This is a genomic window from Pseudomonas sp. PIC25 (assembly GCF_002286785.1).
Classification (GTDB): Bacteria; Pseudomonadota; Gammaproteobacteria; order Pseudomonadales; family Pseudomonadaceae; genus Pseudomonas_M.
In genome coordinates this window covers 1-99,828 of record NZ_MUJY01000126.1, presented here as the reverse complement: position 1 = coordinate 99,828, position 99,828 = coordinate 1, and the positions used below count along the sequence as shown (strand labels likewise).

The 99,828-nt window shown below is 64.8% G+C and carries 95 protein-coding genes; 59 read left to right on the top strand and 36 right to left on the bottom strand.

Annotated features, from left to right (window positions below):
- The first annotated feature begins 443 nt into the window (after positions 1–443).
- The 3 genes from BZL41_RS15875 (at position 444) to selO (ending at position 7,175) form a co-directional block, all read left to right on the top strand.
- On the top strand, positions 444–2,189 hold the full coding sequence (locus BZL41_RS15875) for a potassium/proton antiporter (protein WP_095600200.1): 1,746 nt from the start codon (positions 444–446) through the stop codon (positions 2,187–2,189).
- Positions 2,190–2,225: 36 nt separating this feature from the next.
- The gene (mscK, locus tag BZL41_RS15870; RefSeq protein WP_095600199.1) at positions 2,226–5,573 is read left to right on the top strand and encodes a mechanosensitive channel MscK; all 3,348 of its coding nucleotides are present in this window, start codon (positions 2,226–2,228) and stop codon (positions 5,571–5,573) included.
- Between the two features lie 141 nt (positions 5,574–5,714).
- Positions 5,715–7,175 carry a protein adenylyltransferase SelO gene (gene selO / locus BZL41_RS15865; protein ID WP_095600206.1) on the top strand — a complete coding sequence of 487 codons (1,461 nt, stop codon included), beginning with the start codon at positions 5,715–5,717 and terminating at the stop codon, positions 7,173–7,175.
- A 25-nt stretch (positions 7,176–7,200) separates the two neighbouring features.
- Here the strand turns inward: selO and BZL41_RS15860 are convergent, their stop codons facing one another.
- Positions 7,201–7,899 carry an aspartate/glutamate racemase family protein gene (locus BZL41_RS15860; RefSeq protein WP_095600198.1) on the bottom strand — a complete coding sequence of 233 codons (699 nt, stop codon included), beginning with the start codon at positions 7,897–7,899 and terminating at the stop codon, positions 7,201–7,203.
- Positions 7,900–8,115: 216 nt separating this feature from the next.
- On the opposite strand from BZL41_RS15860, the gene BZL41_RS15855 reads away from it, so the two are divergent.
- The 4 genes from BZL41_RS15855 to BZL41_RS15840 all read left to right on the top strand — a co-directional run bounded on the left by BZL41_RS15855 (position 8,116) and on the right by BZL41_RS15840 (position 11,843).
- Positions 8,116–9,906 (top strand): SLC13 family permease, encoded by a 1,791-nt coding sequence (locus BZL41_RS15855; RefSeq protein WP_095600197.1) that lies wholly within the window; start codon positions 8,116–8,118, stop codon positions 9,904–9,906.
- An 82-nt stretch (positions 9,907–9,988) separates the two neighbouring features.
- The gene (trxC, locus tag BZL41_RS15850) at positions 9,989–10,423 is read left to right on the top strand and encodes a thioredoxin TrxC (RefSeq protein WP_095600196.1); all 435 of its coding nucleotides are present in this window, start codon (positions 9,989–9,991) and stop codon (positions 10,421–10,423) included.
- A gap of 92 nt (positions 10,424–10,515) precedes the next feature.
- Entirely contained in the window at positions 10,516–10,956 is a 441-nt protein-coding gene (locus tag BZL41_RS15845) for a PaaI family thioesterase (protein ID WP_095600195.1), read from the top strand.
- Between the two features lie 89 nt (positions 10,957–11,045).
- Positions 11,046–11,843, top strand: coding sequence for a universal stress protein (locus BZL41_RS15840; protein WP_095600194.1), 798 nt, complete (start codon positions 11,046–11,048; stop codon positions 11,841–11,843).
- Positions 11,844–12,133: 290 nt separating this feature from the next.
- On the opposite strand, the gene BZL41_RS15835 is transcribed toward BZL41_RS15840, so the two are convergent.
- Entirely contained in the window at positions 12,134–12,904 is a 771-nt protein-coding gene (locus tag BZL41_RS15835) for a ParA family protein (protein WP_095600193.1), read from the bottom strand.
- Between the two features lie 318 nt (positions 12,905–13,222).
- Here BZL41_RS15835 and BZL41_RS15830 point away from each other — a divergent pair, with 318 nt between their 5' ends.
- The 23 genes from BZL41_RS15830 to BZL41_RS15720 all read left to right on the top strand — a co-directional run bounded on the left by BZL41_RS15830 (position 13,223) and on the right by BZL41_RS15720 (position 32,567).
- Entirely contained in the window at positions 13,223–13,948 is a 726-nt protein-coding gene (locus BZL41_RS15830) for a beta-ketoacyl synthase chain length factor (RefSeq protein WP_095600205.1), read from the top strand.
- Entirely contained in the window at positions 13,924–14,733 is an 810-nt protein-coding gene (locus BZL41_RS15825; protein ID WP_095600192.1) for a 1-acyl-sn-glycerol-3-phosphate acyltransferase, read from the top strand. The genes BZL41_RS15830 and BZL41_RS15825 overlap by 25 nt, the downstream gene beginning before the upstream one ends.
- Entirely contained in the window at positions 14,714–14,974 is a 261-nt protein-coding gene (locus BZL41_RS15820; RefSeq protein WP_095600191.1) for a phosphopantetheine-binding protein, read from the top strand. Before BZL41_RS15825 ends, BZL41_RS15820 begins: the two co-directional genes overlap by 20 nt.
- 9 nt (positions 14,975–14,983) lie before the next feature.
- The gene (locus tag BZL41_RS15815) at positions 14,984–15,235 is read left to right on the top strand and encodes an acyl carrier protein (RefSeq protein ID WP_095600190.1); all 252 of its coding nucleotides are present in this window, start codon (positions 14,984–14,986) and stop codon (positions 15,233–15,235) included.
- Positions 15,232–15,777 (top strand): hypothetical protein, encoded by a 546-nt coding sequence (locus BZL41_RS15810; protein WP_095600189.1) that lies wholly within the window; start codon positions 15,232–15,234, stop codon positions 15,775–15,777. Before BZL41_RS15815 ends, BZL41_RS15810 begins: the two co-directional genes overlap by 4 nt.
- Positions 15,774–17,453 carry an acyl-CoA synthetase family protein gene (locus tag BZL41_RS15805; RefSeq protein ID WP_095600188.1) on the top strand — a complete coding sequence of 560 codons (1,680 nt, stop codon included), beginning with the start codon at positions 15,774–15,776 and terminating at the stop codon, positions 17,451–17,453. Before BZL41_RS15810 ends, BZL41_RS15805 begins: the two co-directional genes overlap by 4 nt.
- Positions 17,446–18,231: a glycosyltransferase family 2 protein gene (locus BZL41_RS15800; protein ID WP_095600187.1), complete on the top strand. Its 786-nt coding sequence runs from the start codon at positions 17,446–17,448 to the stop codon at positions 18,229–18,231. Before BZL41_RS15805 ends, BZL41_RS15800 begins: the two co-directional genes overlap by 8 nt.
- The gene (locus BZL41_RS15795) at positions 18,228–19,163 is read left to right on the top strand and encodes a glycosyl transferase (protein ID WP_095600186.1); all 936 of its coding nucleotides are present in this window, start codon (positions 18,228–18,230) and stop codon (positions 19,161–19,163) included. Before BZL41_RS15800 ends, BZL41_RS15795 begins: the two co-directional genes overlap by 4 nt.
- Positions 19,153–20,688 carry a histidine ammonia-lyase gene (hutH, locus tag BZL41_RS15790; protein ID WP_095600185.1) on the top strand — a complete coding sequence of 512 codons (1,536 nt, stop codon included), beginning with the start codon at positions 19,153–19,155 and terminating at the stop codon, positions 20,686–20,688. The genes BZL41_RS15795 and hutH (BZL41_RS15790) overlap by 11 nt, the downstream gene beginning before the upstream one ends.
- 50 nt (positions 20,689–20,738) lie before the next feature.
- Positions 20,739–21,164, top strand: coding sequence for a thioesterase family protein (locus BZL41_RS15785; protein ID WP_084332892.1), 426 nt, complete (start codon positions 20,739–20,741; stop codon positions 21,162–21,164).
- Positions 21,165–21,172: 8 nt separating this feature from the next.
- Positions 21,173–21,766 carry an outer membrane lipoprotein carrier protein LolA gene (locus BZL41_RS15780; RefSeq protein WP_095600204.1) on the top strand — a complete coding sequence of 198 codons (594 nt, stop codon included), beginning with the start codon at positions 21,173–21,175 and terminating at the stop codon, positions 21,764–21,766.
- Positions 21,756–24,083 (top strand): MMPL family transporter, encoded by a 2,328-nt coding sequence (locus BZL41_RS15775; protein WP_095600184.1) that lies wholly within the window; start codon positions 21,756–21,758, stop codon positions 24,081–24,083. Before BZL41_RS15780 ends, BZL41_RS15775 begins: the two co-directional genes overlap by 11 nt.
- The gene (locus BZL41_RS15770; RefSeq protein WP_095600183.1) at positions 24,080–25,234 is read left to right on the top strand and encodes a sodium:proton antiporter; all 1,155 of its coding nucleotides are present in this window, start codon (positions 24,080–24,082) and stop codon (positions 25,232–25,234) included. The genes BZL41_RS15775 and BZL41_RS15770 overlap by 4 nt, the downstream gene beginning before the upstream one ends.
- Positions 25,221–26,459 (top strand): NAD(P)/FAD-dependent oxidoreductase, encoded by a 1,239-nt coding sequence (locus BZL41_RS15765; protein WP_095600182.1) that lies wholly within the window; start codon positions 25,221–25,223, stop codon positions 26,457–26,459. The genes BZL41_RS15770 and BZL41_RS15765 overlap by 14 nt, the downstream gene beginning before the upstream one ends.
- Positions 26,460–26,499: 40 nt before the next feature.
- A complete protein-coding gene (locus BZL41_RS15760) occupies positions 26,500–27,228 on the top strand; it encodes a class I SAM-dependent methyltransferase (protein WP_095600181.1) in 729 nt (242 codons plus the stop codon).
- Positions 27,225–27,737 carry a DUF3261 domain-containing protein gene (locus BZL41_RS15755; protein ID WP_095600180.1) on the top strand — a complete coding sequence of 171 codons (513 nt, stop codon included), beginning with the start codon at positions 27,225–27,227 and terminating at the stop codon, positions 27,735–27,737. The genes BZL41_RS15760 and BZL41_RS15755 overlap by 4 nt, the downstream gene beginning before the upstream one ends.
- Positions 27,734–28,939: a beta-ketoacyl-[acyl-carrier-protein] synthase family protein gene (locus tag BZL41_RS15750; protein ID WP_095600179.1), complete on the top strand. Its 1,206-nt coding sequence runs from the start codon at positions 27,734–27,736 to the stop codon at positions 28,937–28,939. The genes BZL41_RS15755 and BZL41_RS15750 overlap by 4 nt, the downstream gene beginning before the upstream one ends.
- Positions 28,936–29,391, top strand: a complete 456-nt coding sequence (locus tag BZL41_RS15745) for a hotdog family protein (RefSeq protein WP_095600178.1) — start codon at positions 28,936–28,938, stop codon at positions 29,389–29,391. The genes BZL41_RS15750 and BZL41_RS15745 overlap by 4 nt, the downstream gene beginning before the upstream one ends.
- Complete coding sequence (gene fabG, locus BZL41_RS15740; RefSeq protein ID WP_095600177.1) at positions 29,384–30,112, top strand: 3-oxoacyl-ACP reductase FabG; 729 nt, start codon at positions 29,384–29,386, stop codon at positions 30,110–30,112. Before BZL41_RS15745 ends, fabG begins: the two co-directional genes overlap by 8 nt.
- Before the next feature lie 8 nt (positions 30,113–30,120).
- On the top strand, positions 30,121–31,347 hold the full coding sequence (locus BZL41_RS15735) for a beta-ketoacyl-ACP synthase (protein ID WP_095600203.1): 1,227 nt from the start codon (positions 30,121–30,123) through the stop codon (positions 31,345–31,347).
- A 41-nt stretch (positions 31,348–31,388) separates the two neighbouring features.
- Positions 31,389–31,832, top strand: coding sequence for an excinuclease (locus tag BZL41_RS15730; RefSeq protein WP_095600176.1), 444 nt, complete (start codon positions 31,389–31,391; stop codon positions 31,830–31,832).
- Complete coding sequence (locus BZL41_RS15725) at positions 31,822–32,148, top strand: cytochrome c (RefSeq protein ID WP_095600175.1); 327 nt, start codon at positions 31,822–31,824, stop codon at positions 32,146–32,148. The genes BZL41_RS15730 and BZL41_RS15725 overlap by 11 nt, the downstream gene beginning before the upstream one ends.
- A 128-nt stretch (positions 32,149–32,276) precedes the next feature.
- On the top strand, positions 32,277–32,567 hold the full coding sequence (locus tag BZL41_RS15720) for a hypothetical protein (protein ID WP_095600174.1): 291 nt from the start codon (positions 32,277–32,279) through the stop codon (positions 32,565–32,567).
- Between the two features lie 37 nt (positions 32,568–32,604).
- Here BZL41_RS15720 and hemE read toward each other — a convergent pair whose 3' ends face one another.
- The 11 genes from hemE to BZL41_RS15665 form a co-directional block, all read right to left on the bottom strand.
- A complete protein-coding gene (hemE, locus tag BZL41_RS15715; protein ID WP_095600173.1) occupies positions 32,605–33,672 on the bottom strand; it encodes a uroporphyrinogen decarboxylase in 1,068 nt (355 codons plus the stop codon).
- 175 nt (positions 33,673–33,847) lie between these two features.
- Positions 33,848–35,266, bottom strand: coding sequence for an FAD-dependent oxidoreductase (locus tag BZL41_RS15710; protein ID WP_095600172.1), 1,419 nt, complete (start codon positions 35,264–35,266; stop codon positions 33,848–33,850).
- 99 nt (positions 35,267–35,365) lie between these two features.
- Positions 35,366–39,814, bottom strand: coding sequence for a glutamate synthase large subunit (gene gltB / locus BZL41_RS15705; protein WP_095600171.1), 4,449 nt, complete (start codon positions 39,812–39,814; stop codon positions 35,366–35,368).
- Between the two features lie 238 nt (positions 39,815–40,052).
- Complete coding sequence (locus BZL41_RS15700; protein WP_095600170.1) at positions 40,053–41,681, bottom strand: SPOR domain-containing protein; 1,629 nt, start codon at positions 41,679–41,681, stop codon at positions 40,053–40,055.
- Between the two features lie 7 nt (positions 41,682–41,688).
- Positions 41,689–42,795 (bottom strand): 3-dehydroquinate synthase, encoded by a 1,107-nt coding sequence (gene aroB / locus BZL41_RS15695; RefSeq protein WP_095600169.1) that lies wholly within the window; start codon positions 42,793–42,795, stop codon positions 41,689–41,691.
- Between the two features lie 51 nt (positions 42,796–42,846).
- Positions 42,847–43,365: a shikimate kinase AroK gene (gene aroK / locus BZL41_RS15690; protein WP_095600168.1), complete on the bottom strand. Its 519-nt coding sequence runs from the start codon at positions 43,363–43,365 to the stop codon at positions 42,847–42,849.
- Between the two features lie 7 nt (positions 43,366–43,372).
- A complete protein-coding gene (gene pilQ, locus BZL41_RS15685) occupies positions 43,373–45,502 on the bottom strand; it encodes a type IV pilus secretin PilQ (protein ID WP_095600167.1) in 2,130 nt (709 codons plus the stop codon).
- A 52-nt stretch (positions 45,503–45,554) separates the two neighbouring features.
- On the bottom strand, positions 45,555–46,082 hold the full coding sequence (gene pilP / locus BZL41_RS15680) for a type 4a pilus biogenesis lipoprotein PilP (protein ID WP_095600166.1): 528 nt from the start codon (positions 46,080–46,082) through the stop codon (positions 45,555–45,557).
- Positions 46,079–46,702 (bottom strand): type 4a pilus biogenesis protein PilO, encoded by a 624-nt coding sequence (gene pilO / locus BZL41_RS15675; protein WP_095600165.1) that lies wholly within the window; start codon positions 46,700–46,702, stop codon positions 46,079–46,081. The genes pilP and pilO overlap by 4 nt, the downstream gene beginning before the upstream one ends.
- Positions 46,699–47,271, bottom strand: a complete 573-nt coding sequence (pilN, locus tag BZL41_RS15670) for a type 4a pilus biogenesis protein PilN (protein WP_084332913.1) — start codon at positions 47,269–47,271, stop codon at positions 46,699–46,701. The genes pilO and pilN overlap by 4 nt, the downstream gene beginning before the upstream one ends.
- Entirely contained in the window at positions 47,271–48,335 is a 1,065-nt protein-coding gene (locus BZL41_RS15665; protein WP_095600164.1) for a pilus assembly protein PilM, read from the bottom strand. Before BZL41_RS15665 ends, pilN begins: the two co-directional genes overlap by 1 nt.
- A gap of 184 nt (positions 48,336–48,519) precedes the next feature.
- On the opposite strand from BZL41_RS15665, the gene BZL41_RS15660 reads away from it, so the two are divergent.
- Positions 48,520–50,952 (top strand): penicillin-binding protein 1A, encoded by a 2,433-nt coding sequence (locus BZL41_RS15660; protein ID WP_168191014.1) that lies wholly within the window; start codon positions 48,520–48,522, stop codon positions 50,950–50,952.
- 64 nt (positions 50,953–51,016) lie between these two features.
- On the opposite strand, the gene BZL41_RS15655 is transcribed toward BZL41_RS15660, so the two are convergent.
- The 4 genes from BZL41_RS15655 to rpmE form a co-directional block, all read right to left on the bottom strand.
- Positions 51,017–52,285, bottom strand: a complete 1,269-nt coding sequence (locus BZL41_RS15655; protein WP_095600162.1) for a malic enzyme-like NAD(P)-binding protein — start codon at positions 52,283–52,285, stop codon at positions 51,017–51,019.
- A 98-nt stretch (positions 52,286–52,383) separates the two neighbouring features.
- Complete coding sequence (locus tag BZL41_RS15650) at positions 52,384–53,817, bottom strand: M48 family metalloprotease (protein WP_371916537.1); 1,434 nt, start codon at positions 53,815–53,817, stop codon at positions 52,384–52,386.
- The gene (locus BZL41_RS15645) at positions 53,814–54,614 is read right to left on the bottom strand and encodes a thermonuclease family protein (protein ID WP_095600161.1); all 801 of its coding nucleotides are present in this window, start codon (positions 54,612–54,614) and stop codon (positions 53,814–53,816) included. The genes BZL41_RS15650 and BZL41_RS15645 overlap by 4 nt, the downstream gene beginning before the upstream one ends.
- A gap of 25 nt (positions 54,615–54,639) precedes the next feature.
- Positions 54,640–54,852 carry a 50S ribosomal protein L31 gene (gene rpmE, locus BZL41_RS15640; RefSeq protein ID WP_095600160.1) on the bottom strand — a complete coding sequence of 71 codons (213 nt, stop codon included), beginning with the start codon at positions 54,850–54,852 and terminating at the stop codon, positions 54,640–54,642.
- Positions 54,853–55,043: 191 nt separating this feature from the next.
- Between rpmE and BZL41_RS15635 the strand changes: the two genes are divergently transcribed.
- The 10 genes from BZL41_RS15635 to BZL41_RS15590 all read left to right on the top strand — a co-directional run bounded on the left by BZL41_RS15635 (position 55,044) and on the right by BZL41_RS15590 (position 67,875).
- Positions 55,044–57,251 carry a primosomal protein N' gene (locus BZL41_RS15635; RefSeq protein ID WP_095600201.1) on the top strand — a complete coding sequence of 736 codons (2,208 nt, stop codon included), beginning with the start codon at positions 55,044–55,046 and terminating at the stop codon, positions 57,249–57,251.
- A 121-nt stretch (positions 57,252–57,372) separates the two neighbouring features.
- Positions 57,373–59,136, top strand: a complete 1,764-nt coding sequence (gene argS / locus BZL41_RS15630) for an arginine--tRNA ligase (protein WP_095600159.1) — start codon at positions 57,373–57,375, stop codon at positions 59,134–59,136.
- Between the two features lie 18 nt (positions 59,137–59,154).
- A complete protein-coding gene (locus tag BZL41_RS15625; protein ID WP_095600158.1) occupies positions 59,155–59,853 on the top strand; it encodes an SPOR domain-containing protein in 699 nt (232 codons plus the stop codon).
- 128 nt (positions 59,854–59,981) lie between these two features.
- Entirely contained in the window at positions 59,982–60,515 is a 534-nt protein-coding gene (hslV, locus tag BZL41_RS15620) for an ATP-dependent protease subunit HslV (RefSeq protein ID WP_095600157.1), read from the top strand.
- A 26-nt stretch (positions 60,516–60,541) separates the two neighbouring features.
- Complete coding sequence (gene hslU, locus BZL41_RS15615; protein ID WP_095600156.1) at positions 60,542–61,885, top strand: ATP-dependent protease ATPase subunit HslU; 1,344 nt, start codon at positions 60,542–60,544, stop codon at positions 61,883–61,885.
- Between the two features lie 81 nt (positions 61,886–61,966).
- Complete coding sequence (locus tag BZL41_RS15610; RefSeq protein WP_095600155.1) at positions 61,967–62,341, top strand: gamma-butyrobetaine hydroxylase-like domain-containing protein; 375 nt, start codon at positions 61,967–61,969, stop codon at positions 62,339–62,341.
- 301 nt (positions 62,342–62,642) lie between these two features.
- A complete protein-coding gene (phaC, locus tag BZL41_RS15605) occupies positions 62,643–64,322 on the top strand; it encodes a class II poly(R)-hydroxyalkanoic acid synthase (RefSeq protein ID WP_095600154.1) in 1,680 nt (559 codons plus the stop codon).
- A gap of 176 nt (positions 64,323–64,498) precedes the next feature.
- Complete coding sequence (gene phaZ / locus BZL41_RS15600) at positions 64,499–65,356, top strand: poly(3-hydroxyalkanoate) depolymerase (RefSeq protein ID WP_095600153.1); 858 nt, start codon at positions 64,499–64,501, stop codon at positions 65,354–65,356.
- 158 nt (positions 65,357–65,514) lie between these two features.
- Positions 65,515–67,197, top strand: a complete 1,683-nt coding sequence (phaC, locus tag BZL41_RS15595; protein ID WP_095600152.1) for a class II poly(R)-hydroxyalkanoic acid synthase — start codon at positions 65,515–65,517, stop codon at positions 67,195–67,197.
- Between the two features lie 63 nt (positions 67,198–67,260).
- Positions 67,261–67,875: a TetR/AcrR family transcriptional regulator gene (locus tag BZL41_RS15590; protein ID WP_095600151.1), complete on the top strand. Its 615-nt coding sequence runs from the start codon at positions 67,261–67,263 to the stop codon at positions 67,873–67,875.
- Between the two features lie 99 nt (positions 67,876–67,974).
- On the opposite strand, the gene BZL41_RS15585 is transcribed toward BZL41_RS15590, so the two are convergent.
- The 3 genes from BZL41_RS15585 to BZL41_RS15575 form a co-directional block, all read right to left on the bottom strand.
- Positions 67,975–68,844, bottom strand: coding sequence for a phasin family protein (locus BZL41_RS15585; protein WP_095600150.1), 870 nt, complete (start codon positions 68,842–68,844; stop codon positions 67,975–67,977).
- 10 nt (positions 68,845–68,854) lie between these two features.
- Positions 68,855–69,292: a phasin family protein gene (locus tag BZL41_RS15580; protein WP_095600149.1), complete on the bottom strand. Its 438-nt coding sequence runs from the start codon at positions 69,290–69,292 to the stop codon at positions 68,855–68,857.
- Positions 69,293–69,410: 118 nt separating this feature from the next.
- A complete protein-coding gene (locus BZL41_RS15575; RefSeq protein ID WP_095600148.1) occupies positions 69,411–69,686 on the bottom strand; it encodes a polyhydroxyalkanoic acid system family protein in 276 nt (91 codons plus the stop codon).
- A gap of 192 nt (positions 69,687–69,878) precedes the next feature.
- Here BZL41_RS15575 and ubiE point away from each other — a divergent pair, with 192 nt between their 5' ends.
- The 9 genes from ubiE to BZL41_RS15530 all read left to right on the top strand — a co-directional run bounded on the left by ubiE (position 69,879) and on the right by BZL41_RS15530 (position 75,822).
- A complete protein-coding gene (gene ubiE / locus BZL41_RS15570) occupies positions 69,879–70,649 on the top strand; it encodes a bifunctional demethylmenaquinone methyltransferase/2-methoxy-6-polyprenyl-1,4-benzoquinol methylase UbiE (RefSeq protein WP_095600147.1) in 771 nt (256 codons plus the stop codon).
- On the top strand, positions 70,649–71,272 hold the full coding sequence (locus BZL41_RS15565; RefSeq protein WP_095600146.1) for an SCP2 domain-containing protein: 624 nt from the start codon (positions 70,649–70,651) through the stop codon (positions 71,270–71,272). Before ubiE ends, BZL41_RS15565 begins: the two co-directional genes overlap by 1 nt.
- Entirely contained in the window at positions 71,269–72,876 is a 1,608-nt protein-coding gene (ubiB, locus tag BZL41_RS15560) for a ubiquinone biosynthesis regulatory protein kinase UbiB (protein ID WP_095600145.1), read from the top strand. The genes BZL41_RS15565 and ubiB overlap by 4 nt, the downstream gene beginning before the upstream one ends.
- 86 nt (positions 72,877–72,962) lie before the next feature.
- A complete protein-coding gene (gene hisI / locus BZL41_RS15555) occupies positions 72,963–73,364 on the top strand; it encodes a phosphoribosyl-AMP cyclohydrolase (RefSeq protein ID WP_095600144.1) in 402 nt (133 codons plus the stop codon).
- Positions 73,357–73,689, top strand: coding sequence for a phosphoribosyl-ATP diphosphatase (locus tag BZL41_RS15550; RefSeq protein ID WP_095600143.1), 333 nt, complete (start codon positions 73,357–73,359; stop codon positions 73,687–73,689). Before hisI ends, BZL41_RS15550 begins: the two co-directional genes overlap by 8 nt.
- A 26-nt stretch (positions 73,690–73,715) precedes the next feature.
- Positions 73,716–73,946, top strand: a complete 231-nt coding sequence (gene tatA, locus BZL41_RS15545; RefSeq protein WP_095600142.1) for a twin-arginine translocase TatA/TatE family subunit — start codon at positions 73,716–73,718, stop codon at positions 73,944–73,946.
- Between the two features lie 12 nt (positions 73,947–73,958).
- A complete protein-coding gene (gene tatB, locus BZL41_RS15540; protein ID WP_095600141.1) occupies positions 73,959–74,330 on the top strand; it encodes a Sec-independent protein translocase protein TatB in 372 nt (123 codons plus the stop codon).
- Entirely contained in the window at positions 74,327–75,118 is a 792-nt protein-coding gene (tatC, locus tag BZL41_RS15535) for a twin-arginine translocase subunit TatC (RefSeq protein WP_095600140.1), read from the top strand. The genes tatB and tatC overlap by 4 nt, the downstream gene beginning before the upstream one ends.
- Positions 75,115–75,822, top strand: a complete 708-nt coding sequence (locus BZL41_RS15530) for a 16S rRNA (uracil(1498)-N(3))-methyltransferase (protein ID WP_095600139.1) — start codon at positions 75,115–75,117, stop codon at positions 75,820–75,822. The genes tatC and BZL41_RS15530 overlap by 4 nt, the downstream gene beginning before the upstream one ends.
- Positions 75,823–75,825: 3 nt before the next feature.
- Here BZL41_RS15530 and BZL41_RS15525 read toward each other — a convergent pair whose 3' ends face one another.
- Complete coding sequence (locus BZL41_RS15525; RefSeq protein ID WP_095600138.1) at positions 75,826–76,314, bottom strand: helix-turn-helix domain-containing protein; 489 nt, start codon at positions 76,312–76,314, stop codon at positions 75,826–75,828.
- A gap of 100 nt (positions 76,315–76,414) precedes the next feature.
- On the opposite strand from BZL41_RS15525, the gene BZL41_RS15520 reads away from it, so the two are divergent.
- Entirely contained in the window at positions 76,415–77,143 is a 729-nt protein-coding gene (locus BZL41_RS15520) for an SDR family oxidoreductase (RefSeq protein WP_095600137.1), read from the top strand.
- Between the two features lie 23 nt (positions 77,144–77,166).
- Complete coding sequence (locus BZL41_RS15515) at positions 77,167–77,760, top strand: 2-hydroxychromene-2-carboxylate isomerase (RefSeq protein WP_095600136.1); 594 nt, start codon at positions 77,167–77,169, stop codon at positions 77,758–77,760.
- On the opposite strand, the gene BZL41_RS15510 is transcribed toward BZL41_RS15515, so the two are convergent.
- Positions 77,757–78,341, bottom strand: coding sequence for a TetR/AcrR family transcriptional regulator (locus BZL41_RS15510; RefSeq protein WP_168191013.1), 585 nt, complete (start codon positions 78,339–78,341; stop codon positions 77,757–77,759). The genes BZL41_RS15515 and BZL41_RS15510 overlap by 4 nt on opposite strands.
- 88 nt (positions 78,342–78,429) lie before the next feature.
- Here BZL41_RS15510 and BZL41_RS15505 point away from each other — a divergent pair, with 88 nt between their 5' ends.
- Positions 78,430–78,927, top strand: a complete 498-nt coding sequence (locus tag BZL41_RS15505; protein ID WP_168191012.1) for a DoxX family protein — start codon at positions 78,430–78,432, stop codon at positions 78,925–78,927.
- A 64-nt stretch (positions 78,928–78,991) separates the two neighbouring features.
- Positions 78,992–79,411 (top strand): UPF0158 family protein, encoded by a 420-nt coding sequence (locus BZL41_RS15500; protein ID WP_095600133.1) that lies wholly within the window; start codon positions 78,992–78,994, stop codon positions 79,409–79,411.
- Here BZL41_RS15500 and BZL41_RS15495 read toward each other — a convergent pair.
- Together BZL41_RS15495 and BZL41_RS15490 are read right to left on the bottom strand one after the other, a co-directional pair.
- Complete coding sequence (locus BZL41_RS15495; RefSeq protein ID WP_095600132.1) at positions 79,408–80,040, bottom strand: response regulator transcription factor; 633 nt, start codon at positions 80,038–80,040, stop codon at positions 79,408–79,410. The two genes, BZL41_RS15500 and BZL41_RS15495, sit on opposite strands and share 4 nt — an antisense overlap.
- A gap of 3 nt (positions 80,041–80,043) precedes the next feature.
- Positions 80,044–81,396, bottom strand: a complete 1,353-nt coding sequence (locus BZL41_RS15490) for a cache domain-containing protein (RefSeq protein WP_095600131.1) — start codon at positions 81,394–81,396, stop codon at positions 80,044–80,046.
- 173 nt (positions 81,397–81,569) lie between these two features.
- Here BZL41_RS15490 and BZL41_RS15485 point away from each other — a divergent pair, with 173 nt between their 5' ends.
- From BZL41_RS15485 to BZL41_RS15475, 3 genes are read left to right on the top strand one after another with little or no spacing between them, the layout of a single operon-like run.
- Positions 81,570–83,636: a carbon starvation CstA family protein gene (locus BZL41_RS15485; RefSeq protein WP_095600130.1), complete on the top strand. Its 2,067-nt coding sequence runs from the start codon at positions 81,570–81,572 to the stop codon at positions 83,634–83,636.
- Positions 83,637–83,639: 3 nt separating this feature from the next.
- Positions 83,640–83,834, top strand: coding sequence for a YbdD/YjiX family protein (locus BZL41_RS15480; protein WP_095600129.1), 195 nt, complete (start codon positions 83,640–83,642; stop codon positions 83,832–83,834).
- Between the two features lie 23 nt (positions 83,835–83,857).
- Complete coding sequence (locus BZL41_RS15475) at positions 83,858–84,847, top strand: GTP-binding protein (protein WP_095600128.1); 990 nt, start codon at positions 83,858–83,860, stop codon at positions 84,845–84,847.
- A gap of 14 nt (positions 84,848–84,861) precedes the next feature.
- Here BZL41_RS15475 and dtd read toward each other — a convergent pair whose 3' ends face one another.
- Both dtd and pip read right to left on the bottom strand, forming a co-directional pair.
- Positions 84,862–85,299, bottom strand: a complete 438-nt coding sequence (gene dtd / locus BZL41_RS15470; RefSeq protein WP_095600127.1) for a D-aminoacyl-tRNA deacylase — start codon at positions 85,297–85,299, stop codon at positions 84,862–84,864.
- Entirely contained in the window at positions 85,296–86,267 is a 972-nt protein-coding gene (pip, locus tag BZL41_RS15465; RefSeq protein ID WP_095600126.1) for a prolyl aminopeptidase, read from the bottom strand. The genes dtd and pip overlap by 4 nt, the downstream gene beginning before the upstream one ends.
- Before the next feature lie 226 nt (positions 86,268–86,493).
- On the opposite strand from pip, the gene BZL41_RS15460 reads away from it, so the two are divergent.
- Positions 86,494–86,925, top strand: coding sequence for a hypothetical protein (locus BZL41_RS15460; protein ID WP_084332979.1), 432 nt, complete (start codon positions 86,494–86,496; stop codon positions 86,923–86,925).
- 94 nt (positions 86,926–87,019) lie between these two features.
- Here the strand turns inward: BZL41_RS15460 and hutH (BZL41_RS15455) are convergent, their stop codons facing one another.
- The 10 genes from hutH (BZL41_RS15455) to hutC all read right to left on the bottom strand — a co-directional run bounded on the left by hutH (BZL41_RS15455) (position 87,020) and on the right by hutC (position 98,216).
- Positions 87,020–88,552 carry a histidine ammonia-lyase gene (gene hutH, locus BZL41_RS15455; RefSeq protein ID WP_095600125.1) on the bottom strand — a complete coding sequence of 511 codons (1,533 nt, stop codon included), beginning with the start codon at positions 88,550–88,552 and terminating at the stop codon, positions 87,020–87,022.
- Positions 88,549–89,373 carry an N-formylglutamate deformylase gene (gene hutG, locus BZL41_RS15450; protein ID WP_095600124.1) on the bottom strand — a complete coding sequence of 275 codons (825 nt, stop codon included), beginning with the start codon at positions 89,371–89,373 and terminating at the stop codon, positions 88,549–88,551. Before hutG ends, hutH (BZL41_RS15455) begins: the two co-directional genes overlap by 4 nt.
- Before the next feature lie 66 nt (positions 89,374–89,439).
- Positions 89,440–90,639, bottom strand: a complete 1,200-nt coding sequence (gene hutI, locus BZL41_RS15445; RefSeq protein ID WP_095600123.1) for an imidazolonepropionase — start codon at positions 90,637–90,639, stop codon at positions 89,440–89,442.
- Positions 90,640–90,694: 55 nt separating this feature from the next.
- Positions 90,695–91,513, bottom strand: a complete 819-nt coding sequence (locus BZL41_RS15440; protein ID WP_095600122.1) for a glycine betaine/L-proline ABC transporter ATP-binding protein — start codon at positions 91,511–91,513, stop codon at positions 90,695–90,697.
- Complete coding sequence (locus BZL41_RS15435; protein WP_095600121.1) at positions 91,510–92,361, bottom strand: proline/glycine betaine ABC transporter permease; 852 nt, start codon at positions 92,359–92,361, stop codon at positions 91,510–91,512. The genes BZL41_RS15440 and BZL41_RS15435 overlap by 4 nt, the downstream gene beginning before the upstream one ends.
- 95 nt (positions 92,362–92,456) lie before the next feature.
- Positions 92,457–94,130: a urocanate hydratase gene (gene hutU / locus BZL41_RS15430; RefSeq protein ID WP_095600120.1), complete on the bottom strand. Its 1,674-nt coding sequence runs from the start codon at positions 94,128–94,130 to the stop codon at positions 92,457–92,459.
- A 48-nt stretch (positions 94,131–94,178) separates the two neighbouring features.
- Positions 94,179–95,507 carry a YjiH family protein gene (locus tag BZL41_RS15425; protein WP_095600119.1) on the bottom strand — a complete coding sequence of 443 codons (1,329 nt, stop codon included), beginning with the start codon at positions 95,505–95,507 and terminating at the stop codon, positions 94,179–94,181.
- A gap of 264 nt (positions 95,508–95,771) precedes the next feature.
- Positions 95,772–96,791: an ABC transporter substrate-binding protein gene (locus tag BZL41_RS15420; protein WP_095600118.1), complete on the bottom strand. Its 1,020-nt coding sequence runs from the start codon at positions 96,789–96,791 to the stop codon at positions 95,772–95,774.
- A gap of 85 nt (positions 96,792–96,876) precedes the next feature.
- Positions 96,877–97,467 carry a HutD family protein gene (locus tag BZL41_RS15415; RefSeq protein WP_095600117.1) on the bottom strand — a complete coding sequence of 197 codons (591 nt, stop codon included), beginning with the start codon at positions 97,465–97,467 and terminating at the stop codon, positions 96,877–96,879.
- Positions 97,464–98,216 (bottom strand): histidine utilization repressor, encoded by a 753-nt coding sequence (gene hutC, locus BZL41_RS15410; RefSeq protein ID WP_095600116.1) that lies wholly within the window; start codon positions 98,214–98,216, stop codon positions 97,464–97,466. The genes BZL41_RS15415 and hutC overlap by 4 nt, the downstream gene beginning before the upstream one ends.
- A gap of 131 nt (positions 98,217–98,347) precedes the next feature.
- Between hutC and BZL41_RS15405 the strand changes: the two genes are divergently transcribed.
- Positions 98,348–99,709: a formimidoylglutamate deiminase gene (locus tag BZL41_RS15405; RefSeq protein ID WP_095600115.1), complete on the top strand. Its 1,362-nt coding sequence runs from the start codon at positions 98,348–98,350 to the stop codon at positions 99,707–99,709.
- Positions 99,710–99,828 lie beyond the last annotated feature (119 nt).

The following is a 99,828-nucleotide window of genomic DNA, read 5'->3' as shown; positions in this document are numbered from 1 at the left end:
CGCTATGGAAACGAGCTCAACCCATTGATTTGCATGAAGGAATCGCTCGGCTTCTATCCCTTGCAACAGCTAACGCAGACATAGCCAATTCATTCGCCCGACGGTGCTGAATCGGGCGAATGGATAGGTTCTGCATTCTGCTGCGAATTGGATTAAACCCCTCTTCCCACCCCCCTCTCCCGTAAACGGGAGAGGGGAGATTCGTGCCGCTCGGCGCAGTGAAGTGATCCTGGGACCTTGGCATGCCAGAAGGCTTTCAGTGGGGCTCGGAATCCTCCTAACAACACTTCGCTCTTACGAGCCCCTGCCTAGTCTCGCCAGCAGAGCTGGCTCCTACACAAAGCAGGAGCCCGTGGCCCCCGCTTTGACAGCCCAGCCGCGCGCCCGTCAGAATCCGGGCATCCGGCCGCATCCGGCGGCCGCGCAGTAGCCTGGAGCAGCCCTTGGACGCGAATGCCATCAACAGCCTGTTTCTGATCGGCGCGTTGCTGGTGGGCGCAAGCATTCTGGTCAGCTCGGTCAGCACCCGGCTGGGCATTCCGATCCTGGTAATTTTCCTCGCCGTCGGCATGGTCGCCGGCGTCGACGGTGCCGGCGGCATCGTTTTCGACAATTACCCCATGGCCTACCTGGTGGGCAACCTGGCGCTGGCGGTGATCCTGCTCGACGGCGGCCTGCGCACGCGGGTGGCGAGTTTCCGGGTGGCGCTCTGGCCGGCTTTGTCGCTGGCCACCGTAGGCGTGCTGATCACCGCCGGATTGACCGGCCTCGCCGCCGCCTGGCTGTTCAACCTGCACTGGCTGGAAGGGCTGCTGATCGGTGCCATCGTTGGCTCCACCGACGCCGCCGCCGTGTTCAACCTGCTGGGCGGGCGCGGTCTCAACGAGCGGGTCAGTGCCACCCTGGAGATCGAATCGGGTAGCAACGACCCGATGGCGGTGTTCCTCACGGTGACCCTGATCGGCATGCTGGCCAGCGGCGAGACCGCATTCAGCTTCGGTTTCCTCTTCCAACTGGTCCAGCAATTCGGTATCGGCGCCCTGTTCGGCCTGGGCTTCGGCTGGTTACTGCTGAACCTGATCAACCGCCTCAACCTGGCCAACGGCCTGTACCCGCTGCTGGTGGTGAGCGGCGGTCTCGCCCTGTTCGCCCTGACCAACGCCGTCGGCGGCAGCGGCTTCCTGGCCATCTACCTCTGCGGCCTGCTGCTGGGCAACCGGCCGATCCGTTCGCGCCACGGCATCCTGCATATGCTCGACGGCCTGGCCTGGCTCTCGCAGATCGGCATGTTCCTCGTCCTCGGCCTGCTGGTCACGCCGCACCAGATGCTGCCCATCGCCCTGCCGGCGCTGGGGCTGGCGCTGTGGATGATTCTCTTCGCCCGCCCGCTGTCGGTCTTCCTCGGCCTGTTGCCGTTCCGCGCCTTCCATGATCGGGAGAAGGTATTCATCGCCTGGGTCGGCCTGCGCGGCGCGGTGCCGATCATCCTGGCGGTGTTCCCGATGATGGCCGGGTTGCCGAATGCGCAACTGTTCTTCAACGTGGCTTTCTTCATCGTGCTGGTTTCGCTGCTGCTGCAAGGCGCCAGCCTGCCTTGGGCGGCCAGCCGCCTGCGGGTGACGGTGCCGCCGGAGCCGTCGCCGATCTCCCGCGCCGGGCTGGAAGTCCATCCCACCAGCGAGTGGGAACTGTTCATCTATCGCCTGGGCGCGGAGAAATGGTGCATCGGCGCCGCCCTCCGCGAATTGAAGATGCCCGACGGCACCCGCATCGCCGCGCTGTTCCGCGACCAGCAACTGCTGCACCCGTCCGGCAGCACCACACTCAAGGCCGGCGACCTGCTCTGCGTGATCGGCCACGAGCACGACCTCCCGGCCCTCGGCAAGCTGTTCAGCCAGGCACCACAGCGTGGCCTGGACCTGCGCTTCTTCGGCGACTTCGTGCTCGAAGGCGATGCCGAACTGCGCGCGGTGGCCGCCCTCTACGGCCTCAAGCTGGGCGACCTGGACGGCAGCCAGCCGCTGGGCCGTTTCATCGCCCGCGAAATCGGCGGCGAACCGGTGGTCGGCGACCAGGTCGAATGGAACGGCCTGACCTGGACGGTCGCCCTCATGGAAGGTCACAAGATCCGCAAGGTCGGGGTGAAATTTCCCGAAGGCGGGCGTCCCGGCCCCGGTCTGTTCCTTTAGACTCTGCACATTTTCAGTCGCGTACGATCCATCACCATGCCTTCTTTGCGTTCCCTCCTGCTGGCCGCCCTGCTCGGCCTTTGCCTGACCACTTCCGGCCTGCATGCGGCCGAGGCCCCCAGCCGGGAAAACGTGCAGCGCAGCCTGGACGGCCTCGCCGACCGCAAGCTGCCGGAGGCGGATCAGAAGGCCGTCCAGCAGACCCTGGAGCAGACCCTCGCCCTGATCGACCAGGCCGCCGAGGACAGCCGGAAACTCACCGACCTCAAGCGCCAGTTGAACGATGCCCCGCGCCTGATCAACGAAGCGCAGCGCCAGCTCGAACGGCTCAAGGGCACGCCGCGCCTGGACGTCGCCCAGCGCTATGGCAGTACCCAGGTGCCGCAACTCGAGCAACTGCTGTCCGAGCGCAGCGCACAGATGGCCGAGTACCAGAAGGCGCTCACCGAAGCCAACAGTCTGATCATCACCTCCCAGACCCGCCCGGAGCGCGCCCAGGCGGAGATCAGCAACAATCAGACCCGTGCCCAGCAGATCAACACCCTGCTCAAGAGCGGCCGCGACGGCAACAAGCCGCTGAGCCCCGAGCAACGCGACAAGCTCAACGCCGAGCTTGCAGCCCTCGACGCCAAGACCCAGCTGCGCCGCCAGGAGCTGGCGGGGAACAGCCTGCTGCAGGACCTCGGCAGCGCCCAGCGCGACCTGCTGGTTGAGCGCATTGGCCGGCTGGAACAGGAGACCCTTGACTTCCAGTCGCTGATCAACGAGAAGCGCCGCGCGCAATCCGAGCAGACCGTCGCCGAACTGTCCCGCGATGCCAAGAAAGCCGGCTCCGACCGCCTGCTGGCCCGCGAAAGCGCGGCCAACCTGAAGCTGTCCGACTACCTGCTGCGCGCCACCAACCGCCTCAACGAGCTGACCCAGCAGAACCTGCAGACCAAGCAGCAGCTCGACAACCTGTCGCAGAGCGACCAGGCCCTGGAAGAGCAGATCAATGTGCTGGAAGGCAGCCTGCTGCTGGCCAAGATTCTCTACCAACAGAAGCAGTCGCTGCCGCAGATCCAGCCGGACGCCAGTCTCGCCGAACAGATCGCCGACATCCGCCTGTACCAGTTCGAGCTGAACCAGCAGCGCCAGCAGTTGAGCGACCCCGCCAGCTACGTGGAGACCCAGTTGGCCAAGCAGCCGCCGGAGGAAGTCACGCCGGAACTGCGCAAGGCCCTGCTGGAGCTGGCGACCACCCGCAACGATCTCCTCGAGCGGCTCAATCGCGAGCTGAATGCCCTGCTCAACGAATCCATCACCCTGCAGTTGAATCAGAAGCAACTGCTCAGCACCGCCAGCCAATTGCGCGCCACCCTCGACGAGCAGATGTTCTGGATTCCCAGCAACCGTCCGCTGGATCTCGCCTGGCTGAAGAACGTGCCGCGCCTGCTCGACCGCCAGATCGACGCCCTGCCCTGGCGCACTGTCTTCAGTGAACTGAGCGCCGGCCTGGTGGAGCGACCGCTGGTGTTCCTGCCGCTGTTGCTGTTGATCGGCGCCCTGCTGTGGAAGCGCAGCTACCTGTATCAGAAGCTCGCCGAGCTGCATCAGGACATCGGCCACTTCAAGCGCGACAGTCAGTTGCACACACCGCTGGCCCTGCTGCTCAACGTCCTGCTGGCATTGCCGGGCGCGCTGTTCCTCGCGCTCTGCGGCTTCGCCCTGCAGATGGATGCACGCGGCCAGAACGCTACCCTGGGCGACGCCCTGTGGCAGATGGCCCAGGCCTGGCTGGTGTTCTACACCGCCTACCGCATCCTATCGCCCGGCGGCGTGGCCGAGCTGCATTTCCGCTGGGCACGGCCGCAGGTGGCCTTCCTGCACACCCAGATGCGCCGCCTGGGCGTGGTGGTGCTGGCTCTGGTGGCGGTGGCCGCCATCGCCGAGCGCCAGCCGGGCAAGCTGGCCGAGGACGTGATCGGCATCGCCGTGGTGCTCAGTTGCTACGCCCTGATGAGTTGGCTGCTGACCCGCCTGCTCCTGCGCGGCCCGGCCAGCGAGAACGCGCCGGCCTTCCGCCTGCTGATCGGCCTGCTGTTCAGCGCCCTGCCGGTGGCGCTGATCGTCGCGGTCGGCTTCGGCTACTACTACACCTCGCTGAAACTCACCGATCGCCTGATCGACACGCTCTATGTACTGATGCTGTGGATCGTGGTCGAGGCCACCCTGGTGCGCGGCCTGTCGGTGGCGGCACGGCGCCTGGCCTACCAGCGCGCCGTGGCCAAGCGCCAGGCGCAACCCAAGGAGGCGCCGGACGGCGGCGAGCTGATCGAAACCCCGGCGCTGGACATCGAGCAGGTCAACCAGCAATCGCTGCGCCTGATCCGCCTGACCCTGTTCGGCCTGTTCCTCGGCGCGCTCTACTGGGTCTGGTCGGACCTGATCTCGGTATTCTCCTACCTCGATAACATCGTTCTCTACGAATTCACCAGCGGCAGCGGCGACGCCGCCAGCAGCACGCCGATCAGCCTGCGCGACCTGCTCGGCGCCCTGTTGATCATCGGTATCACCATCGCCCTGGCGCGCAACCTGCCGGGTCTGCTGGAAGTGCTGGTGCTGTCGCGCCTGCGCCTGGCCCAGGGCAGCGCCTACGCCACCACCACCCTGCTCTCCTACGCCCTGGCCGGCATCGGCATCGTCGCCACCCTGTCCACCCTGGGGGTGAGCTGGGACAAGCTGCAATGGCTGGTGGCGGCGCTCTCGGTGGGCCTAGGCTTCGGCCTGCAGGAAATCTTCGCCAACTTCATTTCCGGCCTGATCATCCTGTTCGAGCGGCCGGTGCGGATCGGCGACGTGGTGACCATCGGCAACCTGTCCGGCACAGTCAGCCGGATTCGTATCCGTGCCACCACCATCACCGATTTCGACCGCAAGGAGATCATCGTCCCGAACAAGACCTTCATCACCGGCCAACTGGTGAACTGGTCGCTGCACGACACCGTCACCCGCGTGACCATCCGCATCGGTGTCGGCTACGGCTCCGACCTGGAACTGGTGCGCAAACTGCTCTACCAGGCCGCCAACGAGAACCCGCGCGTTCTCAAGGAGCCGGCACCGCTGGTGTACTTCCTCAACTTCGGCGAAAGCACGCTGGACCACGAACTGCGCATCCACGTACGCGAGCTGGGCGACCGCAACCCGGCCACCGACGAGATCAACCGCTTCATCGACGCGGAGTTCAAGAAGCACGGCATCAACATCGCCTTCCGCCAGCTCGATGTGTTCGTGAAGAACCTCGACGGCCAGGAATTGCACCTGGTGCCGGCCGGCAAGAAGACGGAGGCCGCCAAGGACCAGCCCGAGCCGCCGGAAACCGACGTGGACGACGCCCCGCACTGAACCTCGCTCCAGCGGCCAGTTCCAAACCATAGGCCGGACCTTCGCGGTCCGGCTGGCTTGCCGCGACAACGGCCACACCTCCGCCCTATCGCTTCCGGGCAATTCCGACCAGAATGCCCGGAGATTGCCTTGGAGCCCGCCGTGAAAAGCCTGACCGACCTGACATTCGACAACCGTTTCGCCCGCCTGGGCGACGCGTTTTCCACCGAGGTGCTGCCCGAGCCCATCGCCGAGCCGCGCCTGGTGGTGGCCAGCCCGGCAGCCATGGCGCTGCTCGACTTGGACCCGGAAGTGGCGGAGCAACCGGTGTTCGCCGAGCTGTTCGCCGGACACAAGCTGTGGTCGGAAGCGGAGCCTCGGGCGATGGTCTATTCCGGGCATCAGTTCGGCGTCTACAACCCACGCCTGGGCGATGGCCGGGGCCTGCTGCTCGGCGAGGTGGTCAACGCGGCCGGCGAGCACTGGGACCTCCACCTCAAGGGCGCCGGCCCGACACCCTATTCGCGCATGGGCGATGGGCGCGCCGTGCTGCGCAGCTCGATTCGCGAATTCCTCGCGTCGGAAGCACAGCATGCCCTGGGCATCCCCACCACCCGCGCGCTCTGCGTGACCGGCTCGAGCACTCCGGTGTACCGGGAAAAGCGCGAGACCGCAGCCATGCTCCTGCGCTTGGCGCGTAGCCATGTGCGCTTCGGGCACTTCGAGTACTTCTATTACACGCGTCAGCTAGATCAGTTGAAGCAACTCGGCGAACACGTGCTGAACGAGCACTTCCGTCACTGCCTGGAACAGGAAGAACCGTACGCGGCGTTCTACCGCGAGGTGGTGGAGCGCACCGCCGAACTGATCGCGCGCTGGCAGGCCTACGGCTTCTGCCACGGGGTGATGAACACCGACAACATGTCGATCCTCGGCGTGACCTTCGACTACGGCCCTTACGCTTTCCTCGACGATTTCGACGCCAACTTCATCTGTAACCATTCGGACGACACCGGCCGCTACTCCTTCAGCAACCAAGTACCCATCGCCCACTGGAACCTCGCCGCCCTGGCCCAGGCGCTGACGCCGATGGTGGAGATCGATTCGCTGCGTGCCAGCCTCGACCTGTTCCTGCCGCTCTACCAGACCCACTACCAGGACTTGATGCGCCGCCGCCTCGGCTTCGTGAGCGCCGACGACGGCGACGCCAGCCTGATCGAGCGCCTGCTGCAACTTATGCAGAGCAGCCCGGTGGACTACAGCCGGTTCTTCCGCGAACTGGGCGACAGCGCGCCGGAACAGGCGCTGGGTCGGCTACGGGACGATTTCGTCGACCTCGCCGGCTTCGACGCCTGGGCCGCCGACTACCGCGCTCGCCTGGAGCGGGAAGGCGGTTCCCAGGACGAGCGCCGCGCCCGCATGCACGCGGTCAATCCCCGCTACGTGCTGCGCAACTACCTGGCACAGCAAGCCATCGAGGCGGCCGAGCAGGGCGATTACGGGGTGGTGCGCGAACTGCATCGGGTGCTGTCCCGCCCGTTCGACGAGCAGCCGGGCATGGAACGCTATGCCGAGCGCCCGCCGGAATGGGGCAAGCACCTGGAGATCAGTTGCTCGTCCTGAGCCGCGCTCGGCGCCCGGAAAGGGCTCATGCCTCGCCAAGCAACCAGTCCAGCCCCATGGCCACGTGCCGCTCGGTGCTGTCCACCAGGGGCAACGGACTGTCCGCCCCGTCGAGCAAGAGCCCAATTTCGGTACAACCGAGAATCGCCGCCTCTGCACCTTCGTCACGCAGCCGCTCCAGGCATTCCAGATAGAAGTCGCGGGAACCGGCCCTGATCTCGCCACGGCAGAGTTCGGCGTAGATCACCCGGTCGATCTCGACCATGGACGCGGCATCCGGCACCCGCAAATCGATGCCGAACCGCTCGCTCAGGCGCTGCCGATAGAAATCCTCCTGCATGGTGAAGCGGGTGCCCAACAGCGCCGCCTGCTTCACGCCGCTCCGCCGCAGGGCCTCGCCCACCGCATCGCCAATGTGCAGCAGTGGGATGTCGAGGGCGGCCTGGATCGCCGGGGCCACCTTGTGCATGGTGTTGGTCGCCAGCAGCAGCGCCTCCGCGCCGGCGCGCTGCAATCCCTGTGCGGCGACGGCGAGCTGCCGGCCTGCGGCGTCCCACTCGCCCGCCGCCTGCAATGCGGCGATCGCGGCGAAGTCCACCGAGTGCAGCAGCAACGGTGCCGAATGCAGTCCGCCGCAACGCTCTCGGACGCCGACATTCAGCGCCCGGTAGTAGACCGCCGTGGACTCCCAACTCATGCCGCCCAGCACACCCAGTGTTCGCATTGCCTGTCTCCTTCTCTATCCGCCCAGCCTAAAGGCTGGTCTCCCATCGGATAGCTACAGCTGGAAAACAACTGAGCGGTACAGCCCTTCTGATAACCAGAAGGCATATAAACCTTAATAAACAGTCTTAGACTCTCTAAAAAAACCTTACTATCTTGGCGGCCTTGTGCCGCTTGCGCACCGATACCTCATACGAGATTCGTCTTAAGGACGTCCATGCTCCCGGACTCGCTGCCCCTGCTGTTCGTAGCTGCCCTGCTGGTATGGCTGCTGTATTCGTTCGTCCGCGAGAAGTGGAGTCCCGATCTCGTCGCCGCCATCGCCGTGGCCGCCCTGCTGGTGGCTCAGTTGCTCGAGCCCAAGGAAGTGCTCAGCGTGCTGTCCAACTCGGCACCGGTCACCATCGCCTGCATGTTCGTGCTCTCCGCCGCGCTGGAGCGCACCGGCTGCATCGATGCCTTGGGCAACTGGCTGGGCAACCTGGTGGGCGTCAGTCCGACCCGAGTGCTCGCCGGCCTGACCATCACCGCCCTGGTGATTTCCGCCGGGCTGAACAACACCCCTGTGGTCGCCATCCTCACCCCGGTGGCCATCGCCCTGGCCAAGCGCGCCGGCACCCAGCCATCCAAGCTGCTGATCCCGCTGTCCTACGCCACCATCCTCGGCGGCACCCTGACCCTGCTCGGCACCTCGACCAACATCCTGGTCGATGGCGTAGCGCGCAAGGCGGGGCTGGAACCCTTCGGCATCTTCGAGATGACCGGCGCCGGCCTGATCATGGCGGCGGCCGGCATGGCGTACCTGCTGACCATCGGCAAGCGCCTGCTGCCGGAACGCGCCACCCTGTCCAAGCAGTTGCGCCCCGACCTCGACCGCACCTTCATGACCGAACTGCTGGTGCCCCACGATTCGCCGGTGATCGGCCGTACCCTGGCCGAAGCCAACCTCAACGGCGGCAGCGGCCTGCAGGTGCTGAAGATCTTCCGGGAAAAGGCCGAACTGACCGAACCCGGCCACGACACCGTGCTCGCCGCCGGCGATCGTCTGGTACTGCACGGACAGATGCAGGACGTGGTGGAGCTGCGCGAAAGCAACCGCCTGACCTTCAACCGTAACGAAGCCTTCGAAACCATCAGCAGCCACGATGTCATCCTCGCCGAAGCCATCGTCGGCCGGAATTCGCGCTACAGCCACCGGCCGATGCGCGACCTCGACCTCACCGCGCGCTACGGCATCGCCGTGCTGGCCGTGCACCGCCAGGACGAAAACGTGCAGGGCAACCTGGACGACTTCCAGCTTCAATTCGGCGACGTCATGCTGGTGGAAGGCACGCCGCAGCAGATCAAGCGCTTCGCCGACAACGGCGAACTGATCAGCCTCAACGCGGTACAGGAACGTGCTTTCCGCCGCGACAAGGCGCCCATCGCCATCCTCGCCACCCTGGCGGTGATGCTGCTCGCCGCCTTCGGCGTGATGCCCATCGAGGGCTTGGCGATCATCGGCGCCGTGGTGGTGCTGACCACCCGCTGCCTGGACGTGGAAGACGCCTACAAGGCGGTGGATTGGAAGATTCTCAGCCTGATCTTCGGCATGCTGGCGATCAGCATCGCCATGGACAAGGTCGGCCTGGTCGCGCTGATCGTCGAACATGTGATGGCTCTGGTGCCCTGGGCCGGACCGTTGTTCATGCTGTCCTTCATCTACCTGCTGACCTCGATGCTCACCGAGATGCTCTCGAACAACGCGGTCGCGGTGCTGGTCACGCCCATAGCCATCGGTCTGGCCCAGCAACTCGGCGTCGATCCGCGTGCCTTCGTGGTGGCGGTGATGTTCGCCGCCAGCGCCAGCTTCGCCACGCCCATCGGCTACCAGACCAACACCTTCGTCTACAACGCTGGCGGCTATCGTTTCAGCGATTTCCTCAAGGTGGGCATTCCGCTCAACCTGCTGCTGTGGATCGTGGCAACCCTGGTCATACCGCTGTTCTGGCCGTTGCACACGGTCTGACCGCACCTGGGCGCGGGCGACCGGCGCCCTTGCTTTTGCCGGCCCGCGTCCCCACCTCATGGTCAAACCGGAGGTGTCGAAAATGCCCGACTCGCTCGTGATCCCCTGCCCGCACTGCGGAACCCTGAACCGCGTCCCGACGGCACGCCTGCGTGAACAGCCGAACTGTGGCCGCTGCAAGAACGGCGTCCTGCTGGACAAACCATTCGCCCTCGACCAAGGCGACTTCACCGCGCAAATCAAAGGCGACCTGCCGTTGCTACTGGATGTCTGGGCGAGCTGGTGCGGGCCCTGCCGGGCCTTCGCCCCGGTGTTCGAACAGGCCGCCAGCCAACTGCGCGGACGTTGCCGGCTGGCGAAGCTGGACAGCGAGGCCAACGGCCAGTTGTCGACGCAACTGGGTATCCGCTCGATTCCCAGCCTGATCCTGTTCAGGAACGGCCGCGAGATCGCCCGCCAGAGCGGAGCATTGCCCCTGCCGCAACTGCTCGCCTGGCTGAACAGCCAAGGCATCTGAGCGGTTCGGTCAGTCCCAGGTGATCCCTACGGTCATTGCCTGGTTCCAGGCGGTGATTAGGCTGGGACATCCGCCCCTGCCGAGACGCCGCCATGCTGCCCGAACCCATCGCCCGCCAGCTCACCGAAGAAAGCATTGCCTTCGTCAAGCGCAGCGGCCTCGTCGCCGAACGGCTCGAACCCGGCCACGTGTGCCTGCGCATGCCGCTGGAGAACAATCGCAACCACATCGGCAGCATGTACGCCGGCGCACTGTTCACCCTCGCCGAAATACCCGGCGGCGCGCTGTTCCTCACCAGCTTCGACAGCCAGCGCTTCTACCCCCTGGTCAAGGAACTGAACTTGCGCTTCCGCCGCCCGGCCACCACCGACATCCGGGTCGAGGCACGGCTATCCAGCGCGGACATCGAGCGCCTGCAAAACGAAGCTGCCGAACAGGGCAAGAGCGAGTTCCTCCTGGAGCTGGCATTGATAGACGATACCGGCGAAATAGTGGCCGAGAGTCGGGGGTTGTACCAATTGCGAACGCGCTGACGCTGGACCTTGCCCTGAATCAAAATAAGGTCTATTCCAAAGGATCACTCTGAATTGTCGGACAAGACGGATCGCTTGGAGGCCATGCCATGATCAACCACATTCTCGTCGCCCATGACCTGCGCGACACCGCCGACCTCGCCCTGCGACGGGCGGCGCAACTGGCAAAACAACACGGCGCCCGACTCACCCTGCTTCACGTCTCCTCCGAAAACAATCCCTCCCAAGCCACCCAGGACCAGATCCACCAGGCACTCGATACCAGCCTGACCCGCTTCGCCCCGCCCGGCAGCGAACTGCGCCTGCGCAACGGCCGCCCGGCCGACGTGATCCTATATGAGATCCAGGAGCTGGGTGTCGACCTGCTGATCCTCGGCTCACATCACCAGCGTCACGAATTCTTCCCCGGCACCACCCTCGACCGCATCGCTCAGCGCTGCCCGATTCCGTTGCTGGTGGTCGCCCGCGAAGACGATACGCCGTACCGTCGCGCCCTCGCCGCCCTGGATTTCTCCCTGTGTGCCTGCCATGCCTTCAACCACGCCTACCACCTGCTGTCCACCGAGGCGGAACTGCATGCCGTGCACGTCTTCGATAGCGGCAAAGGATCGGCCAAGCAACTCCAGGCCGAGCTGGATACCCAGCGCGCCCTGATCGCCCAGTTGCTGCGTGACGAGACCCAGGACCTCCCGCCCGGCCCGGCCCTAACCCATGAAGTGGAACCCGGCACGCTGCCACGCACCCTGCAGGACGCCATCCGCAACCGTCAGGCGGAGCTGCTGGTGCTCGGCACCCATGGCCGCGGCACCCTGGCCAACGCCTTGCTCGGCGATCTGGTCCAGCACTTTCTGAACAAAGCACCGTGCGATGTGTTGGTGGTGCATTGATTAGTTGTTGTGGGCCGAAGTGGTCCTGCGGTAGCTGTTGCAACTTAGGTATAGACGGCCCCCTCTCCCCTGAAGTGGCGAGGAGAGATCCGTGCTGCCTGGCGCAGCGAAGTGATCTTGGCGCTTTGCCATCGCCAGAAGTTGCAGAAAAAGGTTCGGCTAACTCGGATGCCCGTCAGGAGGCCGAGTGGAATCGTCGTGTAAGGGGCCGGCAGGGGAGGACGAGCGGTAGGGATGCACTTTGACTTGCTCGCAAGCCCATCGCGAATGAGTTCGCTCCCACAGATAACTCAGCCGTTCTCCAACAACCCATGCAGCTCGACGAACTGCTGGGTCAGCTTGTGGCGGGGGTCGAGGAACACCAGCGGCGTGCAGGCCTGGTGCGATTCGCGCATCTTCACCGAACTCATCAGGTACACCGGCAGCACCGGCATTTCCTCGGCGACCAGTTCGTCCAGCAGTTGCTGCGGCAGGCTGGCGCGTGGCTGGAACTGGTTGACCACGATACCTTCCACTTCCAGTTCTTCGTTGTGGTCTTCCTTCAGCTCCTCGATCTCCGCCAGCAGGCCGTACAGCGCCTGACGGGAGAAGCTGTCGCAGTCGAAGGGAATCAGGCAGCGGTCGGCAGCGATCAGCGCCGACACGGTGTAGAAGTTCAGCGCAGGCGGCGTGTCCAGGTAGATGCGGTCGTAGTCTTCGGCGAGTTCGTCGAGCAGTTTGCGCAGCTTGTTGATCTTGTGCTTCGCCTCCAGCTTGGGCTGGAGGTCGGCCAGTTCGGCGGTGGCGGTCACCACGTGCAGGTTGTCGAACGGCGTTTCATAGATGTCGACCTTGCCCTTCTTGGCGAACGGCCCCGAGGACAGGGTCTGCTTGAAGAAGTCGGCGATTCCCATGGGAATCTCGTCGCCCGTCAGGCCGGTGAGGTAATGCGTCGAATTGGCCTGGGCATCGAGATCGATCAACAGCGTGCGGTAGCCTTCCGCTGCACTCACCGCCGCCAGATTGCAGGCGATGCTGGACTTGCCCACTCCACCTTTCTGATTGAACACCACGCGACGCATGGCACACCTCCCTGAGCGAGTCGAAGCCTGGATTCTATGCAAAGCGGGCGACCAGAGCGAGGCAAACGGTCACCGCGTGACCTGCCGCCGCACTTCATCGGATGAGCGGGTGTATAAAATGCACGCCCACGGAACCCCGCCGCCGGTCGGCAGTCCATGGACGCCTCCGGTCAGGACAATGTAACCAATGTTTGCGTGCGGTCGAAGTGGCCTGGATAATGCCAGCATTTTGCCAGGGCACCACCGACAAGGCTGTTGTCGATCAGGGAAGCCGACGTCGATCAGGATGCCCGAAAGGGGCCAACTAGAGCTCTGTTAATAACCGTGATTCACTTCAATATCGATCAATGGCGGGCCTGGGCGCCTGGCCTGGACAGCGCCGACGACTGGGCGCGCTGGAGCCGTTCGCCCTGGCAGCCGCCCGCCGGGGACGAGCAGCCAGACGTCGGCTTTCTCCCGGCGATGCAGCGCCGCCGCCTGAGCCGGCTGGCGCGCATGGCGTTCCACGTCGCCTGGCCACTGGCCGAGGGGCAGCCGCCGCTGCCCCTGGTGTTCGCCTCGCGCCACGGCGAAACCCCGCGCACTTTCGCCATCCTCGGCGACCTGGCCCGCGGCGAGCCGCTCTCGCCGACCCAGTTCAGCCTCTCCGTACACAACGCCATCATCGGTCTGTGGTCGATCCTGCGCGGCGACACTAGCGAGATGACCGCTATCGCCGCCGAGGGCGATGGCCTCGAGCATGCCGTCCTGGAGGCCGTCGCGCTACTCGCCGAGGGCGCGCCGGCCGTGCTGCTGGTGATCGCCGAGGAGCAGCCGCCAGCCGCCTACGCCAACTGGGTCGACGACGTACCCTTTCCCTACGCCGTCGGCCTGCGCCTGACGGCGGGCCGCGACTGGCAGCTCAGTTGCAGCTCCGGCGTCGCCACCGAGAGCCCGGCACCCTGGCCGCATGCCCTCGACTTCATCCTTACCCTGCTGCGCGACGGCGCGCAGTGCCAGCATCAGTGGAAGACGCGCGTATGGAACTGGCAACGCAGTCCCTGAAGCCACGGGCCAATGCCCCGTACCTCTGGCGCCTGATCGCCACCGGCCTGAGCTTCGCCCTGTTCGGTATCGGCGGCCTGTGCCTCCGCGTTCTGGTGTTCCCGCTGCTCGCCCTCTTGCCCGGCGACGCCCTGACCCACCGCCGCCGCGCCCGGGCTACGGTGAGCCGGCTGTTCTGGCTGTTCGTCCAGTTCATGTACCGCAGCGGCGTGCTCACCTACGAGGTCGAGGGCGTGGAACGCCTCGGCCGGCCGGGACAGATGATCATCGCCAACCACCCCTCGTTGATCGACGTGGTGGTGCTGATCGCCTTCATCCGCGACGCCAACTGCGTGGTCAAGCAGAGCCTGTGGGACAACCCCTTCATGCGTGGGCCGATCCGCGCCGCGCAATACATCAGCAACAGCGGCAGCATGGATATGCTCGACGAGGCCGCCGACGCCCTGCGCGAGGGCCAGACCCTGATCGTCTTCCCCGAAGGCACCCGCACCACGCCGGGCAAGCCCCCCGAGTTCCACCGCGGCGCTGCCGCCATCGCCCTGCGCGGCGCACGCCTGGTGACGCCGGTGGTGATCAGCGTCGAGCCGACCACCCTGACCAAGGCCGAGCCCTGGTACCGCATTCCGTCGCGGCGGTTCCATTTCCGTCTGCGCGTCGGCGAGGATATCGACCCTCAGGCGTTCGCCGCCCAAGGCAGCGCCCCTATCGCCTCGCGCAAACTCAACGATTACCTGCACCAGCACTTCATGAAGGAGCTCGCCCTAGATGAGCGAACTGGAACTTGAGATCACCCACCTCATCATCGAGGCCCTGGGTCTGGAAGACATAGGCCCGGAAGACATCGGCCGCGAGCTGACGCTGTTCGGCGAAGGCCTCGGCCTCGACTCGGTGGACGCCCTCGAACTCGGCCTGGCGATCCAGAAGCGCTTCGGCATCAAGATCGACGCCGACGCCAAGGACACCCGCAAGCACTTCGCCAACGTCGCCAGCCTGGCGGCGTTCGTCAGCGCCCAGAAGGCTGCGTGAGGAGAGATCATGCAAAACCGTGAAGACATCTTCGCCACCCTGCGCGACGCCCTGGTCGAACTGTTCGAGCTGGAACCGGAGCGCGTCACCCTGGACGCCAACCTGTACCAGGACCTGGAAATCGACAGCATCGACGCTGTGGACCTGATCGATCACCTCAAGCGCCAGACCGGCAAGAAGATCGCCGCCGAGGACTTCAAGACCGTGCGCACCGTGGGCGACGTGGTCGAGGCCGTGTACCGGATGGTCAATAACGCATGAGCCGGCTGATCGGCCTGGTGCTGGTCCTGGCTGGCCTAGCCTACCCGTTCGCCGTCTACTTTGGCATCGAGCACCTGTCGCCGCGCGTCTTCGCGCTGCTGCTCGGCGGGCTCTGGCTGGCGCGCGCGCTGAGCAGTTGGAAACGCCCCGGAGGCCGCTGGATGACCGGCGCCGCCCTGGCCTTCTGCCTGGTACTGGCCCTGGCCAACACCCCGGCGCTGCTGCGCTGGTACCCGGTGCTGATCAGCCTGTTGATGCTCAGTCTGTTCGGTCTCAGCTTGAAATATGGCCCGCCGCTGGTGGAGCGCCTGGCGCGCCTGCGCGAGCCGGAGCTGCCGGAGGTCGCGGTGCGCTACACGCGCCAGGTGACCAAGGTCTGGGCGCTGTTCTTTCTCTGCAACGGCCTGCTCGCCGCCGCCCTCACCCTGTGGGCGCCGCTGAGCTGGTGGACCCTTTATAACGGCCTGATCGCCTATGCCCTGATGGGCCTGTTGTTCGCCGGCGAATGGCTGCTGCGCCAGCGGGTCAGGAGGCACGCATGAGCTGGATCGGCATGGATCGCCTGCTGCTGGACGCCCCCGTCGGACGCCTCGTGACCGTCGCTCCGACCCTCGACCTCGCCACTCTGGCCAGCCAGGCCGGGCGCCTCGCCGGTGGCTTGCAGGCGCGTGGCGTGAAGCGGCTGGCGCTGCACCTGGAAGATGCCGCCGAACTGGCCATCGCCCTGCTCGGTGCCTGGCGGGCGGACGTCGAGGTGGTGCTGCCGGCCGACCTGCAAGCACAGAACCGCCAACGCCTGGCCGGGCGCGTCGACCTCTGGCTGACCGATCAGCCCGGCGACAGCCGCCTGGACGACCTTTACGGCGACGCACTGCCCGCCGCCATGCTCGATCTCGACCGCTGCCGCCTGACCCTGAGCACCTCGGGCTCCAGCGGCGAGCCCAAGCTGATCGGCAAATCCCTGCGTCAACTGGCCAACGAAGTGGCAGTGCTGGAGCAATGCTGGGGCGCCGAGCTGGGCGGTGCGACCGTGCTCGGCAGCGTTGCCGCGCAACATATCTACGGCCTGCTGTTCCGGGTGCTCTGGCCGCTTTGCGCCGGTCGTCCGTTCCTCCGCCGTGCCCTGCCGTTCGGCGAGGACTTGCAACGTGCCAGCCTGGAACACGCCGACTTCGCCTGGGCCTGCAGCCCGGCGCTGCTCAAGCGCATGGGCGACAACCTCGACTGGCCGGCGCTCGGCCGGGTGCGCCGGGTGTTTTCCTCCGGCGGCGCCCTACCCGCCGACGCGGCGCAGCAGCTTTTCGAGCGCCTCGGCCAATGGCCTACGGAAATCTACGGCAGCTCGGAAACCGGCGGTATCGCCTGGCGCCAGGGCGGCACGCACTGGCGGCCCTTCCCTGGTGTCGAACTGGGCCAGGACGCGGACGGTGCCCTGCGCGTCGCCTCGCCCTACCTGCCGGCCGGGCATGTCGAACAGACCGCCGATGCCGTGCGCTTCGCCGACGATGGCCGCTTCGAGCTGCTCGGCCGGCTCGACCGCATCGTCAAGCTGGAAGAAAAACGCATCTCCCTGCCCATGCTGGAACAGGCTCTGGCCAACCACCCTTGGGTGAGCGAAGCCCGCCTCGGCGTGATCCAGGAAAACCGTGCCTTCCTCGGTGCCCTGGTAGCGCTCAGCGACGCCGGCCTGCATGCCCTGCGCAACCAGGGCCGGCGTGCCGTCACCGAAGGACTGCGCCGCCACCTCGCCGGCCATTGCGAGGCCCTCGCGTTGCCGCGCCGTTGGCGTCTGCTGCGCCGGTTGCCGAGCAACGCCCAAGGCAAGCTGCCGCAGGCGGAGCTGGATGCCCTGCTGCGCGCCCCCCGGACCAAGCGGCCGGAATTGATCAGCGCGCACCAGGAAGACGACCAGTGGCTTCTGGAACTGGAAGTGCCGCTGGACCTCGCCCATTTCACCGGACATTTCCCGCGTACCCCGGTGCTGCCCGGCGTGGTGCAGATCGATTGGGCGCTGCACCTGGCCGCCGAGCGCCTTGCGTTGCCGCCGCGCTTCGCCGGCATGGAAGTGCTGAAGTTCCAGCAACTGGCCCGGCCGGGCGACCGCCTGCAACTGACCCTGCGTTTCGACGCCGAGCGCGGCAAGCTGCACTTCGCCTACCGCAACGGCGAGGCGCCCTGCTCGTCGGGACGGATACTGCTGGCGGCCGGCGATGACTGAACACCGGCCCTTCGTCCCCTCGCCCCACTGGGGAGAGCAGACCGGCTTCCACCCCTGCGCGGTGATCCCGGTCTACAACCACGAGCACGCCCTGCCGGTGGTGGTCGAGGCACTGCGCCAAGCCCACCTGCCCTGCATCCTGGTGGACGACGCCTCCTCCCCGGCTTGCGCCGCGGTCATCGACCAACTGGCCGAAGACGAGTGGGTAAGGCGGGTGCGTCTGGACGTCAACCAAGGCAAGGGCGGCGCGGTGATGGCCGGGCTGCGCGAGGCGCAGCGGCTGGGCTTCAGCCACGCGTTGCAGGTGGATGCCGACGGCCAGCACGACCTCGAGGACGTCGAGGACTTCCTCGAAGCCGCGCGGGAAACGCCTGCCGCGCTGATCTGCGGCTACCCGCGCTACGACGACAGCGTGCCGAAGAGCCGCCTCTACGCCCGCTACCTGACCCATGTCTGGGTCTGGATCAACAGCCTGTCGCTGGGCATCCGCGATGGTATGTGCGGTTTCCGCGTCTACCCGCTGGCGCCGGTGGTCGAGCTGATCGACGCCGTCCGCCTCGGCACGCGCATGGATTTCGACCCCGAGATTCTCGTCCGCCTGGCCTGGCGCAACCAGCCGATGCGCTGGCTGCCGACCCGCGTGCACTATCCGCTGGACGGCCTGTCGCACTTCCGTCTCTGGCAGGACAACGCGCTGATCTCGAAGATGCACGCCAAGCTGTTCTTCGGCATGTTGCTGCGCGCCCCGCTGATCCTCTACCGCCGGTGGCGCACATGAGCGAATCCATGTCCGGACGGCATTGGGCCGAGCACGAGGAGCGCGGCAGCTTCTTGCTGATGAAGTTCACCGCCTGGGCGGTGCGCCGCCTCGGCCGTCGCGCGCTGGCACCGTTGCTGTACCTGATCGTCTTCTACTTCTTCCTGTTCGGCGGCCAGGCGCGTCGCAGTATCCGCCAGTACCAGACCAACCTCGCCGACTGGAGCGGCCGCCACGAGTTGCGGCCGACACTGAAATCGACCTTCGGCCAGTTCATGGCCTTCGCCGACGCCCTGCTGGACAAGCTCGACGTGTGGAACGGCAAGCTGCGCCCGGAGCAGATCGAACTGGTCGACCTGAGCGGCCTGCGCAGTCAGTTGCGCGGCGCCCGCGGCCAACTGCTGGTCGGCGCCCACCTGGGCAATCTGGAAGTCTGCCGGGCGCTGGCCGAACTCGGCGAAAAAGTGCAGATGAACGTGCTGGTGCACACCCGCCACGCCGAGCGCTTCAACCGCCTGCTGGGCGAGGCCGGCGCCAGCCACCTGCGGCTGATCCAGGTGAGCGATCTGGACGCAGGCGTCATGCTGCAACTCTCCGAGCGCCTGGATCGCGGCGAATGGCTGGCGATCGCCGGCGACCGCGTACCGTTGCATGGCGGCCGGCGCGTCACGGTGGACTTCCTCGGCCATCCCGCCGATCTGCCGCAAGGCCCCTGGCTGCTGGCCGGGCTCCTGCAATGCCCGCTCAACCTGATGTTCTGCCTCAAGCAACAGGGCCGCTACCGGGTCCACTTGGAATCCTTCGCCGAGCGCATCCAGTGGACGCGCCGCGAACGCGAACAGGTCATCCGCGACTGGGCCCAGCGCTACGCCGACCGCCTCGGCCAGCGCTGCCTGGAAGCCCCGTTGCAATGGTTCAACTTCTACCCGTTCTGGAAACAGCATGACGACTGATCCCGTGGTTTTCGGCGAAGGCCATCTGTCCATCGAGGACATCCTCGCCGTGGCACAACGCCGCGCACCGGCCGCGTTGCAGGCGGACGCCGCGTTCCGCCAGCGCATCGCCAAGGGCGCGCAATTCCTCGACACCCTGCTGGACAAGGAAGGCGTGATCTACGGCGTGACCACCGGCTACGGCGATTCCTGCGTGGTCGCCGTGCCGCTGAAGCATGTGGAAGACTTGCCGCGCCACCTCTACACCTTCCACGGTTGCGGCCTGGGCAAATTGCTCGACGCCGAAGCCACCCGTGCCGTGCTCGCCGCCCGCCTGCGCTCGCTGTCCCACGGCGTGTCCGGCGTGCGCCTGGAGCTGCTGGAGCGGCTGCAGGGCTTTCTCGCCGAAGACGTCCTGCCGCTGATCCCCGAGGAAGGCTCGGTCGGCGCCAGCGGCGACCTCACGCCGCTGTCCTACGTCGCCGCCACCCTGGCCGGCGAGCGCGACGTGCGCTGGCGCGGCGAAGTGCGTAGCGCCGCCGAGGTGCACCGCACCCTCGGTTGGACGCCCCTGACCCTGCGGCCGAAGGAAGCCCTGGCGCTGATGAACGGCACTGCGGTGATGACCGGCCTGGCCTGCCTGGCCTACGCCCGCGCCGACTACCTGCTGCAACTGGCCACGCGCATCACCGCGCTCAACGTCATCGCCCTGCAAGGCAACCCGGAGCACTTCGACGAGCGCCTGTTCGCCGCCAAGCCGCATCCGGGCCAGACCCAAGTGGCCGCCTGGCTGCGCCAGGACCTGGCCATCGACGCGCCCACCGCGCCGCTGCACCGTTTGCAGGACCGCTACTCGCTGCGCTGCGCCCCGCACGTGCTGGGCGTGCTGGCCGACAGCCTGGGCCTGCTGCGCCAGTTCATCGAGACCGAACTGAACAGCGCCAACGACAACCCGATCATCGACGCCGAGGCCGAGCGCGTGTTGCATGGCGGGCACTTCTATGGCGGGCATATCGCCTTCGCCATGGACAGCCTGAAGAATCTGGTGGGCAACGTCGCCGACCTGCTCGACCGCCAGCTCGCCCTGCTGGTGGACGTGCGCTACAACCACGGCCTGCCGAGCAACCTGTCCGGCGCGTCGGCAGACACGGCGATGATCAATCATGGCTTCAAGGCCGTGCAGATCGGTGCCAGTGCCTGGACCGCCGAGGCGTTGAAGAACACGATGCCGGCCAGCGTGTTCTCGCGCTCCACCGAATGCCACAACCAGGACAAGGTGAGCATGGGCACCATCGCCGCCCGCGATGCCTTGCGCAGCCTGGAGCTGACCGAGCAGGTCGCCGCCGCCACCCTGCTCGCCGCCCAGCAGGGCGTCTGGCTGCGCGAACGCAGCGCCGAGGCCCGCCCGCTGCCGCCGGCCCTGGCGGCGATGCACGCCCGGTTGGCCGAGGATTTCCCGCCGCTGATCGAAGACCGCGCCCTGGAAGGCGAACTGCGCCTCTGCCTGGAACGCATCCGCAGCCGTCACTGGAGCCTCTATGCGTAACGCCTTCGTCCACCTCTGCTTCGCTTCGTCCTTACCGGAGGAAACCGCCCATGCGTAAGGACGGCGTACTGCAGGCCGAGGTGGAAATCCTCGTGCCCTTCTTCGACGTGGACTCGATGGACGTGGTCTGGCACGGCCACTACGTCAAATACCTGGAAGTCGCCCGCTGCGCCCTGCTCGACCGCATCGGCCATAACTACGTGCAGATGCGCGACGCCGGCTACGCCTGGCCGATCATCGACCTGCAGCTGCGCTACGTGCGCGGCGCGCGCTTCGGCCAGCGCCTCAGCGTCCGCGCCGACCTAGTGGAGTGGGAAAACCGGCTGAAGATCAACTACCTCATCACCGACGCCGAGACCGGCGAACGGATGACCCGCGGCAGCACGGTGCAGGTGGCGGTGGAAATCGCCACGCGGGAAATGCTGCTGGCCTCGCCGACCGTGTTCGTCGAGGCGGTGGAGAGGGCACTGGCGTGAACGGCCTGATGCTCCGCGCCGTCAGCCTGCTCGCGACCCTGTGCCTGAGCACCGGCGCCTGGGCCTTCGACCTCGACCGGCTCAGCGCCCGGCTCGCCGCGCCGGAGGTGGTTCGCGGACCTTTCATCCAGGAAAAGTACCTGCGCGCCCTGCCCCAGCCCCTTGTCAGCCAGGGCCGCTTCGTCCTGGCCAAGGGGCATGGCCTGCTCTGGCTGCTGAACAGCCCGATCCGCCAGGACTACCGCATCGACGACGACGGCATCGCCCAGCGCGGCGCCCAGGGCTGGCAACGCCTGCCGCAGCAGAGCGCCGCCGCCCGGCAGAACCGCCTGTTCCTCGCCGTGCTGCAAGGCGACAGCAGCGGCCTGCAACGCGATTTCGAATTGGCGCTGAGCGGCACGGAAGACGACTGGCAACTGCGCCTGACGCCGCGCTCGGCCCTGCTCAAGCAGATCTTCGAGCGCATCGAGATCAGCGGCAGTGCCCTGGTCCGGCGCATCGAGCTTTGGGAAACGCAAGGAGATCGCACCGTCCTGCAATTGCCCGACAGCCAGCCCGGCACAGCGCTGAACGACGCGGAGCGCGCCGACTTTGCCGACTGAGCGCCTGCTGCCCCGCCTGTTCCTGCTCGGCCTGCTGGCGCTGCTCGCGCTGGCCGTCTGGCAGTGGCGCCATGGCCCGCCGTTGTCCACCGACCTGATGGAACTGGTGCCCGGCGCGCCGCGCGATGCCGTGCAGCAACAGGCCGAACAGCGCATGCAGGAGCCGCTCAACCGCGAACTGCTGGTGCTGCTCGGCTATCCGCAACGCGAACAGGCGACCGAAGCGGCCCAGCGGCTGGAGCGGCACTGGCAAGGCAGCGGGGCGTTCGAAAGCGTACAAGGCAGTCTGCAAGCGGACCTGCCCGCACTGCGCCGACAACTGCTGAACGGCCGGCTCGCCCTGCTCGGCGAGGACGACCGACGCCAACTGATCGAACAGCCCCAGGCGTTCATCCAGCAGCGCGTACAGTCGCTGTTCGACACCTTCGCCGGCAGCCGCCTGCTGGCCAGCGACCAAGACTGGTTCGGGCTGGCCGAACGCATCCAGAACCATCTGCCCCCCCAGGGCGCCTTGCAGGTGGACCTGGCCAGCGGCGCGCTGCTGATCGAAGCCGAGGATTTGCAGTGGGCCCTGGTACGCGCCCGCACCCGGGCCGATGCCTTCAACCTCGATTTGCCGTTGCAGGTGGAGGCGCTGGTTGACGCGACCCGTCGCGAGACCAAAGCGAACGGTGGCCGGCTGCTCGCCGCCAGTGGCCTGCTGCATGCGGCCGCCAGCCAGCGGCAGGCCACCCGCGAAATGAGCTGGATCGGCGGCGGCGCCAGCCTGGGCGCGGTGCTGCTGTTGCTGCTGGCGTTCCGCCGCGCCCGCGTGTTGCTGGCGATCCTCCCGGTGCTCTGCGGCCTGCTCGGCGGAGCGGTGGCCTGCGTCGCGCTGTTCGGCCAGATTCATGTGATCACCCTGGTGCTCGGCGGCAGCCTGATCGGCGTGGCCATCGACCCACCGCTGCATTACCTGTCGAAGAGCTGGGCGCTGCGTCCCTGGAGCGCCTGGGGTGCGCTACGCGCCACCTTGCCGGGCCTCGCCTTGAGCCTGGCGACCAACCTGATCGGCTACCTCGCCCTGGCGTTCGCCCCCTTCCCGGCGCTCAAGCAGATCGCGATCTTCTCCGCCGCCGGCCTGCTCACCGCCTTCCTCTGTACCTTGTGCCTGCTGCCCGCACTGTTCGCCGGCCTCGACCTCAGTCCCAGGTCGGCGCCGCTTATTCTGGCGGAGCGCGCCTGGAACCTGCGCCAACGCCTGCTGCGGCGCGTGCCATCGGTCGCTCTGCTGGCCCTGCTGCTGGCCTTCTGCGCGAGCGGCCTGTGGCGTCTGAACCTGACCCATGACCTTCGCCAGTGGGTCGCTACCTCGCCGCAGCTACTGGACGAAGCCAACGCCATCGCCCGCCTGACCGGCCAGCGCCCCACCAGCCAGTTCTTCCTGGTGCACGCCGCCGACCCGCAGCAGTTACTCGAGCGTCAGGCCCAACTGAGCCAGCGCCTCGACGCACTGATCACAGACGGGCGGCTCGGTGGCTACCTGGCGCTCAGTCAGTTGATCGCCCCGGCGGCGGAACAGGAGCGTCTGCGCCAGGCACTGGATAGGCTGCCCGAGCACTGGCAGCCGCTGCTCGACCTCGGCGTCCCGCGCGAAGCCCTCGAACGCGAGCTGGACAGTCTGCGCAACCTCCCGGTTCTGGACATCCCCGCCATCCTGGCAGGGCCGCTTGGCGAGGCTTGGCGGCCTCTGTGGCTGGGCGAAAGCGATGGCGGCGTGGCCGGGCTGGTCAGCCTGCAAGGCTTGCACGACACGAACGGGCTGAGCGCACTGAGCGAAGGGCTGGACGGCGTCCGACTGATCGATCGCCTCGGCCAGCTCAACCGTAGTTTCACCGCCGCGCAGTGGACCGCCAGCGAACTCAAGCTGCTGTCCTGCATCCTGATCGTCACGCTGCTGAGCCTGCCGTTCGGCCTGCGCGGCGCCGCGCGGGTCGTCGCCATGCCGTTGCTGTCGGCAACCGCCGCGCTGGCCACGCTGGGCTGGATCGGCCAGCCGCTGACGCTGTTCGGCCTGTTCGGTCTGCTGTTGGTCACGGCGATCGGCGTGGATTACGCGATCCTGATGCGCGAGCGCGTCGGCGGCGCGGCCGTCAGCCTGTTGGGCAACGCCCTGGCGGCCTTCACCACCTGGTTGTCGTTCGGTCTCCTGGCGCTCTCCAGCACCCCGGCGGTGAGCAACTTCGGCCTGGCGGTGAGCCTCGGCCTGGTGTTCAGCTTCCTGCTTGCGCCCTGGGCTGGCGAAGGCCACCGCCGTGCAGCCGGAGGTGCGCAATGAGCGTCGCCCTGTTCTGGCTGCTGGCACTCGTGCTCTATGCCGCCGCCCTGCTGCTGGGCCGGCGTTTGGGCCTGTTCCCCATCGTCAGCCAGTTACTGCTGGCCAGCCTGGGGATACCGGCGCTGCTGCTCGGCTGGATCGAACCGCATGCCGGGTTGAGTGCCGCCGAGCTACTCGCACCGGCCTGGTTGAATGGCCTGTACGGACTCTGCTTCGCCCTGCTGCTGGGCTACATCCTCGGCGACGTGGTCGACCTGGAATTCAACCCGCAGAGCCTGAAGATCGCCCTGCCGAGTTTCCTGGTCCCCTTCTTCTGCGGCCTGGCCTGCGCCGGCTGGCTGCTGCCCTCGGCCGGCTGGCTGAGTGCGCTGGGCATCGGCCTGCTGTTTTCCATCACCGCCATCCCGGTGCTCTACCTGTACCTGCAAAACATCGGCTATCCGCTGGCGGCGACACGGCGCCTGCTGCACGCGGCAATCCTCATGGACCTGGCCTGCTGGGGCCTGTTCGCCCTCGCCCAGGGCAGCGCCCAGCCGGAACGCCTGCTCTGGCCCCTGCTGGCCGCCGTACTGCCACTGGTGCTGCGCGGTTTGCGCCTGCGCCACGACCTCGCCTTCAGCCTGCCATTCTTCGCCCTGATGCTGCTGTTCCAGCAGTTGCACCTGAACGCGCTACTGTTCGGCATCGGCTACCTGCTCTGCCTCGCCGCGCTACGCCAGCCGTTCCGCCTGCCGCTGGCGCCGCGCCACTGGTTCTGGCTGCTGAACGGGGTGGCGATCCCGCTGATCCTCACATTCGGCGTGCTGCAAGTGAATTTCCGCGAGGCCTGGCAGGGCTCGTCCTGGCTGCACCTCGGCGTGCTGCTGGTGCTGCCGGTGGCGAGCAAGGTGGCCGGCAACTGGCTCGGCCTGCACTGGGCCGACCGCCAAGCCCCGGCCGGCATGAAATGGCGCGAAAGCCTGCTGCTGAATATCCGCGGGCTGACCGAAATCGTTTTCCTCAATCTGCTGCTGCAACAGCGGCTGATCGACGAGCGGGCCTACTTCGGCCTGCTGCTCATGAGCCTGTTTTCCACCCTGCTGCCGACCCTGCTCGGCATCCGCCAACCCCAAGAAGAACAGCAAGCCAGGAGGCCCTATGGCGCAGCTTGAGACGCAACAACGAGAAGTCGTGATCATCGGCGCCGGCCCTTCCGGCGCGATCGCGGGAGCCTTGCTCAAGCGCCAGGGAAACGACGTGCTGGTACTGGAACGCCAGCGCTTCCCGCGCTTCTCCATCGGCGAGAGCCTGCTATCCCACTGCCTGGACTTCGTCGAGGAAGCCGGCATGCTCGAGGCGGTCGAAGCGGCGGGTTTCCAGCGCAAGAACGGCGCGGCCTTCGCCTGGAACGAGCGCTACACCGACTTCGATTTCCGCGACAAATTCACCGAAGGCCACGGCTGGACCTTCCAGGTGCAGCGCGCCCAGTTCGATCAGGTGCTGGCCGACGACGCAGCCCGTCAGGGTGTGGAAATCCGCTACGAGGAAGAGATCGTCGCCGCCGACTTCGACGGCGATTGCCCGTGCCTGCGCGTGCGCCGGGCGGATGGCAGCGAGTACCGGGTGGAGTCCGCCTTCGTCCTCGATGCCAGCGGCTACGGCCGGGTCCTGCCGCGGCTGCTGGACCTGGAGGCGCCGTCGGCCTTCCCGGTGCGCCAGGCGGTGTTCACCCACATCGAGGACCGCATTGCCGGCTCCGCCTTCGACCGCGACAAGATTCTCATCACCATCCACCCGCAGCACCGCGACATCTGGTTCTGGACCATTCCCTTCAGCAACGGCCGATGCTCCCTCGGCGTGGTCGCCGACGCCACTCATTATCAGGGCCGGCCCCAGGACCTCGACGCCTGCCTGCGCCAGTTCGTCGATGAAACGCCGAGCCTGGCGCGGGTACTGGAGAATGCCGTCTGGGATACCCCGGCGCGCAGCCTGGGCGGCTATTCGGCAAACGTGAAGACCCTGCATGGCCGCGGTTTCGCCCTGCTGGGCAACGCAGCGGAATTCCTCGACCCGGTGTTCTCTTCCGGCGTGACCATCGCCATGCGCTCGGCCAGCATGGCCGCGGGCCTACTGCACCGCCAGTTGCAGGGCGAGCCGGTGGATTGGCAGACACAGTTCGCCGTACCGCTCAAACGTGGCGTGGATGCCTTCCGGGCCTACGTGGAGGGTTGGTACGATGGCCGCTTCCAGGACGTCATCTTCCACCGCAACGGTTCGCCGGAAATCCGCCGGATGATCTGCTCGATCCTCGCCGGCTACGCCTGGGACGAAAGCAATCCCTATGTCGCCGAGCCCCAGCGACGCTTGCGGGTGTTGGCCGAACTGTGTGCGCAGTAAGGGCCAACCGATGAACGCCACACCGCCGATAAGGACATCCATGGACCGCGCCGCCCCTACCTACGTCGAAGAAACCCGCTTCGGGTTCTGGTTCCTGCAGAGCCACACCTGGCAGCACCACGTGCTGCGCGTGGCGATCGACGACCTGCTGCGGCTGATCGACAGGCCGCTGCCGGAGCGCCCCGTGCTGCTGGATGCCGGCTGCGGCCAGGGCAAGTCCTTCCGCCTGCTGGCGGATGCCTTCCAGCCAGCCCGGCTCATCGGTCTCGATGCCGATCCGCACAGCCTCGATTGCGCCCGCGCCGAGGCCGGGCGGCAGGCGCTGGACGTCGAGCTGATCGCCAGCGACTGCGCGGCCATCCAACTGCCCGATGCCAGTGTCGACCTGTTGTTCTGCCACCAGACCTTTCATCACCTGGTGGAGCAGGAACAGGCCCTCGCCGAGTTCTGGCGCGTGCTCAAGCCCGGCGGCTGGCTGCTGTTCGCCGAGTCGACCAAGGCCTACATCGACACCTGGGTGATCCGCTGGCTGTTCCGCCATCCGATGCACGTGCAGAAAAGCGCCGACGAGTACCTCGATATGCTGCGCCGGCAGGGGTTCGCGTTCGGCGAAAAGAATGTTTCCTACCCCTACCTCTGGTGGAGCCGGTCGACCGACTTCGGCCTGCTGGAACGCTGGGGCATCCGCAAGCCCAAGCCGTTCGGCCAGCGCGAGGAAACCCTGGTGAACGCGGCGGTGCGCAAACCCTTGGAGACGCCGGTCCGATGATCCGTTGCTGGCCACTGCTCCTCGCCCTGCTGCTCGGTGCCTGTAGTCATCAGGCGCCCTTGCCCGAGGCTGCCCCGGCGCTCGACTGGCCGTTGCAGTTGCATGTGCTGCGCCAGCAGGACGACCAGCGCCAGGACTGGCTGCTGGTGGTGCAACGGGAAGACGGCGCACTACGCTGGTCGCTGCTGGACCCGCTGGGCATCCCCCGAGCCCGGCAGCGGCTGGTGCAACAAGACTGGCAAAACGACGGCCTGCTCCCGCCGAACCCGGAGGCGCGCGAGCTGTTCGCCGCCCTGCTGTTCGCCCTGACGCCGACCGAGGAACTTGCGCAACGCTATCCGTCGGTCCGCTGGACGGCCGACGACAAGGCGCGGCAGCTGTTCGACAATGGCCAGCCACGCTGGCGAGTGGCCTACCGCGCACCGCTGGATTTCGACCTGGTGGCCGCCGACGGCCTGCATTACCGCGTCACTGCGCTCCCCGCGCATGAGCGAGGAGCCACACCATGACCGCCTACCTGAACGCCCTCGGAGTGATCTGCGCCCTCGGCAGCGGCAAACGCGCCGTGGCCGAGCGGCTGTTCGCCGGCGATGTTTCCGGCCTGCGCGAACAGCACGGCTGGCGCAGCGAAGGTCCGTTGCTGGTCGGCGCCGTGGACGCCCCGTTGCCGGGAATCCCCGACGGCCTGGCCGATCATGCGACGCGCAACAACCGGCTGCTGTTGGCCGCCGCCCTGGAAATCGAAGCGGATATCCGCCAGGCCATCGCCCGCTACGGCCGGGGGCGCATCGGCGTGGTGCTCGGCACCAGCACCTCCGGCATTCACGAAGCCACCGGCGGCATCGCCCGCTATTTGCAGGACGGCCATTTCCCCGACGACTACCGCTACCGCCAGCAGGAACTGGCCGCGCCCGCCGCCTTCCTCGCCGAGTGGCTGCAGCTCGACGGCCCGACCTACGCCATTTCCACCGCCTGCACTTCCAGCGGCCGGGCCCTGCTCAGCGCGCGCCGGCTGCTCGACCTGAACATCTGCGACGCCGTGCTGTGTGGCGGCGTGGATTCGCTCTGCGGCCTGACCCTGCAAGGCTTCGGCTCCCTGGAAGCGGTCTCCGCCCAGCGTTGCAACCCGTTTTCCGCGAATCGCAACGGCATCAATATCGGCGAAGCGGCGGCGCTCTTTCTCATGACCAAAGAGCCGCTGATCCGCGAGCCGGGCCAGACACCCCTGATCGCACTACTCGGCGCCGGCGCCAGCTCCGATGCCCACCACATCTCCGCCCCGGAGCCGGAAGGCCGCGGCGCCAGCCAGGCGATGCTCAAGGCGCTGGCCGACGCCAGGCTGGAGGCCGGGCAGATCGGCTACCTGAACCTGCACGGCACCGCCACGCTGCACAACGACGCCATGGAGAGCCTGGCCGTGCATGCGGTGTTCCCCGGCGGCGTGCCCTGCTCGTCCACCAAGCCACTCACCGGCCACACCCTCGGCGCCGCCGGCGCGCTGGAAGCGGCGCTCTGCTGGCTGAGCCTGAGCACGGATAACCGCGACGGCCGGCTACCGCCGCACCGCTGGGACGGCGCCGCCGACCCGCAGTTGGCGCCGCTGGCCTTCGTCGATGACGACACCCGCCTCGGCGAACGGCAGCGCTACCTGATGAGCAATTCCTTCGCCTTCGGCGGCAATAACATCAGCCTGATTCTGGGGGACGCATGAGCGACTGGCCGATCGCCGAACTCCTGCCGCATGCCGGCGACATGATTCTGCTCGATGCGGTGGAGCGCTTCGGCGACGAAGACGTGGAGACCCGCGCCACCGTGCGCCCCGGCGGCCTGTTCAACCGCGAGGACGGCAGCCTGCCGGCCTGGGTCGGCGTCGAGCTGATGGCCCAGAGCGTGGCCGCCTATGCCGGCTGCCAGGCCCGCCTGCGCGGCGAGCCGGTGGAACTGGGCTTCCTGCTTGGTACCCGCAGCTACCAATGCAATGTCGAAGCCTTCGTCGCCGGTGCCGACCTGCGCATTCATGCGACCCGTTCGCTGCAGGACGACAACGGCATGGGCGTTTTCGAGTGCCGGCTGAGCGGCCCCGGCATCGAGGCATTCGCCCGACTCAATGTGTTCCGGCCACCGGAAGTGGCCCGCTATCTTCAGGAGCCCGCTCATGACTGATCCGATTCTGGTAACCGGCTCCAGCCGCGGCATCGGCCGCGCCATCGCCCTGCGCCTGGCGCGCGCCGGGTACGACCTGGTGCTGCACTGCCGCTCGCGCCGCGACGAAGCCGAAGCGGTCCGTGCCGAAATCGAAACCCTCGGCCGCCAGGCCCGCATCCTGCAGTTCGACGTCGCCGACCGCGATGCCTGCCGGGCCGCCCTGGAAGCCGACGTGGCGAACCACAGCGCCTATTACGGCGTGGTCTGCAACGCCGGCCTGACCCGCGACGGCGCCTTTCCGGCGCTGACCGACGAGGACTGGGATGCGGTGCTGCGCACCAACCTCGACGGCTTCTACAACGTGCTGCACCCGCTGATCATGCCGATGATCCGCCGCCGCCAGCCAGGCCGGATCGTCTGCATCACCTCGGTATCCGGGCTGATCGGTAATCGCGGGCAGGTCAATTACAGCGCTTCGAAGGCCGGCGTCATTGGCGCGGCCAAGGCCCTGGCCATCGAACTGGGCAAGCGCCGGATCACCGTCAACTGCGTGGCGCCGGGGCTGATCGACACCGACATGCTGGACGAACAGGTGCCGGTGGAAGAATTGCTGAAGATGATCCCGGCCCAGCGCATGGGCACGCCGGAAGAAGTGGCCGGGGCGGTGAATTTCCTGATGTCCGAGGAGGCGGCCTACATTACCCGCCAAGTCCTCGCAGTGAACGGAGGGCTGTGCTGATGGCTTCCTTGAAGCGTGTGGTGGTGACCGGCATGGCCGGCATCACCGCCCTGGGCAACGACTGGGCGACGATCGAGGCGAACTTCGTCGCCAATCGCAGCGGCATCCGCCGCATGGACGAGTGGGATCGCTACACCGAGCTGAACACCCGCCTGGCCGGGCCGATCGACGACTTCGCCGTGCCCCGTCACTGGACCCGCAAACAACTGCGCAGCATGGGCCGGGTGTCGCGGCTGTCGGTAGCGGCGGCGGAGCGCGCCCTGGAAGACGCCGGTCTGCTCGGCGACACATGCATCCAGGACGGCCGCATGGGCGTGGCCAGCGGCTCGTCCACTGGCAGTACCGACGAGGTCAAGGCGTTCGGCAACATGCTGCTCAACTCAGTGGCGGACGGGCTCAATGCCAACTCCTACGTGCGCATGATGCCGCACACCACGGCGGCCAATATCAGTATTTTCTTCGGCCTCAAGGGCCGGGTGATCCCCACCTCCAGCGCCTGTACCAGCGGCAGCCAGGGTATCGGCTATGCCTACGAGGCGATCAAGTTCGGCCGCCTGCCGATGATGGTTGCCGGCGGCGCCGAAGAACTCTGTCCCACCGAGGCCATGGTGTTCGACGCACTCTACGCCACCAGCCTGAAGAACGACGCGCCGCATACCTCGCCGCGCCCCTATGACAGTGGCCGCGATGGCCTGGTCATCGGCGAAGGCGCCGGCATGCTGGTGCTGGAAGAGCTGGAACACGCCCTGGCCCGCGGTGCGCGCATCCACGCGGAGATCGTCGGTTTCGGCAGCAACGCCGACGGCCAGCACATCACCAAGCCGGAGCAGGCGACCATGCGCCGCGCCATGGAACTGGCGCTGGAGGATGCCGGGCTGGCGCCGGAGGCCATCGGCTATGTGAACGGCCACGGCACCGCTACCGAGCAGGGCGATATCGCCGAGACCCTGGCCACCCAGGAGTTGTTCGGCAGTCGCATGCCGATCAGCTCGCAGAAGAGCTTCCTCGGCCACACCCTGGGCGCCTGCGGCGCGCTGGAGTCTTGGTTCAGCATCGAAATGATGAACCGCGACCGCTACATCCACACGCTGAACCTGGAACAAGTCGACCCACGCTGCGGCGAACTCGATTACCTGATGGGCGAGCCGCGGCACATGAGCCATGGCTACGTGATGAACAACAATTTCGCGTTCGGCGGGGTGAACACCTCGCTGATCTTCCGCCGCTGGAGTTGAGCGGCGGCAAACGGATTCACCCACACCGCAAGGAGACAACAATGAAGAAAGCAACATGGATAGGCGCCGCCCTCATGCTCTGCGCTTTACCGGGGATCAGCCAGGCACGCGATACCACCCACTACCTGGACTTCGCCAGTGTGGTGGAGGAAGCCACCCAGGCCGGCCGCCTGGACGGCAGCGTGAAGTTCTACCTGGCCGGCAACCAGCCGGCCGGCAAGGTCACGGTGGTCAACCCGAACATCACCACCAGCCAGAAGACCAACGCCTTCAACAAGAGCGACGAGGTCGCCTGTCGCTGGGTGCTGCAATCCGCCCTGATCCGCCTGCAGCAGGCGGCCAAGGCCGCCGGCGCCAACGCTGTGGTGAACATTGCCAGCAACTACAAGAACAAGGAGTACAAGGACTCAGCGAAGTACGAGTGCCATGCCGGTGCCCTGATGGCCGGGGTGGCACTCAAGGGGCAGTTGGCCAATGTCCAGTAAAGCCTGGGATCTGATGCTGGCCGCCAGCCTGATTGCCCTCGCTCCGCTGGCCCAGGCCGAAGTGGACGGCGAAGCGCTGTATCGCCAGCACTGCGCCCGCTGCCACGGCGACGACGGCCGGGCCAAGACCTGGCGCGGCTACCTGTTCTTCGCCCAGAACCTGAGCAAGACGAGATGGCAGGAGCGGGAAAGCGACGAGGACATCCTCGAAGCGATCCGCAAGGGCCCCCGCGCCATGCCGGCCTTCGCCGAAAAGCTCGACGATGCCGAGCAGCAGGCACTGGTGCACTACGTGCGCTCGCTGCGCCAGCCTTGACGACACCGCAAGCCGAACGCCCCGCTCGCCGGGGCGTTCGTCTTTCTGCGCGAACCCCGCAGCCCCCCATCGAGTCAACAGAAGAGTGCGCCCCGGCGCCATCATCCGTCCCTCGACGAGGAGCTCCAATGTTCAGCCACCAGCACAAATTCGAGATCAACTACATCTACAAGAACGACCCGCGTGCGCAAATCGTCGAAGCGGATAGCGAACGCTTTCCGCGGGAGCGGGCCGCGCGATATCTGATGGAACTGCACCAGGCCGATGCGGAAAACAGCCTGGTGATGCCCGCGCCCGATGCCTCGGAGGAAGAGTTGCTACGCCAGGCCCAAATCGTGGGAATCACGGATATCCGGGTCACCAAACTGGTTCGCGAACACGAACCGGGCACCACGCAGGGCCATTACCAACAGCCCTGATGGCCGGCGCTTCGGGCGAAGAGCCGGCCACGAAGGCTCAGCGGTGGTACTGGCCGGACAGTTCGTGGACCGCCTCGAAGAACGCCTTGGCATTGGCCGGATCGACTTCCGGAGTGATGCCGTGGCCGAGGTTGAATACGTGCCCGGTGCCCTCGCCGTAGCTGGCCAGGATGCGCGTCACCTCGGCACGGATCGCCGCCGGATTGGCATAGAGCACCGAAGGGTCCATGTTGCCCTGCAACGCCACCTTGGCACCGACGCGGGCGCGGGCGCTGCCGATGTCGCAGGTCCAATCCAGGCCAAGGGCCTCGGCGCCGCTGTCGGCCATGGACTCCAGCCACAAGCCGCCGCCCTTGGTGAACAGGATCACCGGAACGCGCCGCCCCTCGCGCTCGCGGATCAGCCCGGCGACGATCTTCTTCATGTAAGCCAGGGAAAATTCCTGATAGGCCGCCGCCGACAGGCTGCCGCCCCAGGAATCGAAAATCTGCACCGCCTGGGCACCGGCTTCGATCTGGCCGTTCAGGTAGGCGGTCACCGCCTGCGCCAGCTTATCCAGCAGGGCGTGCATGGCTTGCGGGTTGTCATAGACCATCGCCTTGGATTTGCGGAAGTCCTTCGACGAGCCGCCTTCCACCATGTAGGTAGCCAGGGTCCAGGGGCTGCCGGAGAAGCCGATCAGCGGCACCCGGCCATTCAGTTCGCGGCGGATGGTGCGCACCGCATCCATGACGTAGCCCAGGTCTTTTTCCGCATCGGGAATCGGCAAGGCCTCGATGTCCGCAGCACTGGACACCACCTTCTTGAAGCGCGGGCCTTCGCCGGTCTCGAAGTACAGCCCCTGCCCCATGGCATCGGGTACGGTGAGGATGTCGGAGAAGAGAATCGCCGCGTCGATCTGCGGGTAGCGGTCCAGCGGCTGCAAGGTGACCTCGCAGGCCAGTTGCGGGTTCATGCACAGACTCATGAAGTCGCCGGCCTTGGCCCGAGTGGCGCGATACTCGGGGAGATAACGTCCGGCCTGGCGCATCATCCAGACGGGGGTGACATCCACGGGTTGCTTGAGCAGGGCGCGAAGGAAGCGATCGTTCTTCAGAGCGGTCATGGCAGTGTCCAACAAAAAAGTGCGGGCATTTTCGCAGAGCGGAAAGCAAAAGGCACGGCGAGTGCCGTGCCTTTTGTCCATTGCGGCGATTTGTCTCGCTTCGCGAGAGCTGCAAGCGAGGCCAGTCTAGGGCTTTTCCGCTTTTACTTGCCGCTCATAGCTTGCCGCTGCATCGTCAGACGCCCAGGTAGTCGAGGATACCCTCGGCGGCCTGGCGGCCTTCGAAGATCGCCGTCACCACCAGGTCGGAGCCCCGCACCATGTCGCCGCCGGCGAAAATCTTCGGGTTACTGGTCTGGTGCTTGAATTGCCCCTGCTCCGGTGCGACCACTCGGCCCTGGCTGTCGGTCTTGATCTCGAACTGCTCGAACCAGGGAGCCGGGCTCGGGCGGAAGCCGAAGGCGATCACCACCGCGTCGGCCGGCAGAATCTCCTCGGAACCTGGAATCGGCTCGGGACTGCGACGGCCGCGAGCATCCGGCTCGCCGAGACGGGTCTCGACCACCTTCACGCCTTCCACCTTGTCTTCGCCGACGATAGCGATGGGCTGGCGGTTGAAGAGGAACTTCACGCCCTCTTCCTTGGCGTTCTTCACCTCGCGGCGCGAACCCGGCATGTTCTCTTCGTCGCGACGATAGGCACAGGTCACGCTCTTCGCGCCCTGGCGGATGGAGGTGCGGTTGCAGTCCATCGCGGTATCGCCACCGCCCAGCACCACGACCTTCTTGCCCTTCATGTCGATGAAATCGTCCGCCGACTTTTCGAAGCCGAGGTTGCGGTTGACGTTGGCGATCAGGAAGTCCAACGCGTCGTAGACACCCGGCAGGTCCTCGCCGGGGAAACCGCCCTTCATGTAGGTGTAGGTGCCCATGCCCATGAACACGGCATCGTACTCGGCGAGCAACTGGTCGATGGTGATGTCCTTGCCCACCTCGGTATTGAGGCGGAACTCGATGCCCATGCCGGTGAAGACTTCACGGCGGCGGCTCATCACGGTCTTTTCCAGCTTGAACTCGGGAATGCCGAAGGTCAGCAGGCCGCCAATCTCCGGATTGCGGTCAAAGACCACCGGGGTCACGCCGTTGCGCACCAGCACGTCGGCACAGCCAAGACCGGCCGGACCGGCACCGATCACCGCGACACGCTTGCCGGTCGGCTTGACTTTGGACATGTCCGGCCGCCAGCCCATGGCGAAGGCGGTGTCGGTGATGTATTTCTCCACCGAACCGATGGTCACCGCGCCGAAGCCGTCGTTCAGGGTGCAGGCACCTTCGCAGAGACGGTCCTGCGGACAAACGCGGCCACAGACTTCCGGCAGGGTGTTGGTCTGGTGCGACAGCTCGGCCGCCGCCAGGATGTTGCCCTCGGACACCAGCTTCAACCAGTTCGGGATGAAGTTGTGCACCGGGCACTTCCACTCGCAGTACGGGTTACCGCAACCCAGGCAGCGATGGGCCTGGTCCGCCGCCTGCTGCGGCTTGAACAGGTCGTAGATCTCGACGAATTCCTTCTTGCGCTGGCGCAGCAGCTTCTTCTTCGGGTCCTTGCGCCCGACCTCGATGAACTGGAAGTCGTTATTCAGACGTTCAGTCATTTGAAACCTCGTTACAGCAGCGGCGAGCTTCAAGCTGCAAGCTGCAAGACTTATCACGGTTACGCGAGCCCCTTTCGGGACCCGCGGCTTGCGGCTGTCTTATTGCGGATTCGCCCGGGTGGTCGACAACAACGACGCCAGGCTCGCGGCCTTCGGCTTGACCAGCCAGAACTTGCGCACGTAGTCGTCCAGGTTCTCCGACAGGTTGCGGCCCCACTCGCTGCCGGTCTCCTGCACGTACTCGGCGAGCACGCGCTGCAGGTGGCTGCGGTAGGCCTCCATCGACTCGTTGTTGATCCGCTGGATTTCCACCAGCTCGTGGTTTACCCGGTCGTAGAAGCTGTTGTCGAGGTCGAGCACGTAGGCGAAACCACCGGTCATGCCCGAACCGAAGTTGTAGCCGGTCTTGCCGAGCACGCAGACGAAACCGCCGGTCATGTATTCGCAGCAGTGGTCGCCAGTGCCCTCCACCACCGCATGGGCGCCGGAGTTGCGCACGGCGAAACGCTCACCCGCAGTACCAGCGGCGAACAGCTTGCCGCCAGTCGCGCCATAGAGGCAGGTGTTGCCGATGATCGCCGACTCCTCGGACTTGAACGGGCTGCCCTGCGGCGGGGTGATCACCAGCTTGCCGCCGGTCATGCCCTTGCCGACGTAATCGTTGGCATCGCCTTCCAGGTATAGGTTCAGGCCGCCGGCGTTCCACACGCCGAAGCTCTGCCCGGCGGTGCCCTTGAAGCGGAAGGTGACCGGTGCGTCGCCCATGCCCTGGTTGCCGTGGGCCTTGGCGATCTCGCCGGATACCCGTGCACCGATGGAACGGTCGCAGTTGCAGATTTCCAACTCGAACTCGCCGCCGCTCTTCGCCGCGATGGCTTCTTTCGCCAGCTCGACCATCTTCTCGGCCAGCAGGCCCTGGTCGAACGGCGGGTTCTTCTCGACTTGGCAGAACTGCGGCTTGTCGGCCGGGATCAGATCGCTGCCAAGCAGCGGACTGAGGTCCAGATGCTGCTGTTTCTCGGTTTCACCCGGCAGGACTTCCAGCAGGTCGGTACGGCCGATCAGCTCGCCGAGGCTGCGAACGCCCAGTCTGGCCAGCCACTCACGGGTTTCCTCGGCAACATAGGTGAAGAAATTCACCACCATGTCGACGGTGCCGATGAAGTGGTCCTTGCGCAGCTTGTCGTTCTGGGTGGCGACACCGGTGGCGCAGTTGTTCAGATGGCAGATGCGCAGGTATTTGCAGCCCAGGGCGATCATTGGCGCAGTACCGAAACCGAAGCTCTCGGCGCCGAGAATCGCGGCCTTGATCACATCGAGGCCGGTCTTCAGACCGCCGTCGGTCTGGACCCGGACCTTACCGCGCAGGTCGTTGCCACGCAGGGTCTGGTGGGTTTCCGCCAGACCGAGCTCCCAGGGACTGCCGGCGTATTTGATGGAGGTGATCGGCGAAGCGCCGGTACCGCCGTCGTAGCCGGAAATGGTGATCAGGTCGGCATAGGCCTTGGCCACGCCGGCAGCAATGGTGCCGACACCGGGTTCGGCCACCAGCTTCACCGAAACCAGTGCCTGCGGGTTGACCTGCTTAAGGTCGTAGATCAACTGCGCAAGGTCTTCGATGGAATAGATGTCGTGGTGCGGCGGCGGCGAAATCAGCGTCACACCGGGCACCGCATAGCGCAGGCGAGCGATCAGGCCGTTGACCTTGCCGCCCGGCAACTGGCCACCCTCACCGGGCTTGGCACCCTGGGCTACCTTGATCTGCAGGACTTCGGCGTTGACCAGATATTCCGGCGTCACCCCGAAGCGACCGGTGGCGACCTGCTTGATCTTCGAGCTGCGCTCGGTGCCGTAACGGGCCGGGTCTTCACCGCCCTCGCCGGAGTTGGAGCGCGCGCCCAGGCGGTTCATCGCCGTGGCCAGCGCCTCGTGGGCTTCCGGCGACAGCGCGCCGAGGGAAATACCGGCGGAGTCGAAGCGCTTGAGGATGGACTCCAGCGGCTCCACTTCCTCCAACGCCAACGGCTGGGCGGCCGGCTTCACCTTGAGCAGGTCGCGGATCATCGCCACCGGGCGGTTATCCACCAGCGCGGTGTATTCCTTGAACTTCTCGTAGCTGCCCTGCTGCACGGCGGCCTGCAGCGCATTCACCACGTCCGGGTTGTAGGCGTGGTACTCGCCGCCATAGACGAACTTGAGCAGACCGCCCTGCTGGATTGGCTTGCGGTTGTTCCAGGCCTCGAATGCCAGGGCCTTCTGCTCCGCCTCGATATCGACGAAACGCGCACCCTTGATCCGGCTGGCAACGCCACGGAAGCACAACTCGGTGACCTCGTCCGACAGGCCTACGGCCTCGAACAGTTGGGCACCACGATACGAGGCGATGGTGGAGATACCCATCTTCGACAGGATCTTCAACAGGCCCTTGGTGATGCCCTTGCGGTAGTGCTTGAACACTTCGAACAGATCGCCCAGCACTTCACCGGTGCGGATCAGATCGCCCAATACCTCGTAGGCGAGGAAGGGGTAGACGGCCGACGCGCCGAAGCCCACCAGCACCGCATAATGGTGCGGGTCACGGGCCGTGGCGGTCTCGACCAGGATGTTGCAATCGCAACGCAGGCCCTTCTCCACCAGGCGATGGTGGACGGCGCCGGTAACCAGCGCAGCATGGGCCGGCAGCTTGCCGGGCGTAATGTGGCGGTCGGAGAGCACCAGCAGGACCTTACCGGAGCGCACGGCTTCCTCGGCCTGATCGGCCATGTTGCGCACGGCCGCCTCGAGACCGACGGACTCGTCGTAGTTCATGTCGATGACATAGCGCTCGAAGCCGGGGCGGTCCATGGTCATCAAGGCGCGCCACTTGGCCGGCGAAATCACCGGACTGCTCAAAATCACGCGGGTCGCGTGCTCAGGCGACTCGCTGAAGATGTTGCGCTCGGCACCCAGGCAGATTTCCAGGGACATGACGATCGCTTCGCGCAGCGGGTCGATCGGTGGATTGGTCACCTGCGCGAACTGCTGGCGGAAATAGTCGTACGGCGAGCGCACACGCTTGGACAGCACCGCCATCGGCGTGTCGTCGCCCATGGAACCCACGGCTTCCTGGCCCTGCTCGCCGAGCGGACGCAGCACCTGGTCACGCTCTTCGAAGGTGACCTGGAACATCTTCATGTACTGCTTGAGCTGGTCGGCGTCGTAGAACGGCGAACCGTAGTCCTGGTCGTCCAGGCGTGCCTGGATGCGCACAGCGCTCTTGCGCAGCCACTGCTTGTACGGGTGGCGCGACTTCAGGCGGTTGTCGATGTCTTCGGTGTGGAGGACCTGGCCGGTCTCGGTGTCCACGGCGAGGATCTGGCCCGGACCGACGCGCCCCTTGGCGATGACGTCTTCCGGCTGGTAGTCCCACACGCCGATCTCCGACGCCAGGGTAATGTAACCGTTCTTGGTGGTGACCCAGCGCGCCGGACGCAGGCCGTTGCGGTCCAGCAGGCAGACGGCATAGCGGCCGTCGGTCAGCACCACGCCGGCCGGGCCGTCCCAGGGCTCCATGTGCATGGAGTTGTATTCGTAGAAGGCACGCAGATCGGCGTCCATGGTCTCGACGTTCTGCCACGCCGGCGGAATGATCATGCGCACGCCGCGGAACAGGTCGATGCCGCCGGTGACCATCAGCTCGAGCATGTTGTCCATGCTGGATGAGTCGGAGCCGACGCGGTTGACCAGCGGGCCCAACTGGTCGAGATCGGGGATCAGCTCGTTGGCAAACTTGGTGCGACGGGCCTGGGCCCAGTTTCGGTTGCCGGTGATGGTGTTGATCTCACCGTTATGCGCGAGGAAGCGGAACGGCTGCGCCAGCGGCCACTTCGGCAGGGTGTTGGTGGAGAAGCGCTGGTGGAAGACGCAGATTGCGGTCTTCAGGCGCGGATCGCCCAGGTCCGGATAGAACGCAGCCAGGTCGGCCGGCATCATCAGGCCCTTATAGATGATGGTCTTGTGCGAGAAACTGCAGATGTAGTGATCGACGTCCTCAGCATTGGCCACCGAGGAGCGGCGACGGGCGCAGAAGAGCTTGATGGCGAACGCCTGGTCGGACAGCCCTTCGCCGCCAATGAAAACCTGCTCGATCTGGGGCAGGCGTTCGAGCGCGAGGCGACCGAGTACGCTGGTATCGACCGGCACTTTGCGCCAGCCGATCAGGGTCAGGCCTTCCGCTTCGATGGCCTGGTTCATGTTGGCGCGGGCCTGCTCCGCCTTGGCCGGGTCCTGATTGAAGAACACCATGCCCACGGCATATTGCTGGGGCAGCTCAACGGAGAAGGCGTCCTTGGCCACCGCACGGAGGAACTCGTCCGGCTTCTGAATCAGCAGACCACAACCATCGCCCGTCTTTCCGTCGGCATTGATCCCACCGCGGTGGGTCATGCAGGTCAGGGCTTCAATGGCAGTCTGCAACAGGTGGTGGCTTGCCTCACCCTGCATGTGGGCGATCAAGCCGAAGCCGCAGTTATCCTTGAACTCATCAGGATGGTACAGACCTGCTTTCATAGGGAACTCTCACCAGACTGCCTTTTTACAAAGGCGAATTGCTTTGTAATTCAACCGCTTAATACGCGCGCAGGAGCATGCACCAGCTTTGCGCAGGCAAAAGGGAGGTCATTGTACACATCCCCCAACGGGGTCACAAATCTTCGTGACGAATCAATGAAAACATATGTCGCGAAAGCGAAGGAAGAGACCGGAAGGTCGTGCTAGCGACCGACCGGTCAGAGAGTGCAGGAAGTGCTTAGCGAGCCATTTCCTGCTGGATGCTGGCGAAACTCCGAGGCCACGGCTTGCCTGCCTGAACCTTGGCAGGAAGTCCCTTTATGGCGGCCTGCGCGGCATTCCGGCTGTCGAAGCTGCCATAGGTAACCACATAGAGCGGCTGCCCCTGGTGCATCTTCTTGAAATAGTGGTACTGGCCGCCGAGTTCGCTGACGAGACTCTTGGCGCTATTTTCCGAACGCGTCCCCAGGACTTGCAACGCATAGCGGGAACCAGCCTGGGCGCGATACCAATCGCCACCCGCGACAGCTGCCGAGGCAGCCGGCTTGGCAGCGACGGGAGCCGGTGTCGGCTTCGGTGCCGGCGGTGCAACAGGGGCCGGGGCAGGCGCTGGCTTGGCAGGTTGGGCCGGAGGTACCGCCGCAATGGGCTGACTGGGCGGAGGTAAAGGAGCGGATTGCACGGGTGCCGGTGCAGGAGTCGGCACCGGCGTCGCTGGCGGAACGATGTCCACGGGCGAGACCGCACTCGCCGAAGACGGCGGCAGCTCGATGGTCGCGCCCGGCGCCTCTTCGTCATCGGCCTGTCCTGCCGCTTCCGCCAGGGGAGAACGGATCACCGGCTGAGCCTCACCCACCAACGGCAACGGAAGTGGCTGCGTCGAGCCAGCGAACTCAATGGCCGGAGCCTCCTGCCCCTGGCTGGAAGACGCTGCCGCAGCCGACGCCTCTGCCGAGGAGGCTGGGGCCTGGGACTGCCCAAGCGGCAACTGCGTTTGCGTCGATTCAGGCACCTTGTCGCTCTGCCCCTGCATCAACCAAGCCGCACCAACCCCGATAGACACCACGACCAATGCCAGCAGGTGCTTCTTCGGCAGATTGAAAGCGAACCCCGATCGCCGGGCCGAGCCGCGCTGGGCGAGCATGGCTTCGATCAGCACATCCCTCGCCACTTGATTGACCCCGCCCGGCCAACCACCGGACTGATGGTGAATCTCGGCTATCTGCCCATCGCTGAGCACCTCGAGCCCCCGCCCAGCCCCCTCGAGGCGCTGCGCCAGGTATTCCCGGGTTTCCTCTTCTTCATAAGGCTGCAAATCGATGACATGGAAGCGCTCTTCATCCTCGCTCAACCGTTCGAGGCGCGAAACGACGGAGGGCTCGCCGAACAGGAAGACATGCGGTCGCCCCTCCGCGTTACCCGCAGCCAGGCTGAGCAGCAGCTCCAGCGCCGCATCGTCCAGCTCCTCCGCGTCATCGACCAGCAGGTAGACTTCCTGTCCGGTAAGCGCCAACTGGGCCACCTGGGCAAGAATGGCTCGGGGATCGGGCGACGCTACGCCTAAACCTTGGGCAATCTGCTGAACCAACCCGATGCCGGCTTCGTTACGCGGCGTGACCACCACGCTCTGCACAGCCTGCTTGTTAGTACTGGCCACCAAGGCCTGGCGCAGCAGCGTCTTGCCACTGCCATGAGGGCCGCTGACGACCAACAGCAACTGGCTGTATCGGGCGAGATGATGCAACTGCCCCAGCACGGGCTTACGCTGTGCTGGAAAGAACTTGAAGCCGGGTACCCGTGCCGCAAACGGGTCGTGACTGAATTGGTAATGGCTGAGATAGGCTTCGTCAGCATGCAAACTGGTCATAGAGCTTTCATTCATCTCCGAGCTTAGCCACCAGCGTCCGGTAATCGGCGCTCAACGTGGCTTGCAAAATCTCCTGCGGGAAATCGCTGGTCACGACCGCATCCCCTAACCGCCTCACCAGCACAAGGCGCAAACGCCCGTCGAGCACCTTCTTGTCCACAGCCATATGCTCGAGAAAATCATCCGGCGTCATGTCCACTGGCGGCACGACCGGCAAGCCAGCCCTCTGCAACAAACGAATCCCACGATTCCGTTCCTCGGCGGATATCCAACCCAGCCGCGCCGACATTTCCAGGGCCATCACGGTACCGGCCGCCACAGCCTCGCCATGCAGCCAGACGCCATACCCCTGATGCGTTTCGATGGCATGGCCAAAGGTATGCCCCAGATTGAGAATCGCCCGAAGCCCTGACTCCCGCTCATCCACACCAACGACCCGTGCCTTTGCCGCGCAGGAGCGCTCGATTGCCTCGGTCAGCGCGGCCGAATCCAGCGCACGCAGCGCCGACATGTTTTCTTCGAGCCAGCCGAGGAACGGCTCGTCGCAGATCAAGCCATACTTGATGACCTCAGCAAGACCGGCGGAAAGCTCGCGAGCGGGCAAAGTGGACAAGGTCGACGTATCGATGATGACCGCCTTCGGCTGGTAGAAGGCCCCCACCATGTTCTTGCCAAGTGGGTGATTGATACCTGTCTTGCCACCTACCGACGAGTCGACTTGTGAAAGCAGCGTAGTTGGAACCTGAAGGAAATCGACCCCGCGCTGATAACAGGCGGCAGCAAATCCCGCCATGTCCCCTATCACACCACCTCCAAGTGCGATGATGGTCGTTCGGCGATCATGGCGCTCGGCAAGAAGACTATCGAAGATTCTCTGCAGCGTTTCCCAATTCTTGTAAGCCTCGCCGTCAGGAAGAACTATCGGTGTCACACTGTAGCCAACCAACGCCTGAGTCAATCGGTCCAGATAGAGAGGAGCTACGGTTTCATTGGTGACGATGGCCACCTGACGACCAGCGATATGGGGAACGATCAGTTCCGGCTGCGCCAGCAAACCTTTACCGATGTGGATGGGATAACTACGCTCGCCGAGATCGACCTGAAGAGTCCGCATGACGCCCCCGATAATGAAAGGGCCCTAGAATAGCGCAGATCGCCCTGCGCTTTAACGGGGAGGTAGAGACTGCAGACGCTCGAGAATTTCTTGCACGACCATCCGCGGCGGTCGCTCATCGGTCTCTACGATGATATCCGCGATTTCGCGGTAAAGCGGGTCGCGGATCTCCATCAAACCTCGCAGAACAGCCCCTGGATCGGCTGTGCGAAGCAAAGGGCGGTTCCTGTCCCTGGCCGTTCGATCAAGCTGCTGAGCCACCGACGTATACAGGTACACGACACGACCGCCAGCCCGCAGCGCTTGCCGATTTTCCGGCCGCAACACCGCGCCACCTCCGGTAGCCAGTACCACGCCACCCAAATCGCACAGCTCGGCAAGCATGGCCTGCTCCCGATCACGAAAGCCCTGCTCCCCCTCGACATCGAAAATCCAGGGAATATCGGCTCCCGTCCGCTGCTCGATTTCCTTGTCGGAATCCTTGAACGGAAAACGCAGCTCTTTGGCAAGCAAACGCCCGATGGTGCTCTTTCCAGCACCCATCGGGCCTACAAGGATCACATTCCGCACTGAGCGCTCAACGACCTACAGCAATAGCCTGGTTGTTCATGATACGCGGAGTGAGGAAAACAAGCAGCTCAGTTTTACTATCGGTGATTTCATCCCGACGGAAAATGCGCCCCAAGAAAGGCAAGTCCCCAAGGAACGGCACCTTATCTACACTCTTTTGTTGAGTGTTAGTAAATACACCACCAATTACGATGGTTTCACCATCGGCGACCAGTACCTTGGCATTCACTTCATTTTTATTGATCGGAGGAACCCCGTTAACAGCCCTGGTAAAGTCGGCAGCATCCTTATTCACCTTCACCTCCATGATAATTCGATTATCCGGGGTGATTTGAGGTGTAACCTCCAACGAAAGAGCCGCTTCCTTAAAGGAGGTTGATGTTGCACCACTCGAGCTTGCCTCTTGGTAAGGCACTTCCTCGCCTTTCAAGATTTTTGCCGTTTCCTTATCGGATGTAACCACCTTTGGCTGAGATACGATTTCACCATTGCCAGATTTTTCCATCGCAGAAAGCTGAAGGTCCAAAATGGCGTTATTTGTTATCAGCCCAATACCAATCCCTGAAGTACTGGTTGTAGCGCCCAAATCGACAAACGGGGTTGGGTTACTTCCTGTGGCAGTTGTAGGCAAGGTGCAATTTCCTGCGAAGGGGCCACAGCTGCCGGAACTACCTTCCTCCCCATCTTCAATACCAATATTTCCATCCTTACCCCATGTATTCCAATTTCCCGATCGAATCGCCCCTCCCCAGCGAACACCGAGATTCTTACCATACTCGACGTTCGCCTCGACGATCCGAGCCTCAATCATTACCTGACGCACAGGAATATCAAGCTGCGTAATAATCCGGCGCAGCTCGTCGATACGCTCCTGCGTCAGGGTTACAATAAGACTATTAGTTCTGTCATCATAAATGACCGAACCTCTCATATCATCCTTTAACGCCCCTTTTGCTGCGTCATCCTCATACAGCTTGGCGATATCAGAAGCCTTCGCATAATTTAGCTGAATAATATCCTTCTTAAGAGGAGCCAACTCGGCAACCTGCTTCTGCGCCTCCAACTCTTGTCGCTCACGGGCTGCAATTTCGTCAGCCGGAGCAACCATCAGCACATTGCCAATCTTGCGCTTATCCAGCCCCTTAGTCTTGAGGACGAGATCCAGAGCCTGATCCCACGGAACATTCTGCAAACGCAATGTGATATTGCCCTGCACAGTATCGCTCGCCACCAGATTGAGATCGGTAAAGTCGGCGATCAATTGGAGAACCGAGCGAACGTCAATATCTTGGAAATTCAAGGACAACTTCTCACCGGAGTAGGTGAAGCGTTCCGCTTTACGTTTTTCCAAGTCATCCTGAGTCAGCGGCTTGACGCTGATCGTCAGTTTGTTATCAGCCTGATATGCCAAGTAGTCATAGAAACCTGTCGGCTCAATGGTAATCGTAGACTTATCGGCCTGACCGGTCGCACTGACGAACTGGACAGGCGTGGCGAAATCCTTCACATCGAGACGAACACGCAACTGCTCAGGAATCTGAGTCTTGGGGAAATCCAGCCGAATCTTGCCACCTTGCTCCTGAATATCCGGGTTAACGGACGGGTCAGAAAGCTCTATGACGACGTTCCCTTCACCTTGCTCACCGCGCTGGAAGTCGATATTACTAATTGCGCGTCCGACCGGGATATAAGGTTTGGTGACAGGCTGAACGGGAACCGGAGCCGAAACGGCAGTACGGGCGGCCGTCATGGGAGCAGCACTTTCGCCAACTACGACAAAGAGGTTATTACCTTCGACACGGGTGTTGTACGGTGCAAGTGTCGTTAGATTGATAATCAGGCGAGTACGGTCTTTCGCTTCGACCACAGTAACGCTACGAGCGTTACCCACACCAATTTCCTTGTTTTTGGCACCCAGCCTATTGCTCACGCCTGGCAGATCGAGCGCGATGCGCGCCGGCTGTTCAATAGTGTAGCCACGCGGCGCCTGAACCGGCTCATCGAAAACCAGCTTAAGCTCGACCTTATCGCCCGGTAATGCCGCGACATCCAGAGCTTTCAGATCTGCCGCCAGCAGCGCTGGCGACATCAGGGCGGCCATGAGAGATATGCCGAGGAACGAAAGGGAACTGTTCATTATCTGATTCCGTTGTGCAGATCGCTGATTATTTTTCATCTTGGTCCCGCCCTCAGGAGCGTTCTTTCAGAGTGAGACTCCGCGGACGTTCCAGCCAGCCGCCTTCACCATCCGGAACGATCTCGACCACGTCGATCTGCCCCTCATTGATGGCAACGATGCGACCATGGTTGCGCCCCAGATAATCGCCAACCTTAACCCGATGGACCCCACCCGCGCCTTGAACCAAAGCAAACATTCCAGCATCGTTCGAGAGCGTGCCGACCATCACGAAGGTTTCAATGTTGAATCCTTCGAGGAACTGTTTGACGCGGGTCTCATCCGGTTTGATATCTTTCGACCCCTTCTTCTGGCTGGCCAGATCGATCTTCACTGGCGGCTGGAAAGGGCTTCGCAGCGACGCAGCACTATAGGTGAACGCTTCATATGGCTGGAATTTCGGCAGAGGCTCGATAGAACCCTTGGGGCGAGCACGGACTTCATCCATGTAGGCCTGCAAGTCACTGAAGTCCCCCCCCGCGTCACACCCAGAGAGGCTAGCCAATAACAAACCAGCAAATATCAGGCGGGCGGTCTTCATTGCTGCTGCCCCTTGTCGTTATAGCGATACGTCTTTGCAACGATACTCATGCGCAACTTCGAAACACTGTCTTTATCGACGGGTTTAATTTCGAAGTCGTGCAACGTCACAATTCGCGGCAAGCTAGCAACGCCACTTACAAAGGTAGCCAGATCATGGTATCCACCGACCACCACGATCTGAATCGGCAATTCGATATAGAATTGCTTGACCGATTCCGGTTGGAGCTTGATCTCCTCGAATTCCAGACCACTTCCCAAGCCGGTACGGGTAATATCTTCAAGCAAACCCGGCACTTCAGTGTCGCTGGGCAACTGACGCAAAAGGGCTCCGAAGGACTCCTCCATCTCTTTCATCTGCTCTTTATAAGCCTCGAGATTGGCGGCCTGGAATGCCTTGGTGGAAAACTGCTGCTTTAGCGTTTCCTCTTGCGCCTGCTGCTGTTCAAGTTGAGCCTGCAGGTCCTTCAAGTGAAAGTTATAGCCCAACGCGAGAACGGCAATGATTAGCAAAATGCAGGTAATGACCTTAACCGGAGCCGGCCACGACCCTAGGTTATTAACATCAAGGTCCGAAAGATCGACCTTTTTCAGACTTTCAAGCGAATCGGCCAGACTCATTTCTTGGCTCCTTCTGCTTCGAGGGACGGCTGCGTCTGCTGTACGGTCAATTGGAATACGTTCGCCTGATCTACTCCGCCTGCCGTAATCGCTTTCACTTCGGTCAGATTGGGCGCCTCAAGCCATTCGGATGCATCGAGATTACGCATCAAGTTGGAGACCCGATTGTTGGATTCGGCAGCTCCGACGATGGCGATCGTTTTATCAGTCATCTTCAAGCCAGTGAAATAAACGCCGTCAGGCAATGTACGAACCAGTTGATCGAATACACGGCCAATGATCGGCCTATTGCCCTGCAGATCCTGAATGATTTTCATCCGTTCCAGCAGTTGCTGACGACGTGTCTTCAGCTCGCTGATTTCCTTGATGCGCGCATCAAGGACAGCAATTTCCTTCTGAATGAATGCATTGCGTGCATTCTGGTTCTCGATGGCACTGTTCAGATACTGATCACCCAGAAACACCAATGCCCCGGACGCGATCAGAACCCCCGCTAGAGTTACCAGAAACTGCTGCTTTCGCTCTTCGCGTAGCTGTTCGCGCCAAGGAAGTAGGTTGATGCGCGCCATCAGTCGAAACTCCTCATCGCCAAGCCACACGCAATCATCAATGCCGGGGCATCGCTTGCCAGCGCACCTGCGTTGACCTTGCCACTCAATGCCATGTCAGCGAAGGGGTTCGCGACCAAGGTCGGGGTACCGATCTTCTGCTGGATCAGACGATCCAAATCAGGGATCGAAGCAGTCCCGCCAGCCAGGAGGATGTAATCGACATCATTGAACTGACCCGCAGCGAAGAAGAACTGCAGGGAACGAGAAACCTGTTGGACCACCGCCTCCTTGAAAGGCTGCAAGACCTCACTCTCGTAATCGTCCGGAAGACCACCCTGCTTCTTGGCGAGCCCTGCCTCTTCCACGGAGAGACCATAGCGACGCTGGATTTCCTCCGTCAGTTGCCGACCACCGAAAAGCTGCTCACGCGTATAAATGGTGCGCCCGTTGTGCAGCACGCTCAGTGTGGTCATGGTGGCGCCGATGTCCACCACTGCGACGGTCAGTTCGTCATGACCATTGCCGAGTTGCGCCTCTAGCAATCCGTAGGCACGTTCCAGCGCATAAGCCTCGACATCGACGACTTTCGCCGTCAGACCGGCAAGCGCCAGGGCAGCCTCACGGACCTCCACGTTCTCTTTACGGCAGGCCGCAAGAAGCACTTCGACACGATCAGGATTACGTGGCGAAGGTCCCTGGACTTCGAAGTCGATAGCCACCTCTTCCAGCGGATATGGAATGTACTGGTCAGCCTCGATCTTCAGCTGATTTTCCAGCTCATCGTCGGAAAGCCCGGCTTCCATCTCGACGGTCTTGGTGATCACCGCAGAACCGGCAACGGCGACGGCGACCGTCTTGACACCTGTCTTGGCTTTCGCCAGGACGCGAGACAAGGCCTGACCGACACCTTCCAGTTCGGCGATGTTCTTCTCGACGACCGCATTGGGTGGGAGCGGCTCGACGGCGTAAGCCTCTACTTTGTAGCGGCTGCCCGAGCGACTCAATTCAAGGAGCTTGACCGAGGTCGAACTGATATCGATCCCCAGCAGCGAATTCGCTTTCTTAGTGAAGAGCCCTAGCACGACCGATTTCCTATCTGCATCCGAGACTTACGGACTATTTATGTTTTTCCACATTAAATAACAGTCTTGACAGAAGCGCAAATGGCTACCCGACAGAAAAAGCGCTTATAATGTGAACAGCTTTTCCCTTTTAGCTTTGCCTTCCGCTTAACCCGTTCTTTTATCTGGAAATCCAAAAACCTTGATGCGTTTGTTGAAGTTTTTCTGGTGGTCTTTCGTCGCTGTTTTTTGTGGGCTATTGCTCAGTTTCAGCGGCGCATTCCTCTACCTCAGCCCTAGTCTTCCTTCAGTCGATTCCCTTCGTAGCATTCAGCTGCAGATCCCGCTTCGGGTTTATAGCAGCGATGCCAAGCTGATCGCAGAATTCGGGGAGATGCGCCGCTCGCCCATTCGTTTCGCGGACATACCACAAGAATTCATCCAGGCACTGCTTTCTGCCGAGGACGACAACTTCGCTAACCATTATGGCGTCGACGTGACCAGCCTGATGCGTGCTGCCACTCAATTATTGAAAAGCGGCCACATCCAGACGGGCGGTAGCACCATCACCATGCAGGTGGCGAAGAACTACTTCCTCACCAGCGAGCGGAGCTTCTCACGCAAGATCAACGAGATCCTCCTGGCCCTGCAGATCGAGCGCGAGCTGAGCAAAGACGAGATCCTCGAGCTCTACGTCAACAAGATCTACCTGGGCAACCGCGCCTACGGAATCGAAGCTGCCGCCCAAGTCTATTACGGCAAATCCATCCGAGACTTGAGCCTGGCGCAGATGGCGATGATAGCCGGTCTGCCGAAAGCCCCTTCGCGCTTCAATCCCCTGGTCAACCCGACCCGCGCCAAGGAGCGCCGCGACTGGATTCTCGGTCGCATGTACCGTCTCGGAAAAATCGACGAGGCACGCTACCAGGCCGCACTGGCAGAGCCTATCGATGCCAGCTACCACGTCCCCACGCCGGAACTGAGCGCCCCCTATGTCGCCGAGATGGCGCGCGCCGAAATGGTCGGACGCTACGGCAGCGATGCCTACACCGAAGGTTTCCGCGTGACGACGACAGTGCCCAGCGACCTCCAGCAAGCGGCCAATCACGCTCTGCGCGAAGGGCTGATCAGCTACGATCAGCGACACGGTTACAGGGGACCGGAAACCCGTCTGCCGAACATGACGCGGGAAGCGTGGCAGCAGGAGCTAGGCAAGCACCGCACCATCAATGGTCTCGAGCCAGCCATCGTTACGCAGGTCGAGAAGAGCGGCATCCTCGTCCTGACCCGCAATGGCGAGGAAGAAGCCGTCGCCTGGGACAGCATGAAATGGGCACGCCCCTATCTCAACACCAACAGCCTTGGCCCGCGCCCTCAATCTCCTGCCGATGTCGTGCAGCCCGGCGATCTGATTCGCGTACAGCGCAACGAGGAAGGCACCCTGCTGTTCAGCCAGGTTCCCGCGGCTCAAAGCGCGCTGGTATCCCTGGATCCGCATAGCGGCGCCATTCGCGCACTGGTCGGGGGCTTCTCCTTCGAGCAGAGCAACTACAACCGGGCGGCTCAAGCCAAGCGCCAGCCCGGCTCAAGCTTCAAGCCATTCCTTTATACGGCAGCGCTGGATAGTGGCTTCACCGCTGCGACCATGGTCAACGATGCTCCCATCGTGTTCCACGAAGCCGGCATGGAAGAGGCCTGGCGACCGAAGAACGACAACAATACCTTCCTCGGTCCGATCCGGTTGCGCGAAGCGCTCTACAAATCACGCAACCTGGTTTCCATTCGCCTGCTCCAGACGATCGGCATCGACTATGCCTTGGACTACGTGACCCGATTCGGCTTCAACAGGCAGGAACTCCCGCGCAACCTTTCCCTCGCACTGGGCACCGCTAACCTGACCCCGCTGGAAGTGGCTGGCGGCTGGACCGTCTTCGCCAACGGCGGTTACAAGGTGCAGCCTTACCTGATCGAGCGAATCGAAAGCCGGGAAGGCGAGCCTCTCTATGTGGCCAACCCGCCGAGCGTCCCGGGCGAAGAGAGCATGGCCCAACAGCCGGAGCCATCCGAAGAGAAGGAAGCCGCCATCACGCAGGTGAGCAACAGCACGGCCGCCCCTGCCGAACCGGCCATAGCCGAACGCGTGGTAGACCCTCGCACCACTTACATCATGACCAGCATGCTGCAGGACGTGATCAAGCGCGGCACCGGGCGCCGAGCGCTGAGCATGAAGCGCGGCGACATAGCCGGCAAGACCGGGACCACTAACGAATCCAAGGACAGCTGGTTCTCCGGCTACAACGCAGACCTGGTCACGACGGTCTGGGCCGGTTTCGATCAACCGGAAAGCCTGGGTCGCAACGAGTATGGCGGAACCGTCGCCTTACCGATCTGGATCGACTTCATGAGCGCTGCGCTCAAGGACAAGCCGGAGCACGTCCAGCCCGAGCCGGAGGGCTTGCTTACGCTGCGCATTGATCCGATCAGCGGTCGCGCAGCCTCACCGGGCTCGCCCAACGCCTACTTCGAACTGTTCAAGAGCGAGGATTCGCCCCCGCCCATGAACGAGCTGGAACCAGGCCAGGGCTTCCCAGGCAGCCCGCTACCTGCCGACGAAGCCGCACCCATCGATCTGTTCTGATAAGCAGGTCAACAGAAAACAAAACCCCGCCGAAGCGGGGTTTTGTTTTTGAGAGCTTGGCAGCTTAGCCGTTGAAGACGTCGTCCACCGACTTCAGCGGGTAGTGCTTCGGATACGGCAGAGTGGCTACGCCGCTCTCGATCGCTGCCTTGGCCACGGCGTCGCACACGACGGTGATCAGACGAGCATCCATGGGCTTCGGAATGATGTACTCGCGACCGAACTCCAGCTTGATGCCACCGTAGGCATCGCAGACTTCCTGCGGAACCGGCAGCTTGGCCAGATCGCGCAGCGCCAGGGCGGCGGCAATCTTCATTTCTTCGTTGATACGGGTCGCGCGAACGTCGAGCGCACCACGGAAGATGAAGGGGAAACCGAGCACGTTGTTCACTTGGTTCGGGTAGTCCGAACGACCAGTGGCCATGATCACGTCATTACGAGTTTCATGGGCCAGCTCCGGTTTGATTTCCGGATCCGGGTTGGAGCAGGCGAAGACGATCGGGTTCGGCGCCATGCGCTTCAGGTCTTCGGGGCTCAGCAGGTTGGCGCCCGACAGGCCGACGAACACATCGGCACCATCCAGAGCATCGGACAGCGTGCGCTTGTCGGTCTCGTGAGCGAACACGGCCTTGTACTGGTTCAGGTCATCGCGACCGGCATGGATCACGCCTTTGCGATCAATCATATAGATGTTTTCGACCTTGGCCCCCATGCTCACCAGAAGCTTCATGCAGGAGATCGCCGCAGCGCCGGCACCCAGGCAGACGATTTTCGCCGCTTCGAGCGTCTTGCCGGAGATTTCCAACGCATTGAGCATGCCGGCTGCCGTCACGATGGCGGTGCCGTGCTGGTCGTCATGGAAGACCGGGATATCGCACTGCTCGATCAGCGTGCGCTCGATCTCGAAGCACTCCGGTGCCTTGATGTCTTCCAGGTTGATGCCACCGAAGGTGATGGAAATGCGCTTGACGGTGTCGATGAAAGCTTGCGGGCTTTCGGCATCGACTTCGATGTCGAACACATCGATGCCGGCGAAACGCTTGAACAGCACGCCCTTGCCTTCCATGACAGGCTTGGAGGCCAAGGGACCGAGGTTGCCCAGACCGAGAATAGCCGTGCCATCGGAGATGACTGCCACCAGATTGCCCTTGCCGGTATAGCGGTAGGCCAGTTCCGGATCGCGTGCGATCTCGCGTACCGGTTCGGCGACACCCGGGCTGTATGCCAGAGACAGGTCACGGGCAGTGGCAGTGGGCTTGGTCAGCTCGACGCTCAGCTTCCCGGGACGGGGCTGGGCGTGATACTCGAGAGCGGCTGTTTTCAGGTCAGACATGTTGGCATTTCCGCTTTTGCTGGTGAACAGACAGGCGGCCGAGCATACGCAAGATGAAGGGGCCCCACAAGACTGTCCAGTCACCCGTGTCAAGGCCCCTAGCGTACGACTTTAAGCCAGTCTCCTGGATGCGGCTCGCCGTTTGGGTAGAGGTTGTTGAGAAGGCGGAGACGGGCCTCCGAGTCACCGGGAAGCCGAGAAGACTTGGCAATATCCGCCATGCTCTGCCCCGGTGCAACTCGAACCAGATGCACGCGCAATGGCTCGGCGAGCTTGCGCTCATTGACCGCGAGCGGGCGGAAGCTCCTGATCACCGAGAGAAAACGTGCATCTTCGCTCTCCAGCGACCCGCGCCCTTTGATGCCTGCCAGGAAGATAAAGGCATGACCGTCCTTGTACAGGACAGCCACACGCTTGGCAGGATTACCGGGAATGACTGCGGTATATCCCTCCAGGCCGGCCTGACGCAGCGGCTCTTCCTGAGCCAGACGCTGAGCCCGAACGCGCTGGCGCAGGAACTCCGCCGGGCTTACCCCCTGCTTGGGCTCCTCGAGCACCATGGCGACGAAGGCCTGCTGGTCGGGAGAGAGACCGATCAAGGCATCGGGGCGATTGACCATCTGCCAGCCTTCCGGAAAGCGCAAAGTGAAGCCGAGCCCAGCGTGGTAAAACTGCTGACCGCGACGCACGCCAGTGGCCTCCGAATCGCCGAAAGGCAACCCTTCCAGCGCCTTCAGGAATGCCTCCCGGTTAACTTCCTGCTGCCCGCCCGCCAGCGCCTGGGCTGGGCCAATGACTTGCTGCAAACGACGGTCGTTGTCTGGGTGGGTATCGAAGATTCCGTGATAACTGGCAGGCGCCGGCTGGCCACTCTTCGCCGCCTGATCCCGGGCAAAGCTCTCCTGGTTCTTCAGGATCTTCACGACCTCGATCATCGCCTGCGGGTCGTAGCCGCTGCGCGCCAGGTACTGGGCACCGAGCCCGTCGGCTTCCAGCTCCATGTCCCGACCGTATCCACGCACGAATGCCGTACCCAGCACATTGGTAAGGTCGCCTGCGGCACTGACTCCGGTACCGATGGCCACTGCCTGCCCCAACAACCCCCAGGCGGTCGACTGGCTCTGCTGGCGCACGCTATGGCGGGCGGTGACATGGCCGATCTCGTGTCCCAGCACAGCCGCCAGCTCCGCCTCGGTGTTGAGATAGGCGAGCAACCCGCGATGGATATAGATGTGCCCGCCAGGCAAGGCGAAGGCGTTGATATCCGGGCTATCGATGACCGTGAAGGTATAGGCGAGATTACTGCGGTGTCCGTGCCGTGCCACCCGCTCGCCTACTCGCTGGACATAAGCCTGGAGTTTTTCGTCGGCGTAACGCGGGTTCTGCTTGAGGATTTCCTGGCTATAGCGCTGGCCGAGATCGATCTCTTCACGCTCGCTCATCATCACGAAATCGGTGCGCCCGGTCGCCGGGTTCACCGCACAGCCAGCCAGGATGAAAAGCATCAGGAGCAGAGCGCAAAGACGCATCATCGAACGACCTCCAGCATCGCGGGAGAAGTGAGAGGCAGCAGCCAACGGGCCTGACCGGACTTGGTCTCTCCGCCGCGGGACCTGTCCACCACCCAACCACGCACTTCCACGTCGCGGCCAGCCAACGTCGAAAGTATTTGTTCATCGAAGGACGCGATCAGCCGAGGCTCGACACGCAGAACCAACGGCCCCTCCATCTCGAGCCAAATACCTCCGCGATTCCGCTCCACTTTTGCCACCCGCCCCCTGATCAAGGCGAAGCCGCTTTGCTCGACCGCAGCCGCCTCCAGCCAGGGTGCATGCCGCCAGAGGCCCCGCCGAGCCTCGCGCGCTTCCCGCTCGGCGGCATGTTGACACTCCGCAAGGGCCACGTTCGGCTCGACCGCTACAGCGAAGCCCAGCCCTTCCGCCAGCAATACGGCCTCGACATTGCGCCCGCCGGCGTCATAGGCATGCGCCAAGGTACGGCCATAGCGGTCCTTGGCCTGCCGACCGGGACGTAGCCCGATCCGGCCATCGTTCGCCGCTACGAGCTGAGCAAGGCGCTTGCGGGCCGCCTCGGCAAAAGGCTCGTCGGAACGCCCCTTACGCCCCAACTCCGGTGCATTCAGGCCGATCAGCCGGATGCTGCGCCCATCGACGAGGCGCACGGTGTCGCCATCCACCACCCTCTGCACCGGCAGTTGCGGCAGCTTCCCCGGCGACGGACAGAACGCCATCGCCGGAGCGAACCACAGGACGGAAACGAAAAAGGCGCCCACAAGGGACGCCTTTTTCATCGACTCGGAAAAACCCATCAGGCTTCCCGTAGCGCGGGCCAGATTACTTGGCGCCGAACACGCCGAAACGCTGCTTGAAGCGATCGATACGGCCGCCGGTGTCCAGGACCTTCTGCTTGCCGGTGTAGAACGGGTGGCACTCGGAGCACACGTCCAGGCTGATCGGCTTGCACAGGGTGGAACGGGTCTTGATGACGTTGCCGCAGCTGCAGGTGGCGACGACTTCTTCGTACGCGGGATGGATTTCCGGTTTCATCGTGTGATCCTCAGGTCTAGCGTGCCGCCACCCGACCCTATGTCGGATACCGCACGGAAATAGGCGGCGGATAATACCAGAGCACGGGATCGATGCAAGCGAGGCAGTAACCGGCCGTCGCCCGGGGCCATGCTAAGATCGCGGCCTTTATCGAGGATCGCCGCTTGCTCGACGCCCACCCCTTCTCGCCCATACTGCGCCTCGCCCTGCCCTCGCCGTTGCGTCGCTTGTTCGACTACCGCGCGCCGGCCGGCGTATCGCGTGGAGCGCTGCAGCCTGGAGTGCGCCTGCGCGTGCCGTTCGGCCGGCGCGAGGTGATCGGTGTCCTGGTCGAACTCAGCGATCACAGCGAGGTGCCGGCCGACAAGCTCAAGGCCGCTCTCGAATTGCTCGATCAGCGCCCGCCATTGCCGGCGTCGCTGTTCAAGCTGTGTTTGTGGACCGCGCAATACTACCAACACAGCCTGGGCGACACCCTGAGTTGGGCGCTGCCCGTTCTGCTGCGTCAGGGCGAGCCGGCCGAGGCGAGGCAGGAACGCTTCTGGCACGCGGCGCCGGATGCGCGCCTCGACGACCCGCGCCTGGCGCGGGCTCCGCGTCAAAAACAGGCCTTGCAGACCCTCGCCCAGCACCCACATGGCGTGGCGCATCAACTGCTCGGCAAACTGCAGATCAACAAGGACAGCCTCGACCTGCTCCTGGAAAAAGGCCTCGTGCACGTCGAGGTACGCAGGCACCATCCTGCAGAGCATCACGGTGGCTGGCTGGCCCAGCCCGAATTGCCGCTGAACGCCGAACAGCGCGCCGCCGCCGAGGCGGTACATGCCGGTTTCGGCCGGTTCGGCGCCTACCTGCTGGCCGGTGTCACCGGCAGCGGCAAGACCGAGGTTTACCTGCAATTGATCCGCCAGACCCTGGAAGCCGGCAAACAGGCCCTGGTGCTGATCCCGGAAATCAATCTCGGCCCGCAAACGCTGGAACGCTTCGCCCGCCGCTTCAACGCCCGCATCGCCCTGCTGCACTCCAACGTCAACGACCGCGAGCGCCTGGACGCCTGGCTGGCGGCGCGCGACGGCGAGGCGGATATCGTCATCGGCACCCGCTCGGCACTGTTCACGCCACTGAAGAATCCGGGGCTGATCATCGTCGACGAGGAACACGACGCTTCTTATAAACAGCAGGAAGGGCTGCGTTATCACGCCCGCGATCTCGCCCTGGTCCGTGCCCGGCAGGAAGACGTGCCGATTCTGCTCGGCTCCGCCACGCCCTCGCTGGAAAGCCTGCAGAACGCCTATGCCGGACGCTACGCCCTGCTCAAGCTCACCCAGCGCGCCGGAGGTGCACGCCAGCCGCGCTTCCTGCGCCTGGACGTGAAGAGCCGCCCGCTGGATTCCGGCATCTCCGGGCCGATGCAACAGGCCATCGGCCAGACCCTGGAAGCTGGCCAACAAGTGCTGGTCTTTCTCAACCGCAGAGGTTTCGCGCCGACCCTGCTCTGTCACGACTGCGGCTGGATCAGCCAGTGCCCACGCTGCGATGCGCGAATGACCGTGCACCAGCGCTCCGGCGAGCTGCGCTGCCACCACTGCGGCCACGCGCAACGCCCACCGAGCAATTGCCCGGATTGCGGCAAGGTGGACTTGCGTCCGATCGGCGCCGGAACCGAACGCGCCGAAGAACGCCTGCGCATTCTCTTTCCGGATTACCCGGTGTTGCGCATCGACCGCGACAGCACGTCGCGCAAAGGCGCGATGGATCAGTTGTTCGGCACCATCCAGCGCGGCCATCCGTGCATTCTGGTGGGCACCCAGATGCTCGCCAAGGGGCACCACTTCCCCCGCGTCACCCTGGTGGCCATCCTCGATGCCGACGGGGGACTGTTTTCCGCGGACTTCCGAGCCAGCGAGCGCATGGCCCAATTGATCGTTCAGGTCGCCGGCCGCGCCGGACGTGCCGATGAGCCCGGCAAGGTCATCATCCAGACGCACCTGGCCGACCACCCCCTGCTCGTGCAGCTCACCGAGCAAGGCTATTTCGCCTTCGCCGAGCAGGCCCTGAGCGAACGCCGCGCCGCCGGTCTTCCACCGTTCACCCACCTGGCGCTCCTGCGCGCCGAAGCGCACAAACCCGGCCAGGCCGAGGGCTTTCTCGACGAAGCCTGCACGGAAGCCGAGCGACTGCTGGCCGAGCTGCGACTGGGCGGCATCGAGCTGCTCGGCCCCGTTCCAGCACCGATGGAGCGCCGCGCCGGCCGCTACCGTGCGCAGCTCCTGCTGCAAGGCAACGCCCGCGCGCCGCTGCATCGCCTGATGAATGCCTGGTTGCCGATACTCGAGCATCTGCCTGGCGGGCGCGCGGTACGCTGGTCGCTGGACGTGGACCCGATCGACCTGTTCTGAGCCCTTACCGCACAAGGCATGCGCGCCGCAGGTGGCTTGCAGCTCGCCGCTGCTTTTATAATGCGCAGTTTTCAACCAGCGCCCCGAGGCGCCGCCGTCCCCACGGCCGAACGAGCGGACCATGAAAGACACCATTCGCCAGCTGATCCAGCACGCCCTGAACCATCTCGCCAGCGAAGGCGTTCTGCCCGAAGGGCTGAGCCCGGCGATCCAGGTGGAAAACACCAAGGACAAGAGCCACGGCGACTTCGCCAGCAACATCGCCATGATGCTGGCCAAGCCGGCCGGAATGAAACCGCGTGACCTGGCGGAAAAACTGATCTCCGCCCTGCCGGTCAACGAGCAGGTGGCCAAGGTGGAGATCGCCGGACCCGGCTTCCTCAATTTCTTCCAGAACACCGACGCCCTGGCCCAGCGCCTCGAAGCCGCATTGGCCGATGCCAAGCTGGGTGTGCGCAAGGCCGGCGCGAAGGAGCGGGTCGTCGTGGACCTGTCCGCGCCCAACCTGGCCAAGGAAATGCACGTCGGCCACCTGCGCTCGACCATCATCGGTGACGGCGTGGCCCGGGTGCTGGAATTCCTCGGCGACGAAGTGATCCGCCAGAACCACGTGGGCGACTGGGGCACCCAGTTCGGCATGCTGCTGGCCTACCTGCAGGAAAACCCGGCCTCCGCCGAGAGCGAGCTGTCTGACTTGGAACAGTTCTACCGCGCCGCGAAGAAGCGTTTCGACGAATCCGCCGAGTTCGCCGACCGCGCCCGCGAACTGGTGGTGCAGTTGCAGGCCGGCGATGCGGAATGCCTGCGGCTCTGGCACCGCTTCAACGACATCTCGCTGTCGCATTGCCAGAAGGTCTACGATCGCCTCAACGTCAAGCTGGTGCCCGCCGACGTCAAGGGCGAAAGCGCCTACAACGACGATCTGCCCAATGTGATCGCCGACCTGCGTAGCGCCGGCCTGCTCACCGAGAGCGAGGGCGCCCAGTGCGTGTTCCTCGACGAGTTCAAGAATGCCGAAGGCAATCCGCTGCCGGTGATCGTGCAGAAAGCCGGCGGCGGTTACCTCTACGCCACCACCGACCTCGCCGCGATGCGCTACCGCAGCCGCGTGCTCAAGGCCGACCGTGCCCTGTATTTCGTCGACCAGCGCCAGGCCCTGCACTTCCAGATGGCTTTCGCCGTGGCACGTCGTGCCGGCTTCGTCCACGACGGCATGGATCTCGAGCACATGGGCTTCGGTACCATGAACGGTGCCGACGGCCGTCCCTTCAAGACCCGCGACGGCGGCACGGTGAAGCTGATCGACCTGCTCGACGAGGCCGAAGAGCGCGCCTACAACTTGGTGAAGGAGCGTAACCAGCAGCGCGCCGACCGGGGCGAAACGCCGCTGACGGAAGACGAACTGCGCCAGATCGGCCGCGTGGTGGGCATCGACTCGGTGAAGTACGCCGACCTCTCCAAGCACCGCACCAGCGACTACAACTTCAACTTCGAGCAAATGCTCAGCTTCGAGGGCAACACCGCGCCCTACCTGCTCTATGCCTATACCCGCGTGGCCAGCGTGTTCCGCAAGCTGGGCAAGGGCTTCGACGAAATCGAGGGCCACATCGCCCTGGATGCCGAGCAGGAAATCGCCCTGGCGGCCAAGCTGGCGCAGTTCGGCGAAGTGCTCAACAGCGTTGCCGAGAAAGGCATCCCGCACCTGCTATGCGCCTATCTGTATGATCTGGCCGGTCTGTTTTCCAGCTTCTACGAGCACTGCCCGATCCTCACCGCAGAGGAGCCGGCGCGGCAGCAGAGCCGCCTTCGCCTCGCGGCGCTGACCGGCCGTACTCTCAAGCAGGGCCTGGAACTGCTCGGGCTGGAAACTCTGGAACGTATGTAAAGGGAAGCCCGGAAGCGCATGGCGAAGAAAAAAGCAGCACCCAAGCGCGGCGCGAGCCGCTATCAGGCGCCCAAGAACAAACCGGTGCCGGGCTGGGTATGGATGGTCTGCGGCCTCGCCATCGGCGGTTTCCTGGTATTCCTGATGAAACTGGAGCCGGGGCGCGACGACGTGAAGCGGCCCAAGCCCGAACAGGCACGCCCCGGCACCGCCAGTCAACCGGCCAAGCCCCCGCAGCCGGCGCAGCCCGAGAAGCCGAAGTACGACTTCTACACACTGCTGCCCGAATCCGAAGTCATCGTGCAACCGGAAGCCCTGCCGGAGCCTACGCCGACACCAACACCCCCGCCGACACAACCGCCGGTCAAGCTGACCCCGGAACAGGAGGCGGCCAAGGCCGAGGCGCTGCTCAACGGCAAGACGCCGCCACCGATTCCCACGCCTACGCCGCCGCCCACCGTGGCCAAGGCACCGGTCACCCAGTTCTTCCTGCAGGCCGGCTCGTTCCGCCGCAAGGACGACGCCGAAGCGGTGCGTGCCCAGATCATCCTGCTCGGACAGAACGTGAAGGTGGAATCCGGCACCGTGCGCGACGAAACCTGGCACCGGGTGATGGTCGGTCCCTTCGCCAACCGCGAGCAGCTCAACAGCGCGCAAAAGGAACTCAGCGCCAACGGTTTCAGCAACCTGCTACTGCAACAGCGCCAGGTACGCTGACTACGACGGATGCGGGCCCGCACGGCAGTGGAGCGACGCACTCTGTCGCTGTCATCCGGCCAGCCTTGAAACCTTCGCCCGCTTGCCCCATATACCCCTGCATAACGCCGTCTGCAGGAGTAAGCCCCTTGACCACCATCGTTTCAGTCCGCCGCCACGGCAAAGTCGTCATGGGTGGCGACGGCCAGGTTTCCCTCGGCAACACCGTCATGAAAGGCAACGCGAAGAAGGTACGCCACCTGTACCACGGCCAGGTCCTGGCCGGCTTCGCCGGCGCTACGGCGGATGCCTTTACCCTGTTCGAACGCTTCGAAGGCCAGTTGGAGAAACACCAGGGCCATCTGGTCCGTGCCGCCGTGGAACTGGCCAAGGACTGGCGCACCGACCGCTCGCTGAGCCGGCTGGAGGCGATGCTCGCCGTGGCCAACAAGGATGCGTCGCTGATCATCACCGGCAACGGCGACGTGCTCGAACCCGAGCACGGCCTGATCGCCATGGGTTCCGGCGGCGGTTACGCCCAGGCCGCGGCCATGGCGCTGCTGCAGCACAACGATGCGCTGTCCGCCCGCGAAGTCGCGGAAACCGCCTTGAAGATCGCCGGGTCCATCTGCGTCTTCACCAACCAGAATCTGACCATCGAGGAGCTGGACTCCGCCGTCTGAGGCGCGTCCGCTCTGGAGCCTTACGCATGTCCATGACGCCCCGCGAGATCGTTCACGAACTCAACCGCCACATCATCGGCCAAGACGACGCCAAGCGCGCCGTGGCCATCGCCCTGCGCAACCGTTGGCGGCGCATGCAATTGCCCGTCGAACTGCGCCAGGAAGTCACGCCGAAGAACATCCTGATGATCGGCCCCACCGGAGTCGGCAAGACCGAGATCGCCCGCCGCCTGGCCAAGCTGGCCAACGCTCCCTTCCTGAAGGTCGAAGCGACCAAGTTCACCGAGGTCGGCTACGTCGGCCGCGACGTAGAATCGATCATCCGTGATCTCGCCGATGCTGCGGTGAAGATGCTCCGCGAACAGGAAATACAGAAGGTCCGCTATCGCGCCGAAGATGCCGCCGAAGAGCGCATCCTCGACGCCCTGTTGCCGCCAGCACGGCCGGTCGGCTTCAGCGAGGAACCGGTGCGCAGCGAAGATTCGAACACCCGCCAGCTGTTCCGCAAACGCCTGCGCGAAGGCCAGTTGGATGACAAGGAAATCGACATCGAGGTGGCCGACGCGCCCTCCGGCGTGGAGATCATGGCGCCGCCCGGCATGGAGGAGATGACCAGCCAGTTGCAGAACCTCTTCTCCGGCCTGGCCAAGGGCAAGAAGAAGAGCCGCAAACTCAAGGTCAAGGACGCGCTCAAGCTGATCCGCGACGAAGAGGCGGCACGCCTGGTCAACGAGGAAGAACTCAAGGCCCGTGCCCTGGAAGCGGTGGAGCAGAACGGTATCGTCTTCATCGATGAGATCGACAAGGTTGCCAAGCGCGGCAATGTCGGCGGTGCCGACGTTTCCCGCGAAGGCGTCCAGCGCGACCTGCTGCCGCTGATCGAAGGCTGCACGGTGAATACCAAGCTGGGTATGGTGAAGACCGACCACATCCTGTTCATCGCCTCCGGTGCCTTCCATCTGTCCAAGCCCAGCGACCTGGTGCCGGAGCTGCAAGGCCGCCTGCCGATCCGCGTGGAGCTGAAGGCCCTGTCGCCGCAGGACTTCGAGCGCATCCTCACCGAGCCGCACGCTTCGCTCACCGAACAGTACCGCGAGCTGCTGAAGACCGAGGGACTGGAAATCGAATTCGTCGAGGAGGGCATCAAGCGTCTCGCCGAAATCGCCTGGCAGGTCAACGAGAAGACCGAGAACATCGGTGCCCGCCGGCTGCATACGCTGCTCGAACGCCTGCTGGAAGAGGTCTCCTTCAGCGCCGCCGATCTGGCCAGCGAGCACAGCGGCAAGCCGATCCGGATCGACGCCGCCTATGTCAACAGCCACCTCGGCGAACTGGCGCAGGACGAAGACCTGTCGCGCTATATTCTCTAAGAGCAGCTGCAAGCGACACGCTACAAGTCAAAAGCATCCTGCTTCGACTTGTAGCTTGACGCTTGCGGCTTGGAGCTTGCGATGCGGATACCCAGCGCCATCGAACTGCACAAAGCCTCGAAGACCCTCACGCTGAAGTACGGCGAAGGCGAGAGCTACACCCTGCCGGCCGAATTCCTTCGCGTGCATTCGCCATCCGCCGAGGTGCAGGGGCACGGCAACCCGATACTGCAATACGGCAAATTGCATGTCGGCCTCAGCAAAATCGAACCGGCCGGGCAGTACGCCCTCAAGCTCAGCTTCGATGACGGGCACGACAGCGGCCTGTTCACTTGGGATTACCTCCACCATCTGGCCACCAACCAGGAACGCCTGTGGACGGAATACCTCGTCGCCCTGGCGGCTGCCGGAAAATCCCGCGACCCCGACGAGTCGGTGGTCAAGCTGATGCTGTAGTCCGCCACCCAGGCGGACCAGACCACCTCCCTCCTCCCCTCCGCGGTTAGGGCGAATTTTCTAATCCGCCCCGGCATACTCGTCCGGGCAGGTGGCTATTCGCTGGGCCGCTTGCGCAAAAACCCAAACTCGGGTAACCAAGGAACTGGCAGGTTCCCTGCATCCAATCGAAGGATGCAAATCAAGACGCGGAGTGGTTTTTCCGCAACCGGTAACCCGAGCAGTACCAGGCCGTTCGCCCTGTGTCGCCGCGCACACAGCAGCATGCCGGTATCCGTCTCAGGACAATGGAGCGTCGTTGATGACCCAGAAGAACAACGAAGACTTGCAACGCCAGGCGTCTGAAAACACTTTGAATCTCAACCCTGTCATCGGCTTACGCGGCAAAGACATCATCACCTCGGCCCGCATGGTGCTCTTGCAGGCCCTCAAGCAACCCATCCATAGCATCAAGCACGTCGGCCATTTCACCCTGGAACTGAAGAACGTTCTGCTCGGCCAATCCGAACTCGCCCCGGAATCCGACGATCGCCGCTTCGCCGACCCTGCCTGGAGCCAGAACCCGCTGTATCGACGCTACCTGCAGACCTACCTGGCCTGGCGCAAGGAACTCCATGACTGGATCGAGGACAGCAATCTCTCCGAACTGGACACCAGCCGCGGCCACTTCGTGATCAACCTGCTGACCGAAGCCCTGGCACCGACCAACAGCATGGCCAACCCGGCCGCGGTCAAGCGCTTCTTCGAAACCGGCGGCAAGAGCCTGCTGGATGGCCTTTCCCATCTGGCCAAGGACTTGGTCAACAACGGCGGCATGCCTAGCCAGGTCAACATGGACGCCTTCGAGGTCGGCAAGAACCTCGCCACCACCGAAGGCGCGGTGATCTTCCGCAACGATCTGCTCGAACTGATCCAGTACAAGCCGACCACCGAGCAGGTCCATGAACGCCCCCTGCTGGTGGTACCGCCGCAGATCAACAAGTTCTACGTCTTCGACCTGTCGCCGGAAAAAAGCCTGGCGCGTTTCTGCCTGCGCAACGGTCTGCAGACCTTCATCGTCAGTTGGCGCAACCCGACCAAGGCACAACGTGAGTGGGGCCTGTCCACCTACATCGAGGCGCTGAAGGAAGCCATCGACGTGATCCTCGCCATCACCGGCAGCAAGGATCTGAACATGCTCGGCGCCTGCTCCGGCGGCATCACCACCGCCTCGCTGCTCGGCCACTACGCCGCCACCGGAGAAACCAAGGTGAATGCCCTGACCCTGCTGGTCAGCGTGCTGGATACCAAGCTGGACACCCAGGTCTCGCTGTTCGTCGACGAGCAGACCCTGGAGGCGGCGAAGCGTCGCTCCTACCAGGCCGGCGTGCTGGAAGGCCGGGACATGGCCAAGGTGTTTGCCTGGATGCGGCCGAACGACCTGATCTGGAACTATTGGGTCAACAACTACCTGCTCGGCAACGAACCGCCGGTGTTCGATATCCTCTACTGGAACAACGACACCACGCGCCTCCCGGCCGCCTTCCATGGCGACCTTATCGAACTGTTCAAGAACAATCCGCTGACCCGCCCCTACGCCCTGGAGGTATGCGGCACGCCGATCGACCTCAAGCAGGTCAACAGCGACATCTATTGCGTCGCCGGCACCACGGACCACATCACGCCCTGGGAAGCCTGCTACAAGTCGGCCCTGCTGTTCGGCGGGAAATGCGAATTCGTGCTCTCCAACAGCGGGCACATCCAGAGCATCCTCAACCCACCGGGCAACCCCAAGGCACGCTTCATGACCAACGAAACCCTGCCGCCCAGCCCCAAGGCCTGGCAGGAAGACGCGACCAAGCACGCCGACTCCTGGTGGCTGCACTGGCAGGCGTGGATGGCGGCGCGCTCCGGCGAGCTGAAGAAGGCACCGGCCAAGCTGGGCAACAAGGCCTACCCGGCCGGCGAAGCCTCACCCGGTACCTATGTGCATGAGCGCTGACAGCATGCACCTTGCGCAGTACTGCCCAAGGCACCCGGACGTGCCTTACGCAATGGCGGCCGATCATGGCCGGTGTGCCGCCAACGAAGCCCGGACCAGGACCGGCACCCGGCTTCGTCACTCTGGGAACGCGCCGGACCGCTGTTCCCAGCGGTTCAATCCATAGGGCTCAGTACATGCTGCAACCTTTCGTATTCCGCACCATCGACCTGGACGGCCAGACCATCCGTACCGCCGTGCGGCCAGGCAAGCCGCACCTGACGCCGCTGCTGATCTTCAACGGCATCGGCGCCAACCTGGAACTGGTGTTCCCCTTCGTCCAGGCCCTGGACCCGGATCAGGAAGTGATCGCCTTCGACGTTCCCGGTGTCGGCGGTTCCTCCACGCCGAGCAAGCCCTACCGCTTTCCCGGCCTGGCCAAGCTGGCGGCCCGGATGCTCGATTACCTCGACTACGGCCGGGTCAATGCCATCGGCGTATCCTGGGGCGGCGCCCTGGCCCAGCAGTTCGCCCACGACTACCCGGAGCGCTGCAAGAAGCTGGTGCTCGCCGCCACTTCGGCCGGCGCCGCGATGATCCCCGGCAAGCCCAAGGTGCTCTGGCGCATGGCCAGCCCACGGCGCTACATCCAGCCGTCCTACGGCGTGCAGATCGCACCCGATATCTACGGCGGCGCCTTTCGCCGCGACCCCAACCTGGCCATGGCCCATGCAAGCAAGGTGCGCTCCTCGGGCAAGCTGGGTTATTACTGGCAGTTGTTCGCCGGCCTCGGCTGGACCAGCATCCACTGGCTGCACCGGATCAAGCAGCCGACCCTGATCCTCGCCGGCGACGACGACCCGATCATTCCGCTGATCAACATGCGTTTGTTGGCCTGGCGCATTCCGAATTCGGAACTGCATGTCATCGACGATGGTCACTTGTTCCTAGTGACGCGCGCGGAGGCAGTAGCGCCTATCATCATGAAGTTCCTCCAAGAGGAACGGCAGCGTGCAGTGATGCATCCCCAGCCGGCTCCACTGCGCAGTCACTGATCGCGTAATCCAAGTGCGAGGCCCAGGCGCCTGACCCAGTACAGGGCCAGGCGCCACAGATTCCTTTTGCGCGCGCTGTCTGGAATGCGTTCCGGCGCGTATTGGTACAAGCCTTGCTGTTTGGCTCTTGACGGTTAAGACGATGGAGTGTTGCCCCCATGCGAGAGAAACCAGCGGCGAGCGCGTTGCCCGTCCCATCCACGTATATGAACGCGCAAAGCGCCATGGTCGGCCTACGCGGCCGAGACCTGTTTTCCACCTTCCGCACCCTGGCCTTCCAAGGGTTGCGCCAACCGATCCTCAGCGCCCGGCATCTCGCGGCATTCGGCACCCAGCTCGGTCGGGTGCTGATTGGCGATACCCCCTACAAACCCAATCCACAGGATTCCCGCTTCGCCGACCCCACCTGGCACCTCAACCCCTTCTATCGACGTGGCCTTCAGGCCTACCTGGCCTGGCAGAAACAGATCGCCGCCTGGATCGACGACAGCGACCTGGACGCCGATGACCGCGCCCGCGCCCGCTTCGTTCTCTCGCTGCTCAGCGATGCCCTCTCGCCGTCCAATAGCCTGCTCAACCCGCTGGCCGTCAAGGAGCTGTTCAACACCGGCGGCGCCAGCTTCTTCAAAGGGGTGAGCCACCTGTTCGAGGACCTGCTGCACAACAACGGCTTGCCCAGCCAGGTCAGCAAGCGGGCCTTCGAGGTCGGCCGCAACCTGGCCGTCACCCCGGGTGCCGTGGTGTTCCGCAACGAGCTACTGGAGCTGATCCAGTACAAGCCGATGAGCGAAAAGCAGTACGCCCGCCCGCTGCTGATCGTCCCGCCGCAGATCAACAAGTTCTACATCTTCGATCTGAGCCCGGAAAAGAGCTTCGTCCAGTACGCCCTGAAGAACGGTCTGCAAGTGTTCATCATCAGTTGGCGCAACCCGGACGCGCGCCATCGCGAATGGGGGCTGTCCACTTACGTGCAGGCCGTGGAGCAGGCACTGGACGTCTGCCGCGCCATCTGCGGAACACGCGACGTCAACCTGCTGGGCGCCTGCGCCGGCGGCTTGACCACCGCGGCTCTGCAAGGCCATCTGCAGGCCCGCCGTCAGTTGCGCAAGGTGGCCAGCTCCACCTACCTGGTCAGCCTGATGGACAGCCAGATCGACACGCCGGCCACCCTGTTCGTCGACGAAAAGACCCTGGAAACCGCCAAGCGCCGCTCCTACCAACGCGGTGTGCTGGACGGCCGGGTGATGGCCAGCGTGTTCGCCTGGATGCGACCGAACGACCTGATCTGGAACTACTGGATCAACAACTACCTGCTCGGCCGCCAGCCGCCCGCCTTCGATATCCTCTACTGGAACAACGACAACACCCGCCTGCCCGCAGCGCTGCACGGCGATTTCCTCGACCTGTTCAAGCACAACCCGTTGAGCCGCCCTGGTGGGCTGGAAGTCTGCGGTACCCCTATCGACCTGCAGAAAGTTACCGTGGACAGCTTCAGCGTGGCTGGTATCAACGACCACATCACGCCGTGGGATACGGTCTACCGCTCGACTCTGCTGCTCGGCGGCAACCGACGTTTCGTCCTGTCCAACAGCGGGCACATCCAGAGTATCCTCAACCCGCCGGGCAACCCGAAGGCGAACTATTACGAGGGCACCAAGTTCAGTAGCGATCCACGTGCCTGGCAGCACGATGCCCAGCATTTCCAGGGCAGTTGGTGGCCGGAATGGCTGAAATGGATCCAGGAACACTCCGGCGAGCAGCACGAAACCCGGATGGCCCTCGGCAATGCCAACCACCCGGCGATGGAGGCGTCCCCCGGCACTTACGTTCACGTACGCTGACCGGGCCCCGCTGGCCGGAAATCCGGCCAGCTTCCCCACAGGAAGCGACAACAAGAAGACAGGATGAAAACCCGCGACCGCATCCTCGAATGCGCCCTGGCGCTGTTCAACCAACGGGGCGAACCTAACGTCTCCACCCTGGAAATCGCCACCGAAATGGGGATCAGTCCGGGCAATCTCTATTACCACTTCCATGGCAAGGAACCGCTGGTCCTCGCCCTGTTCGAGCGTTTCCAGGAGGATCTGGCACCGCTGCTCGACCCGCCCGGCGATGTCGAGCTGAGTGCCGAGGAGCACTGGCTGTTCCTGCACCTGATCGTCGAACGCCTGGCGCAATACCGTTTTCTGTTCCAGGATCTGTCCAATCTGGCCGGCCGCCTGCCCAAGCTGGCGCGCGGTATCCGTCAGTGGCTGAACGTGCTCAAGCGCACCCTGGCCACCCTGCTCGGCCAACTGAAGGCACGCGATCAACTGGTCAGCGACACCCAGGCTCTCGGCCAACTGGTGGAACAGATCACCCTCACCCTGCTGTTCTCACTGGATTACCAGCGCATCCTCGGCAGCAACGGCGAAGTCCGGCTGGTGGTGTATCAGGTCATGATGCTGGTGGCACCCCATCTCACCAACGGCTCGCGCCAGGCAGCGGAACAGCTCGCCCGGCGATACCTGGACGCCTGACTCACCGTGTCGCCGATGCGCAGCAGATCGTGAACAGGCTCTCCCCCAGAAACGCGAACGCCCGGCACATGGCCAGGCGTCCGGGTCCATCGGTGTCACTCAGGACGGAGTGCCGGGATTCGCCGGAGTTGCGGCGGGAGCCGGAGTTGCGGCCGGAGCAGCCGCCGGTGCTGCAGTGGTTGCCGAAGCCGCAGGCTTCGCGGCGGCTGCCGGTTTCGCCGCTGCCGGCTTAGCGGCTTTCGGTGCATTGGCCTTGGGGGCCGCCGCTTTCGGAGCAGCGGTCTTTTTCGCCGCTGGTTTCTTCGCCGTCGCGGCTGCCGGTTTGGCGGCAGGCTTGGCAGCCGGTTTCGCTGCGGGCTTAGCGGCGGCTGCCGGCTTCGCTGCTGCCTTGGCCGCGGGTTTGGCCGCCGGCTTGCTAGCTGCCTTCGCCGCGGGTTTCGCCGCAGGCTTGACAGCCGAAGCGGCGGCTTTCGCGGCCGGCTTCTTGGCAGCAGCCACTGGTTTCGCGGCGGCCTTCGGAGCCGGTTTCGCCGCTGCCGGCTTGACCGTGGCCGCCGAGACGCCCGTGAGCTTCTCCAACTGTTTGGTCAGGGAATCGACCTTGGCGTTCAGCTCCTTGACCTCGTTGCGGCTCGGCACGCCCAGGCGCGAGATCGCGCTGTTCAGGCGCTTGTCGAACGCCTCTTCCAGCTCGCTCCACTTGCCCAGGGCCTTGCCCTTGACCTCCGCCACCCTGGTTTTGGCTGACAGGGCAGAAGATTTGACCGCCTCGACTTGCTTGTCGACTTCGGTCTTAGCCATTTTTTCCGCCTTTTCGCCGTCCTTGACCAAGGTGTCGAACAGCTTGGTACCGTCCTGACTGATCTTCGAATAGGCGCCCAGACCTGCGAGCCAGATTTGGCGGGAATATTTCTCGACCTCGCCGATCCAGGAACTGGTTTCTTTTTCGACTTTCTTCTTGCCTGCCATCCTGCTCTCCTTATTGAGTCTTCGCGGCACGCTCGAGCTTGGTCTCAGCGACACGGTCGAGCATCGCATTCAACACATCGAGCTTAGCAGAGAGTGCCTCAACATCCTGCTTGGAGGGAATACCAATGCGGTTCAGGGCGCTGGCCACACGGCTGTCGAAGGCCTTCTCGACCTTGTCCAGCTGAACGTCGACCTTCTCCTTCACACTGTTCTTCACGGTGTCGATCTGGGTGTTGGCCGCCTCGACCTGCTTGTCGACCAGCTTCTTGCCCTTCTTCTCGACACCTTCGCCGGTCTTCACCAGTTCCTTGAAGTACTCGACGCCTTCCTGGCCGGCCTTGGCATAGGCGCCCAGGCCCGCCAGCCAGATTTGCCGCGCGTAGTATTTGGCATCGCTGATCAGCGTGGTCTTGCTTTCGGCTTTCTTGATAACGGCTACCTTGGCCATGATGCACCTCATGCGCAAAAGGGATGGGAACCGCCCGTACGGATTACGGGCTTAAGCGCAAGGTAGAGAGAAAAATTAGAAACCGCATACTAGGTTTGCCCGGGCGGATGGCGTCGGATCAACCGAGGAACTCGTCCAGTCCCTTCTCGATTTCCCGCTTGATGGTGCCGCCCAGGGCCGACAGCAGCAACCCCAGCTTCACCTCGACCCGCACCTGATCCTCGCCGACCTCGATACGCCCATGCGCGCCGCTGCGGTTGAAGGCCAGGGTATCGCCCTCCCAGTGGTACTCGACGTGGTATTCGCTGGCCAGACGCTCGGCCAGGTGCTCGGCTTTCGCCCGGGCGGCGGCCCGGCCAAGCGAATGAGAGCGTTCGACGGTAATGCGGGACATGCAGGACTCCTGGCTGCGACTATTTAACGCACTATAACAAGGCATCGGCTGGAACCTGCAAGACAACGGCATATCGCCGCCATCCCGGCGGCAGCGATAGCGTTCAACGGCTTTTCCCGCCGCACGCGGCTTGAAGCCTGCCGCCGCTTTTAGGTTTAGAATGGCCGCCACTTTTTCCCGGTGACAGCGACCATGAACGATCCACGCAAAGGCAGCGATACCGAACCCACCACCCACTTCGGCTACCAGAACGTGCCGGAAAGCCAGAAGGCGCAGAAGGTGGCCGAGGTATTCCATTCGGTGGCGGCCAAGTATGACCTGATGAACGACCTGATGTCCGGCGGCGTACACCGGTTGTGGAAGCGTTTCACCATCGAACTGTCCGGTGTGCGCGTGGGCAACCGGGTGCTCGACATCGCAGGCGGCACCGGCGATCTGACCAAGCAGTTCGCCCGCCTGGTCGGCCCCACCGGCGAAGTGGTGCTGGCCGATATCAACGAATCCATGCTCAAGGTCGGCCGCGACCGGCTGCTCGACCTGGGCGTCGCCGGCAACGTCAAATTCGTCCAGGCCGACGCGGAGAAGCTGCCCTTCCCGGATAACCACTTCGACTGCGTCACCATCGCCTTCGGCCTGCGCAACGTGACCCACAAGGAAGACGCCCTGCGCTCCATGCTGCGCGTGCTCAAGCCCGGCGGCCGCCTGCTGGTGCTGGAGTTCTCCAAGCCCACCAACGGCCTGCTGTCGAAAGCCTACGACGCCTACTCCTTCAGCCTGCTGCCGCTGATGGGCAAGCTGATCACCAACGACGCCGACAGCTACCGCTACCTCGCCGAATCGATCCGCATGCATCCGGACCAGGAAACGCTCAAGGCGATGATGGCCGACGCCGGCTTCGAGCGGGTGACCTACCACAACATGACCGGCGGCATCGTCGCCCTGCACCGCGGCATCAAGCCCTGATGCTCGGCACCGCCCTGCTCGCCGGCGTTGAGCACGGCGTCAATCGCGTCCTGCGACTGGACGGGACCGCGCTGCCGCGCCTGACGAAACTGGCCGGCAAGGTCATCGAAATCGACTGCCAGTCGCCCGCCGTCCGCCTCTATCTCCTGCCCGGCGCCGAAGGCCTGCAACTGGCCGGTCAATGGGAAGCGCCCGTCGACTGCCGCCTGAGCGCTCCCGCTGCGACTCTCCTGCGCCTCGCTACGACCCGCCACAAGACCGCCGTGCTGCATGGCCCGGACGTGGACCTGAACGGCGACAGTGCCGTGCTGCTCGATCTCGCGGGTATTCTCCAAGACCTCGAACTGGACTGGGAATACGAACTGTCGCGCTGGCTCGGCCCGGTCGGCAGTCATCTGCTCGGCAGCCACCTGCGCAGCCGCGCGAACTGGGCCGGTAACAGCCTGGACAGCCTGCGCCAAGACCTCGCCGACTACCTCAGCGAAGAGTCGCGTACCCTGGTCGGCCGCCGCGAAGCCGAAGCGCGATTCGCCGAACTGGACAGCCTCAAGCTCGCGCTCGACCGACTCGACGCGCGCATCGAGCGCCTCACCGACAAACTCAAGCCCAGCGATAACGAATGAAGCTGCTCGCCGCCCGCCGTCTGCTCCGCATCCAGAGCGTGGTCATCCGCTATCGTCTCGACGACCTGCTCCTCGAACTGCCGCTGCCCTGGTGGCTGCGCACCCTCAGCTACGCCCTGCCCTGGCGCTGGCTGCCACGCCGCAAGACCCACCTGACCCGTGGCGAATGCCTGCGCCTGGCACTGGAAGACCTCGGCCCGATCTTCATCAAGTTCGGCCAGTTGCTGTCCACCCGCCGCGACCTGCTGCCGCCGGACATCGCCGACGAACTGGCCAAGCTGCAGGACCAGGTACCACCGTTCGACCCGGAGCAATCCGTCGCCCTCATCGAGTCGCAGCTCGGCCTCAAGGTCAGCGAGGCCTTCGCCCGCTTCGACAGCAAGCCGCTGGCCTCGGCCTCGGTGGCCCAGGTCCATGCCGCCCAGCTCAAGACCGGCGAGGAAGTGGTGGTCAAGGTGATCCGCCCCGGCCTCAAGCCGGTGATCCGCCAGGACATCGCCTGGCTGTTCCTGCTCGCCAAGCTGGCCGAACGGATTTCCGCCGAAGCCCGCCGGCTGCATCCGGTGGATGTGGTCAGCGATTACGAGAAAACCATCTACGACGAACTCGATCTGCTCCGCGAGGCAGCCAACGCCAGCCAGTTGCGGCGTAACTTCGAAGACTCGCCGCTGCTCTACGTGCCGCAAATCTACTGGGACTGGTGCCGCCCCAAGGTGCTGGTGATGGAGCGCATCTACGGCATCCCGGTGACCGACATCGCCACCCTCGCAGACCAGCGCACCGACATGAGGCTGCTGGCCGAGCGTGGCGTGGAAATCTTCTTCACCCAGGTGTTCCGCGATAGTTTCTTCCACGCCGACATGCACCCCGGCAACATCTTCGTCAGCACCCGCCAGCCTTGGAACCCGCAGTACATTGCCATCGACTGCGGTATCGTCGGCAGCCTCACGCCAGAGGATCAGGACTACCTGGCGCGCAACCTGGTGGCCTTCTTCAAGCGCGACTACCGCAAGGTGGCGCAACTGCATATCGACTCCGGCTGGGTGCCGGCGGAAACCAAGGTCAACGAATTCGAGGCGGCGATCCGCACCGTCTGCGAACCGATCTTCGAGAAGCCGCTGAAGGAAATCTCCTTCGGCCAGTTGCTGCTGCGCCTGTTCCAGACCGCGCGCCGCTTCAATATGGAGATCCAGCCGCAACTGGTTTTGCTGCAGAAGACGCTGCTGAACATCGAAGGGCTCGGCCGCCAGCTCTACCCCGATCTGGACCTCTGGACCACCGCCCAACCCTTCCTGGAGCGTTGGATGCGCGAGCGCGTCAGCCCGAGAAGCCTGCTGCAGAACCTGCAGGCCCAGGTCGAGCAGGTGCCGCACCTGGCGCACATGACCCGCGACCTGCTGGAGCGCATGTCGCAGCCGCACGCCGCCGACCCTTCGCCGCCGTGGCGCGAGCGTCGGGACGACTGGGCCCTGCGCCTGATCGGCGGCATCCTGCTGGCGGGCGGCGGTACCCTGGCCGCATCCAGCGTCACCCTCACCAGTCTCGCCGCCTGGCCGGCCTGGCTGATGCTGGCGGCGGGACTGGTACTGGTCGTGCGCCGATAGCCAGCGGCCAGCGCGGCTGGCACACTGACAACCCTGAAGGTGCGCCTGCCGCACCGCGAGAGAGCCCTAACGGGCGGAACGTAACGATGAACGACTGGCTGGACGAAATTCACTGGAATGCCGAGGGCCTGGTACCCGCCATCGCCCAGGACCACGCGACGGGCCGGGTGCTGATGATGGCCTGGATGAACCGCGAGTCGCTGGCCCTCACCGTTGCCGAGCAGCGCGCCATCTACTGGTCACGTTCGCGTGGCAAGCTGTGGCGCAAGGGCGAGGAGTCCGGCCATGTGCAGAAGCTTCACGAGCTACGCCTGGATTGCGACGCGGATGTGATCATCCTGCGGGTCGAGCAGCTCGGCGGCATCGCCTGCCACACCGGGCGCGAAAGCTGCTTCTACCGCGTCTACGAAAACGGCGCCTGGAAAACCGTCGACCCGGTGCTCAAGGACCCGGACGACATCTATCACACGGGACACAGCCATGAGTGAAACCCTGACCCGCCTGGCCGAGGTGCTCGAGGCGCGCAAAGGCGCGGCGCCGGACAGCTCCTACGTGGCCAGCCTGTATCACAAGGGCCTGAACAAGATTTTGGAAAAAGTCGGCGAGGAATCGGTGGAAACCATCCTCGCCGCCAAGGACGCCGCTGCCAGCGGTGACTGCAGCGATCTGATCTACGAAACCGCCGACCTCTGGTTCCACAGTCTGGTCATGCTCGCCGCCCTCGGCCAGCATCCCCAGGCCGTGCTGGACGAACTGGAGCGGCGCTTCGGACTTTCCGGGCACGCGGAAAAAGCCGCGCGCCCCCAGGCTTGAAACTTACCATTTAGCGGAGAAACACCATGGGTATCGGCGGTATCAGCATCTGGCAGCTCCTGATCATTCTTCTCATCGTCGTCATGCTCTTCGGCACCAAGCGTCTGAAGAACCTCGGCTCCGACCTCGGCGATGCGATCAAGGGCTTCCGCAAGTCGGTGGGCAGCGAAGAGGAAAAGCCGTCCGTCGAGGAGCACAAGGGCCAGACCATCAACGGCGAAGCGCGCAAAGTCGAAGAGCCGATCAAGAAAGACTAAGGGCCATCCAGCATGTTCGACGTGGGTTTTACCGAGCTGCTGCTGGTCGGTCTGGTCGCCCTGCTGGTGCTCGGACCCGAGCGCCTGCCGGGTGCGGCGCGCACGGCCGGCCTCTGGATCGGCCGGCTGAAGCGCAGCTTCAACGCGATCAAGACCGAAGTCGAACGCGAGATCGGCGCCGACGAGATTCGTCGGCAGCTGCATAACGAGCAAATCCTGCAGCTCGAACGCGAAATGAAGCAGAGTATCCAGCCGCCCGCCGCAACGCCGACGCCGACGCCGACGCCGGACAAGCTGCCGGACGCGCCCGCGCAGGTCAGTGAGCAGCCCGCCGCCAGCGAGCCGCCCGCGGCGCCCAGCCAGGACAAGACCACCCAGCCATGACTGCAAAGCCGCAAGACGACCAGGAAATGCCCCTGGTCGCGCACCTGACCGAACTGCGCCGGCGCCTGCTCTACAGCGTGGTGGCCGTGCTGGCGATCTTCGCCGGGCTGTTCTATTTCTCTCAGGACATCTACGCCCTGGTCGCGGCCCCGCTGCGCGCCTATCTGCCGGAAGGCGCCACCATGATCGCCACCGGTGTCGCCTCGCCCTTCCTCACGCCGTTCAAGCTGACCCTGATGGTCGCGCTGTTCCTCGCCATGCCGGTGGTGCTCTACCAGGCCTGGGGCTTCATCGCGCCGGGGCTGTACAAGCACGAAAAACGCATCGCCGTGCCGCTGCTGATTTCCAGCGTGTTCCTCTTCTACGGCGGCATGGCCTTCGCCTACTTCGTGGTCTTCCCGATCATGTTCGGCTTCTTCGCCAGCGTGACGCCGGAAGGCGTGGCGATGATGACCGACATCGGCCAGTACCTCGACTTCGTGCTCACGCTGTTCTTCGCCTTCGGCGTGGCCTTCGAGATTCCCGTGGCCACCTTCCTGCTGATCTGGGTCGGCATTGTCGACGTGGCCTCGCTGCGCAAGTCGCGGCCCTACGTGGTCGTCGGCTGCTTCGTCGTCGGCATGGTGCTGACGCCGCCCGACGTGTTCTCCCAGACGCTGCTGGCCGTGCCCATGTGGCTGCTGTTCGAGGCGGGCCTGCTGTTCGGCAGCCTGGTGCGTCGCGAAGAGGCTGCCGAAGACGCCGCCGAAGAAAAGTCCGGCGACCAGCCGCCCGCTCCGCGCCCGTGAACCTGCTGCTCCTGGACGCGGCCGACTTCGTCGCGGCCGACCGGGCGGTCCTGCGCGACCGCCGGCTCAAGCACTTGCATGAGGTGCATCGCGCCGAATCCGGCGACCGCCTGCGTGTCGGCCGTCTCGGCGGGGCGATGGGCGAAGGTCACCTGCTGCACCTGACCGCCGAGGAAGCGGAGCTGGAGGTGCGCTTCGATCAACCGCCGCCGGCCAAGCTGCCGCTGACCCTGCTGCTCGCCCTACCACGCCCGAAGATGCTGCGCCGCGTGCTGCAGACGGTATCCGCCATGGGCGTGCCGCGTCTCGTCCTGCTGAACAGCTACCGGGTGGAAAAGAGCTTCTGGCAAACCCCCTTCCTCGAGCCCGAGGCGATCCGCGAACAGCTCATCCTCGGCCTGGAGCAGGCCCGCGATACTGTGCTGCCGGAGGTGATCGTGGAGAAGCGCTTCAAGCCCTTCGTCGAGGATCGCCTGCCGACGCTGGCCAACGGCACCCTCGGCCTGGTCGGCCATCCCGGTGACTACCCACCCTGTCCGCGTGCCGTCGAACAGCCGGTGACTCTGGCCATCGGCCCGGAAGGCGGCTGGATTCCCTACGAAGTGGACAAGCTGCGCGAAGCCGGCCTGCAACCCGTGCAACTGGGCGATCGCATCCTGCGGGTGGAGACGGCGGTGGCGGCGCTGCTGGCACGGCTCTTCTAGCCTTCAGCGCCGCGCATGCCGGTGCGCCGGCAGGAGCTGTCCCTGCCATTCCGGCGCTTCTTCCAGCTCGATCTCGTTCGGCACCAGCGGCTCGCCGCATTCGGAACAGACCAACACGCCATGCATCACCTGGCCGCAGCCCTTGTGCCGGTGGCGAATGGGCGCGCCCTCATCGCCCGCCATATAACGGTCGCCCCAACTCACCAGAGCCATCACCGCGGGATGCAGGTCCCGACCCTTTTCGGTAAGGCGGTATTCCTCGCGGCGCGGACGCTCCTGATAAGGCACCTTGGCCAGCACACCAGCTTCCACCAGCCGCTTCAGACGATCCGCCAGGACATGCCGGGTGACGCCCAGGCGTGCCTCGAAATCATCGAAGCGACGCACGCCGAGGAAGCAGTCGCGCAGGACGAGCAGCGTCCAGCGGTCGCCAACCACCGACAGGGTACGGGCCAGGGAACAGGGTTGCTGGTCGAGTTCTTCCCAACGCATGACGTCACCTCCAACGAGAAGCCCACCTTAGCTTGACAGGTTCCAAAAAGGAATCGACTATCCATCGAGTTCCAAAAAAGAACCAACAAGAGGACCGATCATGAGCGAAGCCAAGGCGATGCTGGTCATGGGAGCGGGCGATGCCACCGGAGGCGCGGTGGCGAAGCGTTTCGCGCGGGAAGGCTACGTGGCCTGCGTGGCACGGCGCCACGCGGAAAAGCTGGAGCCCCTGGTGCAGGCCATCGAGTCCGCCGGCGGCCAGGCCCGCGCCTTCGGGTGCGATGCGCGGCAGGAAGACCAGGTTCGCGACCTGATCGAAACCATCGAGCGCGACATCGGTCCCCTCGAAACCGTGGTCTTCAACATCGGTGCGAACGTACGCTTTCCGATCCTCGAAACCACCGAGCGGGTCTATCGCAAGGTCTGGGAAATGGCGGCGCTGGCCGGCTTCCTCACCGGACGCGAAGCCGCCCGGGCGATGCTGCCGCGTGGACGCGGAACGATCATCCTCACAGGTGCCACCGCCTCGCTGCGCGGCCGCGACGGCTTCGCCGCCTTCGCCGGCGCCAAGTTCGCCCTGCGTGCGCTGGCCCAGAGCATGGCCCGCGAGCTGGGGCCGCAAGGCATTCATGTGGCCCACCCGGTGATCGACGGCGCCATCGACACCGCCTTCATCCGCGACAACTTCCCGGAGATGTATCAACGCAAGGAACGCGACGGCATCCTCGACCCGGACCACATCGCCGAAATCTACTGGCAGATTCACGGCCAGCCGCGCGATTGCTGGGTCCATGAGATGGACTTGCGCCCCTGGCTGGAAAACTTCTGAACCCAACCGACGAGAACGACACCATGAGCAAGTCCGTTGAATTCTTTTTCGACTTCGGCAGCCCTGCCACCTACCTGGCCTGGACGCAGTTGCCGCGGATCGCCGCCGAGACCGGCGCGAGCATCGTCTGGCGACCGATGCTGCTCGGCGGTGTGTTCAAGGCCACCGGTAACCAGTCACCCGTGGCCATCCCCGCCAAGGGACGCTACATGCTGCAGGATTTCGCCCGTTTCGCCCGCCGCTATGGGGTGCCGATGACCTTCAACCCACACTTCCCGATCAACACCCTGCCGCTGATGCGCGGTGCCACCGCCTACCTCGATACGCCGCTCTTCCACCCTTACCTCACGGCAGTCTTCGAGGCCATGTGGCAGCAGCAGAAAAACCTCGGCCAGCCCGAGGTGGTCGCGGAAGTCATGGCCACGGCCGGCTTCGATCTCGAAGACTTCCAGCGGCGGATCGAGGACGAAACGGTCAAGGAACGCCTCAAGGCCACCACCGAAGAGGCCGTCCGCCGCGGCGCGTTCGGCGCACCGACCTTCTTCGTCGGCGGGGAAATGTATTTCGGCCAGGACCGCCTGGATTTCGTCGTCGAAGCCCTGCAACGCGCCGGCTAGCCTAGCCCCTCGGTGAACAGCCGGGTCACCTGCTCGCTGAGCATGGCGGCCGGTTGTTCACCCAGCAGCGTCTCGCTCAACTGTCGGTCGAGCAGCAATTGCGAAAGGCCATGCACCAGGCTCCAGGCCGCCAGCGTGGCGATCTGCACGTCTCGCTTCGGTGCCGCCTGGCGCACGGCTTCGCGCAGCAGATCGAACAGCCGCAGCGCCGCGGCTTGCAGCTCGGGATGGCGCGACTTGTCCAGCCCTGGGGAAAACATCAGCGCGAACCGTCCGGGCTGCTCCAGGGCGAACGCCACGTAGCATTGCCCGAGCCCCGCCAGTTCGCCCGCTTGCCGGCTGCGTTCGGACAGCTCGTCGAAGCCTTCCGCCGCCAGGGCAGCCAGAAGGCTGTCCCGGTCAGGAAAGTGACGGTACGGCGCGTTATGCGAAACGCCAGCGCGGCGCGCCACTTCCCGCAGGCTGATGCCCGCCTCGCCCTTTTCGACCAGCAACGCTCCCGCGGCAGCGAGCAAGGCAGCCTTGAGATCGCCATGGTGATACGGGCGCGCAGACGCCCCTTCATCTCCAAGTGTTGACACTGGCAACATCTCCTCCTATGTTGACAACGACAACATTATGCCGGCACCCGCCATGGGATGCCATCACCCTATCGAAAGGAGGTGCGCCATGCTCTTCATCGCCTTGCTGGTCCTGCTCACCCTGCTCGCCGCCCTCGGCGATCGTCTCGGCGCGCCCGGCCTCGCCGGCTGGCCGGCACGGATGCGCCTGGCCATGGCCCTGGCGTTGCTGTTCGTCGGGCTCGATCACTGGCTGACACCCGGCCGCTATTTGCCGATGATGCCGGACTACCTGCCCTACCATCTGCCGCTGGTGCTGTTCACCGGCGCCTGCGAACTGGCGGGCGCCATTGGCCTGCTGCTGCCGCAGACGCGGCGGCTGGCGGCGACGATGCTGGCGCTGTACTTCGTCTGCGTATTGCCGGCGAACATCCATAACGCACTCCATGGCCTCAGCGTCGATGGCCTGCCGAGTGTCCAGTGGTACTACTGGCTGCGCCTGCCGTTCCAGCCGCTGATCATCCTCTGGGCGCTGTATGCCGGCGGGGTGGTCGGCCGTCGCGGTGCCGTCGCGCAGCCCGTCGGGACGATGCCGGCACAGGGCTGACCGGGCACTGTCCGGGCTGGCCGAGGTCTGTTGTTTTGTTCCAGCAGCCTGCAGACTGACGAACATGCGCCCATTGACCATCGACCTGTCACACCTCGAAGCCGCCCTGGACGACGACAGCGGCAGCGAGCACTACCTCGACCTGGAAACCGGCGGCATCTTTGTCGCCGCCCCGGAGGACCCGGTTCCGGGTGCCATGGAGAAATACGACGTACAGCCAGACCGCTACCTGCCCATCGACCCCCTGCCCACTGGCGAAGCCGTTGGCATGCGCGAAGGCTTCCTGTTCACCCTGCACGACCCGCATGCGCACACCGTGCTGAGCCACGCCCTGGCCGGCCGCAAGCCTTTGCGTACCTTCGACTACGAACTGGAGAAATACCCGGAAATCCGCCAGGCCTGGCTGGATTACCGGGCCACACACCTGCGCGAGCAGGCCCTGGAGTGGTTGCAGGAGAATGGCCTGGAGGCGGCGCGGCACTAGAGCCAGCCGCGCTCCATAGCGTATTTCACCAGCCCCGCCGGGGTGTCGATGTCCAGCTTGCGGCGGATGCTCAGGCGGTGGGTTTCCACGGTACGCACGCTGATATCCAGGACGCGGGCGATGGCCTTGTTGCTCAGTCCCCCGGCGAGCATGCGCAGTACCTCGCGCTCGCGCGGGGTCAGCTCGTTGTCCACTGGCGGCGGGCTGGCCATCTGCTGCAACAGATCGGCGCTGTAGTAGCTGCCGCCGGCGGCCACCGCATCGATGGCGGCGACAATCTCACGCGAAGCGGCGTCCTTCAGCACGTAGCCGCGCGCGCCGGCACGAATCGAGCTGGTCACGTACTCGGGATGGTCGTACATGCTCAGGATCAGCACGCGCAGGCCGGGATAGTCGCGGCAGAGCCGCTCGGTGAGTTGCAGGCCGTTCATGTCCTTCATGCCGATGTCCACCAGCAGCAGGTCCGGCCGCACCCGCTCCACCAGGCTGAGCGCCTCGGCGCCGCTGCCGGCCTCACCCACCACTTCCAGTTGCGGCATGGCCGCCAGCAGCGCGCGCAGGCCGTCGCGCACCAGTTCGTGGTCATCGACCAGGGCAATGCGGGTAGGTTGGGACGGCGTTTCGGACATGGCTCACTCCGGTAGCGGCAGACTCACGGACAGCTCGGTGCGACCCGGCGCCGACGATAACGTAAACCGACCGCCCAGGTGGGCGATCCGTTCCCGCATGTTGCGCAGCCCGATGCCGCCGGAGCGGGCTTGTTCGATGCGCGCCGGGTCGAAGCCGACGCCATCGTCGCGAACCCGCAGCCGCACGGTGTCACCCTTGCGCTCCAGGACGATGGCGACGTGGCGGGCATAGGCATGGCGCTCGATGTTGGTCAGCGCTTCCTGGACGATGCGGAACAGCGCCACCGACTCGCGATCCGGCAGGCGCTCGTCGCCCAGTCCTTCGCGATAGGTCACCGCCAGGCCACTGCTGGCCTCGAAGTCCCTGGCGAGCTGGCCGATGGCCGCCGCCAGGCCAAAGGTGTCCAGCACCGAGGGACGCAGACCGTGGGAAATCCGCCGCACCTCGGCTATCGCCTCGCCCAGCCGCACAAGGCCGCTACGCAGCGTGTCCAGCGCCTGCTGGCGGCCCGCCTCCAGCTCGTGGCAGGCCAGCTCCAACTGGAATTTCACCGAGACCAGCACCTGGCTGATGCCGTCGTGCAGTTCGCGAGACACCCGCGAGCGCTCCTCCTCCTGGGAAGTGACGATGCGTTGGGCCAGCAATTGCAGCTTGCGGTCGGCCAGGCGGTGTTCACTGACGTTCAGGGTTACACCGCCGGCGAACACCAACAGCACTGCCACCAAGGCCACCCCGGCGATCGCCCACATGGTCCGGCGGACGTTGTCCGCCACCTCGGCGCGGGCCTGGGCGGTGGCCCGCTCGATGTCGTCGAGGTAGATACCGGTGCCGAGCATCCAACCCCAGCGGTCGAGCATCACCACGCGGGCCAGCTTCTCCGTAACCTGCCCGGTGGAGGGCTTCTTCCAGCGGTAGCGGTGGAAACCGTCACCGTTGCGCGCACTATCCAGCAGGCCGCGCAAAGCCTGAGCGCCGTCCGGGTCGCTCATGCTCAGCAACAGGTTGCGCCCGACCAGCTCCGGCTGGCGCGGGTGCATCAGGTTGCGGCCGTTGCCGTCGTAGACGAAGAAGTAGCCATCGCTGCCGTATTCCATCCCGGCCAATGTCTCCAGCACCTGCTGCTGCGTGGCGGCATCGTCGCGACCGCTGCCGTAGAGCGGTTCTATGGTGCTGAGGGCGAGGCTGACATAGTGCTTCAGCTCGGTCTGTTTGCTGGCGAGGATGCTGCTTTCCAGCAGTTGCGCCTGCTGCTCGCCGAGACGCTGGGCGTGCAGCATGACCAGCACGCCGATCACGGCGATGGCCAGCAAGAGGGGCAGGATAGCGAGGGCGACGATCTTGTGTTTGAGCTGCATGCGGGCCGTTCGCGTCGGCGGCGCTCTACGTAGTTTTACGTAGACGCTGACCGGTAGTTCTGCGAATTCTAACAAAGGTGCCGGGAGCCGATAGTGTCGGGGCCCTCCACCGAGGGCATCAGTCCCTATAACAATCATTGCCGCAGGCCCCGGCCGACGGCAGGAGAACAACAATGCCCCGACTGGCCAGTCATCTCGCCTGGATCGGTGTCGCCCTGCTCGGCGCCTTCGCGCTGGGAACCGTGGCGCTACACCGCGGCGAAACCATCAATGCCCTCTGGATCGTCGCCGCTGCCGTGGCGGTCTATCTCATCGCCTACCGCTTCTACGCCCGCTTCATCGCCACCCGCGTGCTGCAACTCGACCCGCAGCGCATGACCCCGGCAGTGCGCCACAACGACGGCCTCGACTACGTACCGACCAACAGGCACGTGCTGTTCGGCCACCACTTCGCCGCCATCGCCGGCGCCGGCCCGCTGGTTGGCCCGGTGCTGGCCGCCCAGCTCGGCTACCTACCCGGAATGCTGTGGATTCTCGCCGGCGCGGTCCTGGCCGGGGCGGTACAGGACTTCATCGTCCTGTTCATCTCCACCCGCCGCGACGGCCGCTCGCTGGGCGACCTGATCAAATCCGAGATGGGGCCGATACCCGGGGTCATCGCCCTGTTCGGCACCTTCATGATCATGGTAATCATCCTCGCGGTGCTCGCGCTGATCGTAGTGAAGGCCCTGGCCGAGAGCCCCTGGGGCACCTTCACCGTGATCGCCACCCTGCCCATCGCGGTGTTCATGGGCCTGTACAGCCGCTACCTGCGCCCCGGTCGCATCGGCGAGGTATCGATCATCGGCTTCGTCCTGCTGATGCTGGCCATCGTCGGCGGTGGCCAGATCGCGGCCCATCCGTACTGGGGGCCGCTGTTCACCTTCACCGGCGTGCAACTGACCTGGGCACTGATCGGCTACGGCTTCGTCGCTGCCGTGCTGCCGGTGTGGCTGGTGCTGGCGCCGCGCGACTACCTATCGACCTTCCTCAAGATCGGTACCATCGTCGGCCTGGCCATCGGCATCCTGATCGTCGCTCCCGAGCTGAAGATGCCGGCGGTGACCCGTTTCATGGACGGTACCGGTCCGGTCTGGTCGGGCAGCGTGTTCCCCTTCCTGTTCATCACCATCGCCTGCGGCGCAGTCTCCGGCTTCCACGCACTGATTTCCTCGGGTACCACGCCGAAGCTGCTGGAAAACGAGGCCCACGCGCCTCTCATCGGCTATGGCGGCATGCTGATGGAATCCTTCGTCGCGATCATGGCCCTGGTCGCCGCTGCTTGCATCGAACCGGGCATCTACTTCGCCATGAACAGTCCGGCCGCCGTACTCGGCACCAGCCCCGAGTCCGCCGCCGAGGCGATCGCCCGCTTCGGCTTCGTGGTCACGCCGGACATGCTCACCAGCACCGCCCAATCGCTCGGCGAGCACAGCATCATTTCCCGTGCCGGTGGCGCGCCGACCCTGGCCGTGGGCATGGCCGAAATCCTTTCCAAGGTATTCGGCGGCGACGGCATGAAAGCCTTCTGGTACCACTTCGCGATTCTCTTCGAGGCACTGTTCATCCTCACCGCGGTGGACGCCGGCACCCGCGCCGGACGCTTTATGCTGCAGGACCTGCTGGGCAGCTTCCTACCGCGCTTCAAGCGCACCGACTCCTGGACCGGCAACCTGGTCGCTACCGCCCTCTGCGTCATGGCCTGGGGCTACTTCCTCTACCAGGGCGTGGTCGACCCGTTCGGCGGCATCAACACCCTCTGGCCGCTGTTCGGCATCTCCAACCAGATGCTCGCCGCCATCGCGTTGATCCTGGCCACCGTGGTGCTGTTCAAGCTCAAGCGCCATCGCTACGCCTGGGTCACTGCGCTGCCGGCAAGCTGGCTGTTGATCTGCACGCTTTCCGCCGGCTGGCTGAAGGTGTTCTCCGACGACCCACGCGTCGGCTTCCTCGCCCACGCCGCCAAGTACCGCAACGCCCTGGCCGAAGGCACCGTGCTGGCCCCGGCGAAGAGCCTGGAGCAGATGCAGCGGGTGGTCTTCAACGACTACCTGGATGCCGGCCTGGCGCTGCTGTTCATGCTGGTGGTGTCGAGCGTGCTGGTCTACGGCATCCGCACCTGCCGGCAGGCCTGGCTGAGCACCCATCCCACGGCAAGGGAAAGCGCTTTCCAGCGTCTGCCGCTGGGCAGCGAGGGCTGAGCCGTGTTCGACACGCTGGGCAGGCTCGGCAAATACCTAGGGCAGGCGGCCAACCTGATGGTCGGCCTGCCCGATTACGACGCCTATCTCGAGCATATGCGGAAGAACCACCCCGAGCGGGAACCAATGACCTACGAGGCGTTCTTCCGCGACCGCCAGGAAGCCCGCTACGGCGGCGGCCAGGGCCGCTGCTGCTAGCCCGAAAAAGGAGACAGACGGACATGACCTCTCCCACCCCCATCCCGGTCACGCTGCTGACTGGATTCCTCGGAGCCGGCAAGACCACCCTGCTCAACCGCCTGCTGCAAGCCGATCACGGCCAGCGCATCGCGGTGATCGAAAACGAGTTCGGGCCGGTGAACATCGACAGCGCGCTGCTGGTGCGCGATACCGCCGAAGTGATCGAGATGACCAACGGCTGCCTCTGCTGCACCATCCGCGGCGATCTGGCCGGTCATCTGCGGGAGCTGCACCGGCGGCGCGCGGCCGGCGAGCTGGCATTCGACCGGCTGGTGATCGAAACCACCGGCCTGGCCGACCCGACGCCACTGGTGCAAACCTTCTTCGGCGACCCGGACCTGCTCGAGACCTACCAGCTCGACGGTGTGCTCACCCTGGTCGATGCCGTGCACGCCGGCCGGCAGCTCGACGAGCATGCCGTGGCGCGCAAGCAGATCGGTTTCGCCGATCTGCTGCTGGTCAGCAAGGCCGACCTGATCAACGAACAGGACCTGATCGCACTGGGTCAGCGGCTGGCCGCGATCAACCCGCTGGCGACGCAACACGTCCTCTGGCCTGACGAACTGCCCTATGCCGACTGGTTCGCGCTGCGCAGCTTCCACCTCGATACCCGTGTACCGGCCAGCCTCGTCGAGCCGCTGCGCTTCCGCCCGGTCACCCGCTCCTTCGCCGACGACATTGCCGCGCTGCACTGGCAGCACGACGGCCGGGTCGACCGGCAGAAGGTCGGCGCGGTGGTGCAGGGCCTGCTCGCCGAGCGCAGCGACGACCTGCTGCGCTACAAGGGGGTGCTGGCCGTGCATGACGACCCGCGCCGCCTGATCTTCCAGGGCGTACACCGGATCGCCGGGTTCGACTATGGCGAGGCCTGGGAATCGGAGGACAGGGCGCGCTGCGACATCGTGCTGATCGGCCGTGACCTGCCGACGGAACGGCTGCGCGCCGAGCTGGACCGCTGCGCCTTCGGCTAGAACCGGCTCCGAGGTCAGACTTCCAGCAAAAAAGTCACCGGCCCGTCATTGACCAGATGCACCTGCATCTCGGCACCGAAGCGGCCGGTGGCGACCTGCGGATGTTTCTCCCGCGCCTGCTTCACCAGCAGATCGAACAGGGCTTCGCCCTGGGCCGGCGGCGCGGCGCTGGAAAAGCTCGGGCGCAGGCCGCTCTTGGTATCGGCGGCCAGGGTGAACTGCGACACCAGCAACAAGCCACCACTGACGTCGCTCAGCGAGCGGTTCATCTTGCCCTCGGCATCGCTGAAAACCCGATAGTTGAGCAGCTTATGCAGCAGCTTGGCGACGCTCGCCTCGGTGTCCTGCGGCTCCACCCCGACCAGTACCAGCAAGCCCTGGTCGATGGCGCCGACGATCTCTCCCGCAACTTCCACCCGCGCACCGCGGACGCGCTGGATCAGCCCCTTCATGCTTCGTCGGGGGCCAGGTCGAGCAGACGGCGGGCGATCTGGTTGGTGGCGCGCACCAGAGCGTCGCTGATCCCCGGCTCGGCGGCGGCGTGGCCGGCGTCGCGGACGATCTGCAATTCGCTGTTCGGCCAGGCTTGATGCAGCTCCCAGGCGTTGTCCAACGGGCAGACCACATCGTAGCGGCCATGCACGATAATGCCCGGCAGGTGGGCGATCTTGTGCATGTCGCGGATCAGTTGGTTGGGTTCGAGGAAGGCGTTGTTGAGGAAGTAGTGGCACTCGATGCGGGCGATGGACAGCGCCCGGTGCGACTCGGTGAAGCGGTCCACCACCTGCGGGTTGGGGCGCAGCGTCAGGGTGCGGCCCTCCCAGCAGGACCAGGCCTTGGCGGCGTGCATCTGGGCGATCTGGTCGGCGCCGGTCAGGCGCTTGTAGTAGGCCTGCATTAGCTCGCCGCGCTCTTCCGGCGGGATCGGCGCCAGGTAATCCTGCCAATAGTCGGGGAACAGCCGGCTCGCCCCCTCTTGGTAAAACCAGTGGAACTCCTGTGGACGGCAAAGGAATACGCCGCGCAGGACCAACGCATGCACACGGTCGGGGTGGGTCTGGGCGTAGGCCAGGGCCAGGGTCGACCCCCAGGAACCGCCAAACAGTACCCATTTTTCGATGCCCAGGTGCTCGCGAATGCGCTCCAGATCGGCGACCAGATGCCAGGTGGTGTTATTTTCCAGGCTTGCGTGGGGGGTGGAACGGCCGCACCCGCGCTGATCGAAGGTGACGATACGGTACAGGTTGGGATCGAAGAAGCGACGGCTCAAGGCATCGCACCCGGCGCCCGGCCCGCCATGGATGAACACCACCGGCAAGCCGTCCGGCGAGCCACTCTCGTCGACGTAGAGAACGTGCGGTTCTTCCACGGGCAGCTCGTGGCGAGCGTAAGGCTTAATCTCCGGAAACAAAGTCTGCATGCTGCACTCCCGAGTCTGTGCGTACGGTCCTGTCAGGTCAGCGTCCGGGGCTTCGTTCCTGGAAAACCCGGACGGCCCGTCGAGGCCGGTGCGTCCGGACTCGACCCCACCCGGCCAAGCCGGGTGCTCACACGTCCCTGTAAGGGGCGAAACGCGGGACACCCCGCGCCGCCTTGGCGTCGATCATTTCGTAAAGGGCATCATAACCATGAAAAAGGAGTTCAGCATGCCGCCCAGACTATTTGTCGCCCCTCTTTTGCTTCTTTTTGCGCTGGTCGCCGGTTGCGGACGTGACGATCCGCAAGCCGCGCTGGAAAAGGCCGTGCAGCAATTGCAGGAAAACATCGAGGCGAAGCGGACCGGCGACGTGCTCGATCAACTGCACCCGCAGTTCATCGCCCGCCAGGAATTCGACCGCGACTGGGCCAAGCGCACCATGACCCTGCTGTTCATGCGCCACAAGAACATCAAGGTACTGGCCCTGAGCAAGGACAGTCGGATCGACCCGACCTACCGGGATAAGGGCCGCACCGACGCCCAGGTCGCCCTGACCGGCGCCGAAGGGCTGATCCCCGACAGCGCCCGGCACTACAGCGTGAAGCTGGAGTGGTGGCTGGAAGACGGCGAGTGGAAATTGGCGCGGCTGGACTGGGAATGATGCCGTTGTGCTGATGCGACGCGGAGCGTCGCGGGGGGCGTTCCCACGCCGAGCGTGGGAACGATCTTCTCCTCACCCTTCCCTCTTCATCTCCTCACGCATACAACCCCTCCGCGCCCACCCAGCGCTGGAACCGTCCTTGCTCCACCCAGGCGCGGGCGGCGGCGATGTCCGGGGCGAAGTAGCGGTCGGTGCTGTAACGCGGTACCTCGGCGCGGATCAGTGCCATCACTTCTTCCAACGCCGGTGTGGTGTTCAGCGGGCGATGGAAGTCCACGCCCTGGGCGGCGGCGAGCAGTTCAATGGCGACCACCCCGGCGCTGTTGCCGGCCATGTCCGCCAGGCGGCGGGCGGCGAAGGTGGCCATGGACACGTGGTCTTCCTGGTTCGCCGAGGTCGGCAGGCTGTCCACCGAGGCCGGGTGGGCCCAGGTCTTGTTCTCCGAGGCGAGGGCCGCGGCGGTCACCTGGGCGATCATGAAGCCGGAGTTGAGCCCGCCCTCTTCCACCAGGAACGCCGGCAGGCCGGACAGCGCCGGGTCGACCAACTGGGCGATGCGCCGCTCGGACAACGCACCGATCTCAGCGATGGCCAGGGCCAGGACATCGGCGGCCATGGCCACCGGCTCGGCGTGGAAGTTGCCGCCGGACAACACATCGCCATCGGCGGCGAATACCAGCGGGTTGTCGGAGACGGCGTTGGCCTCGCGCAGGAACACCCCGGCGGCGAAGCGCAGATGGTCCAGGCAGGCACCCATCACCTGCGGCTGGCAGCGCAGGGAATACGGGTCCTGCACGCGCTTGCAGTGGATGTGCGAGTCATGGATACCGCTGTCGGTGAGCAGGCGGCGGTAGAGCGCGGCGACGGCGATCTGTCCCGGCTGGCCGCGCACCGCCTGGATGCGTTCGTCGAAGGGCACATAGGATCCCTTCAAGGCCTCCACCGATAGCGCACCGGCCACCACCGCGGCGGCGAACAACTGTTCGGCCTGGAACAACCCGCGCAGGGCCAGGGCGGTGGAGACCTGGGTGCCGTTGAGCAATGCCAGCCCCTCCTTCGGCCCCAGCTCCACCGGTGCCAACCCGGCCAGGCGGAGCCCTTCGGCGGCCGGCATGACTTGCCCCTCGACCCGCACCTGCCCTTCGCCGAGCAGCGCCGCCGCCAGATGGGCCAGCGGTGCCAGATCGCCGGACGCACCCACCGAACCCTGGGCCGGGATGCACGGGTAGATATCGCGGTCGAGCAGCGCCACCAGCGCCTCCAATACGCTCCGGCTGATGCCGGAATGACCCCGGGCCAGGGAGCCGATCTTCAGCACCATGATCAACCGCACACTGGCATCGTCCAGCAACGGGCCGGTGCCGCAGCTGTGCGACAGCACCAGATTGCGCTGCAACTGGCTGAGCTGGTCGGCGGGGATCGAGGTCCGCGCCAGCAGGCCGAAACCGGTGTTGATGCCGTAGACGGTGCGCTCCCCGGCGATGATCTCTGCCACCGCCGCGCTGGAAGCATCGACGGCGGCGAAGCAGGCGGGGTCCAGGCGCAGGGCGACGGGCTGGCGGTAGGCCAGGCGCAGTTGCTCCAGGGTCAGGTGGCCAGGCGTGAGATGCAGGGTGGTTTTGCTCATTTTTGTTTTCCTTGGCGCTGTGCGTGGTGCTCTTGACCCCAGGCCAGCAGTTCTTCGAGGAGTTGCCGCAGGATTCGCCGGGTTGGCGCTGCGAGGTCTTCGCGGTAGGCGAAAGGTTCGGATTCGTTCATGTAGGTGCACTGCGCCAGTTCGAGCTGGACCGCATGGACATCCTCGGCCGGGCGCCCGTAGTGACGGGTGATGTGGCCGCCCTTGAAGCGCCCATTGAGCACATGGCTGTAACCCTCGGCACCGGCACACACGGCCTGTAGCCGGGCGGCCATCGACGGTGCGCAACTGGCATTACCGAAGGTGCCCAGGTTGAAATCCGGCAGGCGCCCATCGAACAGACGCGGCACCCGCGAGCGGATGGAATGTGCGTCGAACAACAGCGCATAGCCGAACTCACGCTTGAGGCGCGACAGCTCGGCGGCCAGGGCGCGGTGATAGGGCGTCCAGATGTCCCGCAGATAACGGGCGCGCTCATCGGCCGAAGGCTCGGCGCCGGCCTGGAACAGTGGCTCGCCATCGAACAGGGTCGACGGGAACAGCCCGGTGGTGGCGCCGGCATAGAGCGGTGTGTCGTCCTCCGGCCGGTTGAGGTCGATGACGAAGCGCGAGTAACCGGCGGCAATCACGCTGGCGCCCAATTCATCGGCGAAATCGTACAACCGGGGGATGTGCCAGTCGGTGTCCGGCAGGCTGCGAGCGGCCGGCACCAACCCGGCCTCGACCACCGGCGTCAGGCGGATGCCGGCATGGGGCATGCTGATCAGCAGCGGCACGCGGCCTTGCCGGAAGGTGAAAGCGTCGTCGTTCATGTCAGGTACTCCGGGTCGTTCGATCGCGAATGGGTTCGCGTCCACAGATTCGGTAGAGGGGCCGCCTCATCGCACGTCCTCGCCCTGCCGGACCACCCGCTTGGGCAAATCGCCGCCCAGCCAGTAGGCCAGCTCGGCGGGACGCTGGATGTCCCAGGCGACGAAATCGGCGCGCTTGCCGACCTCCAGGCTGCCCAGCTCCGCGTCCAACCCGAGGGCGCGGGCGGCGTGCAGGGTGACGCCGGTCAGGGCTTCTTCCGGCGTCAGGCGGAACGAGGTGCAAGCCATGTTCAGCATCAGGCGCAGCGACAGCGCCGGCGAGGTGCCGGGATTGAGGTCGCTGGCGATGGCCATGGCCACGCCGTGCCGACGCAGCAGTTCGATGGGCGGCAAGCGGGTTTCGCGCAACAGGTAGAAAGCGCCGGGCAGCAGCACCGCGACGGTGCCGGCCTCGGCCATGGCGCGCACGTCGTCCTCGGTCATGTATTCCAAGTGATCGGCGGACAGCGCCCGGTAGCGCGCCGCCAGGCTGGAACCGCCCAGCGACGACAGTTGCTCGGCATGCAGCTTGACCGGCAGGCCCAGCGCGGTGGCCGCCTGGAATACCCGCTCCACTTGAGCCGGCGTGAACGCCAGGTACTCGCAGAAGGCATCCACCGCGTCCACCAGCCCCTCGGCGGCCAGGGCCGGCAGCAGCTCGGTGCAGATGTGTTCGACGTAGTCGTCGGCCCGTCCGGCATATTCCGGCGGCAACGCATGGGCCGCCAGACAGGTGGTACGCACCGTCAGCGGCAGGCGCTCGCCAAGGCGGCGGGCGACGCGCAGCATCTTGCGCTCGCTGGCCAGGTCGAGGCCGTAGCCGGACTTGATCTCCACCGTGGTCACGCCGTCGCGCAGCAGGTTGCGCAGGCGCCGCTCGGCACTGGCCAGCAGTTCGTCTTCACTGGCTTCGCGGGTGGCGCGCACGGTGCTGGCGATGCCACCTCCGGCCGCGGCGATCTCCGCGTAGCTGGCACCTTGCAAGCGCATTTCGAATTCGCCGCTGCGGTCGCCACCGAACACCGTGTGGGTGTGGCAGTCGATCAGGCCCGGCGTGATCCAGGCACCGCCGAGATCGACGGTCTCGTCCGCGCCAACCGGCGCCTCATGGCGCGGGCCGATCCAGGCGATGCGCCCGCCCTCCACCAACAGGGCGGCGTCTTCGATGATCGAATAGCGCCCGCCGTGCATCGTGGCGGCATGGGCGTTCAGCCAGAGGCGTTTCATGGTCGCGCCCTCTCTGGGAAGGGCCGTTCGAAAACAGGCATCGGTTTTCTCCGTACTAGCGCGCCGTCAGGCGGCGCTGGACGAAGCGGTCGACATAGTCGTCCGCCGGTCGTTCGAGGATGTCCCCCGGCGTGCCCACCTGGACCAGCCGCCCGTCCTTCATCAGGGCGATGCGGTTGCCCAGGCGCAGGGCTTCGTCGAGGTCGTGGGTGATAAACACAATGGTCTTGTGCAGGCGCTGTTGCAGCTCCAGCAGCTGGTCCTGCATGTCCGCACGGATCAGCGGATCGAGGGCGCCGAACGCCTCATCCATCAGCAGGATTTCGGTGTCCGCCGCCAGCGCCCGGGCCAAGCCGACGCGCTGGCGCATGCCGCCAGACAACTGGTGCGGGTATGCCTTCTCGTAGCCGGTCAGGCCGACCGTGGCGACCCACTGGGCGGCGTGCTCGTGGCGCTGCGCCCGGGGCTCGCCACGCACTTCCAGGCCATAGGCGACGTTGTCCAGTACCGTGCGGTGCGGCAGCAGGCCGAAGCCCTGGAACACCATGCTGACGGTACGCCGCCGATATTCCCGCAGGCGCGGCATGTCGTAGGCGAGAATGTTCTCGCCGTTGACCAGCACCTCGCCCTGCGTGGGATCGACCAGCCGGTTGAGGTGGCGCACCAGGGTCGATTTGCCCGAGCCGGACAACCCCATGACCACGAACAGCTCCCCAGCCATCACGCTCAACGACAGATCCTGCACGCCCACCACGCAGCCGGTGGAGGCGAGCACTTCGGCCTTACTCCGGCCCTCGCCGAGCAGCGCCAGGGCCGCCTCGGTGCGCGGGCCGAACAATTTGGAGACGTTGCGCACGACGATCTTGTCGCTCATCGACTCGCCTCCCTGCGCGGACACCCATACGCCTGGGTGATGCGGTCGATGACCACGGCGAGGACGACGATCGCCAGCCCCGCCTCCAGGCCCCTGCCGACATCCAGGGTCTGGATGCCCACCAGCACCTCTTCGCCGAGGCCGCGGGCGCCGATCATCGAGGCGATCACCACCATCGACAGCGCCATCATGGTGGTCTGGTTGATCCCCGCCATAATGCTCGGCAGGGCCAGCGGCAACTGCACGCCGAACAACTGCTGCCAGCGGTTGGCGCCGAAGGCGTTGACCGCCTCCATCACTTCGCGGTCCACCTGGCGGATACCCAGGTCGGTGAGACGGATCAGCGGCGGTGCGGCGTAGACCACGGTGGCGAAGATCGCCGGCACCTTGCCGAGGCCGAACAGCATTAGCACCGGGATCAGGTAGACGAAGCTGGGCAGCGTCTGCATGACGTCCAGCAGCGGCATCAGCACGGCGCGCAGGCGATCGCTGCGGGCCGCCAGGATGCCCAGGGGAATGCCCAGCAGCACCGCCAGACCGGTGGCCACCAGCATCAACGCCAGGGTCTGCATCAACTTGTCCCACAGCCCCACCGCGCCCACCAGGAACAGCAGGCCGGCCATGGCCAGCGCCGTGGTCAGCCGCCGCGTGGCATGCCAGGCCAGGGCCGCGACCAGGGCCAGGAGCAGCCACCAGGGAGTCGCCCGCAGTAGGCTTTCCAAATTAACGATGACCCACAGCAGCGACGCGGAGACCTGGCGGAACAGATCTCCGTAGTCGGCCACCAGGCTATCGATGCCGGCATTGACCCAATCGGCGATGGAAAAAGTGAAGCGTTCCGGGAACATGCGCTCGTCTCGTTCAGGGTTCGGACATGGCATCCATCACCGACCCACCAAGGGTCGATGGAGGGATGCCCCTGTCTTCACCCTAGCCAACCGGCTCAGTCCTTGAGCATTGGCAGGTTCAATCCCTGCTCGCGGGCGCAGTCGATGGCGATCGGGTAGCCGGCATCGGCATGGCGCATCACTCCGGTGCCCGGATCGTTGGTCAGCACCCGGGCGATGCGTGCGGCGGCTTCGTCGGTGCCGTCGCAGACGATCACCATGCCGGAATGCTGGGAGAAGCCCATGCCGACGCCGCCACCGTGGTGCAGCGACACCCAGGTGGCGCCGCTGGCGGTGTTCAGCAGCGCGTTGAGCAGCGGCCAGTCGGAGACAGCGTCGGAGCCGTCCCGCATGGCCTCGGTCTCGCGGTTGGGGCTGGCCACCGAGCCGGAGTCGAGGTGGTCGCGACCGATCACCACCGGCGCCTTCAGCTCGCCGGAACGGACCATTTCGTTGAACGCCAGACCGAGCTTGGCGCGCTGCCCCAGGCCGACCCAGCAGATGCGCGCCGGCAGGCCCTGGAAGGCGATGCGCTCGCGGGCCATGTCCAACCAGCGGTGCAGGTGCGCGTCGTCCGGGATCAGTTCCTTGACCTTGGCGTCGGTCTTGTAGATGTCCTCGGCCTCGCCGGACAACGCGGCCCAGCGGAACGGCCCGACGCCCCGGCAGAACAGCGGACGGATGTAGGCCGGGACAAAACCGGGAAAGTCGAAGGCGTTCTCCACGCCCTCTTCCTTGGCCATCTGGCGGATGTTGTTGCCGTAGTCGAAGGTCGGCACGCCCTGTTTCTGGAAGTCGAGCATGGCACGCACATGGACCGCCATGGACTGCTTGGCCGCCTTAACCACGGCGACCGGCTCGCTCTGGGCCCGCTCGCGGTACTGCTCCCAGCTCCAACCGATCGGCAGGTAACCGTTGAGCGGGTCATGGGCGCTGGTCTGATCGGTGACCAGGTCCGGGCGCACGCCACGGCGTACCAGCTCCGGCAGGACTTCCGCGGCGTTGCCGCAAAGGGCGATGGAGATCGCCTTGCCCTCGGCGGTGTAGCGGGAGATGCGCGCCAGGGCGTCGTCCAGGTCCTTGGCCTGCTCGTCGACGTAACGGGTGCGCAGACGGAAGTCGATGCGGCTCTGCTGGCACTCGATGTTCAGCGAGCAGGCGCCGGCCAGGGTCGCCGCCAGCGGCTGCGCGCCGCCCATGCCGCCGAGGCCGGCAGTGAGTACCCAGCGGCCGGCGAGGTTACCGCCGTAGTGCTGGCGGCCGGCCTCGACAAAGGTTTCGTAGGTGCCTTGGACGATGCCCTGGCTGCCGATGTAGATCCAGCTACCGGCGGTCATCTGGCCATACATGGCCAGGCCCTTGGCGTCCAGCTCGTTGAAGTGCTCCCAGGTCGCCCAGTGCGGCACCAGGTTGGAGTTGGCGATCAGCACGCGCGGGGCATCCTTGTGGGTACGGAACACGCCCACCGGCTTGCCGGACTGCACCAGCAGGGTCTCGTCGTCGTTCAGTTCCTTGAGCGTTTCGACGATGCGGTCGTAGCACTCCCAATTACGCGCGGCACGGCCGATACCGCCGTAGACCACCAATTCCTTGGGGTTTTCCGCCACATCCGGGTCGAGGTTGTTCATCAACATGCGCAGCGGCGCTTCGGTCAGCCAGCTCTTGGCGTTCAGCCGGGTACCACGGGGAGCGCGGATCTCGGTGTCGCGGTAACGGGTCGGGGCGGTCATGGAAAAAAGCTCCTTTACACAGGCAGTTCGTCGAAGGGGCGGCTCGGGTCAGAGCCAGCCCAGGTGCTGGGCCAGGTAGGCGATGGGGATGCTGAACAGCAGGCTGAGCAGCGTGCGTTGCAGCCAGACCAGCAGCAGATCGCGCAGGCGCAGCGGAATACGCGTGGCAAGCACGCAGGGAATCGAGGCGGAGAGGAACAGTACGCTGCTCACCGAGACAATGGCGGTCACGAACTTGACCAGGCTGCCGGCGTCCTTCAGCAGCATCGCCGGCAGGAACATCTCGGCCAGCCCGGAGGCGATGGCGCGCGCCACGTCCATGGGTTCGGGCAGGCCGAACAGCCAGGTGACCGGGTAGAGCAGCACGCCGATGGCGTCGAACAGCGGGGTGTATTTGGCGGCCAGCAGCCCGAGCAGGCCGACAGCGAGGATGCTCGGCAGGATTGCCGCGGCCATGCGCAGGCCATCGGCGAAGGTTTCCAGTAATGCGCGATGCAGGGCCGGCGCCTGGCGCGCCTGGGTAATGCCGGCCAGCCAGGCGCTGCGCAGCCGGCCGACACCCGGCTCCAGCTGCGGGTCGGGCCGTCCTTCATCGGGCAACCGCGACAGCGGATAGATCCGCGCGCTCACGGCGGTAACGGCGAAGGTCACCACCAACGCGCTCCAGAAATACAGGTTCCACTGCGCCATCAGGCCGAGGGTCTTGGCGACGATGACCATGAACGGCGCCGATACCGTGGAGAAGCCGGTGGCGATGATCGCCGCCTCGCGCACGCTGTAATGGCCCTGCTGGTACATACGGTCGGTAATCAGCAGGCCCACCGAGTAGCTGCCGACGAACGAGGCCACGGCATCGATGGCCGACTTGCCCGGTGTGCGCCAGAGCGGCCGCATCACCGGCTGCATGAGCACGCCGACCAGCTCCAGCAGGCCGAAGCCGATCAGGAACACCAGGGCCAGCGAACCCAGCGGCACGATCAGCGCCAGGTTCAGCACCAGCTTGTCGAACAGGAAGGGCAGCATGTCCGGCGCTTGGATCGCCGCGGGCGCAAGGCCGGCGAGGTGCACCGCGCCGAGCGCCAGGCCGATTACCTTGAGCACGCTGAACACACGACTCACGGCGGTCCGCCGCCAACTGCCGTCGAACCAGGGCGCCAGCGCACCGTAGGCCATCAGCAGCAGGGCAACGCCGATCACCAGCGGCCGCGCATGGGCGATCAGCGCGCCAGCGGCGTGGTCGAGGAGGATGGTGTTGCGCCCACCGATGTCGAAGGGCACGAAGAAGATGATCAGCCCGATCAGGCTGAAACCCAACAGGCGCAGGACGGCGCGTGTGCCGCCGCTGGCAGCCAGGGTGGTGGTCGGCTGGTCGTGCATCGCTGTTCCTCCCGGCAGTGTTTCCGATGGAAACGCATGAACATATCTATGCTTGTATATACAAGAATATGCAAGCAAGAGGCCAATCCGTCTCCACAGGCAACGGCAGGCGCCGCGCCGGAACCCTGGAATCAGCAATAGCGCGGGTTTGACGGGAATGAGAGAACGCCCGACGAAACGCCCGGTACCTGCCGGCTCTTCGTGGGCATGCTCAGCAATGAGGCAGAACGCCCCGAAATGACTCGAGAGGTAACAGCCGGCACATCACTTCAGGCTGGCGTCGATCCGTGCAGCCACCTCGCCGGGTACCCAGTGCGACCAGACCGCCCGCTGCTGGCGAAAGAAAGCCGCGCGCATCTCCGCCACGTCGCGCCGCTGTTCGCCCATCTCGGCGAGCACCTGGTTGAGCAGGGGCAGCGGAATCGCGACCTGCTCGAACATTCCGACCAACCCGGGCGCCCGGTCGTGCAGGTCGCGCGAGACGCCGATGCTGATCTTCGCCGGCAACGAGCTGCCACCGATGGGATTGGGATGCCGGGGGTCGGACAGGGTGGCCCAGGATTCTTCGCTGAACGGCGGCTCCTCCAGTTGGATCAGCTTGAAGCGCCCCATCAGCGGTGTCGGCGACCAGTAGTAGAAAAGGATCGGTTCGCCGCGCCGATAGGCCGAGGCGATGGCCGCATCCAGCGCCGGCCCGGCACCGGTGCGGAAGTTGGTGTAGCTGTCGAGCAGGCCATAGGCCTTGAGCTTCTGGCTATTGACCGTTTCGCAGGTCCAACCGGTCGGGCAATTGTAGAAACGCCCCTTGCCCGGGTCTTCGGGGTCGCGGAACAGAGCCTTGTAGCGCGGCAGGTCGCTGACCTTCCTCAACTCCGGCGCCAGCGGCTCGATGCCGCGTTGGGGATCGCCCTTGACCACGTATTCCGGCACCCACCATCCTTCACTCGCACCCTTCACCGGCTCGCCCACGGCGAAGACCTTGCCGGCCTCCTCCGCCTCGCGCCACACCGGGCTACGCCCGGCCCATTGCTCGGCGAACACCTGGATGTCGTTCTGCGCCAGCGCGTTCTCCATGGTCACACTGTTACCGGGCAGCGCATCGGTGCGGCAGTCGTAGCCCTCTTCCAGGACATAGCGCAGCACCTCGGTGAGAAACATGCCGCTCTCCCAGTTCAGCCCGGCGAAGACCACCGGCTTGGGATACGGGCACTCCGCCCGTACGGTAGGCGCGGCCAACACCGTCGCCAGTGCAACGAGCGAAATGAGGGTGCGGAGCGGGGTCATGGCGATCTCCTCGTCTGAAACGCAGCCGTAGCCAGGAAGGATAGACGACGAGAAAAAGCGGACGGGACGGACAGTGAGCCCCGAATCAAGCCAAAGGCTGTAATTCGATCAGCGCACAGGCCCCCTGCCCCTCGAGGCGCAGTTCTTTCAAGGCGGCGGACCCGCTATTCACCTGCAGACAATCGAGGCGCCCCAGGGTCGCCACTATTTCACCTTCCAGGCGCACCGCCAGCCCGTCGGCCAGGGCGAAGACCAGCCACAGCGGCGCCGAGCCGAACACCTGGACCTCACCGTCCAGCCGCAGCCACTGCAAGCGGGCGTGGTAGCGGGCCGGCGAATAGATCAGGTTGAAGTCACGGATCGGCCCATCGAGCAGCCGGCAGTCCACCGCACTACCGCCGGAGAAAGCGAAGGCATCCAGCGCCCGCAGGTCGCGCGAGGGCAGGCCATCGACGGTCAGGCACATGCCGGCGCCTTCGATCACGCTGATGATCCGCTGGTAGCCGGCGAAGCAGGAAAACGCGCCGGACTCGCCGACATCGGCAATGGACAGCCGCCAGCCGAAGCCGTCCAGGCCGTCGCCGACGTTGCGGGCGATCTCCAGGGTACTGCCGGTGCCATTTTTCCAGGGCATATGCGGGTAGTCGGCGGCACGCAGGTGGCGGATCGCTGTCATGAGTTGAAACGCCCCTCCAGGCGATAGCGCGAGCCGGGATAGACCAGCCGGGCGCTGGTCACCGCGCGGCGGCCCGACCAGGTACGGCGGCGAATCAACAGGCAGGGCTCATGGCGCTCGATGCGCAGCAAGCGGCATTCCTCGGCATCGGCGAGAATCGCCTCGACCACATGCTCGCCCTCGGTGAGCGGCGCCACCTGGGACAAGTAGGCATAAGGCGTGAGGCTGGAGAAATCCTGCTTGAGGTAGTCCGGCGCCAGTTCGGCGTTCACGTAGCGGTCTTCGACTTGCACCGGCACGTCGTTCTCGTAGTGCACGATCAGCGAATGGAATACCCGCTGCCCTTCGCGGATGTCCAGCGCCACGGCACGCTCCGGCCCGGCCAGTTCTTCGCCGAGGCGGATCACCTCGCAACGGTGGCGATGGCCGCGGGCGGCTATCTCGTCGGCGATGTTGTGCACCTCGAACAGTGCCGCCTGCCCCTTGGGTTCGGCGACGAAAGTGCCGACTCCCTGCATGCGCACCAGCAGCCCTTCGGCGGTCAGCTCGCGCAGGGCGCGGTTGATGGTCATGCGGCTGAAGCCCAGTTGGCTGACCAGTTCCGACTCGGACGGCACGCGGTGATGCGGCGGCCAGGCGCCGGACTGGATCTGCGCAACGATCATCTGCTTGACCCGGGCGTAGATCGGCGCGGGCTGGTCGCCAAGTTGCGCGGCCAGCGGAGTCGGCTCGGAAGACGTGGCGTTCAAGGGATTCTCCTATTCTTGGGCATACCGGCATGTACCGGATTATCCAGCCCCGGACAAGCCGCAGTTTACGGCGCTCCGATACGTCTGTATATGTATATACAAGTTAAATACCGATTGCGAGGCCCATTGCCATGCCCTCTCTCTTCGCCGAACGCGCACTGCTGCCCGAGGGCTGGGCTCGGAACGTCCGCATCGAGATCGCTGCCGATGGCCTCATCACCCGCGTGGCGCCCGACGCCTCCGCGGACGGCGCCGAGCGCCTGAACGGCCCCGCGTTGCCCGGCATGCCCAACCTGCACTCCCACGCCTTCCAGCGCGCCATGGCTGGTCTCGCCGAAGTGGCCGGCAATCCGCAGGACAGCTTCTGGACCTGGCGCGAGCTGATGTACCGGATGGTCGGCAAAATCACCCCGGAGCAACTCGAAGTCATCGCCCGCCAGCTCTACATCGAGATGCTCAAGACGGGTTACACCGGCGTCGCCGAATTCCATTACGTGCACCATGACAGCGACGGCCGGCCCTATGCCGACCCGGCCGAGCTGGCCCTGCGTATCGGCCATGCAGCCCGCGATGCCGGTATCGGCCTGACCCTGCTGCCGGTGCTCTACAGCCATTCCGGCTTCGGAGGCCAGGCGCCCAATGTCGGGCAGCGCCGCTTCATCCACGGCACCGACAGCTATCTGGCCCTGCTGCAACGCCTGGACGCCGCCCTGCGGAACGAACCGACACAATGCCTGGGCCTGTGCTTCCACTCCCTGCGCGCCGTCACGCCGGAGCAGATCGAAGCAGTGCTGGCGGCGGACGACGGGCAGCGGCCCATCCACATCCACATTGCCGAGCAGCGCAAGGAAGTCGACGATTGCCTGGCCTGGAGCGGCCTGCGCCCGGTGCAATGGCTCTATGAGAACGTACCGGTGGACGAGCGCTGGTGCCTGGTACATGCCACCCATGTCGAGGATGAGGAGGTTGCCGCCATGGCCCGCAGTGGCGTGGTGGCCGGTCTCTGCCCGACCACCGAGGCCAACCTCGGCGACGGCCTGTTCCCGGCAGTGGACTACCTGGCCCGAAACGGCCGCCTGGGCATCGGCTCGGACAGCCATGTCTCGGTCAGCGTGGTGGAGGAGTTGCGCTGGCTGGAGTACGGCCAGCGCCTGCGCGACCAGCGGCGCAACCGCCTGTTTCGCGCCGACCAGCCCAACGTCGGCCGCACCCTGTATGACGCCGCCCTGGCCGGCGGCACCCTGGCCCTCGGGCAGAACGTCGGTGCCCTCGCCCCCGGACGCCGCGCCGACCTGCTGGTGCTGGACGGCAGCGATCCCTACCTGGCTACCGCCGAGGGCGACGCCCTGCTCAATCGCTGGCTGTTCGCCGGCGGCGATCGTCAGGTACGCGATGTGATGGTGCATGGCCGCTGGATGGTGCGGGACGGTCGACATGCCGCCGAGGAAGAAACCGCCCGGGCGTTTGCCCGGGTACTGCGCGCATTGCTCTGAGTGCCCCAGTGGGCGAATTTATTGGCTATGTCTGCGTTAAGTGTTGCTAGCTCCTAAACTTACTGTACGGCGTCCCCTTTCTGGAGGTCTGTCATGCGTGCAACAGAGTTCAGGAGCTG

Coding starts and splice junctions, on each gene's coding strand:
- mscK (WP_095600199.1), top strand. CDS start 2,226: ATGCCTTCTTTGCGTTCCCTCCTGCTGGCCGCCCTGCTCGGCCTTTGC.
- BZL41_RS15860 (WP_095600198.1), bottom strand. CDS start 7,899: ATGCGAACACTGGGTGTGCTGGGCGGCATGAGTTGGGAGTCCACGGCG.
- BZL41_RS15855 (WP_095600197.1), top strand. CDS start 8,116: ATGCTCCCGGACTCGCTGCCCCTGCTGTTCGTAGCTGCCCTGCTGGTA.
- trxC (WP_095600196.1), top strand. CDS start 9,989: ATGCCCGACTCGCTCGTGATCCCCTGCCCGCACTGCGGAACCCTGAAC.
- BZL41_RS15845 (WP_095600195.1), top strand. CDS start 10,516: ATGCTGCCCGAACCCATCGCCCGCCAGCTCACCGAAGAAAGCATTGCC.
- BZL41_RS15840 (WP_095600194.1), top strand. CDS start 11,046: ATGATCAACCACATTCTCGTCGCCCATGACCTGCGCGACACCGCCGAC.
- BZL41_RS15835 (WP_095600193.1), bottom strand. CDS start 12,904: ATGCGTCGCGTGGTGTTCAATCAGAAAGGTGGAGTGGGCAAGTCCAGC.
- BZL41_RS15825 (WP_095600192.1), top strand. CDS start 13,924: ATGGAACTGGCAACGCAGTCCCTGAAGCCACGGGCCAATGCCCCGTAC.
- BZL41_RS15820 (WP_095600191.1), top strand. CDS start 14,714: ATGAGCGAACTGGAACTTGAGATCACCCACCTCATCATCGAGGCCCTG.
- BZL41_RS15815 (WP_095600190.1), top strand. CDS start 14,984: ATGCAAAACCGTGAAGACATCTTCGCCACCCTGCGCGACGCCCTGGTC.
- BZL41_RS15810 (WP_095600189.1), top strand. CDS start 15,232: ATGAGCCGGCTGATCGGCCTGGTGCTGGTCCTGGCTGGCCTAGCCTAC.
- BZL41_RS15805 (WP_095600188.1), top strand. CDS start 15,774: ATGAGCTGGATCGGCATGGATCGCCTGCTGCTGGACGCCCCCGTCGGA.
- BZL41_RS15800 (WP_095600187.1), top strand. CDS start 17,446: ATGACTGAACACCGGCCCTTCGTCCCCTCGCCCCACTGGGGAGAGCAG.
- BZL41_RS15795 (WP_095600186.1), top strand. CDS start 18,228: ATGAGCGAATCCATGTCCGGACGGCATTGGGCCGAGCACGAGGAGCGC.
- hutH (WP_095600185.1), top strand. CDS start 19,153: ATGACGACTGATCCCGTGGTTTTCGGCGAAGGCCATCTGTCCATCGAG.
- BZL41_RS15785 (WP_084332892.1), top strand. CDS start 20,739: ATGCGTAAGGACGGCGTACTGCAGGCCGAGGTGGAAATCCTCGTGCCC.
- BZL41_RS15780 (WP_095600204.1), top strand. CDS start 21,173: ATGCTCCGCGCCGTCAGCCTGCTCGCGACCCTGTGCCTGAGCACCGGC.
- BZL41_RS15770 (WP_095600183.1), top strand. CDS start 24,080: ATGAGCGTCGCCCTGTTCTGGCTGCTGGCACTCGTGCTCTATGCCGCC.
- BZL41_RS15765 (WP_095600182.1), top strand. CDS start 25,221: ATGGCGCAGCTTGAGACGCAACAACGAGAAGTCGTGATCATCGGCGCC.
- BZL41_RS15760 (WP_095600181.1), top strand. CDS start 26,500: ATGGACCGCGCCGCCCCTACCTACGTCGAAGAAACCCGCTTCGGGTTC.
- BZL41_RS15755 (WP_095600180.1), top strand. CDS start 27,225: ATGATCCGTTGCTGGCCACTGCTCCTCGCCCTGCTGCTCGGTGCCTGT.
- BZL41_RS15750 (WP_095600179.1), top strand. CDS start 27,734: ATGACCGCCTACCTGAACGCCCTCGGAGTGATCTGCGCCCTCGGCAGC.
- BZL41_RS15745 (WP_095600178.1), top strand. CDS start 28,936: ATGAGCGACTGGCCGATCGCCGAACTCCTGCCGCATGCCGGCGACATG.
- fabG (WP_095600177.1), top strand. CDS start 29,384: ATGACTGATCCGATTCTGGTAACCGGCTCCAGCCGCGGCATCGGCCGC.
- BZL41_RS15730 (WP_095600176.1), top strand. CDS start 31,389: ATGAAGAAAGCAACATGGATAGGCGCCGCCCTCATGCTCTGCGCTTTA.
- BZL41_RS15725 (WP_095600175.1), top strand. CDS start 31,822: ATGTCCAGTAAAGCCTGGGATCTGATGCTGGCCGCCAGCCTGATTGCC.
- BZL41_RS15720 (WP_095600174.1), top strand. CDS start 32,277: ATGTTCAGCCACCAGCACAAATTCGAGATCAACTACATCTACAAGAAC.
- hemE (WP_095600173.1), bottom strand. CDS start 33,672: ATGACCGCTCTGAAGAACGATCGCTTCCTTCGCGCCCTGCTCAAGCAA.
- BZL41_RS15710 (WP_095600172.1), bottom strand. CDS start 35,266: ATGACTGAACGTCTGAATAACGACTTCCAGTTCATCGAGGTCGGGCGC.
- gltB (WP_095600171.1), bottom strand. CDS start 39,814: ATGAAAGCAGGTCTGTACCATCCTGATGAGTTCAAGGATAACTGCGGC.
- BZL41_RS15700 (WP_095600170.1), bottom strand. CDS start 41,681: ATGACCAGTTTGCATGCTGACGAAGCCTATCTCAGCCATTACCAATTC.
- aroB (WP_095600169.1), bottom strand. CDS start 42,795: ATGCGGACTCTTCAGGTCGATCTCGGCGAGCGTAGTTATCCCATCCAC.
- pilQ (WP_095600167.1), bottom strand. CDS start 45,502: ATGAACAGTTCCCTTTCGTTCCTCGGCATATCTCTCATGGCCGCCCTG.
- pilP (WP_095600166.1), bottom strand. CDS start 46,082: ATGAAGACCGCCCGCCTGATATTTGCTGGTTTGTTATTGGCTAGCCTC.
- pilO (WP_095600165.1), bottom strand. CDS start 46,702: ATGAGTCTGGCCGATTCGCTTGAAAGTCTGAAAAAGGTCGATCTTTCG.
- pilN (WP_084332913.1), bottom strand. CDS start 47,271: ATGGCGCGCATCAACCTACTTCCTTGGCGCGAACAGCTACGCGAAGAG.
- BZL41_RS15660 (WP_168191014.1), top strand. CDS start 48,520: ATGCGTTTGTTGAAGTTTTTCTGGTGGTCTTTCGTCGCTGTTTTTTGT.
- BZL41_RS15655 (WP_095600162.1), bottom strand. CDS start 52,285: ATGTCTGACCTGAAAACAGCCGCTCTCGAGTATCACGCCCAGCCCCGT.
- BZL41_RS15650 (WP_371916537.1), bottom strand. CDS start 53,817: ATGATGCGTCTTTGCGCTCTGCTCCTGATGCTTTTCATCCTGGCTGGC.
- BZL41_RS15645 (WP_095600161.1), bottom strand. CDS start 54,614: ATGGGTTTTTCCGAGTCGATGAAAAAGGCGTCCCTTGTGGGCGCCTTT.
- rpmE (WP_095600160.1), bottom strand. CDS start 54,852: ATGAAACCGGAAATCCATCCCGCGTACGAAGAAGTCGTCGCCACCTGC.
- argS (WP_095600159.1), top strand. CDS start 57,373: ATGAAAGACACCATTCGCCAGCTGATCCAGCACGCCCTGAACCATCTC.
- BZL41_RS15625 (WP_095600158.1), top strand. CDS start 59,155: ATGGCGAAGAAAAAAGCAGCACCCAAGCGCGGCGCGAGCCGCTATCAG.
- hslU (WP_095600156.1), top strand. CDS start 60,542: ATGTCCATGACGCCCCGCGAGATCGTTCACGAACTCAACCGCCACATC.
- BZL41_RS15610 (WP_095600155.1), top strand. CDS start 61,967: ATGCGGATACCCAGCGCCATCGAACTGCACAAAGCCTCGAAGACCCTC.
- phaC (WP_095600154.1), top strand. CDS start 62,643: ATGACCCAGAAGAACAACGAAGACTTGCAACGCCAGGCGTCTGAAAAC.
- phaZ (WP_095600153.1), top strand. CDS start 64,499: ATGCTGCAACCTTTCGTATTCCGCACCATCGACCTGGACGGCCAGACC.
- phaC (WP_095600152.1), top strand. CDS start 65,515: ATGCGAGAGAAACCAGCGGCGAGCGCGTTGCCCGTCCCATCCACGTAT.
- BZL41_RS15590 (WP_095600151.1), top strand. CDS start 67,261: ATGAAAACCCGCGACCGCATCCTCGAATGCGCCCTGGCGCTGTTCAAC.
- BZL41_RS15585 (WP_095600150.1), bottom strand. CDS start 68,844: ATGGCAGGCAAGAAGAAAGTCGAAAAAGAAACCAGTTCCTGGATCGGC.
- BZL41_RS15580 (WP_095600149.1), bottom strand. CDS start 69,292: ATGGCCAAGGTAGCCGTTATCAAGAAAGCCGAAAGCAAGACCACGCTG.
- BZL41_RS15575 (WP_095600148.1), bottom strand. CDS start 69,686: ATGTCCCGCATTACCGTCGAACGCTCTCATTCGCTTGGCCGGGCCGCC.
- ubiE (WP_095600147.1), top strand. CDS start 69,879: ATGAACGATCCACGCAAAGGCAGCGATACCGAACCCACCACCCACTTC.
- BZL41_RS15565 (WP_095600146.1), top strand. CDS start 70,649: ATGCTCGGCACCGCCCTGCTCGCCGGCGTTGAGCACGGCGTCAATCGC.
- ubiB (WP_095600145.1), top strand. CDS start 71,269: ATGAAGCTGCTCGCCGCCCGCCGTCTGCTCCGCATCCAGAGCGTGGTC.
- hisI (WP_095600144.1), top strand. CDS start 72,963: ATGAACGACTGGCTGGACGAAATTCACTGGAATGCCGAGGGCCTGGTA.
- BZL41_RS15550 (WP_095600143.1), top strand. CDS start 73,357: ATGAGTGAAACCCTGACCCGCCTGGCCGAGGTGCTCGAGGCGCGCAAA.
- tatA (WP_095600142.1), top strand. CDS start 73,716: ATGGGTATCGGCGGTATCAGCATCTGGCAGCTCCTGATCATTCTTCTC.
- tatB (WP_095600141.1), top strand. CDS start 73,959: ATGTTCGACGTGGGTTTTACCGAGCTGCTGCTGGTCGGTCTGGTCGCC.
- tatC (WP_095600140.1), top strand. CDS start 74,327: ATGACTGCAAAGCCGCAAGACGACCAGGAAATGCCCCTGGTCGCGCAC.
- BZL41_RS15525 (WP_095600138.1), bottom strand. CDS start 76,314: ATGCGTTGGGAAGAACTCGACCAGCAACCCTGTTCCCTGGCCCGTACC.
- BZL41_RS15520 (WP_095600137.1), top strand. CDS start 76,415: ATGAGCGAAGCCAAGGCGATGCTGGTCATGGGAGCGGGCGATGCCACC.
- BZL41_RS15515 (WP_095600136.1), top strand. CDS start 77,167: ATGAGCAAGTCCGTTGAATTCTTTTTCGACTTCGGCAGCCCTGCCACC.
- BZL41_RS15505 (WP_168191012.1), top strand. CDS start 78,430: ATGCTCTTCATCGCCTTGCTGGTCCTGCTCACCCTGCTCGCCGCCCTC.
- BZL41_RS15500 (WP_095600133.1), top strand. CDS start 78,992: ATGCGCCCATTGACCATCGACCTGTCACACCTCGAAGCCGCCCTGGAC.
- BZL41_RS15495 (WP_095600132.1), bottom strand. CDS start 80,040: ATGTCCGAAACGCCGTCCCAACCTACCCGCATTGCCCTGGTCGATGAC.
- BZL41_RS15490 (WP_095600131.1), bottom strand. CDS start 81,396: ATGCAGCTCAAACACAAGATCGTCGCCCTCGCTATCCTGCCCCTCTTG.
- BZL41_RS15485 (WP_095600130.1), top strand. CDS start 81,570: ATGCCCCGACTGGCCAGTCATCTCGCCTGGATCGGTGTCGCCCTGCTC.
- BZL41_RS15475 (WP_095600128.1), top strand. CDS start 83,858: ATGACCTCTCCCACCCCCATCCCGGTCACGCTGCTGACTGGATTCCTC.
- dtd (WP_095600127.1), bottom strand. CDS start 85,299: ATGAAGGGGCTGATCCAGCGCGTCCGCGGTGCGCGGGTGGAAGTTGCG.
- pip (WP_095600126.1), bottom strand. CDS start 86,267: ATGCAGACTTTGTTTCCGGAGATTAAGCCTTACGCTCGCCACGAGCTG.
- BZL41_RS15460 (WP_084332979.1), top strand. CDS start 86,494: ATGCCGCCCAGACTATTTGTCGCCCCTCTTTTGCTTCTTTTTGCGCTG.
- hutH (WP_095600125.1), bottom strand. CDS start 88,552: ATGAGCAAAACCACCCTGCATCTCACGCCTGGCCACCTGACCCTGGAG.
- hutG (WP_095600124.1), bottom strand. CDS start 89,373: ATGAACGACGACGCTTTCACCTTCCGGCAAGGCCGCGTGCCGCTGCTG.
- hutI (WP_095600123.1), bottom strand. CDS start 90,639: ATGAAACGCCTCTGGCTGAACGCCCATGCCGCCACGATGCACGGCGGG.
- BZL41_RS15440 (WP_095600122.1), bottom strand. CDS start 91,513: ATGAGCGACAAGATCGTCGTGCGCAACGTCTCCAAATTGTTCGGCCCG.
- BZL41_RS15435 (WP_095600121.1), bottom strand. CDS start 92,361: ATGTTCCCGGAACGCTTCACTTTTTCCATCGCCGATTGGGTCAATGCC.
- hutU (WP_095600120.1), bottom strand. CDS start 94,130: ATGACCGCCCCGACCCGTTACCGCGACACCGAGATCCGCGCTCCCCGT.
- BZL41_RS15425 (WP_095600119.1), bottom strand. CDS start 95,507: ATGCACGACCAGCCGACCACCACCCTGGCTGCCAGCGGCGGCACACGC.
- BZL41_RS15420 (WP_095600118.1), bottom strand. CDS start 96,791: ATGACCCCGCTCCGCACCCTCATTTCGCTCGTTGCACTGGCGACGGTG.
- BZL41_RS15415 (WP_095600117.1), bottom strand. CDS start 97,467: ATGACAGCGATCCGCCACCTGCGTGCCGCCGACTACCCGCATATGCCC.
- BZL41_RS15405 (WP_095600115.1), top strand. CDS start 98,348: ATGCCCTCTCTCTTCGCCGAACGCGCACTGCTGCCCGAGGGCTGGGCT.